108 protein-coding genes (1 of these 108 running past the window's edge) are annotated in these 113,295 nt (G+C 67.5%); 61 read left to right on the plus strand and 47 right to left on the minus strand.

Going from position 1 to position 113,295, the window contains the following annotated elements; translation table 11 throughout:
* Window positions 1-18 precede the first annotated feature (18 nt).
* Window positions 19-1,083, minus strand: coding sequence for a spore photoproduct lyase family protein (locus tag U7114_RS05675; protein WP_323056744.1), 1,065 nt, complete (start codon window positions 1,081-1,083; stop codon window positions 19-21).
* A gap of 226 nt (window positions 1,084-1,309) precedes the next feature.
* Here U7114_RS05675 and U7114_RS05680 point away from each other — a divergent pair, with 226 nt between their 5' ends.
* A complete protein-coding gene (locus U7114_RS05680) occupies window positions 1,310-1,684 on the plus strand; it encodes an STAS/SEC14 domain-containing protein (RefSeq protein ID WP_157241224.1) in 375 nt (124 codons plus the stop codon).
* A gap of 52 nt (window positions 1,685-1,736) precedes the next feature.
* Here the strand turns inward: U7114_RS05680 and U7114_RS05685 are convergent, their stop codons facing one another.
* Window positions 1,737-2,759: a LacI family DNA-binding transcriptional regulator gene (locus U7114_RS05685; RefSeq protein ID WP_321214347.1), complete on the minus strand. Its 1,023-nt coding sequence runs from the start codon at window positions 2,757-2,759 to the stop codon at window positions 1,737-1,739.
* A gap of 151 nt (window positions 2,760-2,910) precedes the next feature.
* On the opposite strand from U7114_RS05685, the gene U7114_RS05690 reads away from it, so the two are divergent.
* The 8 genes from U7114_RS05690 to U7114_RS05725 all read left to right on the plus strand — a co-directional run bounded on the left by U7114_RS05690 (window position 2,911) and on the right by U7114_RS05725 (window position 11,086).
* Window positions 2,911-3,258, plus strand: coding sequence for an L-rhamnose mutarotase (locus tag U7114_RS05690; protein WP_323056745.1), 348 nt, complete (start codon window positions 2,911-2,913; stop codon window positions 3,256-3,258).
* Between the two features lie 87 nt (window positions 3,259-3,345).
* Window positions 3,346-4,512 (plus strand): L-rhamnose isomerase, encoded by a 1,167-nt coding sequence (rhaI, locus tag U7114_RS05695; protein ID WP_321214345.1) that lies wholly within the window; start codon window positions 3,346-3,348, stop codon window positions 4,510-4,512.
* A gap of 11 nt (window positions 4,513-4,523) precedes the next feature.
* Complete coding sequence (locus tag U7114_RS05700) at window positions 4,524-6,566, plus strand: bifunctional aldolase/short-chain dehydrogenase (protein WP_323056746.1); 2,043 nt, start codon at window positions 4,524-4,526, stop codon at window positions 6,564-6,566.
* On the plus strand, window positions 6,563-8,008 hold the full coding sequence (locus U7114_RS05705) for a rhamnulokinase family protein (protein ID WP_323056747.1): 1,446 nt from the start codon (window positions 6,563-6,565) through the stop codon (window positions 8,006-8,008). Before U7114_RS05700 ends, U7114_RS05705 begins: the two co-directional genes overlap by 4 nt.
* Before the next feature lie 46 nt (window positions 8,009-8,054).
* Complete coding sequence (locus U7114_RS05710; RefSeq protein WP_323056748.1) at window positions 8,055-9,074, plus strand: acetylxylan esterase; 1,020 nt, start codon at window positions 8,055-8,057, stop codon at window positions 9,072-9,074.
* A 241-nt stretch (window positions 9,075-9,315) separates the two neighbouring features.
* Window positions 9,316-10,470 carry a 3-deoxy-7-phosphoheptulonate synthase gene (locus U7114_RS05715; protein ID WP_157241233.1) on the plus strand — a complete coding sequence of 385 codons (1,155 nt, stop codon included), beginning with the start codon at window positions 9,316-9,318 and terminating at the stop codon, window positions 10,468-10,470.
* Window positions 10,471-10,624: 154 nt separating this feature from the next.
* A complete protein-coding gene (locus tag U7114_RS05720; protein WP_104998964.1) occupies window positions 10,625-10,837 on the plus strand; it encodes a helix-turn-helix domain-containing protein in 213 nt (70 codons plus the stop codon).
* Between the two features lie 150 nt (window positions 10,838-10,987).
* A complete protein-coding gene (locus U7114_RS05725) occupies window positions 10,988-11,086 on the plus strand; it encodes a 30S ribosomal protein bS22 (RefSeq protein ID WP_003792170.1) in 99 nt (32 codons plus the stop codon).
* A 67-nt stretch (window positions 11,087-11,153) separates the two neighbouring features.
* Here U7114_RS05725 and U7114_RS05730 read toward each other — a convergent pair whose 3' ends face one another.
* Window positions 11,154-11,972, minus strand: coding sequence for an HAD family hydrolase (locus U7114_RS05730; RefSeq protein ID WP_157241235.1), 819 nt, complete (start codon window positions 11,970-11,972; stop codon window positions 11,154-11,156).
* Window positions 11,973-12,061: 89 nt separating this feature from the next.
* Between U7114_RS05730 and U7114_RS05735 the strand changes: the two genes are divergently transcribed.
* Together U7114_RS05735 and U7114_RS05740 are read left to right on the plus strand one after the other, a co-directional pair.
* The gene (locus U7114_RS05735; protein ID WP_157241237.1) at window positions 12,062-12,316 is read left to right on the plus strand and encodes a glutaredoxin family protein; all 255 of its coding nucleotides are present in this window, start codon (window positions 12,062-12,064) and stop codon (window positions 12,314-12,316) included.
* Between the two features lie 104 nt (window positions 12,317-12,420).
* Window positions 12,421-13,125: a redox-sensing transcriptional repressor Rex gene (locus U7114_RS05740; protein ID WP_321214341.1), complete on the plus strand. Its 705-nt coding sequence runs from the start codon at window positions 12,421-12,423 to the stop codon at window positions 13,123-13,125.
* A gap of 62 nt (window positions 13,126-13,187) precedes the next feature.
* Here the strand turns inward: U7114_RS05740 and U7114_RS05745 are convergent, their stop codons facing one another.
* The 3 genes from U7114_RS05745 to U7114_RS05755 all read right to left on the minus strand — a co-directional run bounded on the left by U7114_RS05745 (window position 13,188) and on the right by U7114_RS05755 (window position 15,226).
* Entirely contained in the window at window positions 13,188-13,988 is an 801-nt protein-coding gene (locus tag U7114_RS05745; protein ID WP_323056749.1) for a hypothetical protein, read from the minus strand.
* Between the two features lie 109 nt (window positions 13,989-14,097).
* Window positions 14,098-14,565 (minus strand): hypothetical protein, encoded by a 468-nt coding sequence (locus U7114_RS05750; RefSeq protein ID WP_323056750.1) that lies wholly within the window; start codon window positions 14,563-14,565, stop codon window positions 14,098-14,100.
* 112 nt (window positions 14,566-14,677) lie between these two features.
* Window positions 14,678-15,226: a YceI family protein gene (locus tag U7114_RS05755; protein WP_157241243.1), complete on the minus strand. Its 549-nt coding sequence runs from the start codon at window positions 15,224-15,226 to the stop codon at window positions 14,678-14,680.
* A gap of 197 nt (window positions 15,227-15,423) precedes the next feature.
* Between U7114_RS05755 and U7114_RS05760 the strand changes: the two genes are divergently transcribed.
* The 10 genes from U7114_RS05760 to U7114_RS05805 all read left to right on the plus strand — a co-directional run bounded on the left by U7114_RS05760 (window position 15,424) and on the right by U7114_RS05805 (window position 29,554).
* Entirely contained in the window at window positions 15,424-16,104 is a 681-nt protein-coding gene (locus U7114_RS05760) for a histidine phosphatase family protein (RefSeq protein ID WP_157241245.1), read from the plus strand.
* A gap of 2 nt (window positions 16,105-16,106) precedes the next feature.
* Entirely contained in the window at window positions 16,107-16,745 is a 639-nt protein-coding gene (locus tag U7114_RS05765) for a TlpA family protein disulfide reductase (protein ID WP_416235545.1), read from the plus strand.
* Between the two features lie 14 nt (window positions 16,746-16,759).
* Entirely contained in the window at window positions 16,760-17,515 is a 756-nt protein-coding gene (locus U7114_RS05770) for a cytochrome c biogenesis CcdA family protein (RefSeq protein WP_321214338.1), read from the plus strand.
* Entirely contained in the window at window positions 17,515-19,290 is a 1,776-nt protein-coding gene (gene resB, locus U7114_RS05775; protein WP_323056751.1) for a cytochrome c biogenesis protein ResB, read from the plus strand. The genes U7114_RS05770 and resB overlap by 1 nt, the downstream gene beginning before the upstream one ends.
* On the plus strand, window positions 19,290-20,393 hold the full coding sequence (gene ccsB / locus U7114_RS05780) for a c-type cytochrome biogenesis protein CcsB (protein ID WP_157241249.1): 1,104 nt from the start codon (window positions 19,290-19,292) through the stop codon (window positions 20,391-20,393). Before resB ends, ccsB begins: the two co-directional genes overlap by 1 nt.
* 155 nt (window positions 20,394-20,548) lie before the next feature.
* Window positions 20,549-22,624 (plus strand): Hsp70 family protein, encoded by a 2,076-nt coding sequence (locus U7114_RS05785; RefSeq protein ID WP_323056752.1) that lies wholly within the window; start codon window positions 20,549-20,551, stop codon window positions 22,622-22,624.
* Window positions 22,625-22,626: 2 nt separating this feature from the next.
* Entirely contained in the window at window positions 22,627-24,690 is a 2,064-nt protein-coding gene (locus U7114_RS05790; RefSeq protein ID WP_321214334.1) for a LuxR C-terminal-related transcriptional regulator, read from the plus strand.
* A 163-nt stretch (window positions 24,691-24,853) separates the two neighbouring features.
* Entirely contained in the window at window positions 24,854-25,972 is a 1,119-nt protein-coding gene (locus U7114_RS05795) for an IniB N-terminal domain-containing protein (RefSeq protein ID WP_323056753.1), read from the plus strand.
* Between the two features lie 109 nt (window positions 25,973-26,081).
* Entirely contained in the window at window positions 26,082-28,028 is a 1,947-nt protein-coding gene (locus U7114_RS05800) for a dynamin family protein (protein ID WP_323056754.1), read from the plus strand.
* On the plus strand, window positions 28,025-29,554 hold the full coding sequence (locus tag U7114_RS05805; protein WP_323056755.1) for a dynamin family protein: 1,530 nt from the start codon (window positions 28,025-28,027) through the stop codon (window positions 29,552-29,554). Before U7114_RS05800 ends, U7114_RS05805 begins: the two co-directional genes overlap by 4 nt.
* Here the strand turns inward: U7114_RS05805 and U7114_RS05810 are convergent.
* Together U7114_RS05810 and U7114_RS05815 are read right to left on the minus strand one after the other, a co-directional pair.
* Window positions 29,543-30,151 (minus strand): hypothetical protein, encoded by a 609-nt coding sequence (locus U7114_RS05810; protein ID WP_323056756.1) that lies wholly within the window; start codon window positions 30,149-30,151, stop codon window positions 29,543-29,545. The two genes, U7114_RS05805 and U7114_RS05810, sit on opposite strands and share 12 nt — an antisense overlap.
* A 12-nt stretch (window positions 30,152-30,163) precedes the next feature.
* Window positions 30,164-30,556, minus strand: coding sequence for a PLD nuclease N-terminal domain-containing protein (locus U7114_RS05815; protein ID WP_157241258.1), 393 nt, complete (start codon window positions 30,554-30,556; stop codon window positions 30,164-30,166).
* 62 nt (window positions 30,557-30,618) lie between these two features.
* On the opposite strand from U7114_RS05815, the gene U7114_RS05820 reads away from it, so the two are divergent.
* Entirely contained in the window at window positions 30,619-30,930 is a 312-nt protein-coding gene (locus U7114_RS05820; RefSeq protein ID WP_321214329.1) for a DUF4229 domain-containing protein, read from the plus strand.
* Window positions 30,931-30,932: 2 nt separating this feature from the next.
* Here U7114_RS05820 and U7114_RS05825 read toward each other — a convergent pair whose 3' ends face one another.
* From U7114_RS05825 to U7114_RS05845, 5 genes are all read right to left on the minus strand, one after another.
* Entirely contained in the window at window positions 30,933-31,814 is an 882-nt protein-coding gene (locus U7114_RS05825; protein ID WP_104998946.1) for a 1,4-dihydroxy-2-naphthoate polyprenyltransferase, read from the minus strand.
* A 67-nt stretch (window positions 31,815-31,881) separates the two neighbouring features.
* Window positions 31,882-33,060 carry an AMP-binding protein gene (locus tag U7114_RS05830; RefSeq protein ID WP_323056757.1) on the minus strand — a complete coding sequence of 393 codons (1,179 nt, stop codon included), beginning with the start codon at window positions 33,058-33,060 and terminating at the stop codon, window positions 31,882-31,884.
* A 13-nt stretch (window positions 33,061-33,073) separates the two neighbouring features.
* Window positions 33,074-34,042: a 1,4-dihydroxy-2-naphthoyl-CoA synthase gene (locus U7114_RS05835; RefSeq protein ID WP_321214327.1), complete on the minus strand. Its 969-nt coding sequence runs from the start codon at window positions 34,040-34,042 to the stop codon at window positions 33,074-33,076.
* A gap of 22 nt (window positions 34,043-34,064) precedes the next feature.
* On the minus strand, window positions 34,065-34,505 hold the full coding sequence (locus U7114_RS05840) for a VOC family protein (protein ID WP_157241262.1): 441 nt from the start codon (window positions 34,503-34,505) through the stop codon (window positions 34,065-34,067).
* Between the two features lie 40 nt (window positions 34,506-34,545).
* Entirely contained in the window at window positions 34,546-35,307 is a 762-nt protein-coding gene (locus tag U7114_RS05845; protein WP_157241264.1) for a CPBP family intramembrane glutamic endopeptidase, read from the minus strand.
* 246 nt (window positions 35,308-35,553) lie between these two features.
* Between U7114_RS05845 and U7114_RS05850 the strand changes: the two genes are divergently transcribed.
* From U7114_RS05850 to U7114_RS05890, 9 genes are all read left to right on the plus strand, one after another.
* Window positions 35,554-36,528, plus strand: a complete 975-nt coding sequence (locus U7114_RS05850) for a metal ABC transporter substrate-binding protein (RefSeq protein WP_323056758.1) — start codon at window positions 35,554-35,556, stop codon at window positions 36,526-36,528.
* The gene (locus U7114_RS05855; protein ID WP_323056759.1) at window positions 36,525-37,268 is read left to right on the plus strand and encodes a metal ABC transporter ATP-binding protein; all 744 of its coding nucleotides are present in this window, start codon (window positions 36,525-36,527) and stop codon (window positions 37,266-37,268) included. Before U7114_RS05850 ends, U7114_RS05855 begins: the two co-directional genes overlap by 4 nt.
* A 3-nt stretch (window positions 37,269-37,271) precedes the next feature.
* Complete coding sequence (locus U7114_RS05860) at window positions 37,272-38,141, plus strand: metal ABC transporter permease (protein ID WP_321214323.1); 870 nt, start codon at window positions 37,272-37,274, stop codon at window positions 38,139-38,141.
* 161 nt (window positions 38,142-38,302) lie between these two features.
* The gene (locus tag U7114_RS05865; RefSeq protein WP_323056760.1) at window positions 38,303-40,012 is read left to right on the plus strand and encodes an ABC-F family ATP-binding cassette domain-containing protein; all 1,710 of its coding nucleotides are present in this window, start codon (window positions 38,303-38,305) and stop codon (window positions 40,010-40,012) included.
* Window positions 40,013-40,270: 258 nt separating this feature from the next.
* Window positions 40,271-40,618, plus strand: a complete 348-nt coding sequence (locus tag U7114_RS05870; RefSeq protein WP_321214321.1) for a molybdopterin oxidoreductase — start codon at window positions 40,271-40,273, stop codon at window positions 40,616-40,618.
* 20 nt (window positions 40,619-40,638) lie between these two features.
* Window positions 40,639-43,158: a nitrite reductase large subunit NirB gene (nirB, locus tag U7114_RS05875; RefSeq protein WP_323057000.1), complete on the plus strand. Its 2,520-nt coding sequence runs from the start codon at window positions 40,639-40,641 to the stop codon at window positions 43,156-43,158.
* The gene (locus U7114_RS05880) at window positions 43,155-43,490 is read left to right on the plus strand and encodes a Rieske (2Fe-2S) protein (protein WP_323056761.1); all 336 of its coding nucleotides are present in this window, start codon (window positions 43,155-43,157) and stop codon (window positions 43,488-43,490) included. Before nirB ends, U7114_RS05880 begins: the two co-directional genes overlap by 4 nt.
* A gap of 175 nt (window positions 43,491-43,665) precedes the next feature.
* Entirely contained in the window at window positions 43,666-45,126 is a 1,461-nt protein-coding gene (locus tag U7114_RS05885) for an amino acid permease (protein WP_321214319.1), read from the plus strand.
* Between the two features lie 197 nt (window positions 45,127-45,323).
* Window positions 45,324-46,379 (plus strand): DNA polymerase IV, encoded by a 1,056-nt coding sequence (locus U7114_RS05890; RefSeq protein WP_323057001.1) that lies wholly within the window; start codon window positions 45,324-45,326, stop codon window positions 46,377-46,379.
* A gap of 117 nt (window positions 46,380-46,496) precedes the next feature.
* Here the strand turns inward: U7114_RS05890 and U7114_RS05895 are convergent, their stop codons facing one another.
* On the minus strand, window positions 46,497-46,673 hold the full coding sequence (locus U7114_RS05895; RefSeq protein WP_104998934.1) for a CsbD family protein: 177 nt from the start codon (window positions 46,671-46,673) through the stop codon (window positions 46,497-46,499).
* A 143-nt stretch (window positions 46,674-46,816) separates the two neighbouring features.
* On the opposite strand from U7114_RS05895, the gene U7114_RS05900 reads away from it, so the two are divergent.
* From U7114_RS05900 to U7114_RS05920, 5 genes are all read left to right on the plus strand, one after another.
* Window positions 46,817-47,275, plus strand: a complete 459-nt coding sequence (locus tag U7114_RS05900) for an SRPBCC family protein (RefSeq protein ID WP_323056762.1) — start codon at window positions 46,817-46,819, stop codon at window positions 47,273-47,275.
* Entirely contained in the window at window positions 47,275-47,952 is a 678-nt protein-coding gene (locus tag U7114_RS05905; RefSeq protein WP_323056763.1) for a pentapeptide repeat-containing protein, read from the plus strand. Before U7114_RS05900 ends, U7114_RS05905 begins: the two co-directional genes overlap by 1 nt.
* A 120-nt stretch (window positions 47,953-48,072) precedes the next feature.
* Entirely contained in the window at window positions 48,073-49,299 is a 1,227-nt protein-coding gene (locus U7114_RS05910; RefSeq protein ID WP_157241279.1) for a thiolase family protein, read from the plus strand.
* Window positions 49,299-50,132, plus strand: a complete 834-nt coding sequence (locus tag U7114_RS05915; protein ID WP_321214316.1) for an enoyl-CoA hydratase/isomerase family protein — start codon at window positions 49,299-49,301, stop codon at window positions 50,130-50,132. The genes U7114_RS05910 and U7114_RS05915 overlap by 1 nt, the downstream gene beginning before the upstream one ends.
* The gene (locus U7114_RS05920; protein WP_321214315.1) at window positions 50,132-51,031 is read left to right on the plus strand and encodes a 3-hydroxyacyl-CoA dehydrogenase family protein; all 900 of its coding nucleotides are present in this window, start codon (window positions 50,132-50,134) and stop codon (window positions 51,029-51,031) included. The genes U7114_RS05915 and U7114_RS05920 overlap by 1 nt, the downstream gene beginning before the upstream one ends.
* On the opposite strand, the gene U7114_RS05925 is transcribed toward U7114_RS05920, so the two are convergent.
* A complete protein-coding gene (locus tag U7114_RS05925) occupies window positions 51,028-51,261 on the minus strand; it encodes a DUF6480 family protein (protein WP_104998929.1) in 234 nt (77 codons plus the stop codon). The two genes, U7114_RS05920 and U7114_RS05925, sit on opposite strands and share 4 nt — an antisense overlap.
* Before the next feature lie 76 nt (window positions 51,262-51,337).
* Here U7114_RS05925 and U7114_RS05930 point away from each other — a divergent pair, with 76 nt between their 5' ends.
* From U7114_RS05930 to U7114_RS05940, 3 genes are read left to right on the plus strand one after another with little or no spacing between them, the layout of a single operon-like run.
* Window positions 51,338-51,958, plus strand: a complete 621-nt coding sequence (locus U7114_RS05930; protein WP_321214314.1) for a GNAT family protein — start codon at window positions 51,338-51,340, stop codon at window positions 51,956-51,958.
* A 49-nt stretch (window positions 51,959-52,007) separates the two neighbouring features.
* A complete protein-coding gene (locus U7114_RS05935) occupies window positions 52,008-52,736 on the plus strand; it encodes a tyrosine-protein phosphatase (protein ID WP_323056764.1) in 729 nt (242 codons plus the stop codon).
* On the plus strand, window positions 52,733-54,922 hold the full coding sequence (locus U7114_RS05940; protein WP_321214312.1) for a S1 family peptidase: 2,190 nt from the start codon (window positions 52,733-52,735) through the stop codon (window positions 54,920-54,922). The genes U7114_RS05935 and U7114_RS05940 overlap by 4 nt, the downstream gene beginning before the upstream one ends.
* Here the strand turns inward: U7114_RS05940 and U7114_RS05945 are convergent.
* Window positions 54,919-55,380 (minus strand): PaaI family thioesterase, encoded by a 462-nt coding sequence (locus tag U7114_RS05945; protein WP_157241285.1) that lies wholly within the window; start codon window positions 55,378-55,380, stop codon window positions 54,919-54,921. The two genes, U7114_RS05940 and U7114_RS05945, sit on opposite strands and share 4 nt — an antisense overlap.
* Before the next feature lie 145 nt (window positions 55,381-55,525).
* Between U7114_RS05945 and paaZ the strand changes: the two genes are divergently transcribed.
* Complete coding sequence (gene paaZ / locus U7114_RS05950) at window positions 55,526-57,637, plus strand: phenylacetic acid degradation bifunctional protein PaaZ (protein ID WP_321214311.1); 2,112 nt, start codon at window positions 55,526-55,528, stop codon at window positions 57,635-57,637.
* Window positions 57,638-57,913: 276 nt separating this feature from the next.
* A complete protein-coding gene (locus tag U7114_RS05955) occupies window positions 57,914-58,309 on the plus strand; it encodes a VOC family protein (protein WP_231754862.1) in 396 nt (131 codons plus the stop codon).
* Between the two features lie 84 nt (window positions 58,310-58,393).
* On the opposite strand, the gene U7114_RS05960 is transcribed toward U7114_RS05955, so the two are convergent.
* Complete coding sequence (locus U7114_RS05960) at window positions 58,394-58,699, minus strand: hypothetical protein (protein ID WP_157241291.1); 306 nt, start codon at window positions 58,697-58,699, stop codon at window positions 58,394-58,396.
* Window positions 58,700-58,711: 12 nt separating this feature from the next.
* Window positions 58,712-59,818 carry a S1C family serine protease gene (locus U7114_RS05965; RefSeq protein WP_323056765.1) on the minus strand — a complete coding sequence of 369 codons (1,107 nt, stop codon included), beginning with the start codon at window positions 59,816-59,818 and terminating at the stop codon, window positions 58,712-58,714.
* A 264-nt stretch (window positions 59,819-60,082) separates the two neighbouring features.
* Here U7114_RS05965 and U7114_RS05970 point away from each other — a divergent pair, with 264 nt between their 5' ends.
* Window positions 60,083-60,664 (plus strand): hypothetical protein, encoded by a 582-nt coding sequence (locus U7114_RS05970; RefSeq protein WP_323056766.1) that lies wholly within the window; start codon window positions 60,083-60,085, stop codon window positions 60,662-60,664.
* 45 nt (window positions 60,665-60,709) lie between these two features.
* Here the strand turns inward: U7114_RS05970 and U7114_RS05975 are convergent, their stop codons facing one another.
* Entirely contained in the window at window positions 60,710-61,315 is a 606-nt protein-coding gene (locus U7114_RS05975; protein WP_157241297.1) for a TetR/AcrR family transcriptional regulator, read from the minus strand.
* A 140-nt stretch (window positions 61,316-61,455) separates the two neighbouring features.
* Here U7114_RS05975 and U7114_RS05980 point away from each other — a divergent pair, with 140 nt between their 5' ends.
* Window positions 61,456-63,276, plus strand: coding sequence for an MBL fold metallo-hydrolase (locus U7114_RS05980; RefSeq protein WP_323056767.1), 1,821 nt, complete (start codon window positions 61,456-61,458; stop codon window positions 63,274-63,276).
* Window positions 63,277-63,300: 24 nt separating this feature from the next.
* Here the strand turns inward: U7114_RS05980 and paaK are convergent, their stop codons facing one another.
* Together paaK and U7114_RS05990 are read right to left on the minus strand one after the other, a co-directional pair.
* The gene (gene paaK / locus U7114_RS05985; RefSeq protein WP_323056768.1) at window positions 63,301-64,650 is read right to left on the minus strand and encodes a phenylacetate--CoA ligase PaaK; all 1,350 of its coding nucleotides are present in this window, start codon (window positions 64,648-64,650) and stop codon (window positions 63,301-63,303) included.
* 6 nt (window positions 64,651-64,656) lie between these two features.
* A complete protein-coding gene (locus U7114_RS05990) occupies window positions 64,657-65,139 on the minus strand; it encodes a hotdog fold thioesterase (RefSeq protein WP_323056769.1) in 483 nt (160 codons plus the stop codon).
* A 265-nt stretch (window positions 65,140-65,404) separates the two neighbouring features.
* Between U7114_RS05990 and pta the strand changes: the two genes are divergently transcribed.
* The gene (gene pta / locus U7114_RS05995) at window positions 65,405-67,495 is read left to right on the plus strand and encodes a phosphate acetyltransferase (RefSeq protein ID WP_323056770.1); all 2,091 of its coding nucleotides are present in this window, start codon (window positions 65,405-65,407) and stop codon (window positions 67,493-67,495) included.
* An 86-nt stretch (window positions 67,496-67,581) separates the two neighbouring features.
* Here pta and U7114_RS06000 read toward each other — a convergent pair whose 3' ends face one another.
* Window positions 67,582-67,887, minus strand: a complete 306-nt coding sequence (locus tag U7114_RS06000; protein ID WP_321214299.1) for a hypothetical protein — start codon at window positions 67,885-67,887, stop codon at window positions 67,582-67,584.
* Between the two features lie 136 nt (window positions 67,888-68,023).
* Here U7114_RS06000 and U7114_RS06005 point away from each other — a divergent pair, with 136 nt between their 5' ends.
* Complete coding sequence (locus tag U7114_RS06005; protein WP_321214298.1) at window positions 68,024-69,187, plus strand: acetate kinase; 1,164 nt, start codon at window positions 68,024-68,026, stop codon at window positions 69,185-69,187.
* A gap of 79 nt (window positions 69,188-69,266) precedes the next feature.
* On the opposite strand, the gene U7114_RS06010 is transcribed toward U7114_RS06005, so the two are convergent.
* The 5 genes from U7114_RS06010 to U7114_RS06030 all read right to left on the minus strand — a co-directional run bounded on the left by U7114_RS06010 (window position 69,267) and on the right by U7114_RS06030 (window position 76,513).
* Window positions 69,267-70,463: an FAD/NAD(P)-binding oxidoreductase gene (locus U7114_RS06010; protein WP_321214297.1), complete on the minus strand. Its 1,197-nt coding sequence runs from the start codon at window positions 70,461-70,463 to the stop codon at window positions 69,267-69,269.
* 4 nt (window positions 70,464-70,467) lie between these two features.
* Window positions 70,468-70,674, minus strand: a complete 207-nt coding sequence (locus U7114_RS06015; RefSeq protein WP_157241319.1) for a DUF2945 domain-containing protein — start codon at window positions 70,672-70,674, stop codon at window positions 70,468-70,470.
* 8 nt (window positions 70,675-70,682) lie between these two features.
* Complete coding sequence (locus U7114_RS06020) at window positions 70,683-73,079, minus strand: hypothetical protein (protein ID WP_323056771.1); 2,397 nt, start codon at window positions 73,077-73,079, stop codon at window positions 70,683-70,685.
* A gap of 6 nt (window positions 73,080-73,085) precedes the next feature.
* Window positions 73,086-73,760: a peptidoglycan-binding protein gene (locus tag U7114_RS06025; RefSeq protein WP_323057002.1), complete on the minus strand. Its 675-nt coding sequence runs from the start codon at window positions 73,758-73,760 to the stop codon at window positions 73,086-73,088.
* 173 nt (window positions 73,761-73,933) lie between these two features.
* Window positions 73,934-76,513 carry an AMP-binding protein gene (locus U7114_RS06030; RefSeq protein ID WP_323056772.1) on the minus strand — a complete coding sequence of 860 codons (2,580 nt, stop codon included), beginning with the start codon at window positions 76,511-76,513 and terminating at the stop codon, window positions 73,934-73,936.
* A gap of 283 nt (window positions 76,514-76,796) precedes the next feature.
* On the opposite strand from U7114_RS06030, the gene U7114_RS06035 reads away from it, so the two are divergent.
* Window positions 76,797-77,249, plus strand: coding sequence for an SRPBCC family protein (locus U7114_RS06035; RefSeq protein ID WP_157241325.1), 453 nt, complete (start codon window positions 76,797-76,799; stop codon window positions 77,247-77,249).
* 87 nt (window positions 77,250-77,336) lie between these two features.
* Here the strand turns inward: U7114_RS06035 and U7114_RS06040 are convergent, their stop codons facing one another.
* Entirely contained in the window at window positions 77,337-79,568 is a 2,232-nt protein-coding gene (locus tag U7114_RS06040; RefSeq protein ID WP_323056773.1) for a S9 family peptidase, read from the minus strand.
* Window positions 79,569-79,793: 225 nt separating this feature from the next.
* Here U7114_RS06040 and U7114_RS06045 point away from each other — a divergent pair, with 225 nt between their 5' ends.
* The 3 genes from U7114_RS06045 (at window position 79,794) to U7114_RS06055 (ending at window position 82,877) form a co-directional block, all read left to right on the plus strand.
* Window positions 79,794-80,360, plus strand: coding sequence for a hypothetical protein (locus tag U7114_RS06045; protein ID WP_323056774.1), 567 nt, complete (start codon window positions 79,794-79,796; stop codon window positions 80,358-80,360).
* On the plus strand, window positions 80,357-81,970 hold the full coding sequence (locus tag U7114_RS06050) for an FAD-dependent monooxygenase (protein ID WP_323056775.1): 1,614 nt from the start codon (window positions 80,357-80,359) through the stop codon (window positions 81,968-81,970). Before U7114_RS06045 ends, U7114_RS06050 begins: the two co-directional genes overlap by 4 nt.
* A gap of 484 nt (window positions 81,971-82,454) precedes the next feature.
* Window positions 82,455-82,877: an Hsp20/alpha crystallin family protein gene (locus U7114_RS06055; protein WP_323056776.1), complete on the plus strand. Its 423-nt coding sequence runs from the start codon at window positions 82,455-82,457 to the stop codon at window positions 82,875-82,877.
* A gap of 242 nt (window positions 82,878-83,119) precedes the next feature.
* Here the strand turns inward: U7114_RS06055 and U7114_RS06060 are convergent, their stop codons facing one another.
* From U7114_RS06060 to U7114_RS06080, 5 genes are all read right to left on the minus strand, one after another.
* Window positions 83,120-84,058, minus strand: coding sequence for an NAD(P)H-hydrate dehydratase (locus U7114_RS06060; protein WP_323056777.1), 939 nt, complete (start codon window positions 84,056-84,058; stop codon window positions 83,120-83,122).
* Complete coding sequence (locus tag U7114_RS06065; RefSeq protein ID WP_321216290.1) at window positions 84,042-84,827, minus strand: histidine phosphatase family protein; 786 nt, start codon at window positions 84,825-84,827, stop codon at window positions 84,042-84,044. Before U7114_RS06065 ends, U7114_RS06060 begins: the two co-directional genes overlap by 17 nt.
* A gap of 183 nt (window positions 84,828-85,010) precedes the next feature.
* The gene (locus tag U7114_RS06070) at window positions 85,011-86,687 is read right to left on the minus strand and encodes an alkaline phosphatase D family protein (RefSeq protein WP_323056778.1); all 1,677 of its coding nucleotides are present in this window, start codon (window positions 86,685-86,687) and stop codon (window positions 85,011-85,013) included.
* Window positions 86,688-86,875: 188 nt separating this feature from the next.
* Window positions 86,876-87,997, minus strand: a complete 1,122-nt coding sequence (locus U7114_RS06075) for an LCP family protein (protein ID WP_157241337.1) — start codon at window positions 87,995-87,997, stop codon at window positions 86,876-86,878.
* A gap of 207 nt (window positions 87,998-88,204) precedes the next feature.
* Window positions 88,205-88,879, minus strand: a complete 675-nt coding sequence (locus U7114_RS06080; protein WP_323056779.1) for a low molecular weight phosphatase family protein — start codon at window positions 88,877-88,879, stop codon at window positions 88,205-88,207.
* Window positions 88,880-89,020: 141 nt separating this feature from the next.
* Here U7114_RS06080 and U7114_RS06085 point away from each other — a divergent pair, with 141 nt between their 5' ends.
* The gene (locus U7114_RS06085; RefSeq protein ID WP_323056780.1) at window positions 89,021-90,241 is read left to right on the plus strand and encodes an FAD-dependent oxidoreductase; all 1,221 of its coding nucleotides are present in this window, start codon (window positions 89,021-89,023) and stop codon (window positions 90,239-90,241) included.
* Between the two features lie 285 nt (window positions 90,242-90,526).
* Here the strand turns inward: U7114_RS06085 and U7114_RS06090 are convergent, their stop codons facing one another.
* From U7114_RS06090 to U7114_RS06105, 4 genes are all read right to left on the minus strand, one after another.
* The gene (locus tag U7114_RS06090) at window positions 90,527-91,147 is read right to left on the minus strand and encodes a DUF305 domain-containing protein (protein WP_157241343.1); all 621 of its coding nucleotides are present in this window, start codon (window positions 91,145-91,147) and stop codon (window positions 90,527-90,529) included.
* Window positions 91,148-91,220: 73 nt separating this feature from the next.
* Window positions 91,221-91,811, minus strand: a complete 591-nt coding sequence (locus tag U7114_RS06095; protein WP_323056781.1) for a hypothetical protein — start codon at window positions 91,809-91,811, stop codon at window positions 91,221-91,223.
* A gap of 84 nt (window positions 91,812-91,895) precedes the next feature.
* Window positions 91,896-94,031, minus strand: coding sequence for a heavy metal translocating P-type ATPase (locus tag U7114_RS06100; RefSeq protein WP_323056782.1), 2,136 nt, complete (start codon window positions 94,029-94,031; stop codon window positions 91,896-91,898).
* Window positions 94,032-94,084: 53 nt separating this feature from the next.
* Complete coding sequence (locus tag U7114_RS06105; protein WP_323056783.1) at window positions 94,085-94,420, minus strand: heavy-metal-associated domain-containing protein; 336 nt, start codon at window positions 94,418-94,420, stop codon at window positions 94,085-94,087.
* 275 nt (window positions 94,421-94,695) lie between these two features.
* Between U7114_RS06105 and U7114_RS06110 the strand changes: the two genes are divergently transcribed.
* Complete coding sequence (locus tag U7114_RS06110) at window positions 94,696-95,364, plus strand: PAS and ANTAR domain-containing protein (protein WP_323056784.1); 669 nt, start codon at window positions 94,696-94,698, stop codon at window positions 95,362-95,364.
* Window positions 95,365-95,409: 45 nt separating this feature from the next.
* Here the strand turns inward: U7114_RS06110 and U7114_RS06115 are convergent, their stop codons facing one another.
* From U7114_RS06115 to U7114_RS06125, 3 genes are all read right to left on the minus strand, one after another.
* Complete coding sequence (locus U7114_RS06115; protein WP_323056785.1) at window positions 95,410-96,066, minus strand: hypothetical protein; 657 nt, start codon at window positions 96,064-96,066, stop codon at window positions 95,410-95,412.
* A gap of 69 nt (window positions 96,067-96,135) precedes the next feature.
* Window positions 96,136-96,822, minus strand: coding sequence for a sortase domain-bontaining protein (locus U7114_RS06120; protein WP_323056786.1), 687 nt, complete (start codon window positions 96,820-96,822; stop codon window positions 96,136-96,138).
* A gap of 21 nt (window positions 96,823-96,843) precedes the next feature.
* On the minus strand, window positions 96,844-97,620 hold the full coding sequence (locus U7114_RS06125; protein ID WP_157241351.1) for a CHRD domain-containing protein: 777 nt from the start codon (window positions 97,618-97,620) through the stop codon (window positions 96,844-96,846).
* A gap of 188 nt (window positions 97,621-97,808) precedes the next feature.
* Between U7114_RS06125 and nhaA the strand changes: the two genes are divergently transcribed.
* Window positions 97,809-99,161 (plus strand): Na+/H+ antiporter NhaA, encoded by a 1,353-nt coding sequence (gene nhaA, locus U7114_RS06130; RefSeq protein ID WP_321214278.1) that lies wholly within the window; start codon window positions 97,809-97,811, stop codon window positions 99,159-99,161.
* Window positions 99,162-99,245: 84 nt separating this feature from the next.
* Here nhaA and U7114_RS06135 read toward each other — a convergent pair whose 3' ends face one another.
* On the minus strand, window positions 99,246-99,509 hold the full coding sequence (locus U7114_RS06135; protein ID WP_139030225.1) for a GlsB/YeaQ/YmgE family stress response membrane protein: 264 nt from the start codon (window positions 99,507-99,509) through the stop codon (window positions 99,246-99,248).
* A 130-nt stretch (window positions 99,510-99,639) separates the two neighbouring features.
* On the minus strand, window positions 99,640-99,864 hold the full coding sequence (locus U7114_RS06140) for a hypothetical protein (protein WP_323056787.1): 225 nt from the start codon (window positions 99,862-99,864) through the stop codon (window positions 99,640-99,642).
* 236 nt (window positions 99,865-100,100) lie between these two features.
* Here U7114_RS06140 and U7114_RS06145 point away from each other — a divergent pair, with 236 nt between their 5' ends.
* Window positions 100,101-102,077: an amino acid transporter gene (locus U7114_RS06145; RefSeq protein WP_323056788.1), complete on the plus strand. Its 1,977-nt coding sequence runs from the start codon at window positions 100,101-100,103 to the stop codon at window positions 102,075-102,077.
* A 141-nt stretch (window positions 102,078-102,218) separates the two neighbouring features.
* Here the strand turns inward: U7114_RS06145 and U7114_RS06150 are convergent, their stop codons facing one another.
* Window positions 102,219-102,920 carry a GAF and ANTAR domain-containing protein gene (locus tag U7114_RS06150; RefSeq protein WP_323056789.1) on the minus strand — a complete coding sequence of 234 codons (702 nt, stop codon included), beginning with the start codon at window positions 102,918-102,920 and terminating at the stop codon, window positions 102,219-102,221.
* A gap of 472 nt (window positions 102,921-103,392) precedes the next feature.
* Between U7114_RS06150 and U7114_RS06155 the strand changes: the two genes are divergently transcribed.
* From U7114_RS06155 to U7114_RS06170, 4 genes are all read left to right on the plus strand, one after another.
* On the plus strand, window positions 103,393-103,662 hold the full coding sequence (locus tag U7114_RS06155; protein WP_323056790.1) for a hypothetical protein: 270 nt from the start codon (window positions 103,393-103,395) through the stop codon (window positions 103,660-103,662).
* Between the two features lie 232 nt (window positions 103,663-103,894).
* Window positions 103,895-105,157: an MFS transporter gene (locus tag U7114_RS06160; RefSeq protein ID WP_323056791.1), complete on the plus strand. Its 1,263-nt coding sequence runs from the start codon at window positions 103,895-103,897 to the stop codon at window positions 105,155-105,157.
* Entirely contained in the window at window positions 105,138-105,515 is a 378-nt protein-coding gene (locus U7114_RS06165; RefSeq protein WP_323056792.1) for a metalloregulator ArsR/SmtB family transcription factor, read from the plus strand. Before U7114_RS06160 ends, U7114_RS06165 begins: the two co-directional genes overlap by 20 nt.
* 117 nt (window positions 105,516-105,632) lie before the next feature.
* The gene (locus U7114_RS06170) at window positions 105,633-105,809 is read left to right on the plus strand and encodes a CsbD family protein (RefSeq protein ID WP_323056793.1); all 177 of its coding nucleotides are present in this window, start codon (window positions 105,633-105,635) and stop codon (window positions 105,807-105,809) included.
* A gap of 237 nt (window positions 105,810-106,046) precedes the next feature.
* Here the strand turns inward: U7114_RS06170 and U7114_RS06175 are convergent, their stop codons facing one another.
* Window positions 106,047-106,874, minus strand: coding sequence for an oxidoreductase (locus U7114_RS06175; RefSeq protein ID WP_323056794.1), 828 nt, complete (start codon window positions 106,872-106,874; stop codon window positions 106,047-106,049).
* Between the two features lie 213 nt (window positions 106,875-107,087).
* On the opposite strand from U7114_RS06175, the gene U7114_RS06180 reads away from it, so the two are divergent.
* Complete coding sequence (locus U7114_RS06180; RefSeq protein ID WP_323056795.1) at window positions 107,088-107,429, plus strand: YciI family protein; 342 nt, start codon at window positions 107,088-107,090, stop codon at window positions 107,427-107,429.
* Between the two features lie 61 nt (window positions 107,430-107,490).
* On the opposite strand, the gene U7114_RS06185 is transcribed toward U7114_RS06180, so the two are convergent.
* Complete coding sequence (locus U7114_RS06185) at window positions 107,491-107,637, minus strand: hypothetical protein (RefSeq protein ID WP_321214269.1); 147 nt, start codon at window positions 107,635-107,637, stop codon at window positions 107,491-107,493.
* 495 nt (window positions 107,638-108,132) lie between these two features.
* Here U7114_RS06185 and U7114_RS06190 point away from each other — a divergent pair, with 495 nt between their 5' ends.
* Window positions 108,133-108,507, plus strand: a complete 375-nt coding sequence (locus U7114_RS06190) for a cupin domain-containing protein (RefSeq protein ID WP_323056796.1) — start codon at window positions 108,133-108,135, stop codon at window positions 108,505-108,507.
* A 67-nt stretch (window positions 108,508-108,574) separates the two neighbouring features.
* On the opposite strand, the gene U7114_RS06195 is transcribed toward U7114_RS06190, so the two are convergent.
* Together U7114_RS06195 and aceB are read right to left on the minus strand one after the other, a co-directional pair.
* Complete coding sequence (locus tag U7114_RS06195) at window positions 108,575-109,183, minus strand: flavodoxin family protein (protein WP_323056797.1); 609 nt, start codon at window positions 109,181-109,183, stop codon at window positions 108,575-108,577.
* Window positions 109,184-109,454: 271 nt separating this feature from the next.
* Complete coding sequence (gene aceB, locus U7114_RS06200) at window positions 109,455-111,071, minus strand: malate synthase A (RefSeq protein ID WP_323057003.1); 1,617 nt, start codon at window positions 111,069-111,071, stop codon at window positions 109,455-109,457.
* Between the two features lie 228 nt (window positions 111,072-111,299).
* Here aceB and U7114_RS06205 point away from each other — a divergent pair, with 228 nt between their 5' ends.
* Window positions 111,300-113,123: an L-lactate permease gene (locus tag U7114_RS06205; RefSeq protein WP_323056798.1), complete on the plus strand. Its 1,824-nt coding sequence runs from the start codon at window positions 111,300-111,302 to the stop codon at window positions 113,121-113,123.
* 90 nt (window positions 113,124-113,213) lie between these two features.
* Window positions 113,214-113,295, plus strand: partial view of an FAD-binding oxidoreductase gene (locus U7114_RS06210; RefSeq protein ID WP_323056799.1) — the 5' end (the start) only. The gene runs 1,289 nt beyond the window's last position; only the first 82 of its 1,371 coding nucleotides appear in the window; its start codon is at window positions 113,214-113,216; its stop codon lies off the right edge, out of view.

The raw sequence follows: 113,295 nt of genomic DNA on the forward strand, positions 1-113,295 counted from the left end.
GGCCAGGAACCCGGACCCTCAGAAGGCGTACCGGATGCGGCAGTATGGTGCGATCCTCCCAACCAGGGCGGTCAGTTGCCGGACGTAGCCGGCCTTGGTTCCGGAGCGGTAGCGGACGTTGGTGAAGCCGTTGGATGAGACCTTTGCCTCTTGGAGGTCCGGGCGCCACAGCACGCTCTCGGCCTGCGGATGCCAGCCGAGGTTGACCTCGTGGAGCCGTTCATTGTGCGTCAGGAAGATGACTTCCGCCGCCAGCTGGGACTTCGCAGCGGCACTCAGCGTCGCGTCGAGTTGGCAGAGCAGCTCCTCCCAGTCGCTGAGCCAGGTGTCCGTAATGATGACCGGGGAAAAGTTCACATGCACCTCATAGCCGGCAGCGACGAAGTCGTTGATGGCCGCCATGCGTTCGCCCACCGGCGAGGTCCTGACGTCGATCGACTTCGCCAAAGCCGCGGGCATGAGGGAAAAGCGGATCCGGGTGTGGCCGCCGTGGTCCCAGCCCAGCATCGCCGGGTTGACGTACTTGGTGGCAAAGGACAGCTTGGCGGTAGGCAGGTCGCGGAAGAGCGTGACCAGATCTTCCACGTTGTCGCTGACAAGGGCGTCCACGGAGCAGTCGCTGTTCTCACCGATGTCGTAGACCCAGAGCTCCGGATCGCACTGGTTAGGCTCAAGCTTGATGCCTTGGCGCGTAACGTGGCGCTCCAGTGACCCCGCGATCTGGTCGATGTTCGCGAACACCGTGACGGGATTGCTGTACCCCTTGTGCCGGGGCACGTAGCAGTACGCGCACGCCATGGCGCAGCCGTTCGCGGTTGAGGGCGCAATGAAGTCTGCGGACCTGCCGTTCGGCTTGACGGTCAGCGCTTTCTTGACCCCGAGGACCAACGCCTCCGTTTTGATCCGGGACCAGCGCGGCACGTTCGTTTCATCACCGTGCACAGCCGGGATGTTCCAGTGGTTGTCGACAAGCACGACGTCGGCGTCCGGCCACCGTTCCACGATGTCCCTGCCCCGGGGCAGCTCCAGTGCGGCAGGCTGCGCGTAGATGCGGCGGATCTGCAGCAGCCGGTTGAAGTCCATGATGGCCATTCTTGCAAGTCGCGGGGATGGCCGCGGGCAGTTAAGCCCAGGGCCTCGCCAGGCTATGGTCTCCAGCGCCAGTTCCTCAACAGCCACGGCCAATCCACCCATGTCGAAACAGTCAACGGGCAATGCCTCCTGCGTTGGCACAAGCCTGTCCGCCGCTTCGGAGGCATACGGCAAGATAGGAAGATCATGGGCGTGCGCCCAGGGAGGGAGGCAGGTTATGGAGCCTGTAATTGTCGACGGCGGCAAGGGGACGGTGGAGCTCCGCTCCGACGGCATCATCCACCTGATCTGGGAACCCAGGGTCCGGATAGAGCTGCAGGACGCACGGGCAGCCATGGCTGCCGTCAACCAGATAGCGGGGGACAGCACTTACCCGATGCTGGTGGACATGGCCACCACCGAGGACGTCACCAGGGCAGCCCGTGCTGTCTTTTCCATCCCGTGCGCTGCCAACCGGATCGCGCTGCTGGGAGCAAGCCCGGTAGACCGGATCATCGCAAACTTCTTCCTGGGCGTGCACATCCCGCCCTGCCCCACCCGTTTCTTCACCTCCCGGACAGAGTCCATGAAATGGCTGCAGGAAGGTGACTGACCGGGCGTTGCCTGCCAACCGGGCAATGCCTACTTAACCGGACGGTGCCATATCAGCCGCCGGCGGAAGTCCCCGTGCTCTGCCGGACCACCAGTTCCGGCGTGAAGACCACCGAACGGTGCGTGGGGTTCCGGGACCCCACTTCTTCGGCGAGAAGTTCGATTGCCGTGCGCCCCAGCGCCTCCGTGGGCTGCCGGATGGAGGACAGCGGAACCACGGCCGAGACGGCGAAGTCAATGTCGTCATAGCCAATCAGCGCAACGTCCTCGGGGATGCGGAACGTGTGGGTCATGGTTAGGGACTGCATGACCCCCAGCGCCAGGAGGTCGTTGGCGCAGAAGATGCCGTCCGGCAGCTTTTCCCGGCCCCGCTCCACCAGTGCGTTCCCCACGCTTCGCCCGGCCAGGACCGTCATGGCGTCCGATGCCAGAACCTCCAGCGACGCGTCGGGTTCTTCCTTGACGGCACGCTGCGCGCCCTGCAGGCGGTCCGCCACCTGCCGGATGGAGGTGGGGCCGCCCACAAAGGCCAGCCGACGGCGGCCGGTGTCCAGCAGGTGCCGCGCGGCAAGGTACCCCCCGGCGTCGTCGTCCACTGCTACGGAGCTGAACTTTGCCTCGTCAGCCAGCCGGTCCACCAGTACGGTGGGCACGCCGCGCTCGCGGAGGAGGTCAAGGCGCTCCGTCACGTCACCCACCGGCGAGATCAGCAGTCCCTGGACACGCTGTTCCTGGAAAAGGTCGATGTAATTGGCCTCCCGGCCGGCGTCGTGGCCGCTGTCCCCAAGCAGCACCGCGCTGCCGTGCAGGGCAGCGGCGTCCTCGGCCGCACGCACCACGGAGGTGAAGAACGGGTTGCCTACGTCCAGGACGATCAGGCCGATGGTGCGGCTGTGGCCGGCGCGCAATTGGCGGGCTGCGTCGTTACGGACGAACCCCAACTCATCGATCGCCTTGAGCACCCGGTCCTTGGTCCGCTGCGAGACCCTGTCAGGGTAATTCAGCACGTTGGAGACCGTGCCCACCGCCACGCTGGCATGGTTGGCGACGTCCTTGATACTGGCTGAGCGGTTCATGATTCTCCGTGCTGCTGCGCGATGTGCCAGGCGTCCGGGCCGCCCCATGGACGGCTTGTCCGGAATGCTTGACACCTACTCCAGTTCAAGAGTACTTTGAATCGTAACAATGAAACGATTCAAAGTTTCCGCGAGTTTAGGAGGGTCCAACATGAGGGTGTGTTTCCGCTCCTCGATACAGCCAGCGCTGATTGACGAATACCGGCGGCGGCATGCGGCCGTGTGGCCGGAGATGCTGCGCGCCCTCAAGGCCGCGGGCTGGAACAACTACTCCCTGTTCCTGGCCGGGGACGGGCTCCTGGTTGGCTACGTGGAATGCGACGATTTCGACGCCGCCCGCGCCCGCATGGCCCTGACCGAGGTCAACGCCCGGTGGCAGGCGGAAATGGCAGCGCTTTTTGAAAACCCTGGCCAGGCTCCCGATGAAGGGTTCCAGGTCCTGGAGGAAGTCTTCAACCTTGACAGCCAGCTGGCCGCGGCACAGGCCTCCACCTCCTAAAGCCGGCGGGCCGGCAAACAACAGGCTCCAGCAGCGGGGCAGCATCCAGCAGACCAACAGCATCACAAGACACCGGAAAGAACCATCATGAATGACGTAGCAACGGCGCTGGGCAGGCTCGGGGAGCTTGCCATCGAGGTCCCTTCGTGGGCTTATGGAAATTCGGGTACAAGGTTCAGGGTGTTCGGCACGCCCGGCACCCCGCGCACTGTGCAGGAGAAGCTGGCGGACGCCGCGAAGGTCCATGAACTGACCGGCCTGGCGCCCACGGTGGCGCTGCACATCCCGTGGGACAAGGTGGATGACTACTCGGCTTTGAAGGAGTACGCGGCCGGCCTGGGTGTTGGCCTGGGCACTATCAACTCCAACACGTTCCAGGATGATGAGTACAAGTTCGGTTCGCTGACCTCGTCCAATGAGTCCGTGCGCCGCCGGGCCATCGACCATCACCTGGACTGCATTGGGATCATGCACGCCACGGGTTCCAAGGACCTGAAGATCTGGCTGGCGGACGGCACCAACTACCCGGGCCAGGACGATATGCGTGGCCGCCAGGACCGCCTGGCCGAGTCCCTGCAGGAGATCTACGCGGCCCTCGGGGACGGGCAGCGCCTGGTGCTGGAGTACAAGTTCTTCGAGCCGGCTTTCTATCACACCGATGTTCCGGACTGGGGCACCTCTTACGCCCAGACCCTCGCGCTCGGGGAGAAGGCGTTTGTGTGCCTGGACACCGGCCACCACGCCCCGGGCACCAATATCGAGTTCATCGTGATGCAACTGCTGCGCCTGGGCAAGCTTGGCTCGTTCGACTTCAACTCCCGCTTCTACGCGGATGATGACCTGATCGTGGGCGCGGCGGACCCGTTCCAGCTGTTCCGCATTATGCATGAGGTGATCCGCGGCGGCGGGTTCGGCAAGGACTCTGGAGTTGCGCTGATGCTGGACCAGTGCCACAACCTGGAGGAGAAGATCCCGGGCCAGATCCGCTCGGTCCTGAACGTCCAGGAAATGACCGCCCGCGCCCTGCTCGTGGACACCGAGGCCCTGGCCGAGGCCCAGCGTGCCGGAGATGTGCTGGCCGCCAACGGCATCTTCAATGATGCGTTCTACACCGACGTCCGGCCGGTCCTGGCCGAGTGGCGTGAATCCCGCGGCCTGCCCGCGGACCCGCTGGCCGCGTTCAAGGCCAGCGGTTACCAGAAGAAGATCAACGAGGACCGCGTGGGCGGCCAGCAAGCCGGATGGGGCGCCTGAAAGGCATGAACATGCAGAACACAGCCAAGACTGTTGAAGACCTGATTTCCCGTTCGAACCGCCTGGGTGCGGATAAGCGGAACACTAACTTTGCCGGGGGCAACACGTCGGCGAAGGGCACGGAGAAGGACCCGGTGACGGGTGAGGACGTCCAGCTGCTGTGGGTCAAGGGTTCCGGCGGGGACCTGGGTACTTTGAGGGCCGGGAACCTTGCGGTGCTGCGCCTTGACCGGCTGAACGCTTTGAAGAACGTGTACCCGGGCGTTGAGCGTGAAGACGAGATGGTGGCCGCGTTCGATTACTGCCTGCATGGCAAAGGCGGCGCGGCCCCATCGATTGACACGGCGATGCACGGGCTGGTGGATGCGGCGCACGTGGACCATCTGCACCCGGACTCCGGGATTGCCATTGCGACGGCGGCCGAGGGTGAGGCGCTGACGGCGAAGATTTTCGGGAACAAGGTGGTGTGGGTGCCATGGCGCCGTCCGGGATTCCAGCTGGGCCTGGACATCGCGGCGATCAAGGACGCAAACCCGCAGGCCATCGGCACTATCCTGGGCGGGCACGGCATCACCGCGTGGGGCGCCACCTCCGAAGAGGCGGAACAGAACTCGCTGTGGATCATCGACCAGGCCGAGAAGTACATCAGGGACAACGGCAAGGCCGAGCCGTTCGGTGCGAAGCTGCCCGGCTACGGCGCCCTGCCCGAGGCCGAGCGGCGCGCCAAAGCCGGGGCCCTGGCGCCGGTGATCCGCGGCCTGGCCTCCACGGACAAGCCGGTCCTGGGGCACTTCAGTGATGACGCCGTCGTGCTGGACTTCCTGGAAGCCGCCGGGCACCCGCGCCTGGGTGCGCTGGGCACGTCCTGCCCGGACCATTTCCTTCGGACCAAGGTCAAGCCGCTGATCCTTGACCTGCCCGCGGATGCCTCGGTGGAGGACTCGATCGCCCGGCTGCAGGAACTCCACGGCGACTACCGGAAGGACTACCAGTCCTACTACGACCGCCATGCGACCCCGGATTCCCCGGCACTGCGCGGCGCGGACCCGGCCATCGTGCTGGTCCCCGGCGTGGGCATGTTCTCGTATGGGGCGAACAAGCAGACCGCCCGGGTGGCCGGCGAGTTCTACCTCAACGCGATCAACGTGATGCGCGGCGCCGAGGCCATCTCCAGCTACGCCCCGATCGAGGAATCGGAGAAGTTCCGGATCGAGTACTGGGCGCTGGAGGAAGCCAAGCTGGCACGGATGCCCAAGCCCAAGTCCCACGCCACCCGGATTGCGCTGGTGACCGGCGCGGCGTCCGGGATCGGCAAGGCCATCGCCACCCGCCTCGCCGCCGAAGGCGCCTGCGTGGTCATCGCGGACCTCAACCTCGAGAACGCGCAGAAGGTGGCCGAAGAGCTCGGCGGGCCCGATGTCGCCGTCGGCGTCCAGGCCGACGTCACGGACGAGGCCCAGGTCGCCGCTGCCATCGACGCCGCGGTGCTGGCGTTCGGCGGGCTGGACCTGGTGGTCAACAACGCCGGCCTGTCCATCTCCAAGCCGCTGCTGGAAACCACCGAAAAGGACTGGGACCTGCAGCACAACGTGATGGCCAAGGGCTCCTTCCTGGTGGCAAAGGCCGCGGCAAAGGTCATGATCGCCCAGGGCATGGGCGGGGACATCATCTACATCTCCTCCAAGAACTCCGTGTTCGCCGGCCCGAATAACATCGCCTACTCCGCCACCAAGGCCGACCAGGCCCACCAGGTCCGCCTCCTCGCCGCGGAACTGGGCGAGCACGGCATCCGCGTCAACGGCATCAACCCCGACGGCGTGGTCCGCGGCTCCGGGATCTTCGCCGGCGGCTGGGGCGCCAAACGCGCCGCCGTTTACGGCGTGGACGAGACGGAACTGGGCAAGTACTACGCCCAGCGCACCCTGCTCAAACGTGAAGTCCTCCCCGAACACGTCGCCAACGCCGCCGCCGTCCTCACCGGCAACGAACTGTCCCACACCACCGGCCTGCACATCCCCGTGGACGCCGGAGTGGCCGCAGCCTTCCTCCGATGAACACGCCTGTGTTTGCCGCCGTCGATATTGGCGCTTCCTCCGGCCGGGTCATCCTGGGCCGGGTCGCAGGAAGCGGCGTGGAGCTGGAGGTGGTCCACCGTTTCGCCAACGGCGTGGTGGAGATCGACGGCGGCCTCCGCTGGAACTTCGACTCCCTCTTCGCGGAGGTGCTGAAGGGCCTGACGGCCGCGGCCACGGTTGCCGCCGTGCAGGGCGAGCGGATCCTCAGCATCGGCATCGACACCTGGGCTGTGGACTACGGCCTGGTCAACGCCGCGGGCGAGCTGACGGCTCCGCCGTTCAGCTACCGCGACGACCGCAGCCGCGCCGCCGTCGAACCCGTGCACCGGAAACTGGACCCCGCCCGCCTCTACGCCACCACGGGGCTGCAGTTCCTGCAGTTCAACACGATCTACCAGCTGGCCAGCGAACCGGACCTGGGCGGGCTGCAGGCCCTGCTGATCCCGGACCTCATCGCGTTCCTGCTCACCGGGCAGCGGCGGACCGAGGCGACCAACGCCTCCACCACCGGCCTGTTCGATGCCGTGGCGGGGGAGTGGGCCACCGAGTTCTTCACCGCCCTGGGCCTGCGGAAGGACCTGTTCCCGCCGCTGATCCAGCCCGGTGAAGCGATAGGCACCCTGCTGCCGGAGATCGCCGCCCGGTCGGGACTGCCGCGGGATACAAAGGTGGTGGCGGTCGGCTCGCACGACACCGCATCCGCCGTCGCCGCAGTCCCCGCCAAAGCGGAAGACGGCGAGGAAAACTTCGCGTACATCTCCTCGGGAACCTGGTCCCTGGTGGGGCTGGAACTGAAACACCCCGTCCTCACCGAAGCCAGCCGCGCGGCGAACTTCACCAACGAACGGGGCGTGGACGGCACCATCCGGTACCTCCGGAACATGGGCGGGCTCTGGCTGCTCAGCGAATGCCAGCGGACCTGGGCACAGGAAGGGTTCCGTCCCGAACTGACGGCGCTGCTCACCGCGGCGGCCGCGCTGCCGGCCGGCGGGCCGCAGATCAACCCGGACGACCCCTACTTCATCGCCCCGGACCACATGCCCGAACGCATCCGGGGTGCCGTTCGCCGCACCGCAGAGGTGCTGCCCAACGATCCAGCAGCCATCACACGGTGCATCATGGACAGCCTCGCGGCCGGCTACGCCCGCACCATCCGCGACGCCGAACGCGTCGCCGACCGGACCGTCGACGTGGTGCACATCGTGGGCGGCGGTTCCCAGAACAGGCTGCTGTGCCAGCTCACGGCAGACGCCACGGGCAGGAAAGTGGTGGCAGGACCCGTGGAAGCCACCGCACTGGGCAATGTGCTGGTGCAGGCACGGGCGGCCGGTGCCGTCTGCGGCGGGCTGGCTGAGCTCCGTGCCCTGGTGGTGCAGGGCCATGACCTGCAGGCGTTCGCGCCGGAACTCTCGCGGCTGTAGCCTGACCGCACTGCGACACGTCAACACAGGACAGGATTCGATAACCATGCCGCTCTTCGATCTCCCGCTCGCCCAGCTCCGTACCTACACCTCGGACGTGACGCCGCCGGAGGACCTGCGCGAATTCTGGGACGCAACCATCGCGGAAGCACGGGAGTTCCCCCTGGACCCCGGCTTTGAACCCGTGGAGAACTACCTTTCCGTCATCGACACCTTCGACGTGACCTTTACCGGCTACGGCGGCACTCCGGTCAAGGGGTGGCTGCACCTGCCCGCGCACCGGGAACCCGATGCGGCGCTGCCCGTGGTGGTCCAGTACGTCGGATATTCCGGCGGCCGCGGGCTGGTCAACCAGGACACCCGGTGGGCGCAGGCCGGATACGCGCACTTCATCATGGACACCCGGGGCCAGGGCTACGGCGGCTCCCTGGGGGAGACGCCGGACCCGCACCCTTCCGCCGGGGACGTGGCCCACGCCGGCCTTATGACCCGCGGCATCGCCAACCGGGACGGTTATTACTACCGCCGGGTCTACGTGGACGCCTTCCGGGCCGTGGAAGCTGCCCGGTCCCACCCCGCCGTCGACCCGTCCCGCGTGGTGCTGGCCGGCGTCAGCCAGGGCGGCGGCATCGTTGTGGCCGTCGCCGGGCTGGTGGCCGCAAGGCTCGACGGCGTCATCGCCGCCCTGCCCGACGTCCCCTTCCTGCAGGACTTCCCCCGCGCCATCGACATCACCCCGCGCGGGCCGTACCCGGAGATAGCGCAGTTCCTGGCCCGGCACCGGGACCGGTACGACGCCGCCCTCGCGGTGCTGCGCTATTTCGACGGCGTCAACCTGGCACGCTGGGCAACCGCGCCGGCGCTGTATTCGGCGGCGCAGATGGATGACATCTGCCCGCCCTCCACTGTTTTTGCCAGTTTCAACGCGTACGGATGCGGGACGCCCGGCGTTCCGGCCACCGGTGCTGCGAAAGAGATCGAGGTGTACAGGTTCAACAACCACGAGGGCGGCCAGGAGCACCACTGGATCAGGCAGCTGCTGTTCCTGCGGAAGCTGCTGGGGTAGGCCGCCCGTCCCGCGATGCGGCGTAACACTTTGCGGGGGGCAGCAGGTTGCGGTTATGGTTCAAGGCATGACAAACCGTTGGTATGCGTATTTTTCGTTGGCTCTGGAGGGGCCCGCGTCTAACTGACACGCATCCAACTTTCCTTCAGAGCCAACAGGGCAGAGATTATTCTCTGCCCTTCGCCGTTTCTCCGGCGGGTTCTGATCCGGGCCCGCTTCCCATCTGGAACAGGACCCGAACATGAGCACCGCAACAGCAGAAGCATCCGCCACAGCCCAGACCGCCACCGGCGCCGAAGCCGCAAAATCGACGTCCAACCTGCGTGTCAGCGAATTCACCGCGCTGCCCACGCCCCAGGAAGTCATCGCGGAACTGCCGCTGGACGCACGGGCGGCGGACGTCGTCGAACGCGGACGCGACGAAGTCCGCGCCATCATGGACGGTGTGGACGACCGCCTGCTGGTGATCGTGGGACCCTGCTCCATCCATGATCCGAAGGCGGGACTGGAGTACGCGCGGCGGCTGGTCAGCCAGGCCGAGAAGCACCGGGAAGACCTGCTCATCGTCATGCGGACCTACTTCGAGAAGCCCCGCACCACGGTGGGCTGGAAGGGCCTGATCAACGACCCGCGGCTGGACGGCAGCCACGACATGGTCACCGGCCTGCGGACCGCGCGGCGCTTCCTGCAGCAGGTCACCGCGCTGGGGCTGCCCACGGCCACGGAATTCCTCGAGCCGATCAGCCCGCAGTACATGGCGGATTTGATTTCCTGGGGCGCCATCGGGGCCCGCACCACCGAAAGCCAGATCCACCGGCAGCTTGCCTCGGGCCTGTCCATGCCCATCGGCTTCAAGAACGGGACCGACGGCGACCTCCAGGTAGCCATCGACGCCTGCGGCGCGGCGGCGGCCGCCCAGGCCTTCCTCGGCATTGATGGCGACGGCCGGGCCGCGCTGGTGTCCACCGCCGGAAACCCGGACGCCCATGTCATCCTCCGCGGCGGGCGCAAGGGACCGAACTACTCTGCCGCCGACGTGGAGGCTGCCTCGGCAAAGCTGGCGGGCAAGCAGCTGAACCCCCGCCTCATCGTCGACGCCAGCCACGCCAACAGCGGCAAGAGCCACCACCGCCAGGCCGAAGTGGCCATGGAGATCGGCGCCCAGCTGGAAGACGGCGGCACTTCGGCCCAGGCGATTGCCGGTGTCATGCTGGAAAGCTTCCTGGTGGGCGGCGCACAGAACCTCGATGTTGCCGGGCACGCCGCGGGACGACCGGAGCTGGTGTACGGGCAGAGCGTCACGGACGCCTGCATGGAGTGGGATGTTTCGGTCTCTGTCCTGGACCAGCTGGCCGCCTCCGCCCGCAAGCGGAGGGAGTCGGCTCTCACTAAATAGGGGATGAAATAGGGGACCGTACTACTTTCACTTCTGCCACAGGAACATCTAGAGTATCTAGATAGGTGGTTGGTGGATGGCTCAGCATCGGAACACCGCATTGGCATGAACATGGGGTCACTGTTGTCCATCCGTCAGCAAAGGAATATGGGAAATGTCGCCAGAACAGAACTTCTCAAACGCGAAGTTCCTCACCGTGGCTGAAGTCGCCCAGGTTATGCGGGTCTCCAAGATGACCGTGTACCGGCTGGTCCACTCCGGCGAAATGCCGGCAGTGCGCTTCGGACGCTCCTACCGCGTCCCGGAGCAGGCGGTGGAGCAGTACCTCAAAGGTGCTGTGGTGGACGGCCACACCGAGACCGCCTGACAAGCTTGTCCATAGCCGCCTCCCGGAAGCGGTACCCTGTTAAGGAACGTTTTACGTCATTGTAAGAATCTGTCAGTTGTTCAGTTCGTAGCTCTGTCCACGAACCTTTTCCATCAGACAGGTACTGCATCTAGTTTGTGAGGAACTTTCGTGGGTTCAGTTATTAAGAAGCGTCGCAAGCGTATGGCCAAGAAGAAGCACCGCAAGTTGCTTCGCAAGACCCGTCACCAGCGCCGCAACAAGAAGTAGCAATACTTCGAACTGCGTGGAAATGCCCGCCGCCTTCCGAGGTGGCGGGCATTTCTGTTGGCGCTGCCTAGACGCGGGGGCCCCGGATGCGGGCGAACCCCTTCCAGAGACCGTAGACGGCGCCGCAGGCCGTTGCCGCTTTGAGCCCGAGCGTGGCTGCGCGGCGGCCTGCGCGGAAGTCGTAGACGGGCCAGTTGTTGTCCCGGGCGTGCCGGCGCAGGCGGGCGTCCGGGTTAATGGCCACGGGGTGGCCCACCAGGGTCAGCAGGGGGATGTCGTTGTAGGAGTCGCTGTAGGCCCAGCAGCGCATCAGGTCCAGCTCTTCGGCGTCGGCAATGGCCCGGACGGCAACGGCCTTGGCGGAGCCGTGCAGGATGTCCCCCACCAGCCGGCCCGTGTACATGCCGTCATGTATTTCGCCCACCGTTCCCAGGGCTCCGGTCAGTCCCAGCCGGGTGGAAATCACGGTGGCCACTTCGATGGGTGTGGCGGTCACCAGCCACACCCGGCGGCCAACCCGCAGGTGCTGCTCCGCCAAGGCCTTGGCGCCGGGCCAGATCCTCGAGGCGATCATCTCGTCGTAGACCTCTTCGCCCAAGGCCTTTACGTCGTCGACCGTGATCCCCGCGGCGAGGGTCAGGGCGGAGTCGCGCACCGCATGGACGTCGTCGATGTTCTCGCCGCGGGCCACGAACTTGAACTGCTTCCAGGCAAAGCCGGCAGCCTGGGTCATGGTGAAGGCGCCGCGCTGGTGCATCTTCCGTGCAACGTGGAAGAGGCTGGCGCCGCGCATCAGGGTGTTGTCCACATCGAAGAACGCCGCCTCGCCGGGCTGCGGCGCAGCAACCGGCTTGGTGACTACGGCGACGTATTTCTCGACGGGCATGCAGTTGAGTCTAGTCAATCCACTCTTCATTCCACTGCGGTGTCACGCCGGACGTCGCCGCGCCCGGGCAACGGGGATACCGTTAAGGCATGGCCTCACCGCGCGTCCTCCTCATCACCAAAGCAGACTGCCACCTTTGCGAAGACGCGCGCGACGCCGTCGGGCGGGTTACCGCGTCGCTGGGACTTGAGTGGGACGAGGAGTTGGTGGACCACCAGCCGGAACTCCGTGAACGCTATGCGGAAGAAATCCCCGTGGTGCTGGTGGACGGGGTGCAGCGCGATTTCTGGAAGATCGACGAAGCCCGCCTTGAACGCGTGCTCCGGCAGGCAATGGCGCAGTAGGGAGCAGCACCTTGTGATGATGCGGACATCGGCGTCACCTGCTTTGTTGGCAATGCTGATGGGGCTCTAGAGTGGTGTCACAACGCAATGCGAGGGAGGAGCTGGTGGCTTCGCTGGATTCAACTCCCCAGGCTGTCCCGGACCTGCCGGGAGCCACGGGCACGGCGGGTAAACAGATTCCGCCCGCTGCGGTGGCACGGCTGACCCTCTACCTGCGCGCCCTCAACACCCTGCTCTCCGAGGGGGTGGAGCGGGTCTCCTCAGAATCCCTCGCCGAGGCCTCGGGCGTCAGCTCCGCAACCCTGCGCAAAGACCTCTCCCACGTTGGTTCGTATGGAACCCGCGGTGTGGGCTACGAGGTGCAGTACTTGAGCCGGCACATCGCGGCCGCCCTGGGACTTACGCACGACTGGAAAGTGGCGATCGTGGGGGCCGGCAACCTGGGCAAGGCCCTGGCCCGGTACGGCGGCTTTGAATCCCGCGGCTTCGACGTAGTTGCCATTTTTGACGCGGACCAGATGGTGGTGGGCAACGAAGTGGGCTGGCTGCGGGTCAGCGACGTGGCCGACCTGGAAGCGGTGTTGCACCGGACCGGGGCCAACATGGTGGTGCTGGCACTGCCGGCCGCCGTGGCCCAGGATGTTTGCGACCGCGTGGTGGCGGCCGGCGTCCGCAGCGTCCTGAGTTTCGCCCCCGTGATGCTCCAGGTGCCGGAGGGGGTCAACCTCCGCAAGGTGGACATGGCAACGGAGCTGCAGATCCTGGCCTACCACGCACAGCGGGCGCAGGCCCCGGGCCAGACCGCCTAGGTTCCTTCGCGGTTCCGGCTGCTTTTTCGGGACCCACGCCCGCAGGGTGGTTGGTGCCTGGACTACCGGCCGTACGGGTTGCCCATGTTGCCGCCGTACGGATTGGCGAACGGCTGCTGCCGCCGGAAATACGGAGCGGCACCAGGCAGGTAGAGCAGCACAATGGCCGCGATCCCCAACAACGTGCCGATGGTCGCGAAACTGGGAGGGCCGAAGAGGCCCAGGACGGAAAGTGCCGCGAAGACGGTGCCCAGGATGCGTGCCCAGTTCTTGCCCTTGCGGACAAAGAATGCCACCAACAAGTACAGCGCCAGGCCGATGATGGTGAAAACCACCAGGGTGCCGGCGATGACACCCTTCATATCCTCGTACGTGACTCCGGCGCCGGTGCCCTGGACCTGGCTGTCGAAGACATCGCGGAACCGGGGATCATCCAGCGTGGTGAGGCCGGCAAGCGCGGAGGCAACGAAGATGGCGGCAGAGGCGATCAGCAACCAGAACGAAATGTTGACCAGCTGGGGAACGCCCGTGCTTCCGGACGGCTGCGGCTGCTCCGACGGGTACTGCGCGTAGGGTGACTGCCCGTACGGCTGCTGCCCGTAGCCCGGAGCCGCCGGCGGGTTCTGGCCGTACTGCGGCGCGTTTTGCCCGTACTGCGGGGCGCCGGACTGCTGGCCGTACTGCGGGGCGTTCTGCCCGTACTGGGGCGCGCCGGACTGCTGCCCGTACTGCGGGGCGTTCTGCCCGTACTGCGGGGCGCCGGACTGGGGTGCGTTCTGGCCGTAGCGGGGACCCTGCGTGCCAGGCTCGGAGCCGGACTCGGGATCGTTTGGAACGGGAGGCGGGACAGGGGGAGTACTCATGGGCGTTCCTTTTGCATGTCGGGTTCCAGGTAGGCTGCCGGGAATGGTCCTGTGCCCTACCCCCAGCATGGCTTAAGTCCACCGTACTCCGGGGCGGGCGGCTTGTGGGTCATTCGGAAGAGGTATTCCCGCGCCGTCCTGCTGCGGCAAAGAAGGCCTGCGAACGGGGCAGCCAGAGAAGGACAGTGGCGGCCAGGCTGATGAGGAAGGCAGCCCAGTTGCCAGCCTGGCCCACGCCCATGGCCCCGTTGGCGAGGGCCAGGACCAGGGTGATGCCGGTGAGTGCCGTCAGGCCCAGCCGTGCCCGGTGCTTCCCCTCTTTCATGGCGAGGGCGAACACGATCTGGGCCGCCCCCACGCTGGCCGCCAGCAGCATGAGCAGCAGCACCTGGGTTGCGGCTCCCGGCGCAGCAGCGAAGAGCACCAGGGAGGCCAGCATGCCGAGGAGTCCCCCCAGCAGGCCCAGGATGCCGCCCACGAACCAGATCCAGAACGAAACCTTGAGTTCGGTGGGAAGGGCCGCCACCGCGAAGATCCGGGCGAAACCGGTCCGGGGCGCGCTGGGAGAGTTGCTCATGGCCCTCACTGTAAACCCCTCCGGCGAGGGGGAGTGGAGTCGGGAGTTAAAAGGAGGCACCCCGGCACCGGACTGAGGACGTCCAGTGCCGGGGTGCCGGCGGGAAAGGCGATTACGCTGCGGGAGCGATGAAAGCCAGTTCCAGGTTGATGGCCACCTTGTCGCTCACCAGGACGCCGCCGGTCTCCAGGACAGCGTTCCAGGTCAGGCCGAAGTCCTTGCGGCTGATGGTGGTCTCAGCGGAAACGCCGGCGCGGGTGTTGCCGAACGGGTCCACGGCCACGCCGTTGAACTCGGTGTCCAGCGTGACGGGGCGGGTGACGCCCTTGATGGTCAGGTCCCCGGTCAGCTCGTAGCTGTTGCCCTTGGCCACCAGGCCGTTGGAGACGAAGGAGATCTCGGGGAACTTCTCCACGTCGAAGAAGTCCTCGCCCTTGACGTGGCCGTCGCGGTTGGCATCGCCGGAATCGAAGCTGGCCGTGTTGATGGTGGCGTTGATCTTCGCGCCGGCCACATCCTCAGGGAGGTCCAGGGTTGCTGCGGCTTCCTTGAACTGGCCGCGGACCTTGCTGATGCCCGCGTGGCGGACGGTGAAGCCGATCTCGCTGTGGGAGTTGTCCAGGGTCCAGGTGCCGGTGGTGACGTCTGCGGGAAGTGCCATGATTTTGCTCCTTGTGTGTGCTGTGAGGGTTCTGCTATTGAAGCTTCATCTGTTGAAGTATCAACTAACTGCTGCATCCAGTATAAACATGCATTTGCATGTTTCATTCCCATCTTCGGAACATTTCTTCAAAAACTTCAGTTCTACTCTGTGTAGAAGATTTCGGATCGCACGCCATCTTTGAGAAACTGGTAAACATGCCCCAAGCCACTGTCCATTTGCTCCGCCACGGCGAGGTCCACAACCCTGACGGCGTTCTGTACGGAAGGCTGCCCGAATTCCACCTCTCCGAGCTGGGGCAGGAGATGGCGCGCATGCTCGCCGAGCACTTCCGCCGCCGCGCCGCAGCCGGCGCCCGCATCACCTACCTGGCAGCGTCGCCGCTGGACCGTGCGCAGGAAACTGCACGGCCGACGTCGGACGCCCTGCACCTGGAAATCCACACGGACGAGCGGATCATCGAGGCGGAGAACTACTTCGAGGGCATGAAGGTCACCAAGGCGGAGCTTCGCCGGCCCAAGCACTGGCCCAGGCTGGTCAACCCGCTGCGGCCCTCGTGGGGCGAGCCCTACAGGAACCAGGCCTCCCGGGTGATGGAAGCGGTGCAGGATGCAAGGCTGCGCGCCATCGAACTGGCAGCCGGGGACTTCGGAACGGACGGGCCTGAAGCGATCATGGTCAGCCATCAGCTCCCCATCTGGGCCACCCGGCTGAGCGCCGAGGGCAGGCCCCTGTGGCACGACCCCCGGAAGCGTGAATGCACGCTGACATCCATCACGTCGCTGGTGTTCGACGACGGCGGCGCGCTCCTGCGCGTGCAGTACAGCGAACCGGCGGCATCCCTACTTCCGGGTGCGGCAAGCACCCCTGGAGCCTAGTAGTGACCGACAGTAATGAAAGGAACGGGCTGCCCCCTGCGCCCGTCACCTCCCGCCGCAGCCTGCTTGCTGCCGGCGGCCTCGCCCTGGCCGCCCTGGCCCTGGGGCTGTCCGGCTGTGCGCAGGAGGACGCCCTGGCGCAGCAGGCCAAAGCGGGGGACAACAAGAACTATGTGGCCGGGGACGGGTCCGTCACGGAGTTCGCCGCCGGAGACCGCAAGTCCGCCATCCAGGTCAACGGCACCCTGTTTAGCGGCACCGCGGTTGCGCCCGCCGACTTCCAGGGCAAAGTGACAGTCCTGAACTTCTGGTTCGCGGCCTGCGCCCCCTGCCGGGTGGAAGCGCCCATCCTGGAAGAGCTCCACCAGGAATTCAAGGACCAGGGCGTGCAGTTCTTCGGCGTCAACCTCCGGGACGAGAAAGCCACGGCAGAGGCGTTCGAGAAGAACTTCAACCTGACCTACCCGAGCTTCGACGACAAGGACGGCGGCGTCCTCCTGGCCGTCTCCGGGCTGGTTCCGCCCGGCGCGGTTCCCACCACCCTGGTGCTGGACAAGCAGGGCCGCGTGGCCTCCCGTGTCCTGGGCGAAGTCCAAAAGGGCACCCTGAAGGCCCTCATCGCTGCCGCCGTGGCAGAGTAGCGGCGGCCCGGACCGTGAACAGCCCCTTCGCCGAAGCCATCCTGAACGGCTCGCTCCTCCTTGCCATTCCCGTGGCACTGCTGGCCGGACTGGTTTCCTTCCTCTCGCCCTGCGTCCTGCCCCTGGTTCCCGGGTACCTGGGTTACGTCACCGGGCTGAGCGGCGTGGACCTGGAAAAGCAGAAGCGCGGCCGGATGCTGCTGGGCATTGGACTGTTCGTGCTCGGCTTCTCCGTGATCTTCGTCCTGCTGGGCGGTGCCTTCGGCCAGCTGGGAACCCTCATCACTGGCACGCAGAATGCCTGGATCACCCAACTCCTGGGCATCCTGGTGATCGTCATGGGCGTGGTGTTCATGGGCGGCTTCAGCTGGCTGCAGCGCGACGCCAAGATCCACGCCAAGCCGCCGGCCGGGCTCTGGGGCGCGCCGCTGCTGGGCCTGACCTTCGGGCTGGGCTGGGCGCCGTGCATCGGCCCCACCTACTCCGCCGTCCAGCTGCTGAGCCTCTCCGGCGGCTCCTCCGCCGCCAAGGGCGCCTTCCTGGCCTTTGTCTACAGCCTGGGCCTGGGCATTCCCTTCCTGCTGATCGCTTTGGCACTCCGCCGCGGCATGGGTGTGATGGCGTTCTTCCGCAAGCACCGCCTGGCCATCCAGCGCACCGGCGGGGGCATCCTGGTGGTGCTGGGCCTGCTGATGGCCAGCGGCGTCTGGGGCGCCTGGGTGACCGAACTCCAGTACTGGTTCCAAACCGATGTGAAGTTGCCGATCTGATGAGCGAGCGCGTGAACGTAGACAAGAAATCTTCCGCCCCGGTCACTGGCGCCGGTGCGCCAGGTTCCAAGGCGGACGCCGCGCTGCCGGCCCTGGGCCCCAAAGAGATGCTGCGCTGGGCGTGGACCCAGCTGACCAGCATGCGCACGGCGCTTTTCCTGCTGCTGCTCCTGGCCGTCGCGGCCGTGCCGGGCTCGCTGTTCCCGCAGCGCCCGGCCAATCCCGCCGTCGTCACCCAGTACATCAAGGACAACCCGGACTACGGAAAGCTGCTGGACACCCTGCAGCTGTACGACGTCTACTCTTCGGCCTGGTTCTCGGCCATCTACCTGCTGCTGTTCATCTCGCTGATCGGCTGCGTGGTGCCCCGCGCCATTGCCCACTACAGGGCCATGCGGTCCCAGCCGCCGCGGACCCCCAAACGCCTGTCCCGCCTTCCCGAGTACGGCACCCTGGTCATACCGGCCGACGCCGGGATTCCGGCGCCCGCGGCCATCCACAGTGCCGCCGGGCTGCTGAGGAAGCGCGGCTACCGCGTTGAAGTGAGGGACGACGACGGCGCGCGGCCGTCTTTGGGCGCCGAGCGCGGCTTCCTGAAGGAAGTGGGAAACCTTGTCTTCCACACTTCCCTCATTGGCGTGCTGGTGTCCGTGGCCGCCGGCGGCCTGTTCGGCTACAGCGGCCAGCGCATCCTGGTGGAGGGCGACACCTTCGTGAACACCCTGGTGGGCTATGACCAGTTCAACCCCGGCACCAACTTCCAGTCCAGCCAGCTGCAGCCCTACTCCATCCAGCTGGACAAGTTCGACATCACCTTCGACCGCGAATCCCGGGGCAAGTTCGGCCAGCCCATCGATTTCTCCGCCGCCGTCACCACCAAGGAAAACCCGGACGCACCCGCGCGCCAGGAAACCCTGAAGGTCAACGATCCCATCACCCTCGGCGGCACCAGCATCTACCTGACCGGCAACGGCTACGCTCCCGTGGTGACCATCCGGGACGGCGCCGGCAACGTGGCCATGCAGGGACCCGTGGTGGCCAAGCTGCAGGGGGACAACTACTACTCCTCCGTGGTGATCAAGGTTCCCGACGCCAAGCCAGACCAGCTGGGGTTCGCGGGCTTCTTCCTGCCCACCGCCTTCGTCTCCAACGAGGGGGTCTCCTTCAGCGGGGACCCGGAACTGTTCAACCCGCAGCTGACGCTCAACTCCTACTACGGGGATCTCGGCCTGGATGACGGGGCTCCGCAGAACGTCTTCGAACTGGACGTCAAGGACCTCACACCGCTGAACGCACGGAACCTGGACGCCGGCGGCATTACCCTGGCCCCCGGGACCAGCTACACGCTGCCGGACGGTAAAGGCACCATCAGCTTCGACGGCGTCAAGCGCTACATCGGCGTGGACATCCACCACAACCCCGGGCAGGCCTATGCCCTGGTGTTTGCGCTCCTGGCCGTGGCCGGACTGATCCTCTCGCTTTACGTCAACCGCCGCCGGGTGTGGATCCGCACGGGCACCCACGAGGACGGCCGCACCATGGTTGAGTACGGACTCCTGGCCCGCGGCGAGGACCACCGGCTTGCTGCCGAAGCCGCTGCCCTCCGTCAGCTGCTCGGCGGTGAGTGGCAGCTGGACCCCGGGCCGGACACTGCACAGCCGGGGGATTCCCAGCAAACACCCAGCAGCGTGCGCGAGAATAGCGCCGGCGCTGCCGCAACCGCAGGCCCAGCCACCACCCCAGCCGGCCCCCCAGGGCCCGAAAAGGACCAGTAATGCCGTTTGGAATCAACGAAACCATGGGCCAGTACAGCGAGCTGTTCATGCTCCTGGCGGCCGGCACATACACGGTGGCCTTCATCGCCTTCGCCTGGGACCTGGCCAAGAGCAGCAAGGCCCTGCGCGCCATCGACCTGAAGGCTGCGCAGGCCGGCCTCGACGGCCACGCCCGGGAGGCAGCCAAGGTTCCGGTGGCGGCCGGGGCGGGGGAGCGCGCTGAAACGCACCTGGCCGGACCTGCCGGCAGGGCCGAGCGGCCGTCGTCGTCCACTGCCAGGACCGCAGGGGCAGGGGCCGGAGGCGTGGCCACCGCCGACGCTGACATGCGGTACGCCGCTGAACGCCGCGCCCCCGCCCGGGTAGCCGTGGCCCTGACCGTCCTCGGCGCACTGATCCATGGTGCCGGTGTCGTGACCCGGGCGCTGGGTGCGGGACGCGTGCCCTGGGGCAACATGTACGAATTCCTCACCACCGGCGCCTTCGTGGCGGTGGCGGTGTTCCTGCTGGTCCTGGTCCGCCGCGACCTCCGCTTCCTGGGTACCTTCGTGGTGGGCCTGGCCATCATCATGCTGGTGGCCGCGTCCGTGGCCTACTGGACCCCGGTGGGCCACCTGGTTCCCGCCCTGCAGAGCTACTGGCTGATCATCCACGTATCCATCGCCGTACTGTCCTCTGCGCTGTTCACCCTGACATTCGCCATGTCCGCGCTCCAGCTGGTCCAATCGCACCGGCAGAAATCGGTGGCTGCCGGTGGCGCTGACAAGCTCGGCTTCATGCGCCTGGTGCCGTCCGCGCTGAGCCTGGAGAACCTGTCCTACCGCATCAATGCCATCGCTTTCATCGGCTGGACCTTCACCCTCATGTTCGGCGCCATCTGGGCCGAGAAGGCGTGGGGACGGTTCTGGGGCTGGGACACCAAGGAGGTGTGGACCTTCGTCATCTGGGTGGTCTACGCAGGCTACCTCCACGCGCGCGCAACGCGCGGGTGGACGGGCACGCGGGCTGCCTGGCTGTCGATCGTGGGCTACCTTTGCGTCATTTTCAATTTCACCATCGTGAACCAATTCTTCAACGGCCTCCACTCCTATTCAGGGCTCTGAGCAGGGGTTTCTTCCGGAGGCCAAGGCGCCGGGCAGGGAAATAACAATTCGTTTTAGCAATGGGGGTGTTCCCGGTCCGGCCGTAATGCTACCTTGGTGACGTTCGCCAGTGATGAAGCTTGCAGGCGAAACGACAGTATTCCCTGAGGTACCCCATGAGCTACGTTCTCGCCATTGATGTCGGGACCAGCTTCACCGCTGCTGCCGTTGCACGCTTCGATCACGGTACCTCCTCTTCTCCTGAGTGCCTCCCGCTGGGAATCCGCGGAAACTCAGTACCCTCTGTGCTGTTTTACCCGGAGGAAGGCCCCGTCCTGGTGGGGGAAGCCGCGGAACGCCGCGGGCTTGATTCCCCGGCCCGGGTGGTGCGGGAATTCAAGCGCCGGATGGGCGACGCCGTGCCGATCTCCGTGGGCACGCTCTCCCTGCCCGCCGAGGACGTCTTCGCCACCATGGCCCGCTGGGTGGCCGACCGCGCGGAGGAACGTGAGGGGGCGCCGCCGTCGGAGATCATCCTGACCCACCCGGCCGCCTGGGGGAGCCACCGCACCTCGCTCCTTAGGGAAGCCCTGGCCGCCAGGAGCCTGCAGAACGTTGCCCTGGTGACGGAACCGGAGGCCGCAGCCCTGCATTACGCCTCCCAGGTGCGCGTGGAAGAGGGAAGCACCATTGCCGTCTACGACCTTGGCGGCGGAACCTTCGACACGGCCGTCCTCCGGAAGGCCGGCAACAACCGGTTTGAGCTGCTGGGCCGCCCGGAAGGCATCGAAAACCTTGGGGGAGCCGACTTTGATGCGGCGGTCCTGCGCTACGTGGCCAGTAACACCGGCGGCTTCCTCTCCAGCCTCGACACCTCCGATCCCGGGGCCCGCGCTGCGCTGGCGAGGCTGCAGCGCGAATGCGTGGAAGCCAAGGAGGCGCTCTCCGCGGACAGCGAAGCCAGCATCTCCGTCCTGCTGCCGGGATTCCACCAGCAGGTGCGCCTGGTCCGTTCCGAATTCGAGGCACTGATCAACGAGCCCATCCGGGACACGGTGGACGCGCTGGAACAGTCCCTGGCGAGCCTGCGGCTGGAACCGGCGGACCTTTCCGCCGTGCTGCTCATTGGCGGATCATCGAGGATCCCCCTGGTTGCGCAGGTGATCTCCGAACAGCTGGACCGGCCCATCGCCGTCGACGCTGATCCCAAGTCCTCCATTTGCCTCGGTGCTGCCGCCGCGGCTGTCCTGGCGCGCGAGGCAGCCGCCGCCGAGGTTGCGGCGCAGGCTGCCGCTGCGGCGGAAGCCGGCCGTGCCGCCGCGGCCCGTGATGCGGCCGCACCGGGTTACGCGCCCGGACGGCTGGCGAGCTGGTCGCGGAAGAGCACGACGGCGGCAGGCGCGATGGCTGGAATCGCAGCCCAGGGTGCCGGGCATGGCCAGCACGGACACCGGGGCGGCGCCCATGCGCCGAAACCTACGGTTCGGCTGACCGCCATCGCGGCAGCTGCGGCCGCGTTCACGGTCCTTTCGGCTACCGCTGCCCAGAGCCCCGAGGGCCTCAGCAGCCTGACATCCATCTTCACCCCCAAGGCGGACGCCGCCCCCGAGAAGGGTTCTTCCTTAGGCGGCTCGGGCGGCGGCGGAGGAGTCGGCGGGGCGGCAGCGGCCGGTGCCGGTGCGGAAGCGCAGGAACCTGCGAGGGGCATCGAAGCCAGTGCCAGCACGAAGGACTCCGCCCCGGGCGGCGCGGGCCTGGACGTGGCCGCCTCACCCACCAGCAGGCCGACGTCCAGCGCCGCCGCGGAGCAGGCTGCCGCGGACTCCGGCGGAACGGGCGCTCTTGACACCGGTACCGGTACAGCTGACTCCGCCGGAACCGGTGCCGGCGGAGTTACGGAGCCCGTCGGCACACCCACTGTCCCTGCCGGAACGGTTGATCCTGCGCCGGGTACAAGCGAACCAGTGCCGGTTGAGACGGGAACGGGGAGCCCTGTCCCCGTGGACCCGCCGCCGACGACTGAGGAGCCGCCCGCGACCGAGGAGCCCCCGCCAGTGACCGAGGAGCCCCCGCCAGCTACCGAGGAGCCTCCGCCCCCGGTGACGGAGGAGCCCACGCCGCCGGCAACCGAGGAGCCGCCGCCTTCCGCGCCCGAACCCACCGCGTCCACGGCCACGGAGTCCGCTCCGGCCACCGATCCGGCCACGGCCACGGAGGCCGCTCCGGCCACGGCCGCTGAACCGGCGGCTTGAGCATGACCGGGAATGAGATCCGGCCGGTGACCCTGTTGCCCGAGCTGAACCACCACGTGCAGGAGCCCGGTGCCGCAGAACAGATGGCCGGGCAGCTCAAAGGCGAGAACGCTGCTATGCGTGAATTGCTGCTGGCCCTTTCCGTCGGCTTCGTCCTGCCTGGACCACTGCCAGCGGACCTGCAGCGCAGACTTGACACTGGCGACGTGCAAAGCCTTGGCGCCCTTGTGGAACGGGCAGAAGCTGCAGGACTCCTGACGGCGGACGGGACCGTGGCGGGGCCGGCGCAGCAAGCCCTGCTTGCCGTCGTCCCCGCCGCCAAGGTGCATGCGCTTCAGCGCGAGCTCGTTACGGTGTACGCCAGGGACGGCGTGCCCCTCGGCGACGTCGCCCGCGAACTGGCGCGCGGAGGCCTGGCAGATTCCCGCGTGGCGGCTGAACTGGAGCATGCGGCCGACAAGGCTCTTGACCATGATCCTGCGCTGGCGTCCCAACTCTATGGGGAAGCCCTGCTGGCAGGGGCCGACGAAGCAGCGACCGCCGCCCGCCGCGCGCAGGCCGCAGCAGCGAACGGCGACCTGGACGCAGCTACGCGGATCATCGACTCGCTGCTCGTGTGCGACGATCCGCCGGACGTGCGCCGGGGCGTGGACGTGGCCGCAGCAGTCTGGGCCCAGCGAGGCATGCTGGCGCGGGCAGCGGACGTGTACAGCTGGCTGGGTGCCAGCCGGATTGGACCATCAGCCCCCCTCGCGGCAGTGGCCATGATCGGGTGCGGCAACCGGGCCGGCGCGGAAGCACTTTTCCAGCCGGCCGCGCCGCCCGCTTCTCCCACCCTCCTGGCTGCCACGCTGGTCGAGACAGGGAAGGGCATCTACGGATCAGTAAGCGCGGACCCGCAGCAGGCACTCCCTGTGCTGATCCATGCCTCGGACATGTTCAATGCGGCAAACGCGGCGCTTCCCCTTCCGGAGACGCCGGCCGCAATGGCTGCCCTCCTGGCACTGCACAGCGGAGAGCCGCGGCTGGCGGAAACCGTGTGCCGGTCTGCCACCGCTGCCGGCCAGGGCGGCAATGCCGCGAAGCCCAGGCTTTTCCTGCTTCAGGCGTGGTCTGCCATGCAGCAGGACAAACTCGAGGATGCCCGGCTCGCGATCAACGAGGCCTCCAAAGCGAACCACTGGCCGCTCGTGCCTAGGGACGAGTTCCTGCGCGCAGCCCTGGAAGTTGGCCTGGCCAGGCGGAACGGCGACGTGCCGGAACTCATCATGGCGTGGGAGCGGGCCCGGGAAGCCATGCTGCACACGTCCGTGGACCTCTACAGCCTCCTGCCATGGGGCGAGCTCATGATCACGGCCGCCCGCCTCAGGGAGACCCGGCGGGTGGCGCACTACCTCACCGAAGCGTGGCAGCTTCTTGACCGGCTGGGCGATCCGCCGCTGTGGGCCGTTCCCTTCCACTGGGCGGCGGTCCAGGCAGCGTTGCTGAGCGAAGACCCCGCGGGCCTCGCGCCCCATGCGGCGGCGCTGGCACGGGCGGCGCGTGACAGCCACCTCGCCGCGGTGCTTGCCGCAGCGGGCAAAGCCTGGGTGTCGGTCCTGGCCGGGAGGATGACGCCCGCCGATGTGGAGGCCGCTGCCCGGGGCCTGGGCAGGGTGGGCATGCCCTGGGAGGGCGCCAGGCTGGCCGGGCATGCAGCGGCGCGGGCAGAGGAGCGTAAGGACATGGTGCGGCTGCTGTCCTGTGCCAGGGACCTGCATCCCCAGGTGAGCCCGGCAGTCAACGGCTCATCCGGCCCCGCGGCCCGCAGCACCCCTGCCGCCGCTGAGGCGGCCGGCAGCCTGCAGCCGGACGGTCCGGGGCTGAGCGAAAGGGAAAAGGAAGTGGCCCGCCTGGTGCTCGAGGGCAAGACGTACCGCGAGATCGGCGAGGCCATCTACATCTCCCCGCGGACCGCTGAACACCACATCGCCAGGATGCGCCGCCGCCTTGGCGCTGAAAACCGCTCCGACCTGCTGGCCCGGCTCCGCCTAGCCTTGGGCCCCGAGGACCCTATGCAGGAATAACCCCTAACGCCCTAACGGCACGGGGCCCGATTCCCCGGCGGAAAGCCATCCGGTAGGGGGAATCGGCCCGATGCCCGGTCCTTGGCCCGAACCATACGTTTGATGCAAGCCCGGTTACGACGCCGAGCGATCCGCAACTCAGAGAAGATTGAGGACAAATCAAATGACGCTCGCAAACGACCTCGTCCAGTTCCTGATGCACCTCTTCGGCAACCGCCAGGCCGCACAGGACTTCCTGGACAATCCCGAGAAGGTTCTGGAAGACCACGGCTTCGGTGAAGTCTGCTCCGCAGATGTGGATGCCGCAATGCCGGTAGTCCTGGACTACGCACCAGTCACCACCTCCCGGTTCGACCGCGAGTACAACACCGGCGGCAACACGTCCTGGACCGGCCACATCGGCGGTGGCGGCGGGGGCGCGGGCGGCACCGGACACACTCCTCCTGCAGGTGGCGGAAGCGGCGGCGGACACCACGACCACGATGACCACGCCCACGCAGTCCAGCAGCTCCACCACGTGGTGAACAATTACTCCTACACCTCAACGGTGGATGACCGGGACAACATCGTTGACCAGTCCGTCAACCAGAACATCTGGGCCGAGGGCGACGTTGAGCAGTGGTTCGACAATGACTCCGTCATCGCCTCGGGGGACCGCTCCGTCGCAGCCGGCGACGACGCATACGTCCGGGACTCCAACAACATCAGCGATTCCAACAACACGGACAATTCCGCGGACAACTCCACGGACAACTCGGTCCACGCCGGCGGCGACGTCAACATCGGCAACGAGAAGACGGACATCGACGACTCCTTCAACACAGACCTGGATGTTGACGTGGCTGATTCGTTCAACGACAACTCGGACAACTCCGTGAACCACGATATGGATGTCGCCGTCGAGGATTCCTTCAACGACAACTCCGACAACTCCGACAGCTCGGACAACAGCGTGGACAACACGGACAACTCCACGGACGTTGCCATTGAAGATTCCTTCAACGAAGACAGCTCCACCAACACCGACGTGGACGTCGCACTGGAGGATTCGTTCAACGACAACTCCACCACGGAGACCAACACCACCGAGGTTGCGATCGAGGACTCGTTCCAGGACAACTCCACCGCGGAGACCAACACCACCGAGGTTGCGATCGAGGACTCGTTCCAGGACAACTCCGAGACCGAGATGACCCACACCGAGGACAACTCCACCAACACCGACGTGTACGTGGAAGACATCGAGGTCAACACGGCCATAGACGATTCAGTCGCCGGCTAGGCGGCCCCGGGGGCAGCGGAAGTGCCCGGCAGGAGGTTTCTCCCTCCTGCCGGGCTTTTCGGGGCTCACCCCCCGTTCCATTTCCGAGAATTGAGGCAAAGGACAGACCGTGGCAGAAGCAGGAACGGCAGGACAGCCAACGCCGGCAAGCGCGGGGCAGCTCATCAAGCTGGTGGAGCAAGGCCTTCAGCTGGTGGGCACGGGGGACAGGGCGGATCTCCGCAAACGCCTGCACCAAACCCTGGCAAGGCTGAAGGACCCGAGCATCCGGGTGATCGTCGTCGGCGAATTCAAGCAAGGCAAGAGCAAGCTAATCAATGCCCTGGTCAATGCCCCTGTGTGCCCGGTGGATGACGACATCGCCACCTCCGTCCCCACGGTGGTCCGCTACGGCGATCCCGCCTCGGCGAGCATCCTGGTGCCAAAAGACGGCACGGACGCCCCGGACGAATCCAACGTGGAGCGGCAGCCAGTCAACATTGCCGAACTTGCCGCCTTCGTTTCAGAACGCGGCAACCCTGGCAACAGCAAGAAACTGGTGGCCGCCGAGGTCTGCCTTCCCCGCAGGATACTGACCGGCGGACTCACCGTTATCGACTCCCCGGGCGCTGGCGGCATGGGATCCTCACACACCCTGACCACCCTCACCGCACTGCCCACAGCGGATGCCATGCTGCTGGTCAGCGACGCCTCGCAGGAATACACCGAACCGGAACTGCGCTTCCTCCGGCAGGCCATGCGGATCACCCCCAGTGTGGTGGGGGTCCTGTCCAAGACCGACCTCTACCCGGAATGGCGTCGCGTCGAGGAGCTGGACCGGGCCCACCTGGCCCAGGTTGCACCGGACATCCCGCTCTACCCCGTCTCCTCCGACCTGCGCCTGGAGGCCTCCCGGCTGCAGGATGCCGAGCTCAACGCCGAATCCGGCTTCCCGGGGCTGATCACGCACCTCCGGAACGAGATCCTGGGCAAGGCGCAGCGCCTCCAGCGGCGTTCGGTGAGCCAGGACCTGCTGTCAGTTACGGAAAACCTGCGGCTCTCGCTGCAGTCCGAGCTTGAAGCCCTCGAGAACCCGCAGGGTACGCCCCAGATGATCGCGGGGCTGGAGCTGGCCAAGGCCGAGGCGGACGACCTGCGGAAACGCTCCGCGCGGTGGCAGATCACCCTCAACGACGGCATCAGCGACCTGATCGCGGACATGGAATACGACCTCCGGGACCGGCTGCGGCGGATCCAGCGGGAAGCCGAGACAGCCATAGACCAGGGCGACCCGGGACCCACGTGGCCGCAGTTCTCCAAGTGGCTCGAGGAATGCGCGGCGGCCGCCATTTCGGACACGTTCGTATGGACCAGTGAACGGGCCCAGTGGCTGGCGGCCCAGGTGGCAGAACACTTCGCCGCCGATGAAGTCACCCTGCCGGTGTTCCGCGTCTCCGACACCGGGGATGCCCTGGACCCCGTGGACGAAATGCCAACGCTCGACGACGGACGCATCAAGCCGGTGCAGAAGGTCCTGATCGGCATGCGCGGATCCTACGGCGGTGTCCTGATGTTTGGCCTCCTGACGGGGATCTTTGGGATGGCTTTGATCAATCCCCTCTCCGTGGGGGCCGGACTGTTGCTGGGACGCAAGGCATTCCGGGAAGACCAGGAAGCGCGGCTCAAGCGCCGGCAGGCCGAAGCCAAGGCGCTGGTACGGCGCCAGCTGGACGATGTCACGTTCCAGGTAGGCAAGCAGCTGAAGGACCGGCTGCGGCTGGTTCAGCGCTCCATCCGTGACCACTTCACGGAGATCGCGGACGAGCACCACCGTTCGCTGACGGACTCTGTAGCGGCAGCGCAACAGGCAGCCACCACATACGCCCTCGAAAAGGACGCCCGCATCCGGGAGATCAAGGCGGAGCTTAAGAAGGTTGACGCGGTGTCCCGCGCCGCCGCAGCTGTTGCCGCAGAGGTATCTGCGGCAACGCCCCGCCAGGCGGGCGGAGGCCAGGACACTGCCCGGCCTTCAGCCGGCCGGCCGGCGGGGGCTTCAACCGTGGCGGCCGTGGGATGAAGAACCCTACGATGGCCGGTGCCAAGGAGCTGGTTGCCGCCGCCCTGGAAGTGTACGGGGATGATCCTGCTGCCTCCGACGCGCTCAAGGGCTATGGGCGCAGGCTGTCCGAGCCCCTGCGGATCGCCATCGCCGGAATGGTGAAAGCCGGAAAGTCCACGCTGCTGAACGCGATTATCGGGGAAGAGATAGCTCCCACGGATACCGGCGAATGCACCCGGATCATCACGTGGTACCGGCACGGGCACACGCCCCGCATCACGCTATACCCGGGGCAGGGCGAACCCAGGAGCCTGCCCCTCAAACGCGTGGACGGGCGGCTGGTGTTCGTCCTGGGAGACGTGCGGGCGGAGGACGTGGAGCGCCTGGACGTCCAGTGGCCCGCGCCGGGCCTGAAAGACATGACGCTGATCGATACCCCCGGCATAGCCTCGCTCTCGGGGGACATATCTGCACGGTCCACCAGCTTCCTGACCCCCTTGGATACCCCGTCGGAGGCTGATGCCATCATCTACCTGATGCGGCACATGCACGCCTCGGACCTAAGGTTCCTGGAATCCTTTGCCGACACCGCCGTGGGCCGCTCAGGCACCGTGAATGCCATTGCCGTCCTGTCCCGGGCCGACGAGGTGGGCGCAGGACGGATCGATTCCCTCCTGTCCGCCGGAGACATCGCCGAAAGGTACCGCCGCGACCACAACCTGAGGAAGCTGGCGCTGGGTGTGGTACCCGTTGCCGGCCTCCTGGCGCAAAGTGCCCGGACCATGCGCCAGCCGGACTTCCGCGCGCTTGAACTGCTGGCCGGCATGGACCGCGCGGCCAGGGAAAAGATGATGCTCTCGGCGGACCGGTTCCTCCGCGCAACGGATCCGGAAGGCATGACGGCTGAGGCCAGGGCCTCGCTGCTGGAGAGATACGGCCTTTTTGGCATCCGCCTGGCGGTGGTCCTGCTCCGGAATGGATTCGACCAGCCAACGCCACTGGCCCACGAGCTTGCCCGGCGCAGCGGCCTGGACCCGCTGCTGGAGACGGTGGGCCGGCAGTTCCAGGCACGGGCAGATGCGTTGAAGGCCCGGACAGCCTTGGCGGGGGTGGAAGCCCTGCTCCGCGCTTCTCCCCGCAAGGGGACCGAGCACCTCGCCGAGGCCCTGGAGAAGCTGCAGGCCAACGCCCATGAGTTCCGGGAACTGCGGCTGTTGTCGACGCTGCGGACCACCGGCGTCGGACTGAACCCCGAGTTTGCCGCCGAAGCAGAGGCACTCATCGGGGGCCTGGGTGCTGCCTCCCATGTACGGCTCGGGCTGGGCCCGGATGCCACCCCCGAACAGTTGGCTGACGAGGCACGGCGTTTGCTGTCCCGCTGGCGTGCACTGGCGGAGAACCCGCTGACGGACCGGGCGGCCCAGGACGCCTGCCGGGTGGTGATCCGCAGCTGCGAAGGCATCGTGGCGGAATGTTCAGTGCGCGAATTCCAGCGTCAGCTCGCCCAACACTCGTCGCGCCAGGCCAAACCGTTACCAGCCTGACCTGAGCCAGGCGGCAGCGGACGGGAAGAAGAACAGGACGAGCCCGATGAATGCCAGCAGGATCTCGATGCCCCAGAGGATGGCCACATAGCTGCCGGCGTCGCCCGGGGGCACCAGGAACGTGGCCGTCACCACCATGACCAGCACGTGCCCCGCCAGCAGCGGGACCAGTGCCAACCGGGCCCAGCCCTGCCGGCCTGCCACCACGCCGAGCATTGCCGCCTCGAGGAGCATTACCAGCAGCAGCGCACCGATGCTTCCCCAAAAGACGATGGCGGTGGCCGTGGTTATGGCGGTCTCGTCGCCGCCGGGAGCCGTTTCCTGCACCACGCTTCGCAGCCGTTCCAAGTGGGAGTCCCGGGTAAGGAAGGAGCCCACCAGGACCGCCAACCCGGCCACGAAGCTGAACAGCCAGAGGTTCCTGGCCACCCGGACGCTCCCCGGTGCCGGCGGGACCACCACGATCGGTGCCGGGGACGAATAGGACAGCCCGGGCCGCGGAGGCGGCGCGGGCTGTGTGCGGGGTGCCCCGTCTGGCGGCGACGCTGCACCGGCAGGGTTCCGCAGCCGGTCTTCTCCGTCAGCGTCGCGGGCCATCAGACTGGTCCCCTACTTCAGTCCGTCGGTGTCGTGTTCGTCGGTCTCGTGCTTGTCTTTCCCGCCGTCGTCGGTCTTTGCCTTGGCGTCCAGCTCATCCTTGAGCTTCTTCAGGCGTGCGGCCTCGGCTTCCTGCCGGCGGCGCACCTCCAGGTTGCGGAGGAAGTCCGGATCGTCGTCCGGGGCGGTGGGGTGGCTGTAGTTCTGGCGCTGCGGGGGAGCGCCGCGCGGCCGGCCGATCAGGAGCCAGAGGACCGCCCCGATCACCGGCAGGACGATCATGACCACGATCCAGGCAGGTTTGGAGATCCCGCGGGTGAGGCGCGCGTCGGTGCGGATCACGTCGACGAGCCCGTACACGAAGATGGCGAGGACTGCGACGGCCAAAACCACACGGAGGAGCATGCCATTAAGTCTATCGTCAGGAGGCGCAGGGGCCGTGGGCGGGAGGCGGCTAAACTTGAATAGTGGCCTTTTTGAAATATTCCCTGATCCGCCTGGCGCTGTTCGCACCCCTGTTCGTGCTTTTCACCTTCCTGGGCCTGGGCGCCCTGATGTCCGTCATCTGCGCGGCCCTGATTGCCTTCGCCGTGAGCTACCTGTTCTTCCAGAAGCAGCGGGACGAAGCAGCGGCAGCACTGCAGCACCGTTTCTCCGGCAAGGCCAAACCGCTGCGTTCGGCCGGCGAGGTCCAGGACGCCCGCGCCGAGGACGCCCTCCTGGACGCCAACCCGGACGTGGCCATCAGCAACGACGCCAAGGACCGCAAGCGGGCTTAGGACTAGAACCCGTGGCTGAGGACCAGGCCCAGTGAGAACAGCAGGCTGTAGCCGAGGTTGATCAGGCCGGTCTGCTTCAGGACCGGGATCAGGCTCTTGCGCTTGCGGCCGTTGATCATCAGCCATGCCGGCATCAGGCAGGCCGGAATCAGCAGCAGCACAATCAGCATCCACGGCCGGCCGGGAGCCAGGATGACCACCAGCAGGATGGCCACGGCCAGCATCAGCACGTAGCTTTCCCGGGCGTGCTTGTCGCCCAGCCGGACCGCCAGGGTCTTCTTGCCGGCCTGCATGTCCGTGGGAATGTCCCGGACGTTGTTGGCCATGAGCAGCGCGGTGGCGATGAGGCCGGTGCCGATCGCGCCGATGATGGAGGGCAGGTTGATCTGCCCGGCCTGGGTGTAGGTGGTGCCCAGGGTTGCCACCAGTCCGAAGAACACAAACACGAAAACATCGCCCAGGCCCATGTAGCCGTAGGGGTTCTTGCCTCCGGTGTAACCCCAGGCGGCCATGACGCAGCCCAGTCCCACCAGGATGAGCCACCAGCTCTGGGTGATCACCACCAGGACCAGCCCGAAGACCATGGCTGCGGCGAACGCGCCGAAGGCGGCCCGCTTGACGTGCTCCGGGCTTGCCGCCCCTGATCCCACAAGCCGCAGCGGGCCCACCCGGTCATCGTCGGTGCCGCGGATGCCGTCCGAGTAGTCGTTGGCGAAGTTCACGCCCACCTGCAGCAGGAGTGCCACGAGCGCCGCGAGGATGGCGTTGAACAGGAGGAACGAATCCATCTCGTAGGCGGCGGCGGAGCCGATCAGCACCGGCGCAATCGCGGCGGGCAGCGTCCGGAGTCGGGCGCCTTGGATCCATTGAGCGGCTGTAGCCACGGTCAGTACCTCGTGTGTGGTTGGGGAGGGCGGCAGGCGGGGGCCTGCCGGATGGTGCAGGTCTACTTTACTTTCCCTCGTGGAGGGCATTCAGTTCGGCAGTCATGGCCAGCCGGTCCGGCTTGCCGTTGGGCAGCAGCGGCAGCGAGGATGCGGCCAGGACCGTTTTGGGTGCCAGGATCCCCAATGTCCGGCGCCATTCCTGCTGAAGCACGACGGCGTGGTCCCGGCTGGGCAGGGCGTCGCCGGCTTCGACGCCCCGTGCGGACTCTGCCAGCGCCACGTAGGCGGCCACGGCCTGGCCCCATTCCGCGGAGGGCACGCCCGCCACGAAAGCCGCCGCGACGCCGTCGGACTTCACCAGCTCGTCCTGGACATGCGCCGCGGAAACCTTCATGCCCCCGGTGATGATCACGTCGTCCGCGCGGCCCAGGACGGTCAGGCGGCCGTCCTCGCCGATGCGGCCCAGGTCGCTGGTGCGGTACCAGCGCACGCCGTCCTCCTCGAAGAACGTCTCGGTGCTTTCAGGGGCCTCAAGGTACCCGGCAGCGATGGTGTCACCGCCGAGCAGGATCCGGCCGTCCCCCTCAACCCGGAGGGACACTCCCTCCAGGGGGAAGCCGTCGTAGACGCACCCGCCGGACGTCTCGGCGGAGCCGTAGGTGGTGATGACCCGGACGCCGGCGTCGCGGGCGGCGGCCAGCAGTGAGGCGGGGGCCGGGGCGCCGCCCAGCAGGACGGCGTTGAAGCGGCGGAGCACGGCCAGGGTTTCCGGAGACGGTTCGTCGAGGAGGCGCTGGAGCTGGGTGGGAACCAGGGAGGTGAACCTGATCCTGTCCGTCAGTTCCAGAGCAGCCTCGGTGAATGCTTCGGGCGTGAAACCCCGGGACATGTCCATGACCCACGGGCGGGTGCCGGCGAACAGGGAACGGACCAGGACCTGGATGCCCGCCACGTACTCCACCGGAAGGGCCAGGAGCCACTGGCCTTCGCCATTGAGCGCCAGAGCCGTAGCCATGGAGGAGGCAGCCAGGGATTCCACCGTCAACACCGTCGCCTTGGGGGCGCCGGTGGAGCCGGACGTGCGCACCACGGCCACCGCGTCATCGCAGCCGGGAGTTTCCACATGTCCCACCAGCAGGGCGCCGTCGCTCCCGACGGAGAGTTCGACGGCGGGGCCCTCGCCGTGGAGGGCGGCCGCGAGGGCCTTGAGGGCGGGCTCTACATTGAGTGGGCCGCTGTTCATATGCCGCTCCTGGCTAGAAGTAGTACGGGAAGGAGGACCAGTCGGGTTCGCGTTTTTGCAGGAAGGCTTCCTTGCCCTCCACCGCCTCGTCCGTCATGTACGCCAGCCGCGTGGCCTCGCCGGCGAACACCTGCTGGCCGGCCAGGCCGTCGTCGGCAAGGTTGAAGGCGAACTTGAGCATGCGGATGGCCTGCGGCGACTGCCGGGCAATATCAGCTGCGTACTCCAAGGCAACCTCTTCCAGGCGTTCGTGGTCCACGGCCTCGTTCACCGCACCCATCCGCACCATGTCCCCGGCGGAATATTCGCGGGCCAGGAAGAAGATCTCGCGCGCTGCCTTCTGCCCGATCTGCCGTGCGAGCAGGGCGGAGCCGTAGCCGGCGTCGAAGCTGCCCACGGTGGCATCCGTCTGCTTGAACTTGCCGTGCTGGCGGGAGGCGATGGTCAGGTCCGCCACGACGTGCAGCGAGTGCCCGCCGCCGGCCGCCCAGCCGTTGACGACGGCGATGACCACCTTCGGCATGGTCCGCATCAGCCGCTGGACTTCCAGGATGTGCAGCCTGCCGGCGCGGGCGGGGTCGATGGTTTCCTGCGACTCGCCGTCTGCTGTGTCTTGTACTACGTACCGATAGCCGTCCCGGCCCCGGATCCGCTGGTCCCCGCCGGAGCAGAAGGAGTGGCCGCCGTCCTTGGGGGAGGGGCCGTTGCCGGTGAGCAGCACGGTGGCAACGTCCGGGGTCATGCGGGCGTGGTCCATGGCACGGTAGAGCTCGTCGACAGTGCCGGGCCGGAACGCGTTCCGCACTTCCGGCCGGTTGAAGGCGATCCGCACCGCGGGCAGGTCACGCACCCACCCGCCGTCGGAATCCCTTTCCACCTGCCGGTGGTACGTCATGTCCTGGAAGTCCTCGAAACCGGCCACGGTCCGCCAGCGGATGGGGTCGAAGACGTCTGACACTTGGGCGGGAATCTGTTTGCTCACCGTCCAAGTCTAGTAATCGGCCTTAGCTGATGCAGAACTCGTTGCCTTCCGGATCTGCCATGGTGTGCCAGGAATGCGGACCCTGGCTGGCGGTCCAGAGGAAAGTGGCGCCCCTGGCCTCAAGCTCCCGACGGACCTCATCCTTGTCCCGGCCGGCCAGGTTCACGTCCCAGTGCACGCGGTTCTTCACGGTTTTCCCCTCGGGTGCCGTCTGGAAGAGGACACGCCTTGCGGGTTGTTTGGACTCCAGTTCCTCCGGCGGCCGGATGGCGCAGCCCTCACGCCAGACCAGGTTGCCCCGGTGCGTCATGGTCTGGTCCTCCGTGGCGAAGCCCTGCTCGATCATCGAGCGGATGAACGCCGCGTCCTGGGGCTCCACGGACCACTGCAGGGTTTCAGCCCACCAGTCCGCGAGCTCGTGCGGCTTGCTGCAATCGACGACGATCTGGATGTTCAGTCCCATCCCACCAAGGTACGGGGAGTCGATGGAGCCGCGGTAGGGCCTACGGCTGCACCTGCTGGAGCTGTTCGAAGACCTCCGGCGGGATGGCATAGATGAACACCACGGCCAGCAGGTTCTTCGCAGCATGGACGAAGTAGGAAAACATCAGGTTCTTCCCTGTCCAGACGTACACGAAGACCAGGGTGGCGCCCATGGCCAGGTAGGGGAGCAGGGCAGCCAGGGTGATGGCTTCCCGGCCCACGATGTGCATGGCGGCGAACAGGACCACCGAAACGGCGCAGCAGATCCAGATGTTCACCCGCCGGCTCAGCTTGCCTATGAGCAGGTGGCGGAAGATGTACTCCTCCACGAACGGTCCCACCACTACCACCAGCGGAACCATGAGCCAGGCCGGCACCTGCTGCATCAGTTCCTGCAGGCCCGCCTGGTTCTCTGACGTCTGTGCCTCGCCGCCGGCGGCCACCACGATGGCGGTCAGGATCAGCATGGCAATCACCGCGGCGGGCACCATCATGAGCGTGAACCACGGGCGCGTGGCGAGGACCTTCAGGTCGCGGCCCACCACCTTCCGGGCCGCCAGCAGCGCCAGGATGCCCACCGTGGCGTAAAAAAGCAGGTTCGCCGCGTAGGAAGCCGCCGCCGGGGAAGGAGCAACCTGCCGCAGGAACGGGGCCAGGAGTTCCCCCGCCACGGCGAAGAACCCGGCGATGGCCACGTACACAATCAGGGTTGCCCCGTCCAACGGCGAGAAGCGGTACAGCTGCGGCTGCGGAGCAGGGGGTATTCGGTGGGCGGTCGCCATGGCTTCAGCCTATCCCCCAACTAGGTAGCGCTAAGTGTCGTTCTGGGGCTCCAAAACGACACTTAGCGCTACCGAGTTGGGGGAGAGGCGGTCGCCATGGCGACCGCCTCTCCCCCAACTCGGTAGCGCTAAGTGTCGTTCTGGGGCTCCAAAACGACACTTAGCGCTACCTAGTTGGGCGGGAACGGGGGGGAGGTGGGCCGGCCGCGTTGCTGGGGGAAACGCGCGTCCCCTAGAATATTCGGTATGCCTAAATTTACGTTTCGGTGCGCCAAAGAAGCTGCCCCGACCGGTGCCCGCAGGACCGTGCGCTTCAGGGCGGCGGCCGCTGCCGCCGTCGTGCTTTCCCTTGTGCTGACCGCCTGCGGCGGCGGGGCTTCGGGGAACGGGGACAGCAAGCCCGTGGTGCTGACCACGTTCACGGTGCTGGCGGACATCGCCCGGAACGTCGCGGGGGACAAGCTCACCGTGGAATCCATCACAAAGGCCGGCGCGGAAATCCACGGCTACGAACCCACTCCCGGCGACATCCGGAAAGCCTCCAAGGCCGACCTCATCCTGGACAACGGCCTGAACCTGGAAGCCTGGTTCGCGCAGTTCGTGGACGGGCTGGATGTGCCCCACGCCGTGGTGAGCGAGGGCGTTGAGCCGATGCCCATCAGCGAGGACTCCTACCAGGGCAAGCCCAACCCGCACGCCTGGATGTCACCGGTGAACGTCCAGGCCTACGTGGACAACATGGTGCGGGCCTTCAGCGACCTTGACCCCGGCAACGCCGCTGCCTTCAAAGCCAACGGGGACGCCTACAAAGCCGAACTCCAGGCCGTGCAGGACCAGATGACCACCAGCCTTGCCGCGGTTCCGGAAGCCCAGCGGGCCCTGGTGACCTGCGAAGGCGCGTTCTCCTACCTGGCCCGCGACACCGGGCTCAAGGAGGTGTACATCTGGGCCGTGAACGCCGAACAGCAGGCCACGCCCCAGCAGATCACCCGCGCCATCGAGTACGTGAAGGCCAACAAAGTCCCGGCCGTCTTCTGCGAATCCACGGTTTCCAACGCCCCCATGCAGCAGGTGGTGGAAGCCACGGGCGCACGGTTCGGCGGCACCCTGTACGTGGACTCCCTTTCCGAAGCGGACGGGCCCGTCCCCACCTACCTGGACCTGATCAGGCACGACGCCGACATCATCACCAAAGCACTCACAGCAGGGGTGGGGCAATGACCTCCCCGGCCATCCAGGTGGACAACGTCACCGTCCACTACGGCGAAGTCCTGGCACTCGACTCGGCGTCCCTGTCCCTTGACCCGGCGCGGATCTGCGGCCTGGTGGGCATGAACGGCTCCGGGAAGTCCACGCTGTTCAAGGTGATCATGGGCATGATCAAGCCCGACGCCGGCACGGTGCGGATCGGAGGAGAGCCACCTTCCAAGGCGCGCAGGGAAGGGGGCATCGGCTATGTGCCGCAAAGCGAGGAAGTGGACTGGCAGTTCCCGCTCTCCGTGCGCGACGTGGTGATGATGGGCCGCTACGGCCACCAGGGCTTCACCCGCCGGGCCTCGAAGGGCGACCGGGCTGCCGTGGACGAGGCATTGGACCGGGTGGAACTGGGGGAGTACGCCGGGCGGCAGATCGGCCAACTCTCCGGCGGGCAGAAGAAGCGTGCCTTTGTTGCCCGCGGGATAGCGCAGGGTGCCACCACCATGCTGCTGGACGAACCATTCGCCGGCGTGGACAAGAGGTCGGAAGCCACCATCACCAGGCTCCTGCGCGAGCTCGCCGCGGACGGCTGCACCATCCTGGTCTCCACCCACGACCTGCACGCGCTCCCGCAGCTCTGCGACGAAGCCGTGCTGCTGATGCACCGGGTCCTCATGCACGGCCCGCCGCAGGTGGTGCTGCAGCCCGAAAACCTGGCCATGGCGTTCGGCCTGGACGTGCTCAACCGGGAAGGGCGGAGCTGACCCGTGGAACTCCTCCTCGAACCCCTCAGCTACGACTTCATGGTCCGGGCCATCGTCACCACGGCGCTCGCCGCCGTCGTCTGCGCCGTCCTCAGCTGCTGGCTGGTGCTGATCGGCTGGTCCCTCATGGGCGACGCAGTCTCCCACGCGGTGCTGCCCGGCGTCGTCCTGGCCTACATTGTGGGCGCCCCCTTCGCGCTCGGCGCTCTGGTGTTCGCCCTGATCGCCGTGACCCTGATCGGGGTGGTCCGCAATACCAGCCGGGTGAAGGAAGACGCGGCGATCGGCATCGTGTTCTCCTCGCTGTTCGCCCTTGGCCTGGTGCTGATTTCCGTGACGCCCAGCCAGACGGACCTGAACCACATCATCTTCGGCAACCTGCTGGGCGTCAGCATTCCGGACCTCATCCAGGTGCTGGTGCTGGGCGTGGTGGCTTTCGCCATCCTGATCCTCAAGCGCCGCGACCTCACGCTCTACGCCTTCGATCCCACGCATGCGCACGCCATCGGACTGTCCCCGCGGAGGCTCGGCGCGCTGCTGCTGGGCCTCCTGGCCCTGACATCGGTGGTGGCGCTGCAGACCGTGGGCGTTGTCCTGGTGGTGGCCATGCTCATCATCCCCGGCGCCACGGCCTACCTGCTCACGGACCGGTTCTCCCGGATGCTGGTGATCGCCCCGGTGGTCTCGGCGCTCTGTTCGATCACCGGCATCTACGTCAGCTACTACCTGGACACGGCCTCGGGCGCCATGGTGGTGCTGACCCAGGGAGTGGTGTTCGCCGTCGTCTACCTTTTCAGCCCGCGCCAGGGCCTGATCGGCACCCGCCTGGCGAAGGCCCGGCGCAGGAAGGCGGCGGCCCTCGCTGCAGCTTGACTCGTGGCTTCACCCGGGGCAGTCTGGAGCGATGAAGTCCTGACCAGCAGCCCCGGCCCTGCGCCAGGCTGTTCTCCCAAACCAAGGCCGCCGTCGAGCGCTGGATGAAACGTCCCGTTCAGCTCCGGCGGCCACACTGCGGAAATTTGCGAGGACTTCCCTTGACTGAACACCTTAACCTTTCGGACGTTTCCCATGGCTATGGCGACCGCCGGCTGCTGGACCGCATCAGCCTGGTGATTACGGCCGGCGAGCACGTTGCCGTGGTGGGCGAAAACGGTGCCGGCAAATCCACCCTGCTCCGGATCCTGGCCGGCCTCGAAGCGCCTGACGAAGGCGCCGTGGTGATCCAAGGCAGGGTGGGCTACCTGGCCCAGACCCATGGCCTGCCCGAGTCCTTCACCGTGGGCGCCGCCGTCGACGCTTCCCTTGCCTCGCTGCGTGCCCTCGAAGCGGAGCTTGACCGGCTGGAGGCCAACCTCGCCGACGCCGGGGACGACGAACTGGATACCTACGGCCGGCTGCAGACGGAGTACCAGCTGCGCGAAGGCTACGCCGCGGAACACCGGGTGGAGGCTGCCCTGGACCGGCTGGGCCTGGGCGGCCTGGACCGGAACCGGGTGCTGGGATCCCTGTCCGGCGGGGAACAGGAACGCGTGGCCTTGGCCTGTGTCCTGGCCGATCCGGCGGACATCCTGCTCCTGGACGAACCCACCAACCATCTGGACGCCCGCGGAACCGCCTGGCTGGAGGACCGGCTGGCGGCCCACCGCGGCACGGTGGTGGTGGTGTCCCACGACCGCGTGCTCCTCCGCAAGGTGGCGGCCACCATCATCGAAGTGGATGCCGAGCGCCGCGCCGTGACCCGTTACGGCAACGGCTACGACGGCTACCTCCGGGAGAAGGCAGCCGAACGCGCGCGCTGGGTCCAGCAGTACCACACCTGGATTGATGCAATGGAGTCCGAAAAGCGGCAGGCAGAAACTGTTGCCGGGACCATGGGCTACGGCCGCAAGCGCGACGGCGACAAGATGGGCTTCGACTTCAAGGCCGGCACCTGGCAGAAGGCCGCCAGCAGCCAGGTCCGGAACGCCCAGGAGCGGCTGCGCCGGCTCGAAGCCAGCCCCGTGGACCGGCCGCCGGTACCCCTGCGGCTGAACGTCGATCTGGCCGCGGACTCAGGTGCTGCGCCTTCCGGGGCAGCGCAGGAGGGTGCGCCGGTGCTGGCACTGCGCGGGGTGAGCGTGCCCGGCAGGCTGGAAACCACAGACTTCCAGGCGGGCGCCGGCGAGAAGATCCTGATCACCGGGCCCAACGGCGCGGGCAAGTCCACGCTGCTCTCCATCCTTGCCGGAACCCTGGAACCAGCTGCCGGCTCCGTCACCCGGCCCGAACGCGTCGGCTACCTGCAGCAGGAACTGGAGCTGCCGCAACGGCCCGCCTTGCGCCTGCTGCCGGCCTTCGCCGCGGGCCTCGGCGGCAACATCGACGAGCACGCCGAGGCCCTCCTCCGCCTCGGCCTCTTCCGCACCAGCGAGTTCCACGTGCCCGTCGGCAGCCTGTCCGCCGGCCAGCAACGAAGGCTGGCCCTGGCCCGGCTGCTGTTGGGCGGCTACGGCACCCTGGTGGTGGACGAGCCGACCAACCACTTGGCGCCCGTGCTGGTGGAACAGCTGGAGGCGGCGCTGGCGGACTTTGCCGGGACCCTGGTGATGGTCAGCCATGACAGGGCGCTTCGGGAGTGGTTCGCGGCGTGCGCGCGGCGGAGCCGTGGTGGGGCCGGCGCCCCGGAAGGCGCCCGGGCCGGGAACACCGCCGTCGGACGTTGGACCCGGTATTCCATGGACAAGGGCGTGCTCGCACCGGTTTAGGGGATTGCCTGGGGCAGGCTTAGGGCGATCCCGACCGGGATGCGTCACTTTTGGCCCCGCAGCGGCGCAGTTGGTCCGGATTGGCGGGGTTTCCTCCCGCCTGGCAGGGCATAAGTCACGCATTTGGGGCATCAGCCTGGCCTGGGAACCGGTGAGATTCGCGTAAAGCAGTCTTTACCGGGGGACCGGCGGCCGGAAACATCGGCGGCGGAAAATGGGGCCCATGCCCGTCTTTCCGCCGGCCGAAAGGATCTGTCCGTGATCGCCAAGAACCTTTTCCTGCAAGGCATCTACCACTTCCAGGGCGTGGGCCTGGAGAAGCCCGTCCCGCTGCACAGCGAGCTCTCGCACTATGTCCCGGACGGCGTGATCAACCAGGCGCTGTACTTCCGCGGCGGCAACTCGAGCAGTGAGCTGATCGCCGTCGTGCTCATGCGCAACGGGGTTCCCATGCGCTACTTCCCCATCGGCGCCAAGAGCGAGGTCCATGTTCCGCTGCGCGTGGTGGAGGACATCGACGGCGGCTCGGTGATCGAGCTGTACCTGGCGGCTCCGGAGGGCCTCCACGGGTCCGTGGTGATCGACCTGGGGATGGTGGAACACTGATGGGCAGCGTGGCGGAGCAGATGCAAGCCGGGGCCCAGGCCAGGCCGCGCTCCCGGTCCGGCGGCCGGGACAGCCGGCGGCGCCTCGTGGTCATCGGCAACGGCATGGCCGGCGCCCGGGCCGTGGAGGAGATCCTGGCCCGGGGCGGTGCGGAGCAATTCAGCATCACCATGTTCGGGGACGAGCCGTACGGAAACTACAACCGGATCATGCTCAGCCACGTCCTTTCGGGTGAGGAGAGCGACGCGGACATCTTCCTCAACCCCCTGTCCTGGTACCAGGACAACGGCATCACGCTGCACGCGGGCGTCCGGGCCGACCGGATCGACCGGTTCGCCAAGCACGTGTTTTCCAGCGACGGCCGGGTGACGCCCTACGACACGCTGATTATCGCCACGGGAAGCCGCTCCCACCTTCCTCCCATGGACGGCCTCTACACACCCGGCGGGTCGGTGAAGCAGGGCGTCTTCGGCTTCCGCACCATCGACGACACCCGCAAAATGGCGGCGCATGCACAGCAGGAACATCACCGGCACGCCGTGGTGATCGGCGGGGGCCTGCTGGGGCTGGAGGCCGCTGCCGGGCTGCGCAGCTTCGGGCTGGGCGTGGACGTGGTCCACTCCGGCGGCCACCTGATGAGCGCACAGATGGGGCCCGACGGCGGTGCGGTGCTCCGCCGGAGCGTAGAGGCACTGGGCATCGGGGTACTGACCGGCGGCCGGACCACGGCCGTCCTTGGCAGGGACAGGGTGACCGGCGTCAGCCTCCGCGGCCGGCCGGACATCGGGTGCGACATGGTGGTGGTGGCGGCCGGGATCCGTCCCAACGTGGACCTGGCTGTCCTCAGCGGGCTCCCGGTGGAGCGGGCCATTGTGGTGGATGACAGCCTGCGGGTCCAGGACGAGGACGACATCTACGCGGTGGGGGAGTGCGTCCAGCACCGCGGCGAGGTGTACGGGCTGGTGGCCCCGCTGTGGGAGCAGGCGGTGGTGCTGGCCAACCATGTGACGGGCACGGACACCGGCTCCGCGTACCTGGGCTCGCGCACGGCCACCAAACTCAAGGTGGCCGGCGTCGAAGTGGCCTCCATGGGCCTGCACGGGCCGGAACTTGAGACGGACGAACACATCGTCTTTTCGGAACCCAGCCGCGGGGTCTTCAAGTCCATCGTGGTCCGGGACAACAAGATGGTGGGCGCCACGCTCCTGGGCGACAGCCGCAAGGTGGCGTACCTGACCCAGGCGTTCGACCGCGGGCTGCCGCTGCCCGAGGAACGGCTCGGGCTGATGTTCGATCTAGGCACGCCCGGGGAGGAGACCGGGGTTGCCGAGCTCGACGACGAGGCACAGGTCTGCAACTGCAACGGCGTCAGCAAGAAGGACCTGGTGGGGGCGGTGAAGGGCGGCTGCAGCTCGGTATCCGGGGCCATTGACGCCACCCGTGCCGGCAAAGGGTGCGGCTCCTGCAAGCTCCTGGTCAGACAGGTGGTGGAGTGGGCGGCGGACGGGGCCGTGGAGGAGGACCCGGCTGCCGCTTACTACGTCCCCGGCGTTCCCCTGGACAAGCAGGCTCTGATGGCAGAAATCCGGGCCCGCGGCCTGCGGTCGGTTTCGGCGGTGTTCCAGGCGCTGGCTCCGGGCGGCGCCGAGGACGCAAAGTCCAAGATGGGGCTCGCCTCGCTGCTCAAGATGATGCTGGGCGACCGGTACATCGACGAACGCGACGCCCGCTTCATCAACGACCGCGTCCACGCCAACATCCAGCGGGACGGCACCTTTTCCGTGGTGCCCCAGATGAAGGGCGGCGTGACGTCGGTCCAGCAGCTGCGCCGGATCGCTGACGTGGCGGAGAAGCACAACGTCCCGCTGATCAAGCTCACCGGAGGGCAGCGCATCGACCTGCTGGGGATCCGCAAGGAGGACCTGCCGCAGGTCTGGGCGGACCTGGACATGCCCTCCGGCTATGCCTACGGCAAGAGCTTCCGGACGGTGAAGACGTGCGTGGGAAAGGACTTTTGCCGCTACGGCACCGGTGACTCCACCAAGCTGGGGATCGAGATCGAATCCCGCTTCCAGGGCCTTGAGGCGCCCGCCAAACTGAAGCTCGCGGTCTCGGGCTGTCCCCGGAACTGCGCCGAATCGCTGGTGAAGGATGTGGGCGTGGTGGCAGTGGAGGGCGGCCGCTGGGAGATCTACGTGGGCGGAGCCGCCGGTGCCCACATCCGCAAGGGAGACCTGCTGGCCACCGTGGACGATCCGGACGAGGTGAAAGTCCTCACCGGCCGGTTCATGCAGTACTACCGGGAACAGGCCAACTGGCTGGAACGGACCTACGCCTTCGTCCCGCGGGTGGGCATCGAGCACCTGCGGGCCGTGATCGTGGAGGATTCGGAGGGGATCGCGGGCCGGCTGGACGAGGCGATGCAGGCCTCCGTGGACAGCTACGTTGACCCGTGGCGGGAACGCGATGACCCGCAAACGCCCGGGCAGTTCAGGACGTCGCTGCCCCTGACCGTCCTCCCGCAGGTGCCGGTCCGATGAGCAGTACCGGAACACATGCCAACGCCCACGTCCTGGGCCCGGTGGACCAGATTCCGCTGGGCGAGGGGCGGGCCTTCGGGGTCGGCGGCGAGCAGGTGGCCGTCTTCCGGCTGCGGGACGGTTCACTGCGGGCGGTCTCCGGCGTCTGTCCCCACCGCGGCGGGCCGGTTGCGGACGGCACCGTGGACCGGCAGGTGGTCATTTGTCCGCTGCACCAGCACGCTTTTGACCTCACCTCCGGATGCTCCACTACCGGTGCGGAACCCCTGCGGACCTACCGGATTTCCCTGGACGGGGAGCAGAATATGGTGCTTGAGACGGCCGCTGTGTAGCGCGCGTCACGTAGCACCCCTCAGCGTCTTGTAGGATGGACGAGCCGCGCGAAGCTTCGGCTTTACGGAGGATTGCGCTCACAAACGGTCGCCCCAACGGCGTAAGCCCGAATTTTGTGAGCTGGATCATGCTGTAGTCCGGATGCGGCCAACCCCCAACCCACAAGGAATCGTTGTGCCTCAAATTACCCCCACAGATCTCGAGAACCGTACGGCCCCATCCGTCGCCGTCGACCCCACCCTCAGCGCCGAGGGCTACAGCAAGACCCTGGGCCGGCGCCATGTCACCATGATCGCCATGGGCGGCGCCATCGGCGTCGGCCTCTTCATGGGTGCCGGCGGCCGGCTGGCCTCCACCGGCCCGGCCCTGATCTTCTCCTACGCCATCGCGGGCGTCATCGCCTACCTGCTCATGCGGGCCCTGGGCGAACTCATCATGTACCGCCAGACCTCCGGCTCCTTCGTGAGCTACGCCGGCGAAATGTTCGGCAAGAAGGGCGCGTTCCTGTCCGGCTGGATGTACTTCATCAACTGGGGCATGACCGGCATCGCCGAACTGATTGCCATCGGCCTGTACTTCCAGTTCTTCTTCCCCAATGTCCCCGTGGAAGCCTCGGCCATCGCCGCCCTGGCCATCCTGGTGGCAGTGAACCTGCTCAGCGTCAAGGCGTTCGGCGAGTTCGAATTCTGGGCCTCCTGCCTCAAGGTGGGCGCCATCCTGATCTTCCTGGCGGTGGGCACCTTCATGGTGGTCACCAACGCCCGGGTGGGCGACGGCAACGCCTCGGTTGCCAACCTCTTCGCGGCCGAAGGCGGCATGTTCCCCAAGGGCGCCCTGGTGATGGTCCTGGTGCTCAACGCCGTCATCTTCGCCTACAACGGCATCGAACTGGTGGGCATCACCGCCGGTGAAATGCAGGACCCGGAACGCGAAGTGCCCAAGGCGATCCGCGCCGTCGTCCTCCGCATTGTGGTGTTCTACGTCGGTTCCGTGACCCTGCTCGCCATGCTGCTGCCGTCCGACCAGTACGTTGCCGGAACGTCCCCGTTCGTCACCGTCTTCGGCCAGATGGGCCTCGCCTGGGTGGGCGACGTGATGAACATGATCGTCATCACCGCCGCGCTGTCCTCCTGCAACTCCGGCCTGTACTCGATCGGCCGCGTGTTCCGCACCATGGCCAACAACGGCCACGCCCCGCAGTGGCTCACCAAGATGTCCAAGCGGCACGTCCCGTACGCGGCCATCCTGGCCATCGCTGCCTTCTACGCGGTAGGCATCCTGCTGAACATCTGGCTGGGCGGATCGCACGCGTTCGACCTCGCCCTCAACACCGCCTCCATCGGCGTGATCTTCTGCTGGGGCTCCATCTTCGCCAGCCAGATCGTGCTGCGCCGCCGCAAGGGCGTCACCTCCGGCCTGCCGATGCCCGGTTCGCCGTGGACCAGCTGGGCCGGACTGGTGGGCCTGCTGGCCATCACCGTCCTGATCGGCTTCGACACCATGACCAGCAAGAGCGGTGAGGTGTTCTACCTGGGCCTCTGGACCCTGGCCACCATCCCGTTCTTCGCCGTGGTCCTGTGGCTGGGCTGGCAGAAGGTCAAGAACAACGAGCCGAAGAGCGCGCTCTACAGCTAACGGCTCACCCAAGCAGTACGTACGACGGCGGGACGCCCCTTGGAGGGGAGTCCCGCCGTCGGCGTTTCCCTGCATCGATTGCTCCGCAACTGCCGTTTTGGGGCCTCAAAAGGACCGCTACGGAGCAATCGATGGTGCCGGAGCGGTGGTGCGGAGCGCGCCGCCGGGGCAGACTGGGGCTTGTGGGCGAACCCTGGGTGCTGCATGTGGACCTTGACCAGTTCATCGCGGCCGTCGAAGTGCTCCGCCGGCCCGAGCTCGCGGGCAAGGCGGTGATTGTCGGCGGCCGCGGCGATCCCACCGAACGGGCGGTCGTATCCACGGCATCCTACGAAGCCAGGGCGTACGGCGTCGGCTCGGGGATGCCGCTGCGCGTCGCCGCACGGAAAGTGCCCGATGCCGTCATCCTGCCGGTCGACCATGAAGCCTACCTGGAGGCGTCCGAACAGGTCATGGCGGTGCTGCGCTCGCAGCCGGGCGCTACCGTCCAGGTGCTCGGCTGGGACGAGGCGTTTGTTGGCGTGCAGACGGATGATCCGGACGCCTACGCCCGGCAACTGCAGCAGGCCGTGCTCGGGGCGACCCGGCTGCACTGCAGCGTGGGTATCGGCGACACCCTTCTCCGCGCCAAGGTGGCGACGACGTTCGGCAAGCCGGCCGGCGTCTTCCGGCTCACGGAAGGCAATTGGCTGGACGTCATGGGGAGCCGGCCCACCATCGAGCTGTGGGGCGTGGGAACGAAAGTGTCCCAGCGGCTCGCCAAGCTTGGCATCCGGACGGTGGCCGAGCTGGCAGCGTCCAGCCCTGACGACCTTGTCCCCGAGTTCGGCCCGAAGATGGGTCCCTGGTATGCGCAGCTGGGCCGCGGCGACGGCGGACGGACAGTTGATGACACACCCTGGGTGGCGCGCGGGCACAGCCGTGAAACCACCTTCCAGCGCGACCTGACCGGGCCGGGGCAGATTGACGGTGCCGTCAGGGAGCTGGCGGCGCACGTGCTGGAGGATGTCGCGGCAGAGGGCCGGCCGGTGGTCGGGCTGACGCTCAAGGTCCGCTATGCACCGTTCATCACCAAGACGTATGCCCGGAAGATCCCCGAGACCTCGGACCCGGCGGAAGTGCTCGCCCGGGTCCTGGACCTGGTGGCGAAGATCGAGCCGGGCCGCCCCATCAGGCTCCTCGGGCTGCGGGCCGAAATGACGATGCCGGACGACTCCCGGCAGGGGCACACCCCCACCCGCAGCGGCTGGTGACGGGCCCCCGATCCCTCAAGTACCGCGCAAGCAGAACGGCGGCGGATCCCGTAGGATCCACCGCCGTGTCGCTCTGTTGCAGCCGCCCGGTCCGGCCGGGCCTGCCGCAGGCAGGGGCTAGTCGCGCTTGAACTCGTCCTTGACGCTTTCGCCGACCTTCTTGGCGTCAGCCTTGACCTGGTCCGCCTGGCCTTCAGCCTTCAGGCGGTCATTGTCGGTGGCGTTGCCGGCCGCTTCCTTGGCCTTGCCGCCCATGTCTTCCGCTGCGTTACTGATCTTGTCTCCGAGGCCCATGGTGTGTGGCCTCCTTTCGTTTCCGTTGACCAAAACAGTGCATTTTCACAGTAACACGAAGCATGCTTACTAATTCAAGCCCTTGGGCGCCTGCTGCGGGCAGCGCCTGTTGATTCTCCGTACCCGCCGCTAGGCTCGAAACCATGGACCACAGCCTCAGCCTCACCCAGCACATCCAGGCGCCACCCGAGAAAGTCTGGTCCGTCATCACGGACATCCCGGGCTCCGCGGCCACCCTCTCCGGAGTGGACTCGATCCAGCTCCTGACAGATGGCCCCTACGGTGAGGGGACCCGCTGGAAGGAGACCCGGAAGATGCTGGGCAAATCGGAAACGGTGGAGATGTGGGTGGCCGAGGCTGAGCGGAACCGCAGCACCACCGTCAAGGCAGTCCAGGGCGGCGCGGACTACACCACGCGGTTCACCCTGGCCCCGCGCGACGGCGGAACGGACCTCACCCTCACCTTCGGGGCCGAGGTCATCAAGCCCACCCTGGCCAGCAGGATCATGATGCTGCTGTTCGGCAGGATGGGCATGGCTGCCACCCGCAAAGCCCTGGCCAAGGACCTCACGGAAATAGCGGCGAAGGCGGAAGCGCTGTAGTGGCCGCGCGCATCCCGCGGAAGGGCGGCCCCGACGCGGCTGCGCCGCGGCTCACTCCCGTGCGGCTCGAGAACCTCACGGACATCGCCGTGCCGGACTTCCGGCGCGGCGGGAGGTACGACGGCGAGCGGTACAGCCGCGTGGCTGCCGACGGGCTGGAGCTGGGCGGCACCGACTTCGCCGGATGCGATTTCCGGGGCGCGTCCTTCAATGAGGCGCAGTTCCGCGGCTCCACCTTCCGTGACTGCATCCTCGCGGAGCTGTACGCCCCGGTTTTCCGGGCGGCGCGGTCAACCTGGCGGGAGGTGGAGATCCGCAATCCCCGGCTGGGGTCCGCCGAACTGCATGAGAGCGGCTGGCAGTCGGTCCACATCGACGGCGGCAAGCTGGATTTCCTCAACGTGCGGGGCGCAAAGCTCACGGACGTCCTGATCACCGGCTGCATCATCAACGAGCTGGACCTGGGCTCGGCCGCCGCAACCCGGGTGGCGCTGAAGGACTGCACCATCGGATCCCTGGATGTCAGCGGGGCCAGGCTGAAGGACTTTGACGTTCGCGGCACGGAATTCCGGAGCATCAGCGGACTCGGCAGCGTGGCCGGCATGGTCATAGATGAGTACCAGCTGGGCCTCCTCGCGCCGCTGCTGGCAGCCCATCTGGGCCTCACTGTCCGCTAGGCCTTATCCGGTATCCACGGATCAGCCCTCCCGTGTACTATTTACAGAACGAACGGTCGGTAAGTGGGGGAGCTGCCGGCCGCAGATGACAGTGCCGTTTATCGCGTGAAGGGTGTTTCCATGGCTGCAACCGCAGGTCCGCAGGCTTTCCTTGTTGGCGGGGTCCGAACGCCGGTGGGCAGATACGGCGGGGCGCTCTCGTCGGTCCGCCCCGACGACCTGGCGGCACTGGTTCTCCGGGAGGCGGTGGCCCGGGCGGGACTGGATCCGGACAGCATTGACGAGGTCATCCTGGGCAACGCCAACGGGGCCGGCGAAGAGAACCGCAACGTGGCCCGCATGGCAACCCTGCTGGCCGGACTTCCCCTCCACATCCCCGGGATCACAGTGAACCGGCTCTGCGCCTCCGGCCTGAGCGCCATCATCCAGGCTAGCCACATGATCAAGGCCGGAGCCGCGGATATCGTGATCGCCGGCGGCGTGGAATCGATGAGCCGGGCGCCGTGGGTCCAGGAAAAGCCCACCGCCGCCTTCGCGAAGCCCGGGCAGATTTTCGACACCTCCATCGGCTGGCGCTTCACCAACCCGCTGTTCCACAAGGGCGGGCTGTCCCGGGACGGCAAGATGACCTACTCCATGCCGGAGACTGCCGAAGAGGTGGCCCGTGTGGACAACATTTCCCGTGAGGACGCCGACGCCTTCGCCGTCCGCTCCCACCAGCGGGCCCTGGACGCCATCGCAGCCGGGCGGTTCAAGGACGAAATCGTTCCCGTCACCGTCAGGACCCGCAAGTCCGAGAACGTCGTGGACACCGATGAAGGGCCCCGTGAGGGCACCACCCTGGACGTCCTCGCAGGACTGAAACCGGTAACCCACGGCGGATCCGTGGTCACTGCAGGCAACTCCTCCTCCCTCAACGACGGCGCCTCAGCGATCATCGTCGCCTCGGAAGCAGCCATCGAGCGGCTGGGCCTGACGCCCCGCGCGCGGATCATCGACGGCGCCTCCGCAGGCTGTGAACCCGAGATCATGGGCATCGGCCCGGTGCCGGCCACGCAGAAGGTCCTCAAGCGCAGCGGACTCAGCGTAGGCGACCTTGCCGCCGTCGAACTTAACGAGGCCTTTGCCACGCAGTCCCTTGCCTGCATCCGGCGCCTTGGCCTGGAACAGGACATTGTGAACAACGACGGCGGCGCGATCGCCCTGGGGCACCCGCTCGGTTCCAGCGGGGCACGGATCGCCATCACCCTGCTGGGGCGCATGGAGCGCGAGGACGCCAGGATCGGCCTGGCCACCATGTGCATCGGCGTGGGCCAGGGCACTGCGATGCTGCTGGAGAAGGTCTGATGCCCGCGGCTGTGGACCTGGCCGCGGAGAAGTTCCACGCCCTCCTGGTGGAGGAACGCGGCGACCGGGTGGTGGTGCTGCTCAACCGGCCCGAGGTGCGCAACGCCATCGACCAGCAGATGGTGGACGAGCTGCATGTGGTCTGCACGGCGCTGGAACAGAACCCCAAGGTGCTGATCATTGCCGGCGTGGACGGGGTGTTTGCCTCCGGCGCGGACATCGGCCAGCTGCGCGAGCGGCGCCGGGACGATGCCCTGCAGGGCATCAACTCCACCATCTTCGTCCGGATCGCCAAGCTGCCCATGCCGGTCATCGCGGCACTTGACGGCTACTGCCTGGGTGGCGGGGCGGAACTCGCGTACGCCGCCGACTTCCGGATCGGAACCCCCGGTGTCCGCATCGGCAACCCCGAAACCGGGCTGGGAATCCTCGCCGCTGCCGGCGCCAGCTGGCGGCTGAAGGAACTGGTGGGCGAACCGGTGGCTAAGCAGATCCTCCTGGCCGGCAGGATCCTGGGCGCCGACGAAGCCCTGGCCGTGAACCTCATTACCGAGGTCCACGAGCCGGCGGGGCTCCTGGACGCCGCGCACAACCTGGCGGACAGGATCGGGCGGCAGGATCCGCTGGCCGTGCGCATCACCAAGTCCGTGTTCCACGCCCCTGCGGAAGCACACCCCCTGATCGACCAGCTGGCCCAGGGCATCCTCTTCGAATCCGAGGCCAAGTTCGACCGGATGCAGGCGTTCCTGGACAAGAACGCAGCCAAGAAGGCCCGGAAGACCGACAAGAACGCAGCCGGGAGCGCCGCTGCCGAGACCGGAGAAAAGAACTGATGAACACACCGCAACCTGCCCCCGGCCTGCCATCTGGTCTTCCCGTCTTCGTCGGTGTCCTGGGCGGCGGCCGCATGGGCGCCGGCATCGCCCATGCCTTCCTGGTCAAGGGTGCCGACGTGCTGGTGGTGGAGCGCGACGACCAGTCCGCGGAGGCTGCCCGGGAGCGGGTGGAATCTGCCGCTGCCAAGAGCATCGAGCGGGGCATGACGGACGCGAACCTCGATGAGATGGCGTCCCGGCTCACCGTGGGCGTGGACTACGACGCGTTCGCGGACCGGCAGCTGGTGGTGGAAGCCGTTCCCGAGGACTGGGACCTGAAAGTCACCTCACTGCGCGGAATCGAGGAGCGGCTGGCCGATGACGCCTATCTCGCCTCCAACACGTCATCGCTTTCCGTCAACGGACTGGCCGGTGAACTGAAGCGGCCAGGGAACTTCCTGGGCCTCCACTTCTTCAACCCGGTCCCGGCGTCCACCCTCATCGAAGTGGTGCTGGGGGAGCGCACGTCCCCCGAACTTGCCGCCGCCGCGAAAAGGTGGGTCGAGGCACTCGGCAAGACCGCCGTCGTGGTCAATGACGCCCCGGGATTCGCGTCCTCACGGCTGGGCGTGGCCATCGCCCTCGAGGCGATGCGCATGGTGGAGGAGGGCGTTGCCAGCGCCGAGGACATCGACAACGCCATGGTCCTGGGCTACAAGCACCCCACCGGACCGCTGCGGACCACGGACATCGTGGGGCTGGATGTCCGGCTGGGCATCGCCGAGTACCTGCACTCCACGCTCGGTGAGCGCTTCGCCCCGCCCCGGATCCTCAAGGAGAAGGTGGCCCGGGGGGAGCTGGGACGGAAGTCCGGCAAGGGTTTCTTTGACTGGCCCAGCCAGGGGACCGCGGGTTAGTCGAAAAGCCCGACGATATAGCCGATGAAGTACAGGAGGAACAGCAGCACGCCGGCTCCGATGGCTCCAAGCCAGAAGACCTGCTGTCCCTTCCCGGACCCCTTCTGCCGGGGCTCCTGGGTGCCTGCCACCGACCCTTCACCGGGAGGCGTTTCGCCCGGCGGCACGCCACCGCCGGGCTCCAGGCCTGTGATCTTGTCGTCCTCCGGGTCCGGATTGGTTCCTGACACGTAAACTCCCTTGCTCGCCGTCCTGGGTGTTTCCCCAGCGTAACCGTGGCGTGGTGGTTGCACCTAGGCTGGTGCCGTGACTTTCCTGGAACCCCTTACCCTCACTGGCAGGTATGTAACCCTGGAACCCTTGTCCGGGGATCACCACGACGGCCTGGTGGACGCGGCCCGGGACGGTGAGCTGTGGCGGCTCTGGTACACCTCGGTGCCGTCGCCGGAGCAGATGGCCGGGGAGATCGAGCGGCGGCTCGCCCTGCAGGAGCAGGGCTCCATGCTGCCCTTCACCACCCGGCTGACCGATCCGGCCACCGGAAGCCCCGGGCGGATCATCGGCATGACCACCTACATGAATATCGACGCCGGTACTCCCCGCGTGGAGATCGGCTCCACCTGGAACGCCGCGTCCGTCCACGGCACCGGCACGAACCCCGAGTCCAAGCTGTTGCTCCTGCGGCACGCGTTCGAGGCTGTTGGCTGCCCTGCCGTGGAGTTCCGGACGCACTGGCTCAACCACCAGTCGCGGGAGGCCATCGCCCGGCTCGGGGCCAAGCAGGACGGCGTGCTCCGCAGCCATTCCCGGACCCGCGACGGGCTTCTCCGTGACACGGTGGTGTACTCCATCCTGGAGCACGAATGGCCCATGGTCCGGGCCGGCCTCGAGTACAGGCTGGCCCGGCGTGGGCAGGGGCTTGGCTGAACTACGTTATGACGTGCGTCTCATGTGGCCAGTGTGATTAACTTTGCCAATGAGGAAACCGGGCGGATCCATGGACTGGCATGGTGCTGTCAACGCGTGGCATGTGGCCGGCGGGGTGTACCGGATGGGGCGGTGGGAATGGCTCACGGAAGCGGGCTGGCAGCAGGCGTACGACGACGGCATCCGCACCGTGATCGATCTCCGCAACGCTGCGGAGGCGCGGCGCCGCAGCACGGACCCCGTCGTGGGCGGAGCGGCCTGGTCCGGCATGACCGTCGTTTCGGCGCCCACGGAGGAGCCGAACCATCCGCAGTTCACCGCGGTGGCCGGGCCCTACCTCAACGATCCTGCCCACTACGCGGAGAACGCCCGGCTCTTTCCGGGCAAGCTGGTGGGCGTCTTCAAGGAGCTGGCCGCCGCCTCCGCCCGGGGCGGCGCGGTGCTGCACTGCGCGGCCGGGCGTGACCGCAGCGGCATGGTGGCCGCCATGGTCCAGGACCTCGCGGGGGACTCCCGCCAGGACATTGCCGACGGCTACCGGCGCGCAGCCCGCGGCATCAACGAGCGCTACCGCACCCATGGGCCGCCCCATGCACGGGAACGCTATTTGCCCGAGGATGAACTTGGCCCCCTCCTCCAGTCGCGCGGAGAAGCCGTGGCCCACTTCGTGCGGACCCTGGACACGCGCGCTTTCCTGCTGGCCAACGGATTGAGTGTCCCCGAGCTGGATGCGGTGCTGTCCCTCTGCGGAGCCGCCCGCGTCAAGGAACCACAATGAGAACCGGTGCAGCGTTCCGCCGGGGAAAACGCGGTGTTGCCCTGGGCGCCGCCGCCGGCGTCCTCGCCGCATCCGTCCTGGGTTACGCTCCCGGCTGGGCCATGACGGAGGCGGAGGACGCGGCGCCGCCGGCTCCGGCTGCAACGTCCGGCCCTGCTGCCACTGCACCCGCCGCGGAAACGGGGAGCGCCGGGCTTTCGGAGGAGGGCCTCGCCGACGCGGTCCGGCGGGACCTGGGCCTCACCCCTGAGCAGTTCAATGCGGCAGGGGAGCTGGGCAGCCGGGCAGCTGCTGCTGCCAGCCGGCTGCGCGGCGTTCCCGGCTATACAGGCATCAGGCTGCAGGACAACAGAATCATCGTGAGTGGTACGGGGGCCGAGCTGCAGTCGGCCGTCGACCGGCTGTCCGGCAGCCTGGCTGGCCTCAACCTTGAAGCGCCCGGCAGTTCAGCGTCGCAGCCCGCACCTGCTCCGGTTCCTGCGGCGACGGCCGCTCCCGGATCCCAAATCGCCGTGAGCACCGAACAGCTGTTCCACGCCTATCTGCGCGAGGTCGGAACCGCCGGCCTGCAGGCAGTGGTCTATTCCGGCGGCAAATTCGTCATCCGGACGGGCAGCATCGCCGCAGCCCAGGCAACGCAGGGCACGGGCGGGGCGCCCTCCACCCCGCCTGGCACGCTGGACACCACTGCCGCCCCCGGCAAGATATCGCCGTCGGAATTCGTCGCGAGGTACGCCAACGTAGTGCTCGACGGCGGCGCGCCCCTTAAGCCTGAGGCGGACGTCCCGGGCGGGGTGGGTTACCAAACGGACAAAGGCGAAATCTGCTCCACGGGATTTTCCGCGTTTGATCCCTCGGGCCTTCCCGCGGTCCTCACGGCCGGGCACTGCACAGGTGACGGCGCGGCCACAACCGCGGACCTGTTGCTTCCGGGCGTGCCTGCCGGGCCCTTGGGTGCCTTCGAATTCAGCCAGCTGGGCGGGCCCGGCAACTCGAGGGTGCTGGACCCCAACATTTCCACGGACCAGGACGGCGCGGCACTTCAGGACCCCGGCAACGTGGGAACCGACATTGCAGTCGTCGGAGCGCTCAGCCCTGACCAGGACCCGGTGCCGGCCGCCAGCACGCATGGTGACACGCGGCAGCCGGGCCCGGACGTCAAAATCATCGGCACCGCCAGCCCGGTGGTGGGCATGGAGGTCTGCCGCTCGGGCTGGCGGACGGGATGGTCCTGCGGAACCGTGAGCGCCGTGGGGATCTTCCTGGTGGGAGGACCCGCCTATCCCGCGGACCCTGCCGATGTCCGCGCCTTCAACGGTTTCCTGTCCTACAACGTGCAATCCAGCGGCGGTGACTCCGGCGGTCCGTGGATCAGCGGAAACTACGCGGTAGGGACGCACAGCGCCGGCGACGACCCCCAGCCCAACGAACCCCCACCGCCCAACTTCGCCGTCGCGGCTACCTTGGAGGAATCCCTGGAGGTCCTGCCCGGCTACCAACTGGAGCTCTTCCTCAACAAGCCGCTGGTTTCCTCGCCCGCGCCCGGCGGCGCCTATGAACCCGGGCAGGTCGTCAGCGGAACAGTTCCCGCCGCCCCGGCCTCGGCCGTTGCTGCCGGGTCCGCCGTGCGGATTACCCTCCAGGGGCAGGACCGGTTCGAGGTCCCGGTGAATGCTGACGGAAGCTGGAGTTTCACGGCACCGGACGGCAGGCAGACGCTCCGGTTCACCGCGGAGACGGTCAACGGCTTCAGCGTCTCGGGCGCCGCGGATTTCGAGTTTGCCCCCGTAGTGCCGGCCCAACCCGCTCCGGCAGAACCCGTTCCGGCAGCGCCTGCCGACCCGCCACCCGTCCCGGAGCCTCCGGCAGCCGCTGGTCCGGTACCGGCCGAACCTGCCCCGGCAACTCCAGCCCCTGCAAATCCAGCCCCGGCAAACCCGGCCCCGTCCCCAACAGCTCCAGCCCCGGCGGACGACGGCGCCGCCGTCGTCCCCGGTCCGGCGTCCACCCCTCCTGCTGGCCTGGCGGACACGGGCGGCAGCGCCAGGGACGCGGCGGACGGGGGCAACCTCGCCTATACCGGCGCCAATGCCCTCCCGGCGGCGGGCGCGGGCGCCGCGGCCATCGCGGCCGGCGCGGTGCTCATGCTGCTGGTCCGGCGCCGGAGGCAGCGCACCCGGGACTAGGCTTCGGCGGCGGGCTTCTTGTGCCGCCTCATCAGCAGGTTGGTGATGCGCAGGGTGCAGAGCCGCTGGCCGGCCTCGTTGGTGATCAGTACCTCGTGGGTGGTGAGCGTGCCGCCAAGGTGGATGGGCGTGGCCGTGATGGTGATCTGCCCCTCGCGTGCGGAGCGGTGGTGGGTGGCCGAGACGTCCACGCCCACCGCGGTCTTGCCCAGGGTGCTCGCGTGGATCACCGCCGCCCAGGACCCGACGGCCTCGCCCACGGCAAGGGAGGCGCCGCCGTGGAGCAGTCCGAACGACTGCCGGTTGCCCTCCACAGGCATGGTGGCCACCACGCGCTGGACGGACTCCTCGACGATCTTCACGCCCATCTTCTCGTCCAGCTCCCCGAGCGTGATCTTCCACAGCTCGTGCGCAGAGGGCTGGTTCTCGGCAGCATCCATGGGTGACGGGGCGCTCATACATTCTCCTTTGGGTGGCCGGATTCAGTCCCGGCCTTCTAGTGTGCAGCACGGCACTTCATGTATGGTGAATATATTACCGAACGGACGGTCAGTAATGACTCGTCCTGTTTGCCTGCCCCCTTGTTGGAAGGACCCGTCAACGATGACCACCACCGCCACAGCTCCCCAGGCCACGGTCGACACCGTGGAGACAGTGCCCAGCTTCATCATGGATTCCTGGTGGACTCCCGACGCCGGATCGGCCGGGTCCGCGACGCCCGTCAGGGACGCGAGCACGGGGGAGATCCTGGCCAAGGTGAGCACTGAAGGGCTGGACCTGGCTGCGGTTGTGGACTACGGCCGCAGCACGGGCCAGCAGGAGCTCGGCCGGTTCACCTTCCACCAGCGTGCCCTCAAGCTGAAGGAGCTCGCCCAGTACCTCAATGCCCGGCGCGAGCACTTCTACGCCTTCTCGGCCCAGACGGGCGCCACCAAGGTGGACTCCATGATCGATATCGACGGCGGCATCGGCGTGCTCTTCACGTTCGGTTCCAAGGGCCGGCGCGAGCTGCCCAACTCGCAGGTGGTGGTGGACGGCCCCATGGAGGTCCTGTCCAAGGACGGCTCCTTCGCCGGCGAACACATCTACACCCGCATCCCCGGCGTCGCCGTGCAGATCAACGCCTTCAACTTCCCGGTCTGGGGCATGCTGGAAAAGTTCGCCCCGGCCTTCCTCGCCGGCGTCCCCACCATCGTCAAGCCCGCAACGCCCACCGGCTACGTGGCGGCCGCAGTGGTCAAGGCCATCGTCGAATCGAACATCCTGCCCAAGGGCTCGCTGCAGCTGATCTCCGGCTCCGTCCGCGGGCTGCTGGACGTCCTGGACTACCGCGACCTGGTGGCCTTCACCGGCTCCGCATCCACCGCGCTTTCCCTGAAGGCCCACCCCAACGTGGTCCAGGGCGGGGTCCGCTTCACTTCCGAAACGGACTCCCTGAACGCCGCCATCCTCGGCCCGGACGCGGTGGAAGGGACGCCTGAATTCGATGCCTTCGTAAAATCGGTGGTCACGGAAATGACGGCGAAGGCAGGGCAGAAATGCACCGCCATCCGCCGCGCCATCGTGCCGCAGGAGCTGGTTGCCGCCGTCTCAGCGGCCATCGGCAAGCGGATCTCCGAGCGCGTTGTCCTGGGCGATCCCCGGGCCGACGGCGTCACCATGGGTGCCCTCGCCTCGGTGGAGCAGCTCCAGGACGTCCGCGCCGCTGTCCAGTCGATGCTCGACGCCGGCGGTGAGCTTGCGTACGGAACCCTCGATTCGCCGTCGGTCACTTCCGCCGACGGAACCACCGGCGTGGTGGACGGCGGGGCGTTCATGGCGCCCGTCGTCTTGAACTGGCAGGACCCTGAGGCCGAGGAAGTGCACTCGCTCGAGGCGTTCGGTCCCGTTTCGTCCGTGATCGGGTACAAGGACATTCCCGACGCCGTCCGCCTCGCCGCCCGCGGCGGCGGCTCCCTGGTGGCCTCGGTGTGCACCAACGATCCTTCCGTGGCCCGCGAACTTGTCACCGGGATCGCGGCGCACCACGGCCGTGTCCTGATGCTCAACCGCGAGGACGCGCGTTCGTCAACGGGCCACGGTTCGCCCGTGCCGCACCTGGTCCACGGTGGTCCCGGCCGTGCTGGCGGCGGCGAGGAACTGGGCGGCATCCGGTCGGTGATGCACCACATGCAGCGCACGGCCATCCAGGGCTCGCCGAACATGCTCACCGCCGTCACCGGACTGTGGCACGCCGGCGCGGACCGCAACTTCACCCTGGAAACCGAGGGGACCCACCCGTTCCGGAAATCGCTGGAGACGCTGCGGATCGGTGACGCCGTCCGCTCGGACCTGCGCCAGGTCACCCTGGAGGACATCACCGCGTTTGCCAACTCCACCGGCGACACGTTCTACGCCCACACCAACCAGGAGGCCGCGGAAGCCAATCCGTTCTTCCCGGGCATCGTGGCCCACGGCTACCTCCTGCTTGCCTGGGGCGCCGGACTGTTCGTGGAGCCTGCCCCGGGCCCGGTCCTGGCCAACTACGGGCTGGAGAACCTGCGCTTCATCACCCCTGTGGCCGCAGGTGATTCGATCCGGGTGACCCTCACGGCCAAGAAGATCACCCCCCGCGAAACGGACGAATACGGCGAGGTGGCCTGGGACGCCGTGCTCACCAACCAGGACGACGAGATCGTGGCCACCTACGACGTCCTCACCCTCGTCGCCAAGTAGCCCACGCCCCCCGGACGCTCTATCACTTAACGCGGGTTTCCCCCGGACGCTCTATCACTTAACGCGGGTTCCCCCGGGCGCTCTATCACTTAACGCGGGTTTTCCCCGGACGCTCTATCACCTGCCGGCGACAGGTGATAGAGCGTTGGCGCTTAAGCCGCATTAAGTGAGAGAGGGTGTGGGTCTTCCTGCGGGAAGTGAGGGAGCGCGGGGATCTTTTTGGCTGGCGGAAGCGTAAAATTCTGCCCGTAGGAGGTGGCCCTTATGAGCCTAAGAATGAACACAGCCACAACGGTCCTGCCAGTCGACGATCCAGCACGCGCCCGTAGGTTCTACACCGAAAAGCTCGGACTCCCGCTCCGCGGCAAGGCAGACGATGGAAGCGAATTGCTCGGCAGTGACGGCGGCCCGATGCTGCAGTTGTTGCCGGTTTCGGACGGTAAGCACTCCGAGCACACCGCCCTGAGCTTTGAGGTGACGGACATCGAGAGGACGGTCCGGGACATGGAGGCCAGGGGCGTCAGGTTCCAGGATTATGACCTGCCGAACCTGAGGACCGAGAACCATATCTGCACAACCGACTCGGAAAAATGTGCCTGGTTCATGGACACCGAGCACAACATCCTCTGCGTCCACGAGAAGCTGGGCGTCCAGGCCGAGTACGAGCTCTAGCGGCGCAGCGAACGCCCCCAAAACACAGCAGGGGCGCCCCGGGTTTCCGGGGCGCCCCTGCTGCCGTTCCGGCAGGAAGCGGGGTCAGGATTCGGCGCCGCCATGCAGGCCGTCGTCGCTGCTGTCGTCCTCGCGGCCGGTGCCGTGCCCGCTTTCGCTTTGGTCGGAAAGGTCCATGTTGCCGCGGGCCTCCGCCATGGTGGGGCCGCCGGAGGGGACGCTGTAGGTGTCCGGGCGGATGCCGTGGGACTGTTCCTCGATCAGTGCCTGCTCTTCGCTGAAGCGGATGGCGTTGGCTTCGTCTCCGGCGTCGCCGGTTAGGTCTTCGCGGATCTTTGAGGGGTCCGGAATGATGTATCCGGCCTCTGCATCGTCCTTGGGGTGGCTCATGTTCTTACCTTCCTATCGGGTGTTACTTGTGGGCCGGGCGATGAGGTCCGCCTTGACGTCAAGGCTCTGACCTCCCCGCTTGACCTTGAAGCCTACGGTATCGCCGGGATTGCGGCCGCGGAGTTCCGCCAGGAGCTTCTCCGGTGCGTTCAGTTCCACGCCTTCCATCGACTCCAGCACGTCGCCCGGCCGGATGCCCGCACGTGCCGCCGGACCGCCGTCGTCCACTGCCAGGACCACGACGCCGGTACTGGCGTCAATGCCCAGCTGCTCGGCAATCTGGGCCGTAAGTTCGCCGGGCGTGAGGCCCAGGTAGGCGTGCTCGGCAGTGCCGTCCGCCAGCAGCTCCTCGGCCACCTCCACGGCCGTCGCGGCGGGAATGGCGAATCCCAAAGCCACGGCGCCTGCAGACGGCGGGATGTAGGCCTCGCTGATGCCAATGATTTCGCCGCGCATGTTGATGACGGCGCCGCCGGAGTTGCCGGGGCTGATGGGGGCATCGGTCTGGATCAGGTCCACGAGGGACAGGCTGTTGGAGGCGGAGCCCGGGATGGAGCGGTGCAGTCCCGAGATGATGCCGGCCGTGGCGGTGTTCTCGAAGCCCAGGGGAGAGCCCAGCACCACGGCCCCCTCACCAACGCGCGGCAGGTTGGCCTGGTAGACGGGTTTGGGCAGGCGGGTGCGCTTTGCCTGCACCAGGGCGAGGTCGGTGACAGGATCCGTGGCCTTGACCGTTCCCTCCACCCGCTGGCCGTCGGCAAAGGCAACTTCCACCGTGGTGTTGCCCCGGATCACGTGTTCGTTCGTGAGGATGAGGCCGTCCTCGGAATAGACAACGCCGCTGCCCAGGCCGCCCTCGGTGAAGATGGTCACCACGGACGGCGCGAGGTTCTCCACGAGCTGGGGGATGTCGCCCGCCGCGGCCGGTGGCGGGGCCGGCGACGAGCTGCCCGGCGTGGCGGTGGAGGTGGAAGTGGGAGCGGCGGTTGTGGTGTCGCTGGGCGCCGGGGGACTTGGCGTCCCGGTGCAGCCGCTGAGGGCCAGTGCGGCCGCGAGGGCGGTGGTTCCAAGTACTGTCCGCAGGCGGCCTGTACGCTGCGGACCGCTGGCTTGGCTCATTGGTACCTCCCTGCGGATGCTGGTTTTCTACCACGGTAGCCGGGGAGCGGGCCAAATACCAAGCACGCTTATTATCCGCGTTCCGTCGCGTGCGGCGGCGCGCGGATAACGTCACCGGCGAGACGGGGCCGGGCCGGAGCCGGCGGATGCGGGGCTGCCCGGAAGGCACTGCCGAAGGGCCCTAGCTGCCCTCCTGGGGCGGTGCTAGCCTTCGGGCATCCAGCCCGGCCGGGAGGGACAATTAATCGGAAGAAGAGGCGCTTCATGCGTACTGCAAACTCAAATCCAAGAACCCGCATCGCAGCGATAGCGGGCCTGGCAGCTGCTTTGGGAAGCGCCTTGGTCGCAGCACCACCAGCACAGGCCGCTGACGTCTTCAGGATGCAGTACACCTCCGAGTACGCGCAGGCCTATACAAGCACAATGTCTGAGGACGGATGCGCCTTCAGCTCCATATCGGCTGCCGCGGGAACCGCATTCGGCGGCGGCACCACCATGTTCTACTCTTCGTCCAGCTTCAACGTCTGCACCGGGGAGGGCTACTCAGTCTACGGCGAAGCCCCGACAGAGGTGTTCACTTTCGAACGCACTTCGGTACATGCCACCGCCACAGTGCCGCTTTCCAACGGGACCGACATCGGCTTGGACCTCACGTGGCAGGGTACGGGAACGATCGAACGCGGCGGCAGCACGTCGAGGGACATCCTGCCCGGACAGTTCGTGCAGCGAACCACCAACCACGGCACCATCCAGGAGGCAGTGGTCAGCGGGACGCTCTCGTTCGAGAACGCCTACATCTCAGCCTCGAAGGGCTCTTCGATGACGGTGGTCATCGCCAGCCAGTGAGGGGGGCGGCGTAGGCCAGTGCCGCGAGACCCGTACTGCAGGCTGCTAGGGTTCCGCGTGCAGGCCGTCGAACGCCATGGTGATCACGTCGTCCGCCAGCCGTTCGGGCGAGAGGGAGCCGCCCGGCTTGTACCACTCAACGATGGAGTTGATCATGCCGAACAGCAGGCGGGTGACGGTTCGCGGATCGATGTCCTGGCGCAGCGAGCCTTCGTCCCGGGCGGCGGAGATCAGCCCGGCAACCTTGTGGTCGAACGCGCGACGGCGTTCCAGGGCGTCCCGCTCTATCTCGGTGTTGCCGCGCAGGCGCAGGAGCAGCGTGACGAACGGCAGCCGGTCCACCAGCACCGCCACGGTTTGCCGCAGCACAAACTCCAGGCGCGCATCCGCCGCGCCGGACACCGCCGCGGGTTCTTCCAGGATGGCCTCGAGCCCGCCGAGCGCGTGGTCCAGTGCGAGTTTGAGGAGGTCTCCCTTGGAGGGGACGTGGTGGTAGATGGCAGACTTTGAGATGCCGAGGTTGTCCGCCAGGATCCCCATTGAGGTGGCGTCGTAGCCGTGCCGGTTGAAGACGTCGACGGCGATGCGGAGCACCGATTGCTGGTCGTACCCCGGGCGGCCGCGCTTGGTGGGTGCATCAGTTGTGGACATACCGGCCATTTTCTCATGAACGTTCGGTTATTTAGGCCGTTATCGGGGAGGGACCTTGGACCCTGTGGCGGTTTGTGCGTGAGGACCACGCTGGTAGGGCAGGCAAACCAGCCGCATTACTCCAGGAAGGCCGGACAGGCATGAGGCCCAGCACGCCCCGGCCCACCGCCGTCGCGGACGGCGTGTACCAGCTGCCCACCGGGAGCGGCCGGTTCGCCTCCCACGTCTATTTTGTCCGTTCCGGGCAGGGCTGGGTGCTGGTGGATGCCGGCTGGCCGAAGGCGGACGACGCGATTGCGGCCGCTGCGGAGTCCCTCTTTGGAAAAGGCAGCACGCCCGCAGCGATTATCCTGACGCATATCCACCCGGACCACACCGGCGCCGTCCCCGGCCTGGCCCGCCGATGGGACGTGCCGGTCTTCGTTCATCCGGATGAACTGCCGCAGGCGTCCGGGAAGCTGCTGGATGAATACGCCAACCCCCTTGACCGCCGGGTGTTGCGTCCACTGCAGCGGGTCCTGCCGCAGGGGACCATGCCCGCGACGGACCTGACCGCCGTCGTGCGTCCTTTCGATCCGGCAGACGGCGTCCCGGGGCTTCCGGACTGGAGGTGCGTGCCCACCCCTGGGCACACACCCGGGCACGTCGCCTTCTTTCGGGAGGCCGACGGCGTGCTGCTCACCGGCGACGCGGTGCTGACCACTGACGTGAACTCGCTGCGCGGCCTCCTGGGCCGGACGCGCAGGGTCAGCGCCCCGCCCCGGATTGCCACCTGGGACTGGCCGACGGCGGAGGCTTCCATCGGTGCGCTGGCCCGGCTTCGGCCGCGGGTCCTGGCCAGCGGGCACGGGCGTGCGGTTTCCGGGCCGGCGGCATCCCGCCAGTTGGATGAGCTGGCCGCCAGGGCCGGTGCTGCAGGCAATGCCGCGGCTTCAACCGCGGCGCCGGAGGCGCCTTTGGAGTACCGCTGCGTGGCCGCTGTCCGGATGGGCGGGCCGGAAGTGCTGGAGGTTGTACGACGGCGGCTGCGGACGCCGCGACGGGACGAGGCCAGGGTGCGGGTTGAGGCGTGCAGCGTGAGCGCCGTTGACGTGCAGGCCCGCAGCGGGCTCTCCACCTACCCGCCGACGTTCCCCTTTGTGCCCGGCTACGCCGTGGTGGGCGTGGTGGATGCGACGGGGGCGGGCGTCACCGCGGTTGCGCCGGGGGACCGGGTGGTGGTGATGACCGAGAAGGGCGGGTACGCCGAGTACATCTTCGCCAGCTCGCACCCCATGATGCGGATTCCCGATGAACTGGACGCGGGCGAGGTGGTGGTTGTTGCGCTGAACTACCTCGTGGCCCACCAGGCCCTCTCCCGGGTGGCCCGGATCCGGCGGGGGCAGGCCGTCCTTGTCACCGGCGCCGCCGGCGGGATCGGTACGGCGATCGTCCAGCTCGGCCGGTTGCTGCGGCTCAGGATGTACGGCGTGGACATCCCGGCCAAACACCGCTGGCTCGTTGAGCACGGGGTGGTGCCCCTGGACACGCAGCGGGACGACGTGGTCAGGGCCCTCCGCAGGCTGGAGCCCGCCGGCGTCGATGCAGTCCTGGACGGGGCGGGCGGGGAGTGGGCCGATGCCGGCCTTGCCGTGCTGCGGCCCGGCGGGGTGCTGGTGGAGTATGCCAACCCCGGCAGCCCGGCCTCCACCCTGCGCCTCCTGGCCCGGGCCGCAGGGCAGGACCTGATCCCGAAGGGCAAGAGGATCCGGCTGTACGGGACGACGTCCTGGCGGCTGGACCGCCGGCCGCTGATGGAGGCGTGGGCCACGCTTTATGGACTGCTCGGGGCGCGGAAAATAGCCCCGGTGATCGCGGACCGGTTCCCGCTGGCTGAGGCGCGGCAGGCGCACGCCCGGCTGGAGCGCGGGGACATTGCGGGAAACCTCGTCCTCATGGTGCCGGGAGAAGACCGGCGCTGAGCACCGCTGCCACCCCTTGGGCTGCTACCCCTTGGGGCGCAGGTCGTAGATCCTCCGCAGCTTGCCGTTGGACCGCTCAAGCGAGCCCGGCTCCACCACGTCAACCGCGCAGGAGGAACCCACGTGGATCTTGATCTGTTCCTTCAAGGTGCGTGCCGCCGTCGTGCTCTGCTCGAAGGTGACGCTCTCCCGGCGTTCGATCTTGACCGTCATCTGGTCCATCCGCTGCCCTTCGGGGCGGGTGAGCTCCAGCTGGAAGTGCGGGCTGAGCTCGGGGATCCGGAGGGCGATTTCCTCGATCTGGGACGGGAAGACGTTCACGCCGCGGAGGATGATCATGTCGTCGCTGCGGCCGGTGATGCGCCCCATCCGGCGGTGCGCGGGGCGGGCCGTGCCGGGGAGCAGGCGGGTGAGGTCCTTGGTGCGGTACCGGATGATGGGCAGCGCTTCCTTGGTCAGCGAGGTGAACACCAGTTCGCCGTGCTCGCCGTCGCCCAGGACGTTTTCCTTGCCCACCACCGGGTTGAAGGCGTCGATGATTTCGGGGCGGAAGTGGTCCTCCCAGATGTGGCTGCCGTCCTGTGTTTCCACCGCTTCGCCGGCCACGCCCGGGCCCATCACCTCGGACAGCCCGTAGATGTCGCAGGCCTTGAGGTTCATGGTGACCTCAAGCTCGTGCCGCATCTCTTCGGTCCACGGCTCGGCGCCCAGCACCGCATACTTCAGCGACGTGGAGGCGGGGTCGATGCCCATGTGGGCCATGGCGTCGGCGATGGTCAGCAGGTACGTGGGCGTGGCCAGGATGGCGTCGGGCTTGAAGTCCTGGATCAGCTGGATCTGGCGTTCGGTCTGGCCGCCGGAGATGGGGATGACGGTGCAGCCCAGGGCTTCGGCGCCGGCGTGGGCACCCAGGCCGCCGGTGAACAGGCCGTACCCGTAGGCGTTGTGGACCTTCATGCCGGGGCGGATGCCTGAGGCGCGGAAGCTGCGGGCCACAAGCTTTGCCCAGTCCGCCAGGTCCTGCTTGGTGTAGCCGACGACGGTGGGCCGGCCCGTGGTGCCCGAGCTGGCATGGATGCGGGCTACTTCGTGCTGCGGCACCGCGAACATGCCGAACGGGTATTCTTCGCGCAGGTCGTCCTTGGTGGTGAACGGGAAGTTGCCCAGGTCGCTCAGTTCACGCAGGTCGTTGGGGTGGATGCCGGCGTCGTCGAACTTGCGCTTGTAGAGGGGCACGCGCTCGTAGGCGTAGGCAACGGTGTGCTGTAGCCGGCTGAGCTGGAGGGCCTCGAGCTCGTCGCGGGAGATGGTCTCCTCGCGATCCAGTCCGGCTGCTGTGGTGGCTGCGGGGGATTCGGGGGCATGCAGGGTCATGGTTTCCTACTTCTTGGGGATGGTGCGGCTGCGTCCGCGGAACTCGGCAATGAGCTCGCCTGGCTGGTTCGGGGTGGGCTCGCCCGGCTGGCCGGCGTCGGCGGGCGGGGCGTCGGCGGCGAAGATCTGGATGTCGTACAGGCCGCTGCGTCCGGCGCTGGAGCGGCGGTCCGCCACCGCCGTGAGCACCTGGCCGCGGAAGGCGGGCTTGAGGAAGTTGATGTCGACGCCGGAGGCCACGGTGATGCTGTTTTCCACGCCGGGTGCCGGCACGGCGGGGTTGCACGCGAGGGCGAACGCCGTATCCCCGAAGGCGAAGATCATTCCGCCGTGGGCCATGCCGAAGCCGTTGAGCATTTCCTGCCGGAGGGTCATCCGGATGGTGGCGTGCCCGTCGCTGATGGCGAGGACCTGGATGCCCATCCACTCGGAGGCATAGTCGTTCTCCAGGATCTGGTGCGTGGGCCCGGAAAGGGTGGTTTCAGCCATGCGTCATTGCCTCCAGCTTTATTTACCGAATGTTCATTAGGTAATCCCATCGAGGGGCCCTGTGTCAAGGGGAGGGCGGCCGGACCAGCCCAGTTTTGGAGGGTCCAGGCCAGCAGTCTGTGGGGGCAGTCCAGGGAGGCGTTCGAAAACTGGGCTGGAAGGGACGACGGCGGCCGGCAACTGGGCGGGAACGTACAGCGGCGGCGCGGGAGGGTTGGAAGTGCAAGGATGGAGGGACCGGCACCAGCACAGCAAAGGGCGGACCATGGCCAAAGGCATTTACGTCAGCGCAACCACCCCGGGCTCGGGCAAGTCACTTGTTGCCCTGGGCCTGGCGGACACCCTGCACCGGCACGCGGACAGGATCGGCTTCTTCAAACCCGTAGTCCACGGCCCGGACGCCACGGCCGATCCGATGGTGGCGCTGATGAAATCCCGTTTCGCGCTGGAGGACGAGCGGTGCCGCGGCGGCCTGACCTACACCGAAGTCCGTGATCTGCTGGCGGAAGGCAACCGCGCCGAGATCGATGCCCGCTGCGTGGAAATTTTCGCGGACATTTCGCGGCACTGCGACGTGGTGATCGTGGAGGGAACCGACCTGGTGGGCCAGGACTCCGCCGTCGAATTCGACCTCAACGCCCGCCTCGCGAACAACCTGGCCACGCCCGTGGTGGCCGTGGTGGGCGCCAAGGGGCGCACCGTTGCAGAAGCCGTGGCCGCCGTCGAGGTTGCCCGGAAGGAACTTGCCGCCGAACGGTGCGCGCTCCTGGCCATCCTGGTGAACCGTGCGGACCCGGAGGACGTGGAAGCGATCGGGGCGGCGGTCAAGCCCGGCGCGTCCAAGCGGCCCGTGTACGTCCTGCCGGAACTGGAGGAGATAGCCCGGCCCACCACCGGTGAAGTGGCCACGGCGCTCGGGGTCCGGCAGATCGCGGGGCGGCGGGACATGGAGCGCGACGTCAAGGACATCAAGGTGGCGGCCATGAACGTGGGCAACTTCCTGAACGTGCTGGACGAGGGCGCGCTGGTGATCGTTCCCGGCGACCGGGCCGACGTGATGGTGGCCTGCCTGGCCTCATCCTTCTCGCCGGAATTTCCGGTGGCATCCGCGCTCATCCTCACCGGAGGGCTCGCACCGGACGCCAACATCTACCCGCTCCTGGCGCAGGCGCCGTTCCCCGTGTTCGCCACGAAGGAGGACACCTACACCACCGCACGCCGGGTCTCCGAAGTCCGCAGCGAGATCTGGTCCGGGCACCGCCGCAAGGTTGCCTCCGCCCTGGGACTGTGGTCCCGCCGGGTGGACGAAACCGAACTTGTGGAGCGCCTGCACCTGCCTCGGGCCGAGCGGATGACGCCGCTGCGCTTCCTGCACGACCTCATCGAACGCGCCCGCTCGCAGCGCCGGCACGTGGTGCTGCCGGAAGGAACGGACGTGAGGATCCTGCGCGCGGCGGAGATCCTGCACCGGCGCGACGTCTGCGACCTCACCGTGCTTGGGCCGGAGCCTGACGTCCGCGAACTGGCCGCAGCGAACGGCATCGACCTCACCGGCATCAGCATCGTGGACCCCGCCACCTCGGACCTCCGGCAGAAGTTTGCCGAGAAGTACGCCGAGCTGAGGGCGCACAAGGGCGTGGACCTGGCCAAGGCGCTGGAGATCATGCAGGACGTCAGCTACTTCGGCACCATGATGGTCCAGCTGGGCGTGGTGGACGGCATGGTGTCCGGGGCCGCGCACACCACGGCCCACACCATCCGGCCGGCCCTGGAGTTCGTGAAGACGCGCCCGGGCGTGAAGATCGTGTCCTCGGTGTTCCTCATGCTCATGCCGGACCGGGTGCTGGTGTACGGCGACTGTGCGGTGAACCCGGACCCGAACGTGGAGCAGCTGGCGGACATTGCGCTGGCTTCGGCGGAGACCGCCGCCCAGTTCGGGGTGGAGCCGCGGGTGGCCATGCTGTCCTACTCAACCGGCGGTTCCGGCTCGGGTGAAGCGGTGGACGAGGTGCGGCAGGCCACCGAGCTGGTCCGTGAGCGCCGGCCGGACCTCGCCGTCGAAGGCCCCATCCAGTACGACGCCGCGGTGGACGCCTCCATCGCCGAGTCCAAGATGCCGGGGTCCTCGGTTGCCGGGCAGGCCACCGTTTTCATCTTCCCGGACCTCAACACCGGCAACAACACGTACAAGGCGGTGCAGCAGAGCTCGGGGGCGGTGGCCGTGGGGCCTGTCCTGCAGGGGCTCCGGAAGCCTGTCAACGACCTCTCCCGCGGCTGCACCGTGGAGGACATCGTCAACACCGTAGCCATCACGGCCATCCAGGCGCAGGCGGAGGCCTCCCAAGAACCCTCCTAAGGCCCTCTCCAGGCCCGCGGGGGAGGGCCATGCAAAAGGGCGACGCCGGCACCACCATGGGTGCCGGCGTCGCCCTTTTGCATAAGTCAGCTGTTGTCCGGCTTGGCCAGGCTTTCCTGGTCCTCCTGCTTGGCGGGTTCGTCCGACAGGCCCTGCGGGGTGAGGTCCAGGTCCTCCGTGTTCTCAGGAGCCTCGGGGGCTTCGCCGGTCTCGGCGGCCTTGAGGTTGCCGGTGTCGTCCAGGGCCGGGTTGGCGCCCTCCACCACCGTGGGGTCCTTCTTTCCGGAGCCCGGCCGGGCATCCGAATCCGCCTGGGCATTCAGGGGAGCGGTGCTGCTGGATCCCGTGTTGGTGGGATCATTCTCGTCAATCGACGCGGGTTCGTTCGTCATGGAAGTGTCCTCTCGGGCGTGGTCCAGCCTGTCCGCCCCGACTCTAGGCGCAGCCGGGCCCATCCGCAAGGAATCGGCCGCCGCGCCCACCTATAGTGGGGTTTGAACCGCAGAAGCAAGGCTCAGGAGGCCCCTCATGCTCGTGCTCGTCATCAACTCCGGATCGTCGTCGCTCAAATACCAGGTGCGCGATGTCGCGGCCGGGAGCGTCCTGACCGAGGGGCTGATCGAGAAGATCGGCATGGGCAACGGCGGTGACGGGGACGGGGAAATCGAGGGCCCGCGGGACCATGCCGAGGCACTGGAACAGGTGGACGCCGCCATCCACCAGGAACTCGGCGGCCTGGAGCTGGCGGCAGTGGGCCACCGGGTGGTGCACGGCGGCGAGCGGTTCGCCGAACCCGTGCTGATTGACAACGAGATCACCCGCGCCATCGAGCGCCTGAACCCGCTGGCACCGCTGCACAACCCGGCCAACGTGCTGGGAATCCGCGCCATCACCAGGAAGTGGCCGGACATGCCGCAGGTTGCCGTGTTCGACACCGCCTTCCACCGCACCCTCCCGGAGCACGCCTGGCGCTACGCTGTCCCGGATGAGCTGTACACCAACCACGGCATCCGCCGCTACGGCTTCCACGGCACCTCCCACGAGTACGTGGCGCGGCGCGCGGCAGCGCTGCTGGACCTGCCCATGGAAGAGTTCGACGGCGTGATCGCCCACCTGGGCAACGGCGCCTCCGTCACCGCCATCCGGGGCGGCCACTCCGTGGACACGTCCATGGGCTTCACGCCCCTCGAAGGCCTGGTGATGGGGACCCGCTCGGGCGACCTGGACCCGTCCATCCTGGTGTTCCTGGGCCGGGCAGGCTGGACGCCGGAGGACCTGGACACCATGCTCAACCGGGAATCCGGGTTGAAAGGCCTGGCCGGCAACAACGACATGCGCTCCGTGGTGGAGGCCTCGGAATCCGGCGACGCGCGGGCTGCGACGGCGCTCGCCGTCACCTCCTACCGGCTGGCCAAGTACATCGGCGGGTACCACGTCGCCGTGGGCGGGGCGAAGGCACTGGTGTTCACTGCAGGGATCGGCGAGAACTCCCACCAGTTCCGTGCCCTGGTGGCGGACAGGCTGGGCGCGCTGGGCATAGAGCTCGACGCCGGCCTGAACGCCGAGCGGTCAAAGGAGCCGCGCGTCATTTCCACGGCGCGGTCCGCCATTCCCGTCCTGGTGGTTCCCACGGACGAGGAGCGGGCCATCGCGGAGGCGACTGCCGCCGTCGTGACTTCCGCGGCCGGGTAACCGACGCTCTCTCACTTAACGCGGGGTTTCCCCGGACGCTCTCTCACTTAACGCGGCGTTTCCCCGGACGCTCTCTCACTTAAGCCCTGCCCTTGAGGATCAGGTTCCAGTAGACCTGCGGGAAGATGTCCCGGTCCACCACCCAGGACAGCCTGCTCTCGTTCCAGGTTGGCACCCGGGGAATGGTGGGCATGGCCCGGTACCGGTCGTCGAACTCGGCGAACACCACGGTGTCGCGTGACACCGTGAAGGGGCACACCGAGTAGCCGTTGTACTTTGCCCGCAGGGCCTTGCCTTTCCGCGCGGCCACCAGGTTTTTGGCCAGGACCTTCGTCTGCTTCCGCAGGGCGCCCCCCGACTTGGAATTGGTGGTTCCGGCCGCGTCCCCCAGCGACCAGACGTTCTGGAACCGGATATGCCGGAGCGTCTGCCGGTCCACCTCCACGAAGCCGCCGGCGTCACCGGCTGCAGGCAGGTCGGTCGCCTTGAGCCAGTCCGGGGCGGACTGCGGCGGAACGGCGTTGAGGACGTCGTAGTGCAGGTTCTCCTCGGTACCGGCGGCCAGGTCCCGGATGGTGGCCGTCTGGCCGGCCGCGTCCACGGCAACCAGTTCGCTGTTGGTCCGCAGCTCGATGCCGTACTCGGCGATCTTGCGGTCAAGCTCCCGGTCCACCTCCGGGACACCGAACACGGTGGGGTAGGGCTGCACCATCACCACGCGGATCCGGTCCAGGACACCCTGCTCCCGCCAGTAGTCGCAGGCCAGGTACATGGGTTTCTGGCTTGCGCCGCCGCATTTGACGGGACCGGCGGGCATGGTGAAGACGGCCGTGCCGGACGTCAGGCCGCTCAACAGGGTCCAGGCCTTGGACGCCAGTTCGAACTCGTAGTGCGAGGCGCCGGCGGGCGAGTGCACGGCCTCGGCCAGGCCGGGCACGGCATCCCAGTCATACTGCAGGCCGGGGCACACCACCAGCTGTCCGTAGGACACAGTGGAACCGGACGCCAGGGTGACGGTGTTCGCGTCCGTGTCCACACCGGCGGCGGCGTCGTGGATCCACGTCACGCCCTGGGGGATCACGGACTCCTGCGACCGGACGGCCTCCGTGGCCTGCGCCCGGCCGCCGGCGATGTGGGAGAACAGCGGCTGGTAGAAGTGGTGGTCCTTGGGCTCCACGACGGCCACGTCCTTGACCCCGTAGCGCTCCAGGCGGGCGGCAAGTGACACGCCGGCGTTGCCGCCGCCGATGATGACCACCTCGTGCTGCGCGGCCACCGTGCTACTTCTTTTCGGTCAGGGCGGAAGCCTTGTGCGCGGCCCGGGCTCCGGTCTTGGCCGACTCCACCACATACTGCGGCTCGTCCTCGCTGGCACGGTGGGTGTTCCCGTCCAGTTCAAAGTCACTGGTCTTCTTTTCCACGATCCTGCCGTGCGTCTTGCCCTGCGGGGTGTTCCATTCCACGGACGTTCCCTTGCCCAATGACATCTGTGCTCCTAGGTGGGGTTTGTGGTGGGAAGCGGCTCGGCTGCGGGAGCCGTGCCCCCAGTATCCGCCGTTGGGAGCGGTGTCTCAACGGGGGCGTACGACGGCGGCGCGTCGCCTGGCGCCGGCTGGGTCGCCGGGGCGGTGGCGGGCGCTGTCCCTGCCGGAGCGGTTGCGCCGGTGCCCGTGCCGGATGAGGCCGGGGCCGTTGGTGCCTGGGCTGGGCCTGGTTCCCCGGAAGGAGCAGGAGTGGCTTCCTGGGCGGAACTTTGTGTGGCGCTGGGATCCGCCTGGACGATGGCCATGATCTGTGCCTTGTAGGAGGACAGGGTGGCCTGGATTTCGGAAAGCGGCACGTTCTGGATATTCCGGCCGTACTCGGCGATTTCTGCCCACAGCGCCTGAAGGGAGGCCATGCCCGCTTCGCTAAGCGGGCCATCCAAGGTGAGGACCAGCTGGCTGGCCAGTGCATAGGTAAGGCATTCTAAGCAGTTGTAGTTCGCCGCGGCGGAGAGGTTCTCCGGCACCACAACGTCGGCCTGGCCCACGATGAGGACCACCTGGAAGCCCACGGCCACGGCCGCGCACCCGCTGCAGCTGGCAAAGGCGTAGGCCTCATTCCTGGTATCAACGGGTTCACCGTCCTCGGCCCACACCAGAGCGAAGGCGACGCTGTAGGTCACGGACCCGTCGGTGGTGTTGACGGCCAGGGCCTGGTTGCCGCCCTCCTCGGGAGCTGCCGGTCTGTCAAAGGGGAACACCCAGGACGGAGCCTCTGAACTGGCGGTTCCTGCCGGACCAGCGCCCGCGGGAGCGTCCACCGGCACCAGCACCATGCTCAACTGAGGGTTCTCCCGGGTGGGCTTTGCGGCGCCTTCGGGCCACAGGGCCACGGTCCGTCCGCTGCCGCCTTCCCGCAGCGCTGTGCCCGAGGCAGGCAGGACCGAAGCCGTCGCATCGGCCAACGTCCCGCGTTCGTACGGCTGCACCGGACGGTACGTGCCGCCGTCGGGCCACCACGCCCACGCAAGCCCCGCCAGCAGTGCCGCCACTGCGCCCATCGCGGCAGTCCGCCGCAGTGCGTGTCCGCTCGTTTTCCGCCAGAGGCCGGTGACCAGCTGCCGCAGCAGCCGCACCAGGATGTAAAGCATGCCAACCATGGGAAGGGCCACGGCCGCAATGGCCAGGATGCGCACGGCGGCGCCGGCCAGGTCGCCGGCGCCAAGGCTCCCGGCGAGCAGCTCCTGCTGTTTGGCCGCACTGCTCCAGGCGGTGGCCAGGAGCCGGGGCAGGGCCAGCACCATCATGGCAAGGCTGAACAGCAGCAGCGGCACGGTGACCAGCACCCACAGGGTCACGACGGCGCGCGCCCACGGCTTGAGGACCCGGTTTTCCGGCCGTCCCCAGCGCCAGGGAAGCAGGCCCAGCAGGACGGGCCTGATGCGCTGGAAGAGGTCCGGCACGCCGGTAGCGTCGGCCAAAATGTGGTACCCGTCAAAGCGGACCAGAGGCAGCAGCTGCCTGACCATCTGCAGGATCTGGGTGACCACCACCAGCAGCAGGGCATCGAAGCCGGTAGCCCACCACAGCCCCATGATGCCTACGGCAACAACGGCGTTGAAGTACAGGCCGCCAAGGTCCGTGCGGATTCTGCCGCCGCGGCCCAGCCGGTAGGAATCCGTGACGTCTGTGAAGAACGCCGGCCAGATAAGGTACAGGCCTGCACCCATGGCGCCGGGCGTGGCCCCGCCCCTGCGGGCAGCGGCGGCGTGCCCGAATTCGTGGAACCCCGCGGAAAGGATGGTGACGGCAAAAATCAACAGGAGCAGGACCGGGTTCTCAAACGCCTCGTGGGTGGCAGATCCCAGGCCCTTGACCATCAGCACCCACCAACAGGCAGCCAGGAATGCCAGGGTCACCAATACGACCACCAGCGGGTTGAACAGAACCGTGAAGGGTGCCGTGATTCTGCGGGTGCGTTCCGGATCGGTCACTGTGTAGCGGAAGCGCATGCCCAGCAGCGGATCAGCCTTCCGGACCGCGGGCTGGGATCCGTCCGCAAGCCGCAGCAGTCCCAGCGGCAGCAGCTGCGAGTCCATCAATGTGCGGACATTGTCCGCGCTGATCAGCCTTCCGGACGCCTCGCTGGCGTGCCGGGCAACCTCCTCCTCCGTCCGTGTCCCGTCCACTGCCTCCAGCACCGCGAACAGCAGCGGCGTCAGTTGCAGGGTCTGGCCGTCGGCGCGGCGGACCAGCGATGGCGGCTCCCGGTAGCCGGATCCCTCGGAAGGCCCGATGAGCTGGACGCCGTCGGCCCGGGCGGGAGTGTGCAGGGGGTGGTCGCCGGTGGGCGCAGCGGACGACGGCGGGCCCGCCTGGGTGCGTGGCCCGCCGCTTGTGTGGGTCATGGGTGCTTACTGCCGGAGGTCGGACTGCTGGTCGGCAGTGGCGTTGGCTTCGCCCTCGATGTGCTGGGAGATGATGGCATCCTGTTCGGCCACGGCGTATGCCTGGCTGTCGATGGAGCCGATGTTCGCGGCAACCGCGGCATCGATGGGCGCGGCCACGTTGGCGTTGGCGGCCACTGCGCCGTTGATCGGGGCCGCGATGTCCGCGTCGGCGGCAAGGTCCACGTTGACGTTCAGCAGGTCGCCGTCGAGTGCGGCGGCCGGGTCCACCGGCAGCGCGCCGACGTCCGGCAGGGTGGTGCCGGCCTCCGTAGTCCCGGTGCCCGCCGCGCCGTCCTCCACCGTGCCGTCGCCGACGGTGTCGTCCGACTGGTCGATGGTGCTGTCCTGGGCGGAAGCCGCATTGGCGTCAGCCACAATGCCCTGCTCGATCATCACCCCCTGGTCGGCCAGCGCCTGGGCATCGGAGCCGTAGGAGAGGATGTTGGCGGACGCCGCGGCGTCGATCGGCGCGGCCACGTTGGCATTGGCGGCCACGGCGAGATCGATGGGTGCCGCCGCATCGATGCCAAGATCCAGGTCCGCATTCAGGTCAAGGACAGAGGCAACTTCCTTGTCCGGCAAAGCGGTTCCCTGTTCCGCCATTAGTTCGTCGTCGGTCAGGGGACGCATTTCTTCCATGCTCACAGAAACCTCCACGTACGGCGCTGGTTGGCCTGCCCCCAGCGGGCAGCCAGCGCCAGACAATAGTAAGCATGATTAGTGTTATTGGATACATCCGTGTCCAGCGCCGCCCATGGTGCGGCTTGGCGCAAGGTGACGGGCGACGGCGGAGGAGGGCCGCCGTCGTCCGCTCACGTCCGTGCGCGCAAACGCTGGGCGGCGCCGGCAACCCTGTTGCACAAGGCCCAGTAGGCCACGCCTGCCGCCAGGGATGCGGCCAGTGCGAGCGGAAGGCCCAGGCCCGCCAGCGGCGGGTAGACCAGCCAGTGGACGAGGTAGATGTGCATGGAGGCGCTGGCCAGCAGGACCGTCACGCGGCCCAGGGCCCGCGGCATGGGGAGGGCGGGCAGCCAGGCAAGCAGCAGGATGCCGGCAATCACCGTGACGTCGCGGTTGGCGTCCTCGAAGAACCCCGGAACCGTGAGGACGGCCAGGGCGGAGACAATGCAGCGCTGGGCGAGGTTGCGGGACCGGGCCACCGCCCATCCGAGCGCGAAGAGCCAGAGGGCCGGAACGGTGTACGGCACACCCGGCTCCACGAGTTCGTACCGGGTCAGGAGGCCGCCGCCGAACAGGATGAGCGGGAAAATGAACGGGAATCGGCGTTCCGCGCGGTGCAGCCACGGGATGGAGAGCAGGGCCGTCATGGCCAGCAGGATGTAGACGATCACCTCGATGAACCAGAAATGCCACTGCGTGGTCACCTGCTCCGGCCCCAGAATGGCGTTGAGGAGCACGATGTTGACCAGGCCGTAGTGGTCGGTGACCAGGTAGGCGAAGGCGATGAACACCATGCTGGGCACGGCGATCCGGGCCACGCTGGTGAGCTGCCGGCGCAGGCGGGGCAGCCTTTCGCCGGAGAGCTGGAAGCGTGCGAAGTTGAACCCGGCCGCGGCAATCAGCACGTGGGCCATGCCCTGCCAGTTGAACAGGCCGATGTGCGTGCCGGCGATCAGGAAGATTCCCACGGCCCGGAGGACCAGGCTGGTGTCCGTGGGGGCAAAGAGCCGTGCGAGCCGGGTCCGGGCGGGCCGGCCCGGCCGGCGCGGCTCCAGGTCGCGGACCGGCGTGACATGCCAGTCGGGGGGCAGGTGGCCCAGGGCCTGCTCCAGCCGGACCGAGGCCGCCACGAAGGACAGGGAGTCGCCGCCGAGCGAGACGAACGTGTCCGTGTCCGCGATGTCCGTCTGCTCCAGCGTGTCCTCGTAGATGCGCCTGACGGTGTCCGGCCCGGCCGCGGTGCCCTGCGGCTCCTGCGGGGAGCGATTGTCCGGGGTGCGTTTGTGCGGGGCCGCTTTGTCCGGGGCTGTTGCGGGGGCAGCCGCGTTGTCCGGGGCAGCTGCGGAGAGCGCGGCCACCGCCGGGTAGTCCACCTTGCCGGTGGCCAGGCGGGGAAGTTCCGCCACTGCATGGATGTCGACGGCGGCGCGCGGCAGGCCGAGGCCCTGGGCGAGGACTTTGGTGAGCAGCCGGGTGTCGTGGGTTCCCTCCACGGCGACGACGAGCCCCTGGTCCGTTCCGGCGCTCGCCGCGTGCACGCCGAGGTCCGCCAGGAGGCGTTCCACCTGGCCCAGGTCAACGCGCAGTCCCACGATCTTGACGAACCGGCTGCGCCGCCCGCGCACCTCGTAGAGGCCTGCGGCGTTCTTCACGGCGAGGTCGCCGGTGCGGAGCTCGGTGACGGTGCGGCCCTGCGCCAGGTCCTCCGGGGTCTCGGCATATCCCAGCATGACGTTGGGCCCGGTGTACACCAGCTCGCCGTCGGCCAGTCCGGGCACGGGTTCGATGCGGAAGTCTCCGCCGGGGACGGGCACGCCGATGGCGCCGGGATGCGCCGTGGCAAGGTCCGGCGGCAGGTACGCCATCCGGGCCGTGGCCTCCGTCTGGCCGTACATGACGAAGAGTTCCCAGCCCTGCCGGCGGCCCAGTTCCGCGTAGTGCCGGACGCTCTCCGGGGCGAGCCGGCCGCCGGCCTGGGTGACGTAGCGCAGGCTGGGCAGGTCCATGTCCGCGAAGCCCACGCGCTCCAGCAGCTCAAAGGTGTAGGGAACGGCGGCGAACGCCGTGGCACCTTCCCGCCGGAACAGCTCCCAGAAGCACGGATCCACCACCGACAGTCCGGTCAGGACCAGGCCGGCGCCGCGCAGCAGATGGCTGTTGATGACCGAGAGGCCGTAGCAGTAGGACATCGGCAAGGTAGTGGCGGCCCGGTCTTCAGCCGTGATTCGCAGGTACGTAGCGATGGACTCGGCGTTGGCCTGCAGGTTGGCGTGGGAGAGGCGCACCAGTTTGGGGGAGCCCGTGGAGCCGGACGTGCTGAGCAGGAGGGCAAGGTCCGGATGCAGGGTGTGCCGGGTCCCGGGCCGGCGTTCGTCCAGGACGCACTCGCCGTTCGCGGAGCGGACCACGACGTCGGGGTCGTAGGCCGCCACCAGGGATTCGAGGGCAGCCGGTTTGTCCTCCGGGAGGAGGATCAGCGGGTGGCCGGACGCCAGGGCGGCGAGGTAGGCCACCAGCGATTCGACGTCGTTGGACGCCGCAAGGGCGATGAGGCGCCGTTCAGTGCCCAGCCTCCGGGCAAAGCTGTCGACGCGGGCGGCCAGCTCCCGGTAGGTCAGCGTCAGCCCGTCGGCAAGGATGGCAGGCCGGTTTCCGTAGCGCGCAAGATCGGCAGCGAAAGAAACCCGCGCGAAATCAAGCTGCGTGGTCATCCGGCAATCTTATTAGTACAGCCTTACCTTACTAAAATCGGGCGTTAAGAAAAGCGGATGGAGAAATAAAAGGGGAGTGCCTCCTTCCGCGGAAATGCCCATCGACTGCTCCAATAACGTCGTTCCGGGGGCTCAAAAGGGCTTTATTGGAGCAGTCGATGAACCACGAGGGTGAGCTTTCCGGCAGCGTCTTGACAGCCCAAAGCCGTCGGGCCAAGCTGGCGCTGTGCCTACCTGCCGGCCGAGCCGGGCCGGCACCAGGCCGTTGTCCAAGGAGAATCCAATGCCTGTTGTGGAAGAAACCGTCGTCATTCCCCGGCCGCAGCAGGAGGTCTTTGACTTCCTGTCGAAATTCGAGAACATCGCCGTCTACGATTCCTCGGTCACCTCGTCCGGGCAGATCGGTGACGGCCCGCTGGGCGTGGGTTCACGGGGCCGCGGAACCAGCAAGATCATGGGGCGGCAGTTCGACTGGACCGCCGAAATCACTGAGTTTGATCCGCCCCGGCGCATGGTGTCCCGTTCCGTCGAGGGCAAACTGGACTTCACCATTACCATCACGCTCGAACCGGCCGACGGCGGCACCCGCGTCACCGAGCGGATCGAGGCCGCGTCCGGCCTGGGCGGCATCTTTGGCAAGCTGGCCGACCCGCTGGTGGAACGGGCCCAGGGAAGGACCGTCCGCGCCAATCTCGAAACGCTGGCCGAGTGGCTGGCGGAGCATCCACAGTCCTGAGCGGTTTCCCCATCGATTGCTCCGAAAACGCCGTTTTGGAGGCTCTAAACGGCAATATCGGAGCAGTCGATGGCGTACGGCGTCGTCCTACTTCAGGCCGGCGCCGGGCAGCAGCTCGGTGGCGCCAAGGGAATCGGCGATGAAGGCGTAGTCCCAGGCCCGTTCCCGCCACTGCACGTAGCGGCCGGACGCGCCGCCGTGCCCGCCGTCCATCTCGATCTTCATCAGGATGGGCTCGGTGCCGGTGGTTTTGCTCCGCAGCTCCTGCACCCACTTGGCCGGTTCCACGTACAGGACCCGGGTGTCGTTGAAGGAGGTGACGGCGGCGATCTTGGGATACGCCGCCTCCCTGACGTTCTCGTAGGGGGAGTACGACTTCATGTAGGCGTAGGCCGCGGGATCGGTGATGGGGTTGCCCCACTCCTCCCACTCCAGGGCGGAGAGCGGCAGCTCGGGATCGAGGATGCTGGTCAGGGGGTCCACGAACGGCACCTGCGCCACGATCACTGCGTACTTTTCCGGCGCCATGTTCGCCACGGCCCCCATCAGCAGGCCGCCGGCCGATCCGCCCAGGGCGGCGATCCGCGCAGGATCCACCCAGCCGGAACCGGCCAGCCAGTCTGTGGCGTCGATGAAGTCGGTGAACGTGTTCTTCTTGGTGAGCTTCTTGCCGTCCTCGTACCAGTGCCGGCCCAGCTCCCCGCCGCCGCGGATGTGGGCGATTACGAACACCACGCCGCGGTCCAGCAGCGACAGCCGCGCGATCCCGAAGCCCGGATCCATGCTCAGCTCATAGGAGCCGTACCCGTAGACCAGGCCGGCCGCCGTCGAATCCTGCTTCACGGCCTTGTGCCGCAGTACGGAGAGCGGAATCCTGGTGCCGTCCGCGGCGTCTGCCCATTCCCGGGTGGCGACGTAGTCGCTGCCGTCGTAGCCGCCCAGGACCGGGCTTTCCTTCCGCAGCAGCAGCTCACCCGCGGGCTGCTGCGGGGTGGGCAGCACGAAGTCGTACACGCGCGACGGCGTGAAGTAGGACGTGTAGCCCAGCCGGATGACCGGGGCCTCGTAGTCCGACCCGCCTACGCCCGCAGTGTAGAGCTCCTCATCGAAGGCCGGCTCCACGGGTTCTTCCTGGGCGGGCGTCCCCAGCCCTGCCAGCCCGATGAACTGCACGCGCTCGATGGTGTCCTTGCGGATGGAAACGACCAGGTGCGTGGAGGTGACTCCCGCGCCGTTGATGCGGACGTCGTCGGAATGTTCGACGACGGTGAGCCAGGCCTGCTCTGCCAGCGGCTTGGCGAGCTCGGCCGGATCAGCCAGGGAGACCATGGAGTTGACCGCACCGCGGTTGTGCGTCAGCAGGATGCGCTCGCGTTTTTCGCCGTCGGGCCCGGCAAGCAGGAACGGCTCGGCCTCATAGAGCACGTGGTCGTTCCGGGAGATCACGGTGGTGAGTTCCTGGGCGGGGTCGTCAAAGCGGAGCAGGCGGGTTTCGCTGTACTCCGAGCACCCGATGCCCAGGACGAGGTGGCGCCGGTCAGCTGAGAGCTCGAAGCCCAGCCACATGGCGGCGTCGTCCTCCTGGTAGATGACTACATCGTCGGCAACAGGCGTGCCCAGGACGTGCGCCTTCACCTGATACGGGCGCCAGGAATCATCCACCATTGTGTAGAAAATCCGGGTGCCGTCGGGGGAGAAGGCAACGCCGTAGAAGATGTTCTCGATGACGTCCGGCAGCAGCTCGCCGGTGCTGAGGTCCTTGATGCGGAGGGTGAAGCGCTCGTCCCCCGAGTTGTCCACGGCATAGGCGTAGAGGGTGCCGTCCACGGTTACGGCCGAGCCGCCCACCGAGAAGAACGGCTTGCCCTCCGCCTCCACGTTGCCGTCCAGCAGGACTTCCTCGCCGGGGATTTCGACGCCGGGCTGGACGGCGGGCGGGGTCCAGTCGGCAACCTTGTCCCCGGTGTCCGCGGCCCTGACCCGGCACTGGATGCCGTATTCCTTGCCCTCCACGGAGCGGCTGAAGTACCACCAGCCGTCCTTGCGGTGCGGCACGGAGAGGTCCGTTTCCTGCGTGCGGCCCTTGATCTCCTGGAAAATGGCCTCGCGCAGCGGCTCCTGGTGTGCGGTGACCGCTTCCTGATAGGCATTCTCGGCCTTCAGGTGCGCCACCACTTCGGCGGATTCCTTGTCCCGGAGCCACTCGTAGTTGTCCACGAAAACGTCCCCGTGGTGGACGCGTTCGGACGGGATCTTCTTGGCAACCGGCGGTGTGGGAGCGGCAGTGGCGGCGGAGTCCCGCAGCGGAGTCTGGGTCATTCCTTCAATATATAGATCCGCGCCGACAATTATCCGGCCGTTCGCTACCGGGGGATCGCCGCCTCCCGGCGAGGGAGTAAAGGGCGTCCGACGGCGGTGCGCGCGGCAGCGGTGCGGGGCGGAAAAGGGCCAAAGACCCTAGGGGCGGGGACCGGTGTGCGGGACGGTGGAGGGAGTGAAGGGACAGACCGGACGGACACCAGGGGGCGCGGAAGGAGAGCGGCAATGTCCAGCGAACACGGTCCGGCCCCCAGGGCCCAGGCCTGGCGGGCGGTGGCCGGGTGTGTGGGCAGGAGCTTCGTGATGCTGGCCCGGCGGCAGGTCCACCTGCCCGGGGAAAACGTGGGACGCGTCCTGCAGTTCGCGGACGGCAGCACGGCGCGGGTGTACCGGGAAACGGCCGTCAGAGCCGCGCCCGGGGAGCCGTGCACCCTCGTTGTCGCCTTCAGGCTCAGGCTGGTGCGGGGCAGGGCGCACCGCCTGTTCGAAGCCGAAAGCCTGCTCAACACGCCGCTCTTCGTCGGGTTTCCTGGTTTCGTGTCAAAGCTCTGGTGCGCGCATGACGACCGCGGAGTGTATCGGGGCTTCTACGAATGGGATGGCGCGGAAAGGGCACACCATTACGCGGCATCCCTGTGGCGGGTCCTGGAACTGGTGAGCGTCCCGGGCTCGATCAGGTACAAAGTTTTGCCCGGGCTGCGCCGGGATGAGGCGCTCGCAGACCCGGCCCGGATGGAAGCTGCCGCCGCCGGGGCCGGCCAGGCCTGGTGGCGGCTCCTGGGCCACCCATGACCGTCCACAGCGACGTCCTGGTGGTGGGCGCCGGTCCCGCAGGCCTGGCAACGGCGCTCCAGGCGCATGCCCACGGAGCCACCGTACGCATTGTCGACCGGCGGGCGGAACGGGTGCGCCCCTCCCGGGCAATGATGCTCCACGCCCGTGCACTCGAGGGCCTCCGGCCGCTGGGTGTCACGGACGAACTGCTCAGCCGGGCGGACACCACCCCGGAGGCACGCATCCACCTCGGCAAGCGGGTGGTGCAGGCCAGGCTTGGCCACGCCGACCTTCCGGACACGGCCTTCCCGCACCTGACGCTGGTCCGTCAGGCCGACGTCGAAGACGTTCTGTGGCGCGCGCTCAAAGCCCGGGACGTGCCGGTGGACTGGGGCGTTGAGTTCCGTGGCCTCGCCGCCTTCCCGGGCAGGGACGGAGCGTTGCGCGCCGACCTGCGGCTGGCGGACGGCAACTTCCCCGGGGCGAACCGGACCCTTGGCAACCCGCACGAACAGGGCCTGGAGCAGCACGAATGCCGCTTCCTCGCCGGATGCGACGGGCAATCCAGTACCGTGCGCGGGCTCGTCGGTGCCGAGTGGAGCGGGGCGCCGTACCGGGTGGAGGCAGTCCTGGCCGACCTGGAGCTCGATGGCCCGCTGGACCCCGGCCTCCTCCATGTCGCTGTGGGAAGCGCGGGGCTTGCGTTCCTTTTCGCCCTGGGCGAGGGCGCCACGTGGCGGCTGCTCGCCACCCGCACGGCAGACCCGCATGCCGCCGGCCCGTTCGGGCAGCTGGGGCCGGCAGTCCCGGCGGGGGAAGTGGCCCGGCTCGTCCAGGGGTCGGGGCTGGAGGCGACGGTGCGGGACGTGCGGTGGTCCGCACAGGTCCGCCTGCAGCACCGAGTGGCCAGCAGGTTCCGCAGCGGGAACCTGTTCCTGGCCGGAGACGCCGCGCACGCCCATTCGCCGGCGGGCGGCCAGGGGATGAACAACGGCATCCTTGATGCGCTGAATCTTGGCTGGAAGCTTGGATTCGCTTCCGACGGCGGGACGCACCCGGAACTGCTCGGCTCCTATGACTACGAGCGCCGCCTCGCTGCCCGGCGCGTGCTGGCCCTGACCCACGTCATCTTTTTCGGGGAAGCGTCACCCCACCCCCTTGCGCGCCTGCTCCGCGGCCTCCTTCCGGTTTCCGCGCCGTTGCTGCCGGTGCTGCTGCGCCGGCGGCGCCTCACGTCTGCCGGCATCAGGCTGCTGGCACAGCCTTTTGTCCGCTACCGGAACAGCGGCATCTCGTTGGAGGGCACCCCGCCCGCAGCGCGGTGGCCGCGGCCGGGGGACCGGCTGCCGGACGCGCCGGCAGCCACCGGCGGGCAGCCCGCCCGCCTTCACGAGCTGACGGCCGCGCCGGGCGTCCACATTCTGCTGGAGCATGATGCCGGCTGGGATGTGGCGGGCGCGGAGCTCGCGTTTTCAGGGCGCAAGGTCCATGTGCATCGGCTCAGCAGCCATCCCGGCCGCGGCATCGTTGCGGTGCGCCCGGACGGCCATGTCGGTTTCCGCTGCGGGGAGTCGGACCTGCACCAGTTGCGTGCCTGGCTCCGGCTGGTGGGTGCCGTCCCGGACTGACGGGAACGGCGGGCCGCCGGCCTAGTGGGCTTGAGGCGGCGGGCGTATCCTGTTCACGCCAAGGCACGTCCATCAAACGTGAGAGGGGAACGTCACATGACCATCCCGCCAGTGCACGAGCCCGAGCCGTTCCCGCCGGAACCAGGCCCGGACCAGCCAGATCCAGCCCATCCCGGCCACCCGGGCCCGCCGGCTCCCAATCCGTTCCCCGCACCGGAACCCCCGGGCCCGCTGCCGGTGCCGGATCCGGGCCCGGCACCGCTGCGGCCGGACCCGACGCGGAGCTGACAACCAGCATCTGAGGGGCCTTTCGCGTACCGCGATGGGCCCCTCACCCATGTCCCGCGAGGCCGCAAAAAACTTCAAAAATACCCTTCGGAACCCCTTGCAGACCTGATTCCCCAGTGATAAAAAATCTATATCAGCCAATACAGATCGGCTGATGCGGAAAAGTGTTGGACCGTCTCTTACGAGGAGGGAAGCCATGTTGATGCGAACTGATCCGTTCCGCGAGTTGGACAGGCTGGCCCAGCAGGTCCTCGGCACGGCGGCGCGCCCGGCAGCGATGCCGATGGACGCGTGGCGGGAGGACCAGGAATTTGTCGTCGCCTTTGATCTGCCCGGCGTCGCACTGGATTCTGTGGATCTGGATGTGGAACGGAACGTCCTGACGGTACGGGCCGAGCGCCCCGACCCTGCAGGCAAGGACACCGAGTTGATCGCCTCCGAGCGGCCGCGCGGCGTTTTCAGCCGCCAGCTGATCCTTGGGGACACCCTGGATACTGACAACGTAAAGGCTACGTACGACGCCGGTGTCCTGACGCTGCGGATTCCTGTCGCCGAAAAGGCCAAGCCGCGCAAGATTGAAATTGAGACGAAGGGGGCCAAGCAAGAGATTGCCGCCTAGCTTCAACACAGGATCGGAAAGTCGGGGATTTGCTGACTGCCTTTAGGGCGGATTGCACAGTATGCACGCCACAGCGCTTAAAGCGCACCGGCAGCCTACACCCGCACTTCCCGGTATGGCGGCCCCCGGCTTCGGCCGGGGGTCGTCTCATGCCCGGAGAAAGCAACGCGGGTCACCTATCGCGCAAAAGACCCCGTCGGATGGACCGTAAGTGACCCCGCGTTGCTTTTAACCTGGAGGGATCAGGTGTTGAGTTCCAGCATCAGCGCGGGCAGCTCGTCCGCGAGTTCACGCGCCAGGAAGCCCAGGGGTCCCAGCCGGCTGGCAAGCCTGTCCGCAGCAGCCGCATGAAGATGGGTGCCCCAGCACGCAGCCTGGGCTTCACTGGTTCCCCGCGCGCGAAGGCCGGCGATGGCACCGGCCAGGACATCCCCGCTGCCTGAGGTCCCCAGCCCGCCGTACCCCGTGGTGATTTTCCAGAGCTCCGCCTCTTCCGGAGCATCACCCGGCGGCCTCGCGATCAGGCCCTGGCAGCTCACCACCGCCTGGTACCGTTCGGCAATCTCCGCGACATCAGCAGGCAGGTCCTCCAGCCCGCGGCCAAGCAGGATCTCAGCCTCCTTGGGATTGGGCGTCAGGATCAGGCGCCCCGTCCACGGACCGGACTGGTCCTCCACCTTGGCCAAAGCACCCAAAGCGTAGGCATCGAGGACGACGGCGGGACCTCCGCCGTCGTTCCCTTTCCCGGAGGCGGCCTCCCGCCCGAGCAGCGCCCGGAGCAGCTCCTCGGCCAGGTCCAGGTCATCGAGGCCCGGACCCACCAGCACGGCATCTGCCTTGTCCAGGTACGGGGCAATGAGGTCCAGTCCCCCGGCCGTAACGGACCCGCCGGGGGTTTCCGGCAGCCCCACCGCCCCGCATTCCGGCAGCGCGACGCCCACGTGGACGGCCACCGATTCCGCGACGGCCAGGGTGAGTTTCCCGGCGCCGGCCCGAAGGGCGGCAGCACCGGAGAGCAGGGCGGCACCGGGAGTCGCCCGGGCCCCGCCGATCACCAGAACCGATCCGCGGGAGTACTTGTCCTCGCCGGCGGCAGGGAGCGGCCAGTCGCGCAGGAGCGACGGCGTCACCAGGGCTGGCTGCGCGGCCCCGGCCGCGCCCGCCTCACCGCGGGTGGACACTGGCGTCCCCGGCATGTTCGGTCACGGCAACGCCCTGCTCGGTCAGGTGGTCCGCGACATTGAAGCTTTCGAGCGTCCAGCGGCCGGCGCCGGAGGGCCGCACATAGCGGGTCAGGGAGGCATTCAGGACCGAGGTGGTGGCCGCCAGGTCCAGGAGTTCTGCTTCACTCAGCCCTTCAAGCACGTACCGGAAGAGCATGATCACGGCGTCGTGGCACACCAGCATCACCCGATGCCCGGTGCCGAGGTTGTTCAGTTCCGCCAGGACGGAGCGCAGCCGGAGGGCCACGTCCGCCCAGGATTCCCCGCCCGGCGGCCGGTAGTACAGCTTGCCCAGCCATTCGCGGCGTTCCACCTCGTCCGGGTAACGCTGCTCCACGCCCAGCCGGGTGAGCCGGTCCAGGATGCCCAGTTCGCGGTCCCGGAGCCGTTCATCGGTGCGCACCTTCACGGGCCAGCCCGCCACCTCCACGGCGATTTCCGCCGTCTGACGGGCACGTGCATAGGGCGAGGAAACCACGGCGTCCGGCCGGAACTCCTCGGCGGTCCGGGCCAAAGCCGCGCCCAGGGCCTTGGCCTGCTCCTGCCCGATGTCGGACAGGTTCACATCGGCGTCGCGGGCCGGCACGGCGATGACCGCCGCCCCTGCCTCCCGGGCCTCGGTGGCGGCAACGTTGCCTTCACTCTCGCCGTGCCGGACCAGTAGCAGTTCCACCGCCCCGGCTTCCTGCACAGCCTCTGTCAGCCCGTCGTCGTTCAAGAGAATCACCCCGTCTGCGTGCCGTTCCGATTGCAGGAACACTACCAGCGGCGTACCCAGCGGGCGGGGAAAATAACGGACGACGGCGGCCGGCATCTCGCGCCCGCAACGGAAATCCGCGCCCGATTCGGACACCCGCTCCCGGGGCCCGGGACGCGGCTGTCCGGATCAGGCGCGGAAATGCCCGCCGGCTTACCGCTCCGGCGTCAGCACCTTGGAGAACACCGTGGCGCCGTTGGCGTTCCGGAGGCTTGCCGTGAAAGTGTTGTCTTCGCCCAGCTGCACGTGACCGAAGAACTGGTTCTCGCCGTTGCGCGGTGACTCCCCGGCGAATTTGCCCGCCTTGGAGAACACCACCTCGGGCCCGAACGTGCCGTCCATCTTGTTCGGTCCGAATGAACCCGCCGCAATCGGCCCGGCCACAAATTCCCAGAAGGGGTCGAAGTCGGTGAAGGCCGCACGCTCAGGGGAGTAGTGGTGCGCGGCGCAGTAGTGAACGTCGGCGGTCAGCCACACCACGTTCCTAACCTGGTTGCGCTTGAATGCGCTCAACACCCCGGCGATCTCAAGCTCACGGCCCAGGGGTGCACCGGCGTCGCGGTTTGAGACGCTTTCCTGGTTGACCGGCCCGTCGCCCACGATGATGCCCAGCGGCAGGTCGGCAGCGATGACCTTCCAGGTGGCCTTGGACTTGGTCACCTCGCGGATCAGCCAGTCCACCTGCTCCTGGCCCAGAATCGAGGTGGCGTATGGCTCCTTGCCGTCCGTGTTGGGGGACTTGAACGTCCGCATGTCCAGGCAGAAGATGTCCAGCTGCGGGCCACGGCTGATCTTCCGGTAGATGCGGGCGGGCTGGTACTGGCCGGCGTCGTCGAACGTACCCGGCCGCCACAGGGCCGAGGAATCCGCGATGGGCATGTTCTCCTGCCACGCTTGCCGGCCCCGTGCTGCCAGGGTGTTGACGTCGCGGACGGTGTAGCGGGGATCGTCCAGGATCTCGCCGGGGTACCAGTTATTGGTGGTCTCGTGGTCGTCCCAGTTGGCGATGACGGGGACGTCAGCGAACATGGCCCGCATGTTGGCGTCCATCTGGTTGTAGCGGTGCCGGCCGCGGAATTCCGTGAGCGTCTCGGCCACTTTGGACACCTCCTCCGTGACCAGGTTCCGCCACACCTGCCCGTCCTTCTCCACCACGGTTTCCGGGATGGGGCCGTCGGCGTAGACGGTGTCGCCGGAGTGGATGAAGAAGTCCGGACGGGTCTGGTGCATGGCGCGGTAGCCGCGCATCCCGCCGATTTCCTCGTTGATGCCCCAGCCCTGGCCGGCGGTGTCGCCCGTCCACACAAAGCTTTGGGCGGACGACGCCGGCACCTCGCCGCCGTTGCTTGTGTCACCGGTGCGGCCGTTGCCGTTATACGTCCCGGCGTCGGGAGCCGTGCGGAAGCTGCCGCTGACAGTCTCGCCGGCCGCGCCGCCGTCGTCCTCGAAGCTGATCTCCAGTGCAAAGCGCGTGTTGGAGGGCAGGTTCCCGGCGTGGATCTTGGCGGTGAAGTCGGAGGCCTGGGTGGCGCGGGGCCCGCGGAGGACGCGCTCAAAGGCGCCGCGGCCGCGGAGGACCTCGCCGCCGTCGTCCACGGCCCGCAGCACCGCGGTCATCCGCCCGGCACCGGAAGAACGTGACCACAGGACGGCGGAATCGGAGGTGACGTCGCCGGTGGCGATGCCGCTGGGCAGGGTGAGCCGGTTCCGGACCAGCGCGACGCCGGCCGGCGACTGCACTGTGGCGGCCTGGGCGGCGGCGGGTGTAGCTGCCAGTGCGGCAGCGAGGACGGATCCCTTGACGATGGTGCGGCGTGAAATGTCAGTCATGCCGTCCAGCCTCCAGGGGCCGGGCGCACAGACGTTTTCCCGCCGGTGAACCCCGGGTGAGCCCCGGTTGAACAGCCAGGTGGGCCCCTTAGCCGGACGAGCGGCCCTCGACCGCAGGAACGGTGTTGCCCGGCACCGCTCATGCGGGGCAGGGCCGCTTGTCCGCCAATGCCCGCGGCCTCAGCCGGCTACGGAACCGCGAACTCCCCGATCCGCCCCTCCCGCAGCGCAGCCCCAACGGCGTTGATCGCCCCGTAATCCGGGAACAGAACCGACTGGCCCGCGATGAATCCGGAGCCCGCCGTGGGCAGGGTCATGGTGCCGATCGCGTTCACGTCCAGGTTCCGCAGGCTGTAGGCAAGGATGGCAGCCTGCACGGGGTCGAAGCCCCGGTCCACGGTCAGGCAGCAGGACGCGAAATCCACCAGACCGCGCACGGCGTTGACGTCGTTCAGGCCGCCCCCGCCGGTCAGGCGGGCCAGGATGGCTTTGAGCAGGATCTGCTGGTTGCGCACGCGCTGGAAGTCGCCGTCGGAAAATGCGTACCGCTCCCGGGCGAACTCCAGCGCGGACTGCCCGTCCAGGTGGTTCACGCCCGGACCGAAGACGTGCCCCGTGTCGTGCGTGGACTGGAACGGAATGGGCACGTTGACGTCGATCCCGCCCAGCCCGTCCACCATGCCCCGGAAGCCGTGGAAGTCCAGCATAACGGTGTGGTCAATGGTGATCCCGAACAGTGACTGCACCGTCTGGGTGGTCATGTCGATGCCGCCGTACTGCAGCCCGGCATTGATCTTTGCGCCGCCGAAGCCCGGGATGTCCACCCACGTATCCCTGTTGATGGAGATGATGTACAGGGTTCTGCGGTCGGCGGGGACGTGGACCAGCATGAGGGTGTCCGACCGGTGGTCCATGGCCTCGCCGGTTGCCGCCGTGTGGGCTGCAGCGTCCCGAGCACTGGCACGGCTGTCGCTGCCGATGACCAGCACGTTCATGGGCGCCGCGGGCAGCTCCGGGATCGGCTCGGGCGGCGGCGGGGGAGCAGGGGCCGGCGGCGGCGTTTCGGAAGGAGTTTCCGAGGGGGTTGCCGACGGGGACGGAGATTCGCTCTGCGTCGCAGCGGGCTGCGCCTCCGTGCCGGAACGGTTGAGGCTGATGACTGCGACGACGGCGGCGGCCACCAGGACCAGCGCCAGCAGTGCGGCTATCCAGCGCCGGCGGCCGTGCGCCACCCAGCTGCCGTTGTGGGGACCGGGGGCGGGCCCGGATGCGTTGGGGCCGGAGGGGTCAGAACCGTCAGGCGTGCTCATTGTGCCTCACCTCTTTGTGAATGGGTGGGATCAGTGTCCGCCAGCCGAGGCCCTGCTGGCTACAAAGTTGTCCAAACTGTCACCTTGCGTCGCCTGACGGGTCAGACGAATCACGCTTGATTACGACGGCGGCAGCGCGGTCAGGCGGGAACGTCGCCGCCGGGAGAAGTGCCGGAGTCGCCGGAGAGGTGCGGGACCGCCCGAACGCTACGGCGACTCCGCACGTGTCCCGCGAGCGGGTGCGTTCAGGCGCGCGTGGCGGAGGATGGAGACGATCGCGGGCGCCAGTTCGTCCTCCATCTGCCGGTACACCTCGGGCGCGCGCCGGTAGGGGTCGACGATGTCGTTCTCCGCGGCGTCGGCGGGCAAGGACAGGTGCCGCACCCCCGCGGCCCGTGCCGGGAGGCTCTTCCAGAAGGCGGTGTTGGCGCCCAGCCAGCCGCCGTCGTCGTCATCATCCCTGGCGGCCGCGGCGGCTGGCGCGCTGCCCTCGGACGCTGCTGCGCGCTGGTCCAGGACGTCGAGCATGCGGGCGAACTCGCGGATGGTGAACGTCCGTTTGAGGAGGGAGGCGTCCAGCTGCAGCACCTCGCCGCGGTGTGCGGAGGTCATGGTGAGCACCAGGTCCACGCCGCGGAGGATCTTCGGGGTCAGCTGGCGGGCGGCGAAGTTGTCCGGGTTCCCGCCGAAGGTGCGGACGATGTCCGCGGAGAGGGGCTGCATGGGGTCGCCCACCATGGCCCGGGTGCCCGCGCTGGCCACAACGAAACCGCCCGGCACCGCCTGGTCCAGTCCCGCCTGCAGCAGCCGCTCGGCCACCGGCGAGCGGCAGATGTTGCCTGTGCAGACGGTCAGGATTTTTACTGGTTCGGACGTGTCCAAGGGGATTTTCTCTTTCCAGCCGGTGCGCGGACCGTCCAGCCCGCGGATTTCAACTTAACACGCATCACCCGGACCCTCTCTCACTTGATGCGGGTTTTTGGGGAACCCTCTCTCACCTTTCCGGGCAGGAGGCACGATGATATGACCGTGGAGAAAGTTATCGAGCGTGACTGCGTCATTGCCGGCGGCGGACCGGCCGGGATGGTGCTCGGCTACCTACTGGCACGCGCGGGGCTGCGCGTCACAGTGCTCGAGAAGCATGCCGACTTCTTTCGGGACTTCCGCGGCGACACCGTGCATCCTTCCACCGTGACACTGCTGGGCGAGCTCGGGCTGCGGGAAAAATTCCTGCAGCTGCCGCTCACCCGCCTGCCCGCCATGGACGTCGTCATGGACGGCCGGCGCTTCACCATCGTGGACTTCAGGACCCTCCCGGAGCCCGACAACTTCCTGGTCCTGGCGCCGCAGTGGGATTTCCTGAACTTCCTGGCCGGCGAGGCGTCGGCGTTTCCCAACTTCGAGCTGCGCATGCTCACCGAAGCCACCGGCCTCATTGTCGAGCAGGACGAGGTTCGCGGCGTACGGGCGGCGACAGAGGACGACGACGACCTTGAGATCCGTGCGACGCTCACCGTAGCTGCGGACGGGCGGGCGTCCGGGTTGCGCGCCGCGGCCGGGATGACTCCCGACGAGTTTGGCGTGCCCATCGACGTTCTCTGGTTCAGCCTGCCCAAACCGCCGGAACCGCCGCCGGCAACCCTCGGCTACATCTCCCGCCAGGGCATGGTCCTGACCATCGACCGCGGCGACAGGTACCAGTCGGGCATGGTCATCCGGAAGGGCGGGTACGACGAGCTTCGTGCGGCAGGGCTGGAGGCGCTCCAGGCCAGGATCAGCCACGCGGCTCCTGTTCTGCGCCCCGTCGTCACCACCCTCGTGGACTGGGACCAGATCAAGCTCCTTTCGGTCCAGATCAACCGGCTCCGCCGCTGGTACCGTCCGGGATTCATCGCGATCGGCGACGCCGCCCATGCGATGTCCCCGATGTTCGGCGTCGGCGTTAACTTCGCCATCCAGGATGCCGTTGCGCTGTTCAACGCCATCTCCGAGGACCTTGCAGCCGGGACCGCGCCGGCCGGAAAGCTCGCGGCGGTGCAGCGGCGCAGGGAGAAGCCGGTGAAGGTGATGCAGATGCTCCAGCGCAACGGGCACAAGGCCATTGTCCGGGCAACCGCCGGCAACAGCGTCGCGCCGCGCTGGTTCGTCGGGCTCCTCCGGTTCGCCTCGCCCCTGCTGCGCCGGATGACTGCCCGGTTCATCGGCGTCGGAATCCGTCCCGAGCACGTCAGGCCCGGCGCCTGACTGCAACGGGGGCCGGCCCCTGCGTCCCGTCCCAAACCGATGCTCTCTCACTTAATGCGGTTTTCCAGCGGATGCTCTCTCACTTAACGCGGTTTTCCAGCGGATGCCCTCTCACTTAACGCGGTTTTACAGCGGATGCTCTCTCACTTTCGTAAGGAAAGTGAGAGAGCGTCGGCCAATTTGGCCCGTTAAGTGAGAGAGCATCGGCCAATTTGGCCCGTTAAGTGAGAGAGCGTTGGCCAATTTCGCCCATTAAGTGAGAGAGGGTCGGGAGGGAGGGGCAGGTTAAAGCGCGGCCAGCATCTCCTTCATCTGGGCGATCTCAGCCTCCTGGGACGTGACGATATCCCGGGAGAGCTGGATGGACCCGGCGTGCTTGCCGGCGGCGATCTCCTGCTTTGCCATGTCGATCGCGCCCTCATGGTGTCCGATCATCTGCTCCAGGAAAAGCCGGACGGCTTCCGTTCCCTGCGCGGCCTTGAGCTTCTCCAGGCCCTGGGAGTCCACCATGCCGCCCATGCCGTGTCCCGAGTGGTCCGACATCATGACGGGCACGTTCCACTCTTTGAGCCAGCCGGTCATCGTCTCGATCTCGGGCGCCTGGGCGTTCTTGATCTTGGTGGCCAGTGCGGTGACCTCCGCGGGCAGGTCCGGCTTGGCGAGCATCATGTCGCTCATCTCCACCGCCTGCGCGTGGTGCGGGATCATCATCTGCGAGAACATGATGTCCGCCTGGTTATGGTCCGCACTGGCGTCCGGCATCATGCTGGCCATGGGGCCGGAGCTGCCGTGGTTCATGGGCATGGTGTTTCCGCCGGAGCTTCCGGAGCCGGCGGCGCACCCGGCAAGGCCGAGCGAGGCCGCCAGGGCAGCGGCGATGGTCAGGGTTTTGAGGTTCGTGTTCATTTTGGGGTGTCCTTCAGGGAAGTAATGTGAACTGGGCCAATTCATGCGTGGAGAGCCACGCGGCGCAGTCCGCTTACGTCCGGCTGATGGACAGGTCGCAGGGTGTGGGGCTTGCCGGGATGTACGAGTACCCGACGGCGCCCCGGGCGGTGGCTGTGGGAGCGGGCCCGGCGGTGCCGGCCTGGGGCGGGACAACGGCGAGCGAAGCGGTCTTGGCCAGCGGGATGCAGGGTGCGCCGGCTTCCTGCGCGCCCGGGCAGCCGGAGCTGCAGGATTCTGCGGCCGAAAAAGTTGCTCTTGCGGCCTGGTATCCGGCAGCGGAGCCGTGAGCCTGTCCTGAGCCCTGTCCGTCGGCAGGGTGTTCGACGGCGGGGTGCCCGGCCAGGTGCCCGGCCGGGTGCCCGCCCGTGTCCCCGGCCGTGTCCCGGTCGTTGGAATGCTCGACGGCGGCGTCCCCGGCGGCGTCCCCGGCGGGGTGCCCGCCGGAGAGTTGTGCAGCGGCAGGTTGTGCCGCCTGGGGTTGGACGACGGCGGCGTGCCCCGCGTGCGAGGAGTGGGCGGTCATGACGTGCATTCCGAAGATCCCGGCCACGATGGCCAGGACGGCAGCCAGCAGTCCCGCGCGGAGGAGTGCGGCCGACAGGACGCGGGTGCGTGCGGTCATGCTGCTTCCTCCTTTCTGCGGAACAGGTTGCTGCGGAACAGGTTTCTGCCGGACCGGGTCTTCACCAGGGCCGCTCCTGCACGTTCAACGTACCTCGGACGGGTTGAGTTTCACCCGCCGGAGCAGTTGGGCGTTCAAAGCCACCACGATAGTGGATGCGGACATCAGGACCGCGCCCGCGGCCGGGGAGAGGACCACGCCGGCGAACGCCAGGACGCCTGCGGCCAGCGGCACGGACAGGATGTTGTAGCCCGTGGCCCACACCAGGTTCTCCCACATCTTGCGGTAGCTGGCCCGGGACAGGTCCACCATGGACAGCACTGCGCGCGGATCGTTCCCCGCCAGCACCACCCCGGCAGACTCCATGGCCACGTCCGTGCCGGCGCCGATGGCGATGCCCACCTCGGCGCGTGCCAGCGCCGGCGAGTCGTTGACGCCGTCGCCCACCATGGCCACTTTCAGCCCGCGGGCCTGGAGCTCGGCCACCTTCTTGTCCTTGTCCGCCGGCAGGACTTCCGCGAACACCTCATCGATCTTCAGGTCCGCGGCCACGGCCTGCGCCACCTGCCGGGCATCGCCGGTGATCATGCCGACCTTCACGCCGCGGTTCTGCAGGGCAGCAACCGCCTGCCGCGACTCCGTCCGCACCGCATCCTCGAGGCTGACTGCCCCCAGCACGCGGCCGCCGTCGTCAATGACATGCAGGACGGCAGCGCCGCGGTCCATCCACCCGCGGGTGGACCGGGCCAGGGCGGAGGGTTCGACGGCGCCAAGCTCGCGCAGGAGGGCGGGCCCGCCCACGTGCACGGTGCGCCCGTCCACAGAGGCCCGGACGCCGCGGCCGGTCAGCGAGGTGAAGCCGGCGGCGGCAGGCAGGGTCAGGTTGCGTTCCCGGGCTGCGCGGACGATGGCCCGGGCCACAGGGTGCTCGCTGTCCGACTCGACCGCGGCGGCCAGGGCCAGCAGCTCGTCTGCACCCACGCCGTCAGCGGCCGCAACGTCCACCAGCTGAGGCTCGCCGGTGGTGAGGGTGCCGGTCTTGTCGAAGAGGACCACGTCGATGGTCCGCATCCGTTCCAGCGCCATCCGGTTCTTGATCAGGACCCCGGCGCGGGCAGCCTGCTCCGTGGAGATGGCGATCACCAGCGGGATGGCCAGGCCCAGTGCATGCGGGCAGGCGATGACCAGGACGGTGACGGTGCGGGTCACGGCTTCCGGGATGCTGCCCATCAGGGTCCACGCGATAAAGGTGATGACGCCTGCGCCGGCAGCGAAGTAGAACAGGAAGGCCGCGGCACGGTCGGCCAGCGCCTGGGCCCGAGAGGACGATGACTGCGCCTCGGCCACCAGGCGCTGGATGCCGGCGAGTGCCGTGTCCTCGCCAACCGCCGTCACCCGGACGCGGACGCTGGTATCCGTGGCGACTGTTCCGGCCACCACGGGATCGCCCGGGCCGCGCGGCACGGTCTTCGATTCGCCCGTGATCATCGACTCGTCGAATTCCGCCTGCCCGTCCACCACCGTTCCGTCGGCCGGCATGCGGGCGCCGGAGCGGACCAGGACCAGGTCGTCGGGCCGGAGCTCGGAGACGGGAACGGTTTCCGTTCCGGTGTCCGTGATCCGTTCGGCTTCGTCGGGCAGCAGCGCGGCGAGGGCATCCAGGGCGCCCCGGGCCGCCCCCAGGGCGCGCATCTCGATCCAGTGGCCCAGCAGCATGATGGCCACCAGCAGCGCCAGCTCCCACCAGAAGTCCAGGTCAAACCCGCCCAGGCCCAGGCTGGTGACCCAGGAGGCCGCAAACGCCACGGTGATGGCCATGGCGATCAGGAGCATCATGCCCGGCCGGCGGTCTTTCAGCTCCTGCAGCCCGCCCTTCAGGAACGGCTGGCCGCCGTAGAGGAAGATGACGGTCCCTAGGACGGGCGGGATCCAGGCTGATCCCGGAAACGCGGGCACCATGTAGCCCAGGATGTGGCCCACCATGGGGCTGAAGTAGACCACGGGGACGGACAGCGCCAGCGTGAGCCAGAACCTGTTCTTGAACATGGCCGTGCTGTGCCCGGCGTGCTGCCCGTGGGTGTGGACGGCGTGGTCGTCGTCGTGGCGGGCATGGCCGCCCGGCCCGCCGGCAGCCGGGGGAGCCGCGGGTTTGGTGAGGGTCCCGCGTGAGGGGCCGTCGTCGTGATGGTGCATGTGCTGGTGATCCTGCAGATGTTCCATATATTCCTCCTTGGAGGACGCCGCAGCCGGGGCCATCAGCCCCGGCGGGAATGTCAGTTGGAAGCCAGGGAGTACCCGGCCGAGGTGACGGCCTGCCGGACCGCCGCGTCCGAAACGGTGCCTGTCACGGTGAGGCCGGAACGGCCGCCCGTTACGAGGTCAACGGATGCCGATTCAACGCCGTCAAGGGCGGAGACGGCCTTCTCGACGGTCTGGACGCAGTGGCCGCAGGTGAGGCCCTCAACGGCGAACGTCCGCCGGGAGCCTGTGCCGGCGTCGGAAATTACGACGGCGGCTGGCGCCTTGTGTGCGGATGCGGCGGGGGAGCAGCAGCTGCAGCCGGCACTGGAGGCCAGGGGGAGCGCGGTCCGGTTTTCAATGTCAAACATGTCAGTTCCATTCCTTGTGAAGGATGATTCCTTGCTGGAGTAGCAGGGTGCTGGGGTTGAACGGCTGTGATGGCGGTGCGGGCACCGGCCGGGACATACCACTTCACTGACAACACCTTGAATATACCCCTAGGGGGTATAGCGGTCAAGCTCTTGGCCTGTTCCCCGGCCGGGGGAAAGGGGCTATGGGCACTATCCGGCGCGTCTCCGGGCGGCAATACTTGGAGCAGTGCGTGCCGACGGCCCGCGGACGACTGCTACAAGGGGGGTGGCCCGTGACGGAACTCCGTGGCCCTTACACCTACTCAAGCGCACTGGGGGACAGCCCCTGCGGTGCCGGAACCTTCCACGTGGATCTTGCGTCGGGGAAGATCCACTGGTCCGACGGCATGTTCCAGCTGCACGGATACCGGCGGGGCGAAGTTGTGCCCACCCTCGAACTGCTGTTCTCCCACAAGCATCCCGAGGACAGGCCCCGGTGCGAGGAGATTGTTGCGCAGGTTGTCCGGACCGGCGGCTACTTCTGCATGTACCACCGCGTTATCGATGCCCAGGGGCGGACCCGGCGTGTTCTGACCTCCGGCGACGGGATCGTGCACGACGGCAGGGTCACAGCCCTGGAAGGGGTGATGATCGACCTCACCGCGACGCTCCAGCGCGAAACCGAGCAGACGGCGCGGGATGCGGTGGCCGGGGCGACCTCCACCCGCACGGTGATTGACCAGGCACGCGGCATCCTCATGGGCCAGCTGAAGATGGGGTCGGAGGATGCCTTCCAGATGCTGGTCAGCACCAGCAGCCACCGGAACGTGAAGCTGGTGGTGGTCGCCGCGGAGCTCGTGCAGCTGGCCAACTCCGCGGAATCGCGCAACTACCTGGAAACGGCTGTGAAGGCCATTGCGATGGACGGGCAGCGGAGGCCGGTTCGCCAGCAGGCCGGCTAGCAGGTTTCCCGGGACACGCGGCCCGCTGGGATAAAGCGCGAGCCGCTAGTGGTGTTCCACCCAGCACGCCAGGATGGTGGTGGATAGCTGGTAGGCCAGGGCGTTGCGGCTGACGGCATCCGGACCCACGGTTCCCGGCAGGCCTGATGCGTCCACCTGCAGCACGAAGTTGTCCTTCTGGAACACTGCTGAGCCGTCAGCGGTCTCGTAGGCAGGAAAACCGAGGTTGGCCAGTCCATCAATGGGCACGGCGCCGACCGCAAGGGCTTGCATGGCGTCGAAGTACGTCAGCGCCGCCGCCTGGTCCGGCGCCTCCCTGACGGAGATTTCCAGGGCGCCCTCGTCCAGGTGGTAGATGCACGTGAAGGTGCTGTCCGCCCATGTTTCGACAGTATGGGGGTCATCCCCAAGGTCAAGGATCGCGGTGAGCCGGTCCATCGGCTGGTCCCCGCACACCATCCTTGCTGCCTCGCTGGGTACCCTGCTGGCGTCCCGCGGGGACGCGGGGCCGCCGCCGTGGTGCCCGGCGTGGCCGTCCTGCTGAGGCGAGGGCGAGGCACCCGATGGCGCGGCGGCGGGGGCAGGGGTGTTCGACGACGGCGCTCCCGCCCCGGCTTCCGTCGACCCCGCCGCCGCCGCGCAGCCTGCGAGCAGCAGGGAAGAGAGTGCCAGGGCGGCGAACAGTGGGAAGCGTTTAGTCATGGCTCTTCCGTCCTGGCCGCATCCGTTCCGGATCCTACGGCCGTAGGTGGGTGTTTGCCTGGAAGCGGGTCAGGCTTTGAGCTTGGCATAGATCACGTAGTTGTCGTCGAAGAGCCCGGTGGCGGGATCGTAGCCATCGCAGGTGATCAGCCGCAGTTCGGGGCCGGAGGTGTTTCCGTAGACCTCCAGCGTGGGGAAGCTGTCCTTGCCGTAGAGCGCACCGCGGTCAACGGTGAAGACGGCCGTGCTGCCGTCAGCGCGGGAAACGGCGATGTCCATCCCGGGGACCAGCTTGCGGAGGTCCGCGAAGACGCCGCCGCGTCCGTTGGGCGAGTTGACGTGGCCCAGAATGACGGATGGTCCGCGTTCGCCAGGGGTGGGGGATCCGTTGTACCAGCTGGCCGGGGCACCGTTCCCGCTGTCCTGGGGGACCTCAAGTGATCCGTTCTCCCGCAGGCCGAGTTTCAGGAGGTCGGTCCGCACTCCGATGGCAGGTATTTCCAGGGTAACCGGCTCGGACCGGGCCAGGGCCGCAGGTCCTGCGGCAGGAGGCACGGCCGCTGCGGGGGTGGACACGGAAGGTGCCGCTGCAGCCGGGGCGGGCGGGGGAGAGTCGACGGCCGCGGAAGGTGGGGCGCCGGCGTCGGACGTTCCGGTCATGCCGGAGCCGCAGCCGCCCAGGGCCAAGGCGAGCAGAAGCCCGGCCGCCGTGGAGGCCCCAACGCCCCCGCGGCGGCCGGAATTCGTGTCAGTCACGGTGATCCAGTCAGCCTGTAGTTACGCGGCTGATCCGGAGTTGCGGCGGCGTGCCACGTAGGCGCCGCCGGCGAGGGCAGCCAGGGCGAGGCCACCGCCCGCCGCGAGGGCTGCGGTGCCGGTGCCGGTTTCCTGGGGAATGCCGGTGTCAGCGCCGCCTGACGGCATCTTCATCTGTCCGGCCACCAGGGTCCCGCACAGGGCCGGGGACGTGGCAGCCAGCGGGAGGGTGGGTGCGAGGTCGCTCTTTGCCGCCTGGCCGGCTGCGCTGAGGGTTGCGGGGTCAAGGCCGTGGACCACCACCACGGCGGTGCCTGCCTGGAGGGCCGCCTTGGTCTCGGCATTCAGTTCAAACGTGCGGTCGACGGTGTATGCGGCGCCCTGGCCGCCGACCTTCAGGTCAAGGCCTGCGGCGGGGCTGGTGTCGCCGCTGGTGGAAAGGGTGGTGACGATGCCGCCGTAGGACGGGGCGCCCTCGGTGGTGGAGATGACCTGGTCGCCGTCCTTGTCGGCAGAAGGGCCCGGGCAGGTTCCCTGGGCTCCGCCATGGATGTGCTGAACGTGCGGGTACGGGGCATCCATGAAGGTGGCGGGCAGGCCCGAAACCTTGAGGACAACGTGGGCCTGGTTGCCAGTGACATCAAGGGTGATGCTGCCCGAGCCTGCGCTGCCGTTGATCTGGCCCAGGGTGGACTGGTAGTGGTTAGCGCCGTCCTGGGCCATGGCTGGGGCTCCGGAAAGGGCAAGGGCCCCCAGAGCGAGGGTGGGAACAGCGAGGTAACGAAGTGTCTTGTTCATCGGAAAGCATCTCCTCATACAAGTGACATGGTTGTCCCAGTTGAGGGACAGGAGTGATTCGGCGCCGCTCCTGTTTCGGATGGGAAAAAAGTGAAATGGCGCACAGTGCAGCCCCTGTAGGATGGACAAAGGTGCGCCGGGAAGTCTGGTCGGCATGATTTTGTCGAACCCAGATGCCGGGAGCCCCTATGAACCATCCCTCGCCCATTACGCCCCCTTCTCCGCCACGGAAGCCCGCGGTCTTTTCCCGCGGCAGCTACGCGGAGGCGCTCCGGATCGGGGAGATTCTCCGCAAGGAAACAGTGGGCGGGGCCCTGCTGGTCTCCGCTGCGCTCATCGCCCTCCTCTGGGCCAACTCGCCGGCGTCGGACAGCTACTTTGCCCTCCGCGATTTCAAGGTGGGCTACGAGCCCTGGCACCTTGACCTCAGCCTCGGCGCCTGGGCAGCGGACGGACTGCTGGCCATCTTCTTCTTCCTGGTGGGCCTGGAGCTGAAACGCGAGTTCGTTGCCGGGGATCTTCGCCAGATCAGCAAATCGATAGTTCCTGTTACCGCAGCCGCGGGCGGCGTGCTGGTTCCGGCGCTCATCTATGCGGCAATCAACTTCACGAGTCCTGAAACCCTGCGCGGCTGGGCCATCCCCACGGCCACGGACATCGCCTTCGCCGTGGCGGTGCTGGCCATTATCGGCTCACACCTGCCCAGCGCACTGCGGATCTTCCTGCTGACGCTGGCTGTGGTGGACGACCTCATCGCCATCACCATCATCGCGTTCTTCTACACCAGCGACCTGCAGCCCGTGCCGCTGCTCCTGGCCCTCATTCCGTTGGCCATCTATGCGTTCCTGGCCCAGAAGTTCCGCTACTTCTTCGGCCGCAAGGTCCTTGCATCCTGGTTTATCCTGCTGCCCCTGGGCGCGGTCACCTGGGCCCTGGTGCATGCCTCAGGCATCCACGCCACCGTCGCCGGGGTCCTGCTGGGCTTCGCCATCCCCGTCATCCGGTCACAGGCCGGCGGCGGCCCGGAGGCAGGGCCAGGCCTGGCGGAAATCTTCGAGCACCGGTTCAGGCCCATTTCTGCGGGCATCGCGGTACCCGTCTTCGCGTTCTTTTCCGCCGGCGTGGCGGTGGGCGGCCTGGAAGGACTGGCTTCAGCGCTCGCGGACCCGGTGGCCCTGGGCATCATCGCGGCGCTTGTGCTGGGCAAACCGATCGGCATCCTGGGCACCACGTGGGTCCTGACCAAGGCCACAAGGGCGGAGCTGGACACCTCGTTCAAGTGGATCGATGTCTTCGGCGTGGCACTCCTGGCCGGCATCGGCTTCACGGTGTCCCTGCTGGTGGCCGAGCTGAGCTTTGGGCAGGGCACCCTGCAGGACGACCACGCCAAGGTGGGCATCCTGGCCGCGTCCCTGCTTGCCGCCCTGCTGGCCACGGCCGTGCTGAAGGCCCGGAACCGGCACTACCGGGTGGCCGAAGAACTGGAAAAGGTGGACGCAGACCAGGACGGCATCCCGGACGTGTACCAGGGCAGGGCCTAACAACAAGGGGTCACTTCACGCCCAATTGACTGCTCGGTCAGGGCGCGGCGTGACCCCGCGTTGGATATGGCCGTAGGGCAGGCCTTAGCGGCGTACGGAACTCCGGCGGCCGGCCACCGCTTCAGCCGTTCCCACCAGGAGCACCGAGGCGATGACGGCCACGATGAAGCCCAGGAAGTTCAGCTCGAAAATGTCCCCGGTGCCCAGGAGCGAAGCCACCACGCCGCCGATGACGGAGCCCGCAAGGCCCAGCAGGAGGGTGGCCAGCAGGCCCAGGTTCTGCTTGCCCGGCTTGATGAGGCGGGCAAGTGCGCCGATGATGAGGCCTGCAACGATGAATCCGATCACGGTGTGCTCCTTCGTGGTGGTTGCGGGCGGGTGACGCCCGTACTGCCGCAGCGGTGCCGCAATGGGTCCATTCTATGCACGCGCCGGTGCCGTCCCTTTGACCGGGACGGCACCGTCACAAGGGCGGAAATCAGGCCGGGGCCAGCGGCTTGGCCTGCTCCTCCACATGCCGGATCTCCAGCGCCTCAGGGTCCAGCAGCTTCCGCGCGCCCGTCCTCGCGTCCAGGATCCAGAACAGTTCCAGGGCGGGTACGACGTCGGTCACCCGCCCGCGGTGGAATAGCTTGCCGTTGTGCCACGCCTCGATCTGGTCGCCGATCCGAAGCTGGCCGGTGAGAACTCTACGTGCCTCCAAGATGCGCCTCCTGCTGTTGTGTCCCCGTATGCACAGCATGCCGTGGCAAGGTTGCTGAATTGTTTCAATCGAGTATTTTTCCTGTGACCTTCGGGGGCCGGGGCGGGTGCCGGCCGGAGGCCTGGCCGGCGGCGTGTAAAGGAAGCATTAATAAACGGTCCCTCCTTGCTCCGCCGCTTTTGCCCGGTGCTAGCTTCGGCATGAACCAGTGCAGTGGCAGCGTGGAAGGAAATGCCATGACCACGTTGAGCAGGCCGCCAGCTGATCCCTCCGCGCCGCGGCCGCGGGGAATGCAAGCCTTCAGGCTGTGGCTTCTGTTCGGGCTCCAGGACAGCAAAGGCACCCACCTTGGGCCCGGCGTGGCGGCGTCCTCCCACGGGAAGGTCCATCCATGGTGGCAGGTCATGTGCCTGACGGGTGTCGACTATTTCTCCACCCTTGGCTACCAGCCTGCCATCGCCGCGCTCGCTGCCGGCGTCGTTTCGCCCGTCGCCACAATGGTGCTGGTCGCCGTGACGTTGCTGGGCGCCCTGCCCGTCTACAGGCGGGTCGCCGTCGAAAGCCACCACGGGGAAGGCTCCATCGCCATGCTTGAGCGGTTGCTGCCCAGCTGGGGCGGCAAGCTTCTGGTCCTGGTCCTGCTCGGCTTCGCCGCCACCGACTTCATGATTACCATGACCCTCTCCGCTGCAGACGCCACCGCCCATCTGATTGAGAACCCGGTTGTGCCGGACTGGCTGCACGGACAGAACGTCCTTGTCACCCTGTTCCTCCTGGCGTTGCTGGGCGCCGTCTTCCTGCGCGGTTTCAAGGAAGCCATCGCCGTCGCGGTGGTCCTGGTGGTCCTGTACCTCGGTTTGAATGCCGTGGTGGTGGGCGCCTCGCTGGTTCAAATCTCCACCCAACCGGTCGTCGTCGGCGACTGGTGGGCCACCCTGCTGACTTCCCACGGGGACCCGCTCATGGCGGTGGCAGTCGCGCTGATTGTTTTCCCGAAATTGGCGCTGGGGCTTTCCGGCTTCGAAACCGGCGTTGCGGTCATGCCCCAGGTCAGGGGCGACGAGAACGACACCGAAGAACATCCTGCGGGCCGTATCAAGGGAACGCGGCGGATGCTTACCGGTGCCGCGGCGATCATGAGCGGGTTCCTCATCGCCACCAGCTTCATCACCGTCGTCCTGATTCCGGAGCAGGAATTCCAGCCCGGCGGCCAGGCGAACGGGCGTGCCTTGGCCTACCTTGCCCATGAATACCTCGGCGTCGGCTTCGGGAGCATCTACGACATCAGCACCATCGCCATCCTGTGGTTTGCCGGCGCCTCCGCCATGGCAGGCCTGTTGAACCTGGTTCCCCGGTACCTTCCCCGTTACGGCATGGCCCCGGGGTGGGCCAGGGCCGTGCGCCCGCTTGTGCTCGTGTTCACCCTTGTCAGCTTCCTCATCACTTACCTCTTTGACGCCGACGTCGACGCGCAGGGCGGCGCGTACGCAACCGGCGTCCTGGTGCTCATGACGTCCGCAGCGGTCGCCGTCACGCTGTCCGCGCAGCGAGGGGGCCGCCGGGGACGCGCCCTCGGGTTCGGCGCAATCGCCCTGGTTTTCACCTACACCACCATTGCAAACGTCTTCGAACGCCCCGAGGGCATCAGGATCGCCGGGGTTTTTGTTCTCGGCACCATCGTGATTTCCCTGCTGTCCCGCGTCGGGCGCTCCTTTGAGCTGCACGCAACCCGTGTCCACCTGGACCGGCAGGCCCTGGAATTCATGTCCAGCACCCTCGAAGGCCCCATCGCCATCATCGCCCACGAGCCTCTGCGGAAATCGGCAGAGGCTTACCGGCACAAGCTCGCCTCAGCCATCGACGTCAGCCACCTGCCCGTCGAACACGAGCCGCTGTTCCTTGAAGTGATCGTCGATGACTCCTCCGATTTCGAAACGGAACTGTTTGTCCGCGGTGTGACCCGCCACGGCTACAACGTCCTCGAAGTCCACGGGCCCGTGGTCCCGAACACCATCGCCTCCGTCCTGCTCCACATCAGGGACGTCACCGGGCTGATGCCGCACATCTACTTCCGCTGGACGGAGGGCAACCCGATCACCAACCTTCTGCGGTTCCTGTTTCTCGGGGAAGGCGAAATCGCTACAGTCACCAGGGAAGTGCTGCGGGAAGCCGTTCCGGACGTCACCAGGCGCCCCTGGGTCCATGTCGGGTGACGGTAAGCGACGCGCGGACTTGCCTGGTGGGGGACGCTTGTCACTCCGGGGTGCCTCGCGGATCAGCTCATTCGCCGCCCCGGCCGGCAGGTCGGGCTCGGTGGACGGGAGGGAAAGAAGGCCCCCCGGTATGCCTGGACCTCATACTCGCTCGACCAGCTTTTCACTGACCTGGACCATAGAGGCACCGGCCGCCCGAGCGTCCTGGATCAGCTGTTGGAGTGCCTGGTCATGGGTGATGCCGTGGCGTTCCATCAGCACCCCGCAGGCGCGGTTGATGGTGTCCCGGCTGGCCAACGTGGCTTTGAGCTGTTCGGACATCCGAAGCGGCGCCTCGCTGCCTTGGACGTGGGCCACAAGAGTCGCCGCTGCTCCGGCGAACAGGGCCAGGGTGCGGCCGCGGTCTTCGTCATACTGCCCGGGCAGGGCTGAATAGATTTTCAAGGCTCCGATCGAATCCTTTCCTGCCAGCAGCGGCGCGCTGGCCACGGAGCGGACGGGCAGCCCGGCAACGGCCGAGGCCCAGCGGGGCCACCGCCCGTCCGTGTGGACGTCGTGCACGATGACCACTTCTTCCGCTGCCCACGCCATGAGGCACGGGCCCTCACGCAGTTCGTACTGCGCGGCGTCGGCCTGCCTCACCACGGCATCCGTGGAGCCGCTGCTGATCAGGCCGCCGGCCGGATCCAGGAGCGAGGCCCCTGTTCCGGGTGCGCCCGGCATGGTTTCCTTGATCGCCTGGGCCAGAAGTCCGACCGCCCTGTCAGCCTTCTCCTGGCTCAAGAGCAACCCGCGGATGCGCGCCACAGCCGCGGTCAGGTCGTCGAGGGGAAGGCGGCTCACTCCGCCGCCTCCTGGCTCCGCCCGGGCGGCATCACGTGGCAGCCGGGTCGCTGTAGAGGCAGCCGGGGGCCCGGGCCGCCGTCGCTGGACGGATCGAAAACCGCGGCGTGGTCAAGGAACTGCTGGAAGTGCGAGGTTGCCATGGTGGGCCCATTCCGCTTCTGCACCGTGTGCCGCCGGTTTACTACAGCGACTGCTCCGGGGGGCCTGTGCAGGGGGCCGGGAGGGGACTGGAATTGTATCCCGTCACACTCCTGAGATTACGCGTCACAAAAGGGGAAGTACAGGCGAGCCCCGCCCGGTGGCGGCCATGGAGAGTGCACCGGATGCAGCGTCGGGGGCTTGCAGAGGCCTTGATCCCGGGCAAGCCTTCCCGGGCATTGGTAAGTGTGCTTATATATTCTTCTTTGGCGGTAGCAAAGCCCGTCACCCAGGGTGCTGTTGCCCCGCCGACATAACGGAGGACACTGCCATGAATGATCCTTTGATTGAGGCTATGCACCATCACGAGCCGCTGAGTAACCCGCTCGAAGAGGTCCACCTGCGCCTGGCCGTAGCCGCATCGGACATCGCCGAGTTGCGGGCGGAGATAGCCCGGCTGGACCGGAGCCTGGATGACTCGCGGCGGGTGAACCAGAGGGCCGCTGAGCTGCTGGACCTGGTTTACGAGCGCCTCGCGCAAGGTTGGGGCACGTCGGGCCGGGCGGGCGCGCCGGCCGTTCAGGATTCCTCCCCCCTGTAGGGGCCAGTGCACCGAAGTTCAAAGGACGACGGCGATGGGCGCCGCGAGCATTGATGGCGCCGCGCAGGCAAGCACCACCACCTGGAACCGGCCCGCCTCCAATGCCTTGCAGCAAGGAAAGGTGGGGGGGCGGGGGGGGCCCCCCCCGCCCCCCCACCTTTCGTTTGCCCTGCCGCTGACGCTACCGTTGAGTGCATAGTCACGCACATATGCACTCAAGGAGTTGGGCCCATTGTTGTCGGTGCTGCGGAACGCCACCTACCGCCGGCTGTTTGCCGCGCAGGTGGTTGCGCTGACCGGCACGGGCCTGCTGACGGTTGCCCTCGGGCTGCTGGCCTATGACCTTGCCGGCACCAATGCCGGGTCCGTCCTGGGGACTGCGCTGACGGTCAAGATGTTTGCCTACGTGGGCCTGGCGCCGGTGATCAATGCGCTGGCGGCCCGGTGGCCGACGAAGCGGGTCCTGATCGGGGCCGACGTGGTGCGCGCGGCGATGGCGCTGTCCCTGCCGTTCATCACGGACGCCTGGCAGATCTACGTGGCGGTCTTCCTGCTCCAGTCCGCCTCCGCCACCTTCACTCCTGCCTTCCAGTCGCTGATCCCCACCGTCCTGCCGGATGAGCGGGACTACACCCGGGCGCTGTCCCTGTCCCGGCTGGCCTATGACATGGAAGCCCTGGCCAGCCCGGCCATAGCCGCGCTGCTGCTGACCGTGGTGGGCTACAGCAACCTGTTCCTCGGGACGGTTTTCGGCTTCCTGTCCTCCGCCGCCCTGGTGGCCATCAGTGCCCTGCCCCAACGCATGCCAGCTGCGGTGCCGCAGGCCTCGCTGTGGCACCGCACCACCCTGGGCGCCAGGATCTTCTGGCGGAACCGGCGGCTGCGGTCGCTGCTGGCCCTCAACCTCGTGGTCGCGGCCCCGACGGCACTGGTGCTGGTCAACACTGTGGTGTACGTACGGGAGGTCCTGCTGCGGCCGGAAACTGACCTGGCCCTGGCGCTGGCCTGCTTCGGCACGGGGTCCATGATTGTGGCATTGTCCGCCCCGCGGGCGCTCGGCCGGTTCGGGGACAGGTCCGTGATGCTCACCGGTGCCGCCGTCATCCCCTTCGTCCTGGCCTGCGCCGCTGCGCTCTCCCTGCGCCCCGCCGGAGGCGGGTGGTGGCTGCTGCTGGGACTGTGGCTCCTGCTGGGCGCTGCCAGCGCCACCATCCTCACGCCGTCGTCAAGGCTCCTCCGCGACGCGTCCACCGTGGACACCCGTCCCTACGTTTTTGCGGCGCAGTTCTCCCTCTCGCACGCGTGCTACATCATCACTTATCCGCTGGCCGGGTGGGTGGGCGCCGCGGCGGGCCTGGGCTGGGCAGTGCTGGCCCTGACAATTGTTGCGATGATAGGCAGTGCAGGAGCATTCCTTTCCTGGCCCCGGCATGATGCCGCGGAGGCCACGGACCGCGCAGAGGAGGAGCAGGACAGTGAGCAGCCAGCCCGGTAGCAGAGCCATCTCCGCCGCTGACGTGCCGTCCCTGGTCCACCATGTGACCCCGGGGCCGGAACTGCTGGAGGCGGCTTCCGCAACCCTTCGGATGCTCGCTGAGCCGACGCGCCTGCACCTGCTCTGGCAGCTGTCCCAGGGCCCCAGGACCGTTACGGAGCTCACGGCAGCCGTGGGTGTCCCGCGGACAGTGGCAAGCCAGCACCTGGCAAAGCTCCGCCTGAGCGGGCTGGTGGACACCCGCAAGGACGGCCGCCACGTGATCTACTCACTCCACGACGGCCACCTGGCGCGGCTCATCCGTGAAACCATCAATCATGCGGACCACCGGGTCACGGGCGAGCCGGCCCACGGATAAGGTGCAGCACCGCCCGCCGCGGCCAAAATGATCAGCACCCTTAGTGATTTGTGGTTACGATGGGAAGGTAAGCCGCTGGCGGTACGCCGGCGGGAGCCGACCGTAGGGAGAAACACCATGGGTTTGGACGACAAGATTGGTAACGCAGCCGAGAAGCTTGGCGGCAAGGGTAAAGAGGCCACGGGCGAGGCAACAGGCGACGACCGCCTGAAGGCCGAAGGCCAGGCGGACCAGACCAAGGGCGACCTCAAGCAGGCCGGCGAAAAGATCAAGGACGCTTTCAAGAACGACTGACTCCGGTCAGACGCAAAAGGGTGCGACTCCGCTGAGGAGGCGCACCTTTTGCGTTGCCTGATACGCCTCACGGCCCGCATGCAAGGGCTGCAGGAGAAGAACGACGGCGGCCTGCTGACTAACCGGTGCGCCTGCGGGTTGAGTTTCGACCGTAGGGAGGAAGATCATCGGCCTCAACGAGGCCAGCACCATCCCGCGCGAGCGCCTCGGCGGGAAACTCGGCGCCGGGAGCCGGGATCAGGCGATGTCCGTGCTGAGGCTGAGGTCCCGCCACTGCTCCAGTTCCGTGCGTTCGGCTTCGGCGACGGCGGCGAACGCTTCCACAGCGTCCTTGCCGAGCACGGCGAGCGACGGCGGATTGGGGCTTTCGGCGATGGCCACGATCGCTTCGGCTGCTTTGTGGGGGTCGCCCGGCTGCGTGCCATGGATGGTGTCGTTTTCCTTGCGCCGCTTGCCGGCCGTCTCCGCATAGTCCGCGATCGGCGTTGCCGACTGGGTGAGGGAGCGCCCGGCAAAGTCGGTGCGGAAGGCGCCGGGTTCAATGAGCGTGACGCTGATGCCGAGGGGCTGCAGTTCCTTGCGGAGCGATCCGGACAGCCCTTCCAGGGCCGCTTTCGTGGCGGAGTAGTAGCCGGAGCCGGCCGGTTTGATGCGTGCGCCGATGGAGGAGATGTTCAGGATGGTTCCGGACCTTTTCGCGCGCATGTCCGGAAGGACTGCCTTGATCATGTCCACCGCGCCGAAAACGTTCGTGTCGAACAGGCGCCGCACGTCGGCGTCGTCCGCTTCCTCCACGGCGGCGCGGTAACCGTAGCCGGCGTTGTTGACCAGGACGTCAATGCCTCCGAAGCGCTCCTGCGCCTGCTTGACCGCCGCGCTGACCTGCGCACGGTCGGTGACGTCCAGGGGAAGGGCCAGTGCCGTGCCGGGGTGCGCGTCAGCGATGTCCTGCACCGTGGAGACGTCCCGGGCGGTGACCACGGCGTTGTGCCCGTGGGCGAGCACCGCCCGGGCAAGTGCCCGGCCGAGTCCGGTGGAGCATCCGGTGATGAGCCATGTCGCCATGATGTGTTTCCTATCGGTTGGGTGGCGGGGCCGTCTACTGACCAGGTAACCGCATAACTGCTGCGGATGACAGGCACTGCCAGGACACCCTTGGGGTTAAAAGGGTCTGGCCTTGACCGGAGGTGCGGCGCCGGGGCCATAATCGGGCTGGGCGCCAAAAGTGGTGCCGCTGGGTAGAGCCGGATCGTGCCGCCGAAGCAGAGGAGTCCTCGAATGACGAAGTACCTGATCTCGTTCCCCGGTGAGGCCATGGTGGTCCCCGAGGAGGAGTTCGAAGCGGTGGTGGAAGACTCCCACGCCGTCATTGAGGAGGCCAAAGCGGCGGGAGTGTACGTCTTCGGCGGCGGGATCAACGAGGCCGTTGCCCCGGTGCTCGTGGCCGGCGACGGCACCGTCACCGAGGGCACCTACCCGGGCCACACCGTACCCAACGGCGGTTACACCATCCTCGAGCTGCCCTCGCGGCAGGCGGCCCTGGAGTGGGCCGCAAAGATTGCCGTCGCCTGCCGCTGCGCGCAGGAAGTCAGGGAGTTCCAGTACGACCCCGCGAGCTGACGACGGCGGCGCCGCACCTCCGCGGGCGCCCCACCTCAGCGGGCCCCCACCTCAGGGGGCGTCAGGCGTTGCGCTTCAGCCAGCCCCAGACGGCAGTGGCGACGAACAGCACCAGACCGATGACGGCCAGCCACAGCAGGCCTTTGATGACGAAGCCCAGGATGGACAGAACAAGCCAGACAACAAGCAGTGTGATTATTAGTCCCATCCCGGAATCCTAGCCGGAATCACTAGTTGCCGTGGTTGTCCATGGGATGGATGTCTGCATCCCCCGGGGGGGGGGGAAAGAGAGACCCGGCCACTTGGCAACCCGGCGGTCAACTTTCCCGCAGTGCACGCAGTGCCGGCGAAAATTACCGTCCTGGTCCGTATCGGCCAGCCAGTGGTGCCCCAGATTTACCCTGCAAAACAGTGCTTTGAGCATGGCGTTCCGTCCTCAGCGGAGGCCTGGACCTGCGGGAAAATCCGTGTCCGGAGCCGCCTTCATTGTACGTGCGGGGTTCCCCGGCGGCCAGGCAAATTCCTTCGCCGGGGGACCCCGGCGGCAAGTATTGACACTCTGCACTCGTGGGGCGCACGCTGAGAGCGCTGGGTGCCACTGTTGGCGGTGTTGACGCAGCGCGCGTCGGCCGGCCAACGCCCCCCGGAGCGGTCTGGGCGCCCCGGACGAACAGTCCAAGCCCTCCCTGTCTGGAGAATCGAAATGGCCGGAGTAACAATAAACGCCCTTGAGGCAAAGTCCTTTGACGAACCCGATGAAAAGCGCCGCCCGCCGAAGACCCAGGTGGACGTGGTCAACCTGGGCGACGCCACGTTGGGACGCTTCACGTTCGAGCCGGGCTGGCGGTGGTCCGAGACCGTAAAAACCGTGGTCCACACGGACACCTGCCAGGTGAACCACGTGGGGATCTGCACCGCCGGAACGCTCACCGTGGAAATGGAGGACGGGACGCGGACCACGGTAAGCCCCGGCCACGCCTACACCATTCCTGCCGGCCACGATGCCTGGGTGGAGGGGGACGAGGCATTCGTGGGCTACGAAGTCATGAGCGCCGCGATCTTCGCAAAGCCCGCCTGATTCCGGGGCCCTCCGCCCGCTTCGCGGACGGGCTGCCGCCGGCCCGAGGGCACTCCCGGGCCGGCTTCTACCCGGCAGGATACGGCGCCGAGGTGAGGTACCTGGCCAGGTGCGCAGCGTTGCGTGCGGCCCCCGCCGTGGCGGCGGCCACCTTCTCGGGCACGCTGTCCAGGTCCTTGTAATCCACTGTCTGCATGGCCTCGCCCACCCAGTAGGTGGCGCCCTGGGCGGGAGTGGTGAAGCCGACGTCGTTCAGCCCCTGCTGCGTGTCCGCGACCGTCTTGTGGGCTCCGTCCTCGTTGCCCACCACCGCCACGACCGCCACCTTCCCGTACATGACTGGCCTGCCGGCGTCGTCCGTCTCGGCGAGGTCTGCGTCCAGCCGTTCGAGCACCCTCTGGGTGATGCTGCTGGGGTGGCCCATCCAGATGGGGGTGGCCAGGACCAGGATGTCCGCCGCCAGGATCTTCCTGCGGATCCCGGGCCAGGCATCGCCGGCGCCCATGTCCACCTGCACGCCGGGCATCACGTTGTGGTCCACCACCCGCACCGAACTCCCGCTGACCCCGTGTGCTGCAAGCTCGTCCAGCACGTGGCGGGCCATGAGTTCGCTGCTGGAGGGCTCGGGCGAGGGGGTCAGGGAGCAGATTAGGGCGAATGCAGTGAGGTCAGCCATCAGTTTTCCTTGCCGTCGGTGGATCTTTCCTGGTGCCACTCCGTGGTTCGTAGCCGGCGGCGAAAAGGACTGCCAGCCGGTGGTGCTCTCCCGCCTGGTCGGGAGGGGAGGCTGGCGGGACGCCAACCGCGGCAAGGCCATGATCGGGCCCGCGATCAGCGAGGAAGGGCACGAGGTCATCGTCCACGAGGAGCGCTCGTCGTTGAAAAGGAAAACGCACGGGCCGCCCTCCAGCCAAGGGAGGCGGCCCGCGCTTTTTGGTGTAGGTCCTTTACCGCGCAGTTACAACGGATTCGAGCAGGTCGTACGCCGGAGTGGTGAGGAAGTCCGTGTACTCCTCCGAAAGGCAGATCCCGGAAATAATCTGCGATGCGGGCTCGTAATACCGGCTGAACAGGTCTTCACCCACTTCACCGCGGAGTTTTTGGGTTTCCTCGGCCAGCAGGCGCTCCACCAGTTCCCGTGTCACCGTGTTGCCCGTGTCCGCCAGGATGGCTGCGTTCCGGATCTGCTGCCACACCTGTGACCGGGAAATTTCCGCGGTTGCAGCGTCCTCCATCAGGTTATGGATGGCCACCGCCCCGTTGCCGGACAACCAGACGGCCGTGTAGGCAACGGACACGTAGAGGTTGCCCCGCAGGCCGGCCTCGGTGGCCTCGCCCGGCGCCGATTCAATATCGAGCAGCTGCTCTGCGGTGACCTGGACCTCGGGCCTCGTCCGCTGCACCTGGTTGGGGGCGTCTCCGAGGACCCCGTCGAAAACTTCCATGCAGATCGGCACCAGGTCCGGATGCGCAACCCAGGAGCCGTCGAATCCGTCGTTGGCCTCGCGGGTCTTGTCCGCCCGCACCTTCGCGAAGGCCTCCTCGGTGACTTCCGGCTGGCGGCGGTTGGGGATGACGGCTGCCATGCCGCCCATGGCGAAGGCGCCGCGCTGGTGGCAGGTTTTGACCAGGAGTTCGGTGTAGGCCCGCATGAACGGAACCGTCATGGATACAGCCGCGCGGTCCGGAAGCGTGAACTTCGGGCCGGAATCGCGGAAATACTTGATGATGCTGAAAAGGTAGTCCCAGCGGCCGGCGTTGAGGCCGGACGCATGGTCGCGCAGTTCGTACAGGATTTCATCCATTTCAAAGGCCGCGGGGATGGTTTCCACCAGGACGGTGGCCCGGATGGTCCCCTGCGGCAGCCCGAGGGCATCCTGCGCGTAAACGAAGATCTCGTTCCACAGCCGGGCTTCGAGGTGGCTTTCCATCTTGGGCAGGTAGTAGTAGGGGCCGTGGCCGTTGTCGATGAGCTGCCTGGCGTTGTGGAAGAAGTGCAGCCCAAAGTCCACCAGGGCTCCGACGGCGGGCCGTCCGTCGAACTCCAGGTTCCGTTCCTCCATGTGCCACCCGCGGGGACGCATAATGACGACGGCGGTGGGCTCGTCAGTGCGGAGGGCGTAGGTCTTGCCCTCGGGGGACGAGTAGGCCAACGTTCCGCGGGCGGCGTCATAGAGGGAGAGCTGGCCGTCGATGACGTTGAACCACGTGGGGGAGCTGGCATCTTCAAGGTCTGCCAGCCATACTTTTGCGCCCGAATTCAGGGCATTGATTGCCATCTTGGCGGGGGAGGCGGGGCCGGTGATTTCCACCCGGCGGTCCTGGAGGGCGGCAGGGGCCGGAGCCACTGTCCAGTCACCCTGCCGGACGGCGGCTGTCTCGGGGAGGAAGTCCAGGGTTCCTGTCCGGCTGGCTTCCGCGCGGCGGGCATGCCGCGATTCCAGGCGGGCGTCGCGTTCGGCGGCAAAACGGCTGTGGAGCTCAGCGAGGAACTCCAGTGCTTCCGGCGTAAGGATCTCGGAGGCGCGTTCAAAGGGCGGGTTGGTGATCCGGGTCAGGGTCATTGCGGTCCTTTCGATGAGTTTTCGCATTATGGACAATATGTTCTGCCAGACGAAAAAACAATGCCTAAAAGTAAATCGGTCAGACCATTGACTAATGGTCTGACCGATACGTAGTCTCGGATCCACCTGAAGAAAAGCTTCTCTCACATCGTGGAACTTCACTGGAACTTCATCCCCGCTCGTCCGCGTTTCCTCCACCTTCCTGCTCCAAACACAAAGGAGTTTTTTGTGAGCACTTACCAGCAAGTCGTGGACCCTCTCTGGGGTTCCTTGGGCCTGTCAGCCCTCTGTGCGGCGTTGCCGTTGATCCTCCTGTTTGTCCTGTTGGGCGTTTTCCGCGTGAAAGCCGCCAAAGCTGCGCTGGCCAGCCTGCTGCTGTCCATCGTCCTGGCGGCGGTCGTGTGGCAGATGCCGCTGGACCAGGTGTTCAGCGCCACGGCTGCCGGCGCCTTCTATGGTTTCTTTCCCATCCTCTGGATCCTGATTAATGCCCTTTGGGTCTACAAACTCACCGTCGCCACGCCATGGTTTGATGCGCTGGGCCGGACCATCCGTTCCATCTCCAACGACCTGCGGATCCTCTCCATCCTGATCGCCTTCTGCTTCGGTGCACTGCTGGAGTCCCTGGCCGGCTTCGGCGCACCGGTGGCCATCACCGCCGCAATGCTGATGGCGGCGGGCATGAAGCCCTTCAAGTCCGCTGTTGTCTCATTGCTGGCCAACACGGCGCCGGTGGCCTTTGGTGCCATGGCCGCGCCGATCATCGCCCTCAACGGCGTCACCGGCCTGCCGCTGCACGACCTGTCCTCGATGGCCGGCCGCCAGACGCCCTTCATCGCCCTGATCGTGCCCCTGCTTCTCGTCTTCATCGTGGACGGCAAGCGCGGCCTGAAACAGACCTGGCCCGTTGCCCTGGTGGCCGGCGCCGTGTTTGGAATCTTCCAGTTCATCACCTCGAACTTCTTCGCCGTTGAACTCACGGACGTTGTGGCGGCCGTAGCCACGGTGGCGGCCGTGCTGCTGATGCTCCGTGTGTGGCAGCCCCGCGAGATCATCGAGATGTCCGGGCAGGTCAGCGGTTCGGAGCCGGACGAGGAAGAGCTCGCCTCGGGCCCCGTCACGGACGGCCGCAACGGCACGGACGGGGCCAGCGGAACGCACAGGCCCAGCGGAACCTATGGCTCCCAGGGTTCGCCCGCCCGCCCCTCCTCGGGAAGGGTTCCGGCCTCCGCCTCGGTGACCGAGGCCGTCTCCGCCGCAGCAACCACCCGGGTCATGGCGCCCGCCGGCAGCACGGCACAGCGGCCCGGGCAGCGGGAAATCTGGATGGCCGTCGCCCCGTACCTGATCATCATGGCCATCTTCTCAATCGCCCAGATCCCGGCGGTGAAGAGCTGGCTGAGCGTGGCCGGAAGCGTGAGCTTTGCCTGGCCGGGCCTGGATGTTGTGGACGCAGACGGAAAGCACGTCGCGGCGCAGAAGTTCAAGTTCGACCACCTCAAGGCCACCGGCACGCTCCTGCTGATTTCGGGCGTGATCACCATGGCCCTGTACCGCATCCCGGCAGCCGCCGGCTTCCGCATCTACGGGGAAACCCTCAAGCAGCTGCGGTGGACCATCGTGACCGTCATGTCCGTCCTGGGCCTGTCCTTCGTCATGAACCTGTCCGGGCAGACCACCTCCCTGGGCCTGGCACTCGCCTCGGCCGGCGGATTCTTCGCTGTCCTCTCACCGGTGATCGGCTGGCTCGGCGTCGCCCTGACCGGCTCCGACACCTCGTCCAACTCCCTCTTCGGCCAGCTCCAGGTTTCCGCAGCCGAACAGACCGGACTGCCTCCGGTCCTTATGGCGGCGGCCAACTCCTCCGCCGGCGTCATGGGCAAGATGCTGTCCCTGCAGAACCTGGCAGTAGCAGCGGCCGCGGTGGGCCTGGAGGGATCCGAAGGCACACTCTTCAGGAAGCTCCTGGGCTGGAGCCTTGGGCTCCTGGCCGTGATGATCCTCCTGGTCCTGCTGCAGTCGACGCCGGTACTTGGCTGGATGGTTCCCTAAACACCCCGCCGCCCCTACAAATGAAACAGGGCCGGGGGAGTGCGTCCGCCCCCGGCCCCATGCCCCACAGAAACAAAGAGGTTTCCTTCCATGAGTACATCGGCAGTTGCAACAGCATCAGCGGCGCTTCTCACCGCAAGCGCACATGCTTCCACGGACCTGGACGAACGTG

It is taken from the genome of Pseudarthrobacter sp. C1 (genome assembly GCF_034720455.1).
Taxonomy (GTDB): domain Bacteria; phylum Actinomycetota; class Actinomycetes; order Actinomycetales; family Micrococcaceae; genus Arthrobacter.

Bases quoted from the DNA above. Each gene is read 5' to 3' on its own strand.
- U7114_RS05675 (WP_323056744.1), bottom strand. From the start codon at position 1,083: ATGGACTTCAACCGGCTGCTGCAGATCCGCCGCATCTACGCGCAGCCT.
- U7114_RS05680 (WP_157241224.1), top strand. From the start codon at position 1,310: ATGGAGCCTGTAATTGTCGACGGCGGCAAGGGGACGGTGGAGCTCCGC.
- U7114_RS05685 (WP_321214347.1), bottom strand. From the start codon at position 2,759: ATGAACCGCTCAGCCAGTATCAAGGACGTCGCCAACCATGCCAGCGTG.
- U7114_RS05690 (WP_323056745.1), top strand. From the start codon at position 2,911: ATGAGGGTGTGTTTCCGCTCCTCGATACAGCCAGCGCTGATTGACGAA.
- rhaI (WP_321214345.1), top strand. From the start codon at position 3,346: ATGAATGACGTAGCAACGGCGCTGGGCAGGCTCGGGGAGCTTGCCATC.
- U7114_RS05700 (WP_323056746.1), top strand. From the start codon at position 4,524: ATGCAGAACACAGCCAAGACTGTTGAAGACCTGATTTCCCGTTCGAAC.
- U7114_RS05705 (WP_323056747.1), top strand. From the start codon at position 6,563: ATGAACACGCCTGTGTTTGCCGCCGTCGATATTGGCGCTTCCTCCGGC.
- U7114_RS05710 (WP_323056748.1), top strand. From the start codon at position 8,055: ATGCCGCTCTTCGATCTCCCGCTCGCCCAGCTCCGTACCTACACCTCG.
- U7114_RS05715 (WP_157241233.1), top strand. From the start codon at position 9,316: ATGAGCACCGCAACAGCAGAAGCATCCGCCACAGCCCAGACCGCCACC.
- U7114_RS05720 (WP_104998964.1), top strand. From the start codon at position 10,625: ATGTCGCCAGAACAGAACTTCTCAAACGCGAAGTTCCTCACCGTGGCT.
- U7114_RS05730 (WP_157241235.1), bottom strand. From the start codon at position 11,972: ATGCCCGTCGAGAAATACGTCGCCGTAGTCACCAAGCCGGTTGCTGCG.
- U7114_RS05735 (WP_157241237.1), top strand. From the start codon at position 12,062: ATGGCCTCACCGCGCGTCCTCCTCATCACCAAAGCAGACTGCCACCTT.
- U7114_RS05745 (WP_323056749.1), bottom strand. From the start codon at position 13,988: ATGAGTACTCCCCCTGTCCCGCCTCCCGTTCCAAACGATCCCGAGTCC.
- U7114_RS05750 (WP_323056750.1), bottom strand. From the start codon at position 14,565: ATGAGCAACTCTCCCAGCGCGCCCCGGACCGGTTTCGCCCGGATCTTC.
- U7114_RS05755 (WP_157241243.1), bottom strand. From the start codon at position 15,226: ATGGCACTTCCCGCAGACGTCACCACCGGCACCTGGACCCTGGACAAC.
- U7114_RS05760 (WP_157241245.1), top strand. From the start codon at position 15,424: ATGCCCCAAGCCACTGTCCATTTGCTCCGCCACGGCGAGGTCCACAAC.
- resB (WP_323056751.1), top strand. From the start codon at position 17,515: ATGAGCGAGCGCGTGAACGTAGACAAGAAATCTTCCGCCCCGGTCACT.
- ccsB (WP_157241249.1), top strand. From the start codon at position 19,290: ATGCCGTTTGGAATCAACGAAACCATGGGCCAGTACAGCGAGCTGTTC.
- U7114_RS05785 (WP_323056752.1), top strand. From the start codon at position 20,549: ATGAGCTACGTTCTCGCCATTGATGTCGGGACCAGCTTCACCGCTGCT.
- U7114_RS05790 (WP_321214334.1), top strand. From the start codon at position 22,627: ATGACCGGGAATGAGATCCGGCCGGTGACCCTGTTGCCCGAGCTGAAC.
- U7114_RS05795 (WP_323056753.1), top strand. From the start codon at position 24,854: ATGACGCTCGCAAACGACCTCGTCCAGTTCCTGATGCACCTCTTCGGC.
- U7114_RS05805 (WP_323056755.1), top strand. From the start codon at position 28,025: ATGAAGAACCCTACGATGGCCGGTGCCAAGGAGCTGGTTGCCGCCGCC.
- U7114_RS05810 (WP_323056756.1), bottom strand. From the start codon at position 30,151: ATGGCCCGCGACGCTGACGGAGAAGACCGGCTGCGGAACCCTGCCGGT.
- U7114_RS05815 (WP_157241258.1), bottom strand. From the start codon at position 30,556: ATGCTCCTCCGTGTGGTTTTGGCCGTCGCAGTCCTCGCCATCTTCGTG.
- U7114_RS05830 (WP_323056757.1), bottom strand. From the start codon at position 33,060: ATGAACAGCGGCCCACTCAATGTAGAGCCCGCCCTCAAGGCCCTCGCG.
- U7114_RS05840 (WP_157241262.1), bottom strand. From the start codon at position 34,505: ATGGGACTGAACATCCAGATCGTCGTCGATTGCAGCAAGCCGCACGAG.
- U7114_RS05845 (WP_157241264.1), bottom strand. From the start codon at position 35,307: ATGGCGACCGCCCACCGAATACCCCCTGCTCCGCAGCCGCAGCTGTAC.
- U7114_RS05850 (WP_323056758.1), top strand. From the start codon at position 35,554: ATGCCTAAATTTACGTTTCGGTGCGCCAAAGAAGCTGCCCCGACCGGT.
- U7114_RS05855 (WP_323056759.1), top strand. From the start codon at position 36,525: ATGACCTCCCCGGCCATCCAGGTGGACAACGTCACCGTCCACTACGGC.
- nirB (WP_323057000.1), top strand. From the start codon at position 40,639: ATGCAAGCCGGGGCCCAGGCCAGGCCGCGCTCCCGGTCCGGCGGCCGG.
- U7114_RS05880 (WP_323056761.1), top strand. From the start codon at position 43,155: ATGAGCAGTACCGGAACACATGCCAACGCCCACGTCCTGGGCCCGGTG.
- U7114_RS05895 (WP_104998934.1), bottom strand. From the start codon at position 46,673: ATGGGCCTCGGAGACAAGATCAGTAACGCAGCGGAAGACATGGGCGGC.
- U7114_RS05900 (WP_323056762.1), top strand. From the start codon at position 46,817: ATGGACCACAGCCTCAGCCTCACCCAGCACATCCAGGCGCCACCCGAG.
- U7114_RS05910 (WP_157241279.1), top strand. From the start codon at position 48,073: ATGGCTGCAACCGCAGGTCCGCAGGCTTTCCTTGTTGGCGGGGTCCGA.
- U7114_RS05915 (WP_321214316.1), top strand. From the start codon at position 49,299: ATGCCCGCGGCTGTGGACCTGGCCGCGGAGAAGTTCCACGCCCTCCTG.
- U7114_RS05920 (WP_321214315.1), top strand. From the start codon at position 50,132: ATGAACACACCGCAACCTGCCCCCGGCCTGCCATCTGGTCTTCCCGTC.
- U7114_RS05935 (WP_323056764.1), top strand. From the start codon at position 52,008: ATGAGGAAACCGGGCGGATCCATGGACTGGCATGGTGCTGTCAACGCG.
- U7114_RS05940 (WP_321214312.1), top strand. From the start codon at position 52,733: ATGAGAACCGGTGCAGCGTTCCGCCGGGGAAAACGCGGTGTTGCCCTG.
- U7114_RS05945 (WP_157241285.1), bottom strand. From the start codon at position 55,380: ATGAGCGCCCCGTCACCCATGGATGCTGCCGAGAACCAGCCCTCTGCG.
- paaZ (WP_321214311.1), top strand. From the start codon at position 55,526: ATGACCACCACCGCCACAGCTCCCCAGGCCACGGTCGACACCGTGGAG.
- U7114_RS05955 (WP_231754862.1), top strand. From the start codon at position 57,914: ATGAACACAGCCACAACGGTCCTGCCAGTCGACGATCCAGCACGCGCC.
- U7114_RS05960 (WP_157241291.1), bottom strand. From the start codon at position 58,699: ATGAGCCACCCCAAGGACGATGCAGAGGCCGGATACATCATTCCGGAC.
- U7114_RS05965 (WP_323056765.1), bottom strand. From the start codon at position 59,818: ATGAGCCAAGCCAGCGGTCCGCAGCGTACAGGCCGCCTGCGGACAGTA.
- U7114_RS05970 (WP_323056766.1), top strand. From the start codon at position 60,083: ATGCGTACTGCAAACTCAAATCCAAGAACCCGCATCGCAGCGATAGCG.
- U7114_RS05975 (WP_157241297.1), bottom strand. From the start codon at position 61,315: ATGTCCACAACTGATGCACCCACCAAGCGCGGCCGCCCGGGGTACGAC.
- U7114_RS05980 (WP_323056767.1), top strand. From the start codon at position 61,456: ATGAGGCCCAGCACGCCCCGGCCCACCGCCGTCGCGGACGGCGTGTAC.
- paaK (WP_323056768.1), bottom strand. From the start codon at position 64,650: ATGACCCTGCATGCCCCCGAATCCCCCGCAGCCACCACAGCAGCCGGA.
- U7114_RS05990 (WP_323056769.1), bottom strand. From the start codon at position 65,139: ATGGCTGAAACCACCCTTTCCGGGCCCACGCACCAGATCCTGGAGAAC.
- pta (WP_323056770.1), top strand. From the start codon at position 65,405: ATGGCCAAAGGCATTTACGTCAGCGCAACCACCCCGGGCTCGGGCAAG.
- U7114_RS06000 (WP_321214299.1), bottom strand. From the start codon at position 67,887: ATGACGAACGAACCCGCGTCGATTGACGAGAATGATCCCACCAACACG.
- U7114_RS06005 (WP_321214298.1), top strand. From the start codon at position 68,024: ATGCTCGTGCTCGTCATCAACTCCGGATCGTCGTCGCTCAAATACCAG.
- U7114_RS06015 (WP_157241319.1), bottom strand. From the start codon at position 70,674: ATGTCATTGGGCAAGGGAACGTCCGTGGAATGGAACACCCCGCAGGGC.
- U7114_RS06020 (WP_323056771.1), bottom strand. From the start codon at position 73,079: ATGACCCACACAAGCGGCGGGCCACGCACCCAGGCGGGCCCGCCGTCG.
- U7114_RS06025 (WP_323057002.1), bottom strand. From the start codon at position 73,760: ATGGAAGAAATGCGTCCCCTGACCGACGACGAACTAATGGCGGAACAG.
- U7114_RS06030 (WP_323056772.1), bottom strand. From the start codon at position 76,513: ATGACCACGCAGCTTGATTTCGCGCGGGTTTCTTTCGCTGCCGATCTT.
- U7114_RS06035 (WP_157241325.1), top strand. From the start codon at position 76,797: ATGCCTGTTGTGGAAGAAACCGTCGTCATTCCCCGGCCGCAGCAGGAG.
- U7114_RS06040 (WP_323056773.1), bottom strand. From the start codon at position 79,568: ATGACCCAGACTCCGCTGCGGGACTCCGCCGCCACTGCCGCTCCCACA.
- U7114_RS06045 (WP_323056774.1), top strand. From the start codon at position 79,794: ATGTCCAGCGAACACGGTCCGGCCCCCAGGGCCCAGGCCTGGCGGGCG.
- U7114_RS06050 (WP_323056775.1), top strand. From the start codon at position 80,357: ATGACCGTCCACAGCGACGTCCTGGTGGTGGGCGCCGGTCCCGCAGGC.
- U7114_RS06055 (WP_323056776.1), top strand. From the start codon at position 82,455: ATGTTGATGCGAACTGATCCGTTCCGCGAGTTGGACAGGCTGGCCCAG.
- U7114_RS06070 (WP_323056778.1), bottom strand. From the start codon at position 86,687: ATGACTGACATTTCACGCCGCACCATCGTCAAGGGATCCGTCCTCGCT.
- U7114_RS06075 (WP_157241337.1), bottom strand. From the start codon at position 87,997: ATGAGCACGCCTGACGGTTCTGACCCCTCCGGCCCCAACGCATCCGGG.
- U7114_RS06085 (WP_323056780.1), top strand. From the start codon at position 89,021: ATGACCGTGGAGAAAGTTATCGAGCGTGACTGCGTCATTGCCGGCGGC.
- U7114_RS06090 (WP_157241343.1), bottom strand. From the start codon at position 91,147: ATGAACACGAACCTCAAAACCCTGACCATCGCCGCTGCCCTGGCGGCC.
- U7114_RS06095 (WP_323056781.1), bottom strand. From the start codon at position 91,811: ATGACCGCACGCACCCGCGTCCTGTCGGCCGCACTCCTCCGCGCGGGA.
- U7114_RS06100 (WP_323056782.1), bottom strand. From the start codon at position 94,031: ATGGAACATCTGCAGGATCACCAGCACATGCACCATCACGACGACGGC.
- U7114_RS06105 (WP_323056783.1), bottom strand. From the start codon at position 94,420: ATGTTTGACATTGAAAACCGGACCGCGCTCCCCCTGGCCTCCAGTGCC.
- U7114_RS06115 (WP_323056785.1), bottom strand. From the start codon at position 96,066: ATGACTAAACGCTTCCCACTGTTCGCCGCCCTGGCACTCTCTTCCCTG.
- U7114_RS06125 (WP_157241351.1), bottom strand. From the start codon at position 97,620: ATGAACAAGACACTTCGTTACCTCGCTGTTCCCACCCTCGCTCTGGGG.
- nhaA (WP_321214278.1), top strand. From the start codon at position 97,809: ATGAACCATCCCTCGCCCATTACGCCCCCTTCTCCGCCACGGAAGCCC.
- U7114_RS06145 (WP_323056788.1), top strand. From the start codon at position 100,101: ATGACCACGTTGAGCAGGCCGCCAGCTGATCCCTCCGCGCCGCGGCCG.
- U7114_RS06155 (WP_323056790.1), top strand. From the start codon at position 103,393: ATGAATGATCCTTTGATTGAGGCTATGCACCATCACGAGCCGCTGAGT.
- U7114_RS06170 (WP_323056793.1), top strand. From the start codon at position 105,633: ATGGGTTTGGACGACAAGATTGGTAACGCAGCCGAGAAGCTTGGCGGC.
- U7114_RS06175 (WP_323056794.1), bottom strand. From the start codon at position 106,874: ATGGCGACATGGCTCATCACCGGATGCTCCACCGGACTCGGCCGGGCA.
- U7114_RS06180 (WP_323056795.1), top strand. From the start codon at position 107,088: ATGACGAAGTACCTGATCTCGTTCCCCGGTGAGGCCATGGTGGTCCCC.
- U7114_RS06185 (WP_321214269.1), bottom strand. From the start codon at position 107,637: ATGGGACTAATAATCACACTGCTTGTTGTCTGGCTTGTTCTGTCCATC.
- U7114_RS06190 (WP_323056796.1), top strand. From the start codon at position 108,133: ATGGCCGGAGTAACAATAAACGCCCTTGAGGCAAAGTCCTTTGACGAA.
- U7114_RS06195 (WP_323056797.1), bottom strand. From the start codon at position 109,183: ATGGCTGACCTCACTGCATTCGCCCTAATCTGCTCCCTGACCCCCTCG.
- aceB (WP_323057003.1), bottom strand. From the start codon at position 111,071: ATGACCCTGACCCGGATCACCAACCCGCCCTTTGAACGCGCCTCCGAG.